The 115,343-nt window shown below is 55.8% G+C and carries 91 protein-coding genes, 1 rRNA gene and 1 pseudogene (1 of these 93 running past the window's edge); 48 read left to right on the plus strand and 45 right to left on the minus strand.

Annotated features, from left to right (window positions below):
- Positions 1–167 (minus strand): 16S ribosomal RNA (locus OMR58_RS14830); the annotation flags it as partial.
- A gap of 549 nt (positions 168–716) precedes the next feature.
- Between OMR58_RS14830 and mdtD the strand changes: the two genes are divergently transcribed.
- On the plus strand, positions 717–2,117 hold the full coding sequence (mdtD, locus tag OMR58_RS14835; protein WP_264546298.1) for a multidrug transporter subunit MdtD: 1,401 nt from the start codon (positions 717–719) through the stop codon (positions 2,115–2,117).
- On the opposite strand, the gene rbsR is transcribed toward mdtD, so the two are convergent.
- From rbsR to OMR58_RS14870, 7 genes are all read right to left on the minus strand, one after another.
- A complete protein-coding gene (gene rbsR, locus OMR58_RS14840) occupies positions 2,114–3,115 on the minus strand; it encodes a ribose operon transcriptional repressor RbsR (RefSeq protein ID WP_205067537.1) in 1,002 nt (333 codons plus the stop codon). The genes mdtD and rbsR overlap by 4 nt on opposite strands.
- Before the next feature lie 2 nt (positions 3,116–3,117).
- Complete coding sequence (rbsK, locus tag OMR58_RS14845; protein WP_264546299.1) at positions 3,118–4,047, minus strand: ribokinase; 930 nt, start codon at positions 4,045–4,047, stop codon at positions 3,118–3,120.
- A 62-nt stretch (positions 4,048–4,109) separates the two neighbouring features.
- Positions 4,110–4,985, minus strand: coding sequence for a ribose ABC transporter substrate-binding protein RbsB (gene rbsB, locus OMR58_RS14850; protein WP_105595269.1), 876 nt, complete (start codon positions 4,983–4,985; stop codon positions 4,110–4,112).
- A gap of 25 nt (positions 4,986–5,010) precedes the next feature.
- Positions 5,011–5,979: a ribose ABC transporter permease gene (gene rbsC, locus OMR58_RS14855; protein ID WP_105595270.1), complete on the minus strand. Its 969-nt coding sequence runs from the start codon at positions 5,977–5,979 to the stop codon at positions 5,011–5,013.
- 2 nt (positions 5,980–5,981) lie between these two features.
- Positions 5,982–7,487 (minus strand): ribose ABC transporter ATP-binding protein RbsA, encoded by a 1,506-nt coding sequence (gene rbsA / locus OMR58_RS14860; RefSeq protein ID WP_264546300.1) that lies wholly within the window; start codon positions 7,485–7,487, stop codon positions 5,982–5,984.
- Between the two features lie 7 nt (positions 7,488–7,494).
- Entirely contained in the window at positions 7,495–7,914 is a 420-nt protein-coding gene (rbsD, locus tag OMR58_RS14865) for a D-ribose pyranase (protein ID WP_264546301.1), read from the minus strand.
- A gap of 281 nt (positions 7,915–8,195) precedes the next feature.
- On the minus strand, positions 8,196–8,594 hold the full coding sequence (locus OMR58_RS14870; RefSeq protein ID WP_105595331.1) for a YgiW/YdeI family stress tolerance OB fold protein: 399 nt from the start codon (positions 8,592–8,594) through the stop codon (positions 8,196–8,198).
- Positions 8,595–8,814: 220 nt separating this feature from the next.
- On the opposite strand from OMR58_RS14870, the gene qseB reads away from it, so the two are divergent.
- Entirely contained in the window at positions 8,815–9,474 is a 660-nt protein-coding gene (gene qseB, locus OMR58_RS14875; RefSeq protein WP_264546302.1) for a quorum sensing response regulator transcription factor QseB, read from the plus strand.
- Positions 9,471–10,817, plus strand: a complete 1,347-nt coding sequence (gene qseC / locus OMR58_RS14880) for a quorum sensing histidine kinase QseC (RefSeq protein WP_264546303.1) — start codon at positions 9,471–9,473, stop codon at positions 10,815–10,817. The genes qseB and qseC overlap by 4 nt, the downstream gene beginning before the upstream one ends.
- A 31-nt stretch (positions 10,818–10,848) precedes the next feature.
- Here qseC and kup read toward each other — a convergent pair whose 3' ends face one another.
- Positions 10,849–12,717 carry a low affinity potassium transporter Kup gene (gene kup, locus OMR58_RS14885; RefSeq protein WP_205067531.1) on the minus strand — a complete coding sequence of 623 codons (1,869 nt, stop codon included), beginning with the start codon at positions 12,715–12,717 and terminating at the stop codon, positions 10,849–10,851.
- A gap of 270 nt (positions 12,718–12,987) precedes the next feature.
- Between kup and ravA the strand changes: the two genes are divergently transcribed.
- From ravA to OMR58_RS15010, 25 genes are all read left to right on the plus strand, one after another.
- Positions 12,988–14,481 (plus strand): ATPase RavA, encoded by a 1,494-nt coding sequence (gene ravA / locus OMR58_RS14890; RefSeq protein ID WP_200545831.1) that lies wholly within the window; start codon positions 12,988–12,990, stop codon positions 14,479–14,481.
- Entirely contained in the window at positions 14,478–15,938 is a 1,461-nt protein-coding gene (viaA, locus tag OMR58_RS14895) for an ATPase RavA stimulator ViaA (protein WP_264546304.1), read from the plus strand. The genes ravA and viaA overlap by 4 nt, the downstream gene beginning before the upstream one ends.
- Before the next feature lie 72 nt (positions 15,939–16,010).
- Positions 16,011–18,173, plus strand: coding sequence for a 5-histidylcysteine sulfoxide synthase (gene ovoA / locus OMR58_RS14900; RefSeq protein ID WP_264546400.1), 2,163 nt, complete (start codon positions 16,011–16,013; stop codon positions 18,171–18,173).
- 118 nt (positions 18,174–18,291) lie between these two features.
- Complete coding sequence (gene asnC / locus OMR58_RS14905; protein WP_105595279.1) at positions 18,292–18,753, plus strand: transcriptional regulator AsnC; 462 nt, start codon at positions 18,292–18,294, stop codon at positions 18,751–18,753.
- Positions 18,754–18,931: 178 nt separating this feature from the next.
- Positions 18,932–19,372 (plus strand): FMN-binding protein MioC, encoded by a 441-nt coding sequence (gene mioC, locus OMR58_RS14910; protein ID WP_105595280.1) that lies wholly within the window; start codon positions 18,932–18,934, stop codon positions 19,370–19,372.
- Between the two features lie 465 nt (positions 19,373–19,837).
- Positions 19,838–21,727, plus strand: a complete 1,890-nt coding sequence (mnmG, locus tag OMR58_RS14915; protein WP_200560619.1) for a tRNA uridine-5-carboxymethylaminomethyl(34) synthesis enzyme MnmG — start codon at positions 19,838–19,840, stop codon at positions 21,725–21,727.
- A gap of 81 nt (positions 21,728–21,808) precedes the next feature.
- Positions 21,809–22,429: a 16S rRNA (guanine(527)-N(7))-methyltransferase RsmG gene (rsmG, locus tag OMR58_RS14920; RefSeq protein ID WP_264546305.1), complete on the plus strand. Its 621-nt coding sequence runs from the start codon at positions 21,809–21,811 to the stop codon at positions 22,427–22,429.
- A gap of 815 nt (positions 22,430–23,244) precedes the next feature.
- Complete coding sequence (gene atpI / locus OMR58_RS14925; protein WP_264546306.1) at positions 23,245–23,625, plus strand: F0F1 ATP synthase subunit I; 381 nt, start codon at positions 23,245–23,247, stop codon at positions 23,623–23,625.
- Between the two features lie 7 nt (positions 23,626–23,632).
- Positions 23,633–24,451, plus strand: a complete 819-nt coding sequence (gene atpB, locus OMR58_RS14930) for a F0F1 ATP synthase subunit A (protein ID WP_264546307.1) — start codon at positions 23,633–23,635, stop codon at positions 24,449–24,451.
- 50 nt (positions 24,452–24,501) lie between these two features.
- Positions 24,502–24,741, plus strand: a complete 240-nt coding sequence (gene atpE / locus OMR58_RS14935) for a F0F1 ATP synthase subunit C (RefSeq protein ID WP_003849523.1) — start codon at positions 24,502–24,504, stop codon at positions 24,739–24,741.
- A gap of 97 nt (positions 24,742–24,838) precedes the next feature.
- Positions 24,839–25,309: a F0F1 ATP synthase subunit B gene (gene atpF, locus OMR58_RS14940; protein WP_105595285.1), complete on the plus strand. Its 471-nt coding sequence runs from the start codon at positions 24,839–24,841 to the stop codon at positions 25,307–25,309.
- An 11-nt stretch (positions 25,310–25,320) separates the two neighbouring features.
- The gene (gene atpH, locus OMR58_RS14945) at positions 25,321–25,854 is read left to right on the plus strand and encodes a F0F1 ATP synthase subunit delta (RefSeq protein WP_105595286.1); all 534 of its coding nucleotides are present in this window, start codon (positions 25,321–25,323) and stop codon (positions 25,852–25,854) included.
- 14 nt (positions 25,855–25,868) lie between these two features.
- The gene (gene atpA, locus OMR58_RS14950) at positions 25,869–27,410 is read left to right on the plus strand and encodes a F0F1 ATP synthase subunit alpha (RefSeq protein WP_264546308.1); all 1,542 of its coding nucleotides are present in this window, start codon (positions 25,869–25,871) and stop codon (positions 27,408–27,410) included.
- Between the two features lie 54 nt (positions 27,411–27,464).
- Positions 27,465–28,334 carry a F0F1 ATP synthase subunit gamma gene (gene atpG, locus OMR58_RS14955; RefSeq protein WP_105595288.1) on the plus strand — a complete coding sequence of 290 codons (870 nt, stop codon included), beginning with the start codon at positions 27,465–27,467 and terminating at the stop codon, positions 28,332–28,334.
- A gap of 63 nt (positions 28,335–28,397) precedes the next feature.
- Positions 28,398–29,780 (plus strand): F0F1 ATP synthase subunit beta, encoded by a 1,383-nt coding sequence (atpD, locus tag OMR58_RS14960; protein ID WP_105595289.1) that lies wholly within the window; start codon positions 28,398–28,400, stop codon positions 29,778–29,780.
- Positions 29,781–29,854: 74 nt separating this feature from the next.
- Positions 29,855–30,274 carry a F0F1 ATP synthase subunit epsilon gene (locus tag OMR58_RS14965; protein ID WP_105595290.1) on the plus strand — a complete coding sequence of 140 codons (420 nt, stop codon included), beginning with the start codon at positions 29,855–29,857 and terminating at the stop codon, positions 30,272–30,274.
- A gap of 167 nt (positions 30,275–30,441) precedes the next feature.
- The gene (gene glmU, locus OMR58_RS14970; RefSeq protein WP_264546309.1) at positions 30,442–31,812 is read left to right on the plus strand and encodes a bifunctional UDP-N-acetylglucosamine diphosphorylase/glucosamine-1-phosphate N-acetyltransferase GlmU; all 1,371 of its coding nucleotides are present in this window, start codon (positions 30,442–30,444) and stop codon (positions 31,810–31,812) included.
- A 164-nt stretch (positions 31,813–31,976) separates the two neighbouring features.
- Positions 31,977–33,806, plus strand: a complete 1,830-nt coding sequence (gene glmS, locus OMR58_RS14975) for a glutamine--fructose-6-phosphate transaminase (isomerizing) (protein ID WP_200560622.1) — start codon at positions 31,977–31,979, stop codon at positions 33,804–33,806.
- 127 nt (positions 33,807–33,933) lie between these two features.
- Positions 33,934–34,908, plus strand: coding sequence for a peptidase (locus tag OMR58_RS14980; protein ID WP_264546310.1), 975 nt, complete (start codon positions 33,934–33,936; stop codon positions 34,906–34,908).
- Between the two features lie 219 nt (positions 34,909–35,127).
- Entirely contained in the window at positions 35,128–36,168 is a 1,041-nt protein-coding gene (gene pstS, locus OMR58_RS14985) for a phosphate ABC transporter substrate-binding protein PstS (protein WP_200560624.1), read from the plus strand.
- Positions 36,169–36,242: 74 nt separating this feature from the next.
- Positions 36,243–37,205: a phosphate ABC transporter permease PstC gene (gene pstC / locus OMR58_RS14990; RefSeq protein WP_105595297.1), complete on the plus strand. Its 963-nt coding sequence runs from the start codon at positions 36,243–36,245 to the stop codon at positions 37,203–37,205.
- On the plus strand, positions 37,202–38,089 hold the full coding sequence (gene pstA / locus OMR58_RS14995) for a phosphate ABC transporter permease PstA (RefSeq protein WP_200545842.1): 888 nt from the start codon (positions 37,202–37,204) through the stop codon (positions 38,087–38,089). The genes pstC and pstA overlap by 4 nt, the downstream gene beginning before the upstream one ends.
- A 43-nt stretch (positions 38,090–38,132) precedes the next feature.
- Positions 38,133–38,900 (plus strand): phosphate ABC transporter ATP-binding protein PstB, encoded by a 768-nt coding sequence (gene pstB, locus OMR58_RS15000; protein WP_105595299.1) that lies wholly within the window; start codon positions 38,133–38,135, stop codon positions 38,898–38,900.
- Positions 38,901–38,998: 98 nt separating this feature from the next.
- Positions 38,999–39,733, plus strand: a complete 735-nt coding sequence (gene phoU / locus OMR58_RS15005; protein WP_105595300.1) for a phosphate signaling complex protein PhoU — start codon at positions 38,999–39,001, stop codon at positions 39,731–39,733.
- Positions 39,734–40,002: 269 nt separating this feature from the next.
- Positions 40,003–41,241 carry an MFS transporter gene (locus OMR58_RS15010; protein ID WP_200560625.1) on the plus strand — a complete coding sequence of 413 codons (1,239 nt, stop codon included), beginning with the start codon at positions 40,003–40,005 and terminating at the stop codon, positions 41,239–41,241.
- A 169-nt stretch (positions 41,242–41,410) separates the two neighbouring features.
- On the opposite strand, the gene OMR58_RS15015 is transcribed toward OMR58_RS15010, so the two are convergent.
- Genes OMR58_RS15015 through OMR58_RS15035 form a run of 5 tightly spaced genes read right to left on the minus strand, consistent with a single transcriptional unit; the run spans position 41,411 to position 47,106 of the window.
- Positions 41,411–42,526 carry an ABC transporter ATP-binding protein gene (locus tag OMR58_RS15015; RefSeq protein ID WP_264546311.1) on the minus strand — a complete coding sequence of 372 codons (1,116 nt, stop codon included), beginning with the start codon at positions 42,524–42,526 and terminating at the stop codon, positions 41,411–41,413.
- Between the two features lie 60 nt (positions 42,527–42,586).
- Positions 42,587–43,948 carry a family 4 glycosyl hydrolase gene (locus OMR58_RS15020; protein ID WP_105595303.1) on the minus strand — a complete coding sequence of 454 codons (1,362 nt, stop codon included), beginning with the start codon at positions 43,946–43,948 and terminating at the stop codon, positions 42,587–42,589.
- A gap of 28 nt (positions 43,949–43,976) precedes the next feature.
- Positions 43,977–44,822, minus strand: coding sequence for a carbohydrate ABC transporter permease (locus OMR58_RS15025; protein WP_264546312.1), 846 nt, complete (start codon positions 44,820–44,822; stop codon positions 43,977–43,979).
- Positions 44,819–45,808, minus strand: a complete 990-nt coding sequence (locus tag OMR58_RS15030; protein WP_264546313.1) for a carbohydrate ABC transporter permease — start codon at positions 45,806–45,808, stop codon at positions 44,819–44,821. The genes OMR58_RS15025 and OMR58_RS15030 overlap by 4 nt, the downstream gene beginning before the upstream one ends.
- Before the next feature lie 32 nt (positions 45,809–45,840).
- The gene (locus tag OMR58_RS15035) at positions 45,841–47,106 is read right to left on the minus strand and encodes an ABC transporter substrate-binding protein (RefSeq protein ID WP_200560630.1); all 1,266 of its coding nucleotides are present in this window, start codon (positions 47,104–47,106) and stop codon (positions 45,841–45,843) included.
- Between the two features lie 120 nt (positions 47,107–47,226).
- Here OMR58_RS15035 and OMR58_RS15040 point away from each other — a divergent pair, with 120 nt between their 5' ends.
- Complete coding sequence (locus tag OMR58_RS15040) at positions 47,227–48,162, plus strand: LysR family transcriptional regulator (RefSeq protein ID WP_105595332.1); 936 nt, start codon at positions 47,227–47,229, stop codon at positions 48,160–48,162.
- On the opposite strand, the gene OMR58_RS15045 is transcribed toward OMR58_RS15040, so the two are convergent.
- Positions 48,163–48,432 carry a PTS transporter subunit EIIB gene (locus tag OMR58_RS15045; RefSeq protein ID WP_105595307.1) on the minus strand — a complete coding sequence of 90 codons (270 nt, stop codon included), beginning with the start codon at positions 48,430–48,432 and terminating at the stop codon, positions 48,163–48,165.
- 117 nt (positions 48,433–48,549) lie between these two features.
- The gene (gene yieH / locus OMR58_RS15050; RefSeq protein ID WP_105595308.1) at positions 48,550–49,212 is read right to left on the minus strand and encodes a 6-phosphogluconate phosphatase; all 663 of its coding nucleotides are present in this window, start codon (positions 49,210–49,212) and stop codon (positions 48,550–48,552) included.
- 211 nt (positions 49,213–49,423) lie between these two features.
- On the opposite strand from yieH, the gene OMR58_RS15055 reads away from it, so the two are divergent.
- Positions 49,424–50,737: an NCS2 family permease gene (locus tag OMR58_RS15055; protein WP_105595309.1), complete on the plus strand. Its 1,314-nt coding sequence runs from the start codon at positions 49,424–49,426 to the stop codon at positions 50,735–50,737.
- 40 nt (positions 50,738–50,777) lie between these two features.
- Here OMR58_RS15055 and OMR58_RS15060 read toward each other — a convergent pair whose 3' ends face one another.
- Positions 50,778–51,521, minus strand: coding sequence for a 4'-phosphopantetheinyl transferase family protein (locus tag OMR58_RS15060; RefSeq protein ID WP_200545850.1), 744 nt, complete (start codon positions 51,519–51,521; stop codon positions 50,778–50,780).
- 79 nt (positions 51,522–51,600) lie between these two features.
- Entirely contained in the window at positions 51,601–51,825 is a 225-nt protein-coding gene (locus tag OMR58_RS15065) for a hypothetical protein (protein ID WP_200545851.1), read from the minus strand.
- A gap of 182 nt (positions 51,826–52,007) precedes the next feature.
- On the opposite strand from OMR58_RS15065, the gene OMR58_RS15070 reads away from it, so the two are divergent.
- The 8 genes from OMR58_RS15070 (at position 52,008) to OMR58_RS15105 (ending at position 60,013) form a co-directional block, all read left to right on the plus strand.
- Positions 52,008–52,895 (plus strand): ABC transporter ATP-binding protein, encoded by an 888-nt coding sequence (locus OMR58_RS15070; protein WP_200545852.1) that lies wholly within the window; start codon positions 52,008–52,010, stop codon positions 52,893–52,895.
- Positions 52,892–53,785, plus strand: a complete 894-nt coding sequence (locus OMR58_RS15075; protein ID WP_200545853.1) for a branched-chain amino acid ABC transporter permease — start codon at positions 52,892–52,894, stop codon at positions 53,783–53,785. The genes OMR58_RS15070 and OMR58_RS15075 overlap by 4 nt, the downstream gene beginning before the upstream one ends.
- Positions 53,786–53,787: 2 nt before the next feature.
- Positions 53,788–54,819: a branched-chain amino acid ABC transporter permease gene (locus OMR58_RS15080; protein ID WP_200545854.1), complete on the plus strand. Its 1,032-nt coding sequence runs from the start codon at positions 53,788–53,790 to the stop codon at positions 54,817–54,819.
- Entirely contained in the window at positions 54,816–55,568 is a 753-nt protein-coding gene (locus tag OMR58_RS15085; RefSeq protein ID WP_264546315.1) for an ABC transporter ATP-binding protein, read from the plus strand. The genes OMR58_RS15080 and OMR58_RS15085 overlap by 4 nt, the downstream gene beginning before the upstream one ends.
- Positions 55,569–55,589: 21 nt before the next feature.
- Positions 55,590–56,867, plus strand: coding sequence for an SfnB family sulfur acquisition oxidoreductase (locus tag OMR58_RS15090; protein ID WP_264546316.1), 1,278 nt, complete (start codon positions 55,590–55,592; stop codon positions 56,865–56,867).
- Between the two features lie 46 nt (positions 56,868–56,913).
- A complete protein-coding gene (locus OMR58_RS15095; protein ID WP_234471863.1) occupies positions 56,914–58,242 on the plus strand; it encodes an ABC transporter substrate-binding protein in 1,329 nt (442 codons plus the stop codon).
- A gap of 182 nt (positions 58,243–58,424) precedes the next feature.
- On the plus strand, positions 58,425–58,694 hold the full coding sequence (locus tag OMR58_RS15100) for a helix-turn-helix domain-containing protein (RefSeq protein WP_105595316.1): 270 nt from the start codon (positions 58,425–58,427) through the stop codon (positions 58,692–58,694).
- Entirely contained in the window at positions 58,694–60,013 is a 1,320-nt protein-coding gene (locus OMR58_RS15105) for a type II toxin-antitoxin system HipA family toxin (protein WP_200560635.1), read from the plus strand. The genes OMR58_RS15100 and OMR58_RS15105 overlap by 1 nt, the downstream gene beginning before the upstream one ends.
- 26 nt (positions 60,014–60,039) lie before the next feature.
- Here the strand turns inward: OMR58_RS15105 and mnmE are convergent, their stop codons facing one another.
- From mnmE to rpmH, 5 genes and pseudogenes are all read right to left on the minus strand, one after another.
- Positions 60,040–61,404 carry a tRNA uridine-5-carboxymethylaminomethyl(34) synthesis GTPase MnmE gene (gene mnmE, locus OMR58_RS15110; protein ID WP_200560636.1) on the minus strand — a complete coding sequence of 455 codons (1,365 nt, stop codon included), beginning with the start codon at positions 61,402–61,404 and terminating at the stop codon, positions 60,040–60,042.
- A gap of 117 nt (positions 61,405–61,521) precedes the next feature.
- A complete protein-coding gene (gene yidC, locus OMR58_RS15115) occupies positions 61,522–63,165 on the minus strand; it encodes a membrane protein insertase YidC (protein WP_264546317.1) in 1,644 nt (547 codons plus the stop codon).
- A gap of 2 nt (positions 63,166–63,167) precedes the next feature.
- Positions 63,168–63,426 (minus strand): annotated as a pseudogene (gene yidD / locus OMR58_RS15120) (membrane protein insertion efficiency factor YidD).
- Positions 63,390–63,749, minus strand: a complete 360-nt coding sequence (gene rnpA, locus OMR58_RS15125) for a ribonuclease P protein component (RefSeq protein ID WP_105595320.1) — start codon at positions 63,747–63,749, stop codon at positions 63,390–63,392. The pseudogene yidD and the gene rnpA overlap by 37 nt, the downstream one beginning before the upstream one ends.
- A gap of 17 nt (positions 63,750–63,766) precedes the next feature.
- The gene (gene rpmH / locus OMR58_RS15130; protein WP_003023858.1) at positions 63,767–63,907 is read right to left on the minus strand and encodes a 50S ribosomal protein L34; all 141 of its coding nucleotides are present in this window, start codon (positions 63,905–63,907) and stop codon (positions 63,767–63,769) included.
- A gap of 638 nt (positions 63,908–64,545) precedes the next feature.
- Between rpmH and dnaA the strand changes: the two genes are divergently transcribed.
- The 6 genes from dnaA (at position 64,546) to OMR58_RS15160 (ending at position 73,029) form a co-directional block, all read left to right on the plus strand.
- Entirely contained in the window at positions 64,546–65,937 is a 1,392-nt protein-coding gene (gene dnaA, locus OMR58_RS15135; RefSeq protein WP_200545859.1) for a chromosomal replication initiator protein DnaA, read from the plus strand.
- A gap of 2 nt (positions 65,938–65,939) precedes the next feature.
- Positions 65,940–67,040 carry a DNA polymerase III subunit beta gene (gene dnaN, locus OMR58_RS15140; protein ID WP_105595322.1) on the plus strand — a complete coding sequence of 367 codons (1,101 nt, stop codon included), beginning with the start codon at positions 65,940–65,942 and terminating at the stop codon, positions 67,038–67,040.
- Positions 67,041–67,137: 97 nt separating this feature from the next.
- Entirely contained in the window at positions 67,138–68,223 is a 1,086-nt protein-coding gene (gene recF, locus OMR58_RS15145; RefSeq protein WP_264546318.1) for a DNA replication/repair protein RecF, read from the plus strand.
- 17 nt (positions 68,224–68,240) lie between these two features.
- The gene (gene gyrB, locus OMR58_RS15150) at positions 68,241–70,649 is read left to right on the plus strand and encodes a DNA topoisomerase (ATP-hydrolyzing) subunit B (protein WP_264546319.1); all 2,409 of its coding nucleotides are present in this window, start codon (positions 68,241–68,243) and stop codon (positions 70,647–70,649) included.
- A gap of 292 nt (positions 70,650–70,941) precedes the next feature.
- Positions 70,942–71,751, plus strand: coding sequence for a sugar-phosphatase (yidA, locus tag OMR58_RS15155; RefSeq protein WP_264546320.1), 810 nt, complete (start codon positions 70,942–70,944; stop codon positions 71,749–71,751).
- 12 nt (positions 71,752–71,763) lie between these two features.
- On the plus strand, positions 71,764–73,029 hold the full coding sequence (locus tag OMR58_RS15160) for a DUF3748 domain-containing protein (RefSeq protein WP_264546321.1): 1,266 nt from the start codon (positions 71,764–71,766) through the stop codon (positions 73,027–73,029).
- Here the strand turns inward: OMR58_RS15160 and OMR58_RS15165 are convergent.
- A complete protein-coding gene (locus OMR58_RS15165) occupies positions 73,010–73,369 on the minus strand; it encodes a YceK/YidQ family lipoprotein (protein WP_264546401.1) in 360 nt (119 codons plus the stop codon). The two genes, OMR58_RS15160 and OMR58_RS15165, sit on opposite strands and share 20 nt — an antisense overlap.
- 301 nt (positions 73,370–73,670) lie before the next feature.
- On the opposite strand from OMR58_RS15165, the gene ibpA reads away from it, so the two are divergent.
- Positions 73,671–74,090, plus strand: coding sequence for a small heat shock chaperone IbpA (gene ibpA / locus OMR58_RS15170; protein WP_105595327.1), 420 nt, complete (start codon positions 73,671–73,673; stop codon positions 74,088–74,090).
- A gap of 38 nt (positions 74,091–74,128) precedes the next feature.
- Here the strand turns inward: ibpA and OMR58_RS15175 are convergent, their stop codons facing one another.
- Positions 74,129–75,379, minus strand: coding sequence for a valine--pyruvate transaminase (locus tag OMR58_RS15175; RefSeq protein WP_264546322.1), 1,251 nt, complete (start codon positions 75,377–75,379; stop codon positions 74,129–74,131).
- A gap of 362 nt (positions 75,380–75,741) precedes the next feature.
- Here OMR58_RS15175 and OMR58_RS15180 point away from each other — a divergent pair, with 362 nt between their 5' ends.
- A complete protein-coding gene (locus OMR58_RS15180; RefSeq protein ID WP_105595329.1) occupies positions 75,742–76,950 on the plus strand; it encodes an aldose 1-epimerase family protein in 1,209 nt (402 codons plus the stop codon).
- Positions 76,951–78,008: 1,058 nt separating this feature from the next.
- Here OMR58_RS15180 and mgtA read toward each other — a convergent pair.
- Positions 78,009–80,720 carry a magnesium-translocating P-type ATPase gene (gene mgtA, locus OMR58_RS15185; protein ID WP_264546402.1) on the minus strand — a complete coding sequence of 904 codons (2,712 nt, stop codon included), beginning with the start codon at positions 80,718–80,720 and terminating at the stop codon, positions 78,009–78,011.
- Between the two features lie 575 nt (positions 80,721–81,295).
- On the minus strand, positions 81,296–82,819 hold the full coding sequence (locus OMR58_RS15190; protein WP_264546323.1) for a T6SS phospholipase effector Tle1-like catalytic domain-containing protein: 1,524 nt from the start codon (positions 82,817–82,819) through the stop codon (positions 81,296–81,298).
- Between the two features lie 412 nt (positions 82,820–83,231).
- On the opposite strand from OMR58_RS15190, the gene OMR58_RS15195 reads away from it, so the two are divergent.
- Positions 83,232–84,557: an MFS transporter gene (locus OMR58_RS15195; protein ID WP_105593701.1), complete on the plus strand. Its 1,326-nt coding sequence runs from the start codon at positions 83,232–83,234 to the stop codon at positions 84,555–84,557.
- Positions 84,558–84,693: 136 nt separating this feature from the next.
- Here OMR58_RS15195 and OMR58_RS15200 read toward each other — a convergent pair whose 3' ends face one another.
- Positions 84,694–86,751 carry an AsmA family protein gene (locus OMR58_RS15200; RefSeq protein ID WP_264546324.1) on the minus strand — a complete coding sequence of 686 codons (2,058 nt, stop codon included), beginning with the start codon at positions 86,749–86,751 and terminating at the stop codon, positions 84,694–84,696.
- A 194-nt stretch (positions 86,752–86,945) separates the two neighbouring features.
- Between OMR58_RS15200 and OMR58_RS15205 the strand changes: the two genes are divergently transcribed.
- Positions 86,946–87,878 carry a sugar kinase gene (locus OMR58_RS15205; protein ID WP_264546325.1) on the plus strand — a complete coding sequence of 311 codons (933 nt, stop codon included), beginning with the start codon at positions 86,946–86,948 and terminating at the stop codon, positions 87,876–87,878.
- 102 nt (positions 87,879–87,980) lie between these two features.
- Here OMR58_RS15205 and OMR58_RS15210 read toward each other — a convergent pair whose 3' ends face one another.
- From OMR58_RS15210 to eptB, 17 genes are all read right to left on the minus strand, one after another.
- Complete coding sequence (locus OMR58_RS15210) at positions 87,981–89,282, minus strand: alginate lyase family protein (protein WP_264546326.1); 1,302 nt, start codon at positions 89,280–89,282, stop codon at positions 87,981–87,983.
- The gene (locus tag OMR58_RS15215; protein WP_200560647.1) at positions 89,266–90,756 is read right to left on the minus strand and encodes a M16 family metallopeptidase; all 1,491 of its coding nucleotides are present in this window, start codon (positions 90,754–90,756) and stop codon (positions 89,266–89,268) included. The genes OMR58_RS15210 and OMR58_RS15215 overlap by 17 nt, the downstream gene beginning before the upstream one ends.
- 257 nt (positions 90,757–91,013) lie before the next feature.
- Positions 91,014–92,300: a dicarboxylate/amino acid:cation symporter gene (locus OMR58_RS15220; RefSeq protein ID WP_200560648.1), complete on the minus strand. Its 1,287-nt coding sequence runs from the start codon at positions 92,298–92,300 to the stop codon at positions 91,014–91,016.
- Between the two features lie 149 nt (positions 92,301–92,449).
- Positions 92,450–94,474, minus strand: a complete 2,025-nt coding sequence (hmsP, locus tag OMR58_RS15225; protein WP_200560649.1) for a biofilm formation regulator HmsP — start codon at positions 94,472–94,474, stop codon at positions 92,450–92,452.
- 175 nt (positions 94,475–94,649) lie between these two features.
- On the minus strand, positions 94,650–95,657 hold the full coding sequence (locus tag OMR58_RS15230; protein ID WP_264546327.1) for a glycosyl hydrolase family 8: 1,008 nt from the start codon (positions 95,655–95,657) through the stop codon (positions 94,650–94,652).
- An 8-nt stretch (positions 95,658–95,665) separates the two neighbouring features.
- The gene (gene bcsD, locus OMR58_RS15235; protein WP_200560650.1) at positions 95,666–96,130 is read right to left on the minus strand and encodes a cellulose biosynthesis protein BcsD; all 465 of its coding nucleotides are present in this window, start codon (positions 96,128–96,130) and stop codon (positions 95,666–95,668) included.
- Positions 96,131–96,132: 2 nt separating this feature from the next.
- The gene (locus OMR58_RS15240) at positions 96,133–100,176 is read right to left on the minus strand and encodes a cellulose biosynthesis protein BcsC (protein WP_200560711.1); all 4,044 of its coding nucleotides are present in this window, start codon (positions 100,174–100,176) and stop codon (positions 96,133–96,135) included.
- On the minus strand, positions 100,176–102,668 hold the full coding sequence (gene bcsB, locus OMR58_RS15245; RefSeq protein WP_264546328.1) for a cellulose biosynthesis cyclic di-GMP-binding regulatory protein BcsB: 2,493 nt from the start codon (positions 102,666–102,668) through the stop codon (positions 100,176–100,178). The genes OMR58_RS15240 and bcsB overlap by 1 nt, the downstream gene beginning before the upstream one ends.
- Complete coding sequence (gene bcsA, locus OMR58_RS15250) at positions 102,665–104,764, minus strand: UDP-forming cellulose synthase catalytic subunit (RefSeq protein WP_105593691.1); 2,100 nt, start codon at positions 104,762–104,764, stop codon at positions 102,665–102,667. Before bcsA ends, bcsB begins: the two co-directional genes overlap by 4 nt.
- A 90-nt stretch (positions 104,765–104,854) precedes the next feature.
- Positions 104,855–105,652, minus strand: a complete 798-nt coding sequence (gene bcsQ, locus OMR58_RS15255) for a cellulose biosynthesis protein BcsQ (RefSeq protein WP_105593690.1) — start codon at positions 105,650–105,652, stop codon at positions 104,855–104,857.
- Positions 105,653–105,753: 101 nt separating this feature from the next.
- Positions 105,754–106,722 carry a cellulose biosynthesis protein BcsO gene (gene bcsO, locus OMR58_RS15260; RefSeq protein ID WP_264546329.1) on the minus strand — a complete coding sequence of 323 codons (969 nt, stop codon included), beginning with the start codon at positions 106,720–106,722 and terminating at the stop codon, positions 105,754–105,756.
- A 425-nt stretch (positions 106,723–107,147) separates the two neighbouring features.
- The gene (gene dppF, locus OMR58_RS15265) at positions 107,148–108,152 is read right to left on the minus strand and encodes a dipeptide ABC transporter ATP-binding subunit DppF (RefSeq protein WP_105593689.1); all 1,005 of its coding nucleotides are present in this window, start codon (positions 108,150–108,152) and stop codon (positions 107,148–107,150) included.
- Positions 108,142–109,128 carry a dipeptide ABC transporter ATP-binding protein gene (dppD, locus tag OMR58_RS15270; protein WP_200560653.1) on the minus strand — a complete coding sequence of 329 codons (987 nt, stop codon included), beginning with the start codon at positions 109,126–109,128 and terminating at the stop codon, positions 108,142–108,144. The genes dppF and dppD overlap by 11 nt, the downstream gene beginning before the upstream one ends.
- A gap of 8 nt (positions 109,129–109,136) precedes the next feature.
- On the minus strand, positions 109,137–110,039 hold the full coding sequence (gene dppC, locus OMR58_RS15275; RefSeq protein WP_264546330.1) for a dipeptide ABC transporter permease DppC: 903 nt from the start codon (positions 110,037–110,039) through the stop codon (positions 109,137–109,139).
- Between the two features lie 9 nt (positions 110,040–110,048).
- On the minus strand, positions 110,049–111,068 hold the full coding sequence (gene dppB / locus OMR58_RS15280) for a dipeptide ABC transporter permease DppB (protein ID WP_105593686.1): 1,020 nt from the start codon (positions 111,066–111,068) through the stop codon (positions 110,049–110,051).
- Positions 111,069–111,264: 196 nt separating this feature from the next.
- On the minus strand, positions 111,265–112,875 hold the full coding sequence (gene dppA, locus OMR58_RS15285) for a dipeptide ABC transporter periplasmic-binding protein DppA (protein ID WP_200560654.1): 1,611 nt from the start codon (positions 112,873–112,875) through the stop codon (positions 111,265–111,267).
- A 1,110-nt stretch (positions 112,876–113,985) separates the two neighbouring features.
- On the minus strand, positions 113,986–115,343 hold the 3' portion of the coding sequence (gene eptB / locus OMR58_RS15290) for a kdo(2)-lipid A phosphoethanolamine 7''-transferase (RefSeq protein ID WP_264546331.1). Its footprint extends 343 nt past the window's final position; 1,358 of the gene's 1,701 nt are visible here — the last part of the coding sequence; its start codon lies off the right edge, out of view; the stop codon is at positions 113,986–113,988.

The following is a 115,343-nucleotide window of genomic DNA, read 5'->3' on the forward strand; positions in this document are numbered from 1 at the left end:
GCTACCGTTTCCAGTAGTTATCCCCCTCCATCGGGCAGTTTCCCAGACATTACTCACCCGTCCGCCACTCGTCACCCGAGAGCAAGCTCTCTGTGCTACCGTTCGACTTGCATGTGTTAGGCCTGCCGCCAGCGTTCAATCTGAGCCATGATCAAACTCTTCAATTAAAAGCTTGATTTGCTGAAACCAGTTCAGCGATGCTCATCTGTAAAACGTCATAATGAATTTCATTATGTGTTCACTCGTGAGACTTGATATTTTTTACGTCCGGAGACGTTGATATCAATCCTGCGAGTGCCCACACAGATTGTCTGATAAATTGTTAAAGAGCAGTGCAGTCAGTGCCGAGGCTTCCTGCTGCGAGGTGGCGTATATTACGCTTTCCTCCTTCGGAGTCAACTTCTTTTTGAGAAGTTTCTTCCGGCGGTTCAGACAACTTCCTGAACCTCTAACACGCTGGCCTGTAAGCCGTTGTTCCGTGTCAGTGGAGGCGAAGTATAGGGATTTTCTGGTGGCTGGCAAGTTTTTATTGCAAATAAATTACCAAGCGTCTTATTTTTAACCAAATGAATAAAAAGAATACAACAGACGATTAATAATCACCCGGCTATGACCAGAAAACAGCAGACGCCCATCACAAAATTGAGATGTGGGATGCTATTCTTGCTGCACCGCAGGCAGATTTCTGCTGGCTTCCAAATAAAAAAGGACGACCAATGATAAAATCCGCGCGCAGTATGGCCGGACTTCCATGGATCGCCGCCATGGCGTTCTTTATGCAGGCGCTTGATGCCACCATTCTCAACACCGCTCTGCCCGCTATAGCCCACAGTCTTAACCGTTCACCGCTGGCCATGCAGTCGGCCGTCATCAGCTACACCTTAACCGTCGCCATGCTGATTCCCGTCAGCGGCTGGCTGGCCGATCGCTTTGGCACGCGAAAGGTGTTTATCGTTGCCGTCTTCCTGTTCTCTTTCGGTTCCCTCGCCTGTGCGCTATCAAACTCGCTGGGCATGTTGGTGATCTCTCGCGTTATCCAGGGGGTCGGCGGCGCGATGATGATGCCAGTGGCGCGGCTGGCCCTGCTGCGGGCCTATCCACGCAGCGAACTGCTGCCGGTGCTCAACTTTGTCACCATGCCCGGGTTGATTGGCCCGGTACTCGGCCCTCTGTTGGGGGGCGTATTGGTCACATGGGCAACCTGGCACTGGATATTTCTCATCAACATCCCGATTGGGGCCCTCGGCATTATCTATGCGCGCAAATACATGCCGGATTTCACTACGCCGAAACGGCGGTTCGATCTGACAGGCTTCCTGCTGTTCGGTCTTGGACTGGTTGGGATCTCAAGCGGCATCGAGCTGTTTGGCGAGCGGGTCGTCTCCAGCCTTATCGCACTAAGTGTCCTGGTCGGAGGGATTGTCCTTCTTCTTCTATATATAGTGCATGCCCGCCGCCACCCTTCGCCGCTGCTGCCGCTGCCAATGTTTAAAACCCGCACGTTCTCCGTCGGCATCATTGGTAATATCGCCTCTCGTCTGGGAACCGGCTGTATTCCTTTTCTTATGCCGCTGATGTTACAGGTTGGCTTTGGCTATACCGCACTGATCGCCGGATGCATGATGGCCCCGACGGCGCTGGGATCGATTCTGGCAAAATCACTGGTCACAAGAGTTCTGCGCTGGTTTGGTTATCGTAAAACGCTGGTCGGTATCAGTGTGATTATCGGCGTGTTGATTGCGTCATTTTCCCTGCAATCAGCGAGCTGGAGCGTGCTGGCAATGTTAATCCCGCTGTTTATTCTCGGGATGGCGATGTCTACCCAGTTTACGGCGATGAACACCATCACCCTTGCGGATTTAACCGATGCCAATGCCAGCAGCGGCAACAGCATGCTGGCGGTAACGCAGCAGCTGGCGATTGGTTTTGGTGTAGCGGTTAGCGCGGCGGTCCTGCGCTTTTATGAAAACTTCGATGGCACAACCTTCCAGCACTTCCACGCCACCTTCCTGACAATGGGGATCATTACCGTGATTTCCGCGCTGGTGTTCCTGCTGTTGAAACCGGGAGACGGCCGCAACCTGATCAGCGACCGCGATAAAAAGAAGAAGGCTTAGCGTTCACCCACCGAAGCACGCGCCATAAGTTCCGGTGTCAGCACCAACAGCTGCTGGCTGGCATCGGGGCTACTCAGCCGGTGCAGCAGAGTATCAATCGCCAGCTCACCCAGCTCGTCTTTCGGCTGATGGATAGTGCTCAGAGGCGGCGTCATATAGCGCGCCAGCTCAATATCATCGTATCCCATCACCGCCATATCCTGTGGAATGGTCATCCCGGCCTGGAAGAGCGCCTGATAAACGCCAACGGCCATAGCATCATTACTGGTAAATACCGCCTGAGGTCGCGGGTCCAGGGTTAACAGCTGCTGCATGGCGTTGAAGCCACCTTCAAACTCAAAATCACCGTCAACAATATATCCGGGCAGGATCGGCAACTCCGCCGTGGCCATCGCACGTTGATAGCCTTCAAGGCGCAGGCGCGCTGGCGTTTTGTCCTGAGGGCCGGCAATACAGGCAATGCGCGTATAACCGCGGGAAATCAGATGCTGAGTCGCCATTTCTCCGCCCAGCAACGAGTTGTCCTGAATGATGTCGCTGCCGCCTTCAAACGGTGCCCAGTCCATCATCACCGAAGGAATAGAAGGATAGCGGCCAAGGATCTCGGCGGAGGGCAGATGGCTTTCGGTGCACATGATTAGCAAACCATCAACGCGCTTTTGCAGCAACGTTTCCAGGCTCCGATCCATACGGTCCTTATCCCCTTCGGTATTACACAAGATCAGGCTGTAACCGCGCTCATAACAGCTGCGTTCAACGCCACGCACCACTTCCGCGTAAAACGGGTTGCTGCTGGCGGTCAACAGCATGCCGATAGTGCGGGTCTGATTCAGCTTCAGGCTGCGAGCCAACGCTGACGGCGCGTAGTTCAGCTCGCTGATTGCCGAAGTGACCTTCTCTCGGATCGTCTCGCTGACGAATCGATTGTTGTTAATCACGTGGGATACGGTAGAGGTTGAGACGCCCGCAAGTCGGGCGACATCTTTCATAGTGGCCACGTTTACCCCTGCGATTGCAAGAAGCTGTCGATCTCTTCACGCCAGGGTACAGAGGGCTGAGCACCGTGGCGCGTGACGGCAATAGCCGCAGCAGCATGAGCAAAGCGCACCGACTCGGCCATCGGCTTTTTCTCCAGCAGTGCGGTAATCAACGCACCGTTAAACGTATCGCCAGCAGCAATCGTATCCACCGCTTCTACGCGGAATCCTGGAATACGCTGGCCGTTGCCCTGCTCGCTCAACCACACACCGCGGCTACCGAGGGTGATCAATACCGATTCAATCCCTTTAGCATGCAGCACTGCCGCAGCCTTCGCCGCATCCTCATCGGTTTTTACTGACACGCCAGTCAGGATCTGCGCTTCTGTTTCATTTGGGGTAATCATATCCACCAGCGACAGCAGTTCATCGGAAAGCGCCGTTGCCGGGGCCGGATTCAAAATAACCCGGGTCTGATTCTGATGGGCAATGCGCGCAGCGGCCAGCACGCTTTCCAGCGGCGACTCAAGCTGCATCAATAATGCGTCAGCGTCGGCAATCACCTGCTGATGCTGAGCCACACGCTCCGGCGTCAACGCCGCATTCGCACCGGCATAAATGCCGATGGTGTTTTCACCTTCGCCATTGACAAAAATCAGCGCCACGCCGGTAGACTCACCCTCAACGGCAATCACCGGAGCCACATCAATACGATCGTCCGCCAGCTGCCTGCGGATACGTTCACCAATATCGTCATGACCCACGCAGGCAATAAAGGAAATATCCGCGCCGCTACGCCCGGCAGCAACGGCCTGGTTCGCCCCTTTTCCACCAAATGCGACCTGATACTGCTTCCCGATCACCGTTTCACCCGGGCGCGGGAACTGCGCCAGATTAAGAATGTGATCTGCGTTGATGCTGCCAAGAACAGCCAGTTTGCCGGTATTTTTCATATGGGGAATCGTCCAGATAAGTGCGCCACCCGAGGGTGGCGCGTGCCATGCTTTTCTTTGATTTATTTGGTAACCAGCTTCAGGTCTACCGGATTTACCGCGTCGACTTTCTGACCTTTCAGTACTTTATCAGCAGTTTCTACACCGATAGAGCCGATCTGCTCCGGCAGCTGAGCAACGGTCGCGGCCAGTTTGCCGCCTTCAACAGCCTTCACCCCATCAGGCGTGCCGTCGAAGCCCACAACCACCACACCAGATTTACCGGCAGTTTGCAATGCGCGTAATGCACCCAGCGCCATTTCATCATTCTGGGCAAACACCGCCTGTACATCTGGATGTGCGGTCAGCAGGTTCTGCATCACGTTCAGGCCCTTGGTGCGGTCGAAATCGGCCGGCTGGCTGGCGAGGATATTAAATTTATGCGCATCGGCGGCCTGTTTGAAACCTTCACCACGTTCACGCGCGGCTGACGTACCGGCAATCCCCTGCAGTTCGATAATTTTTGCGCCATCACCCAGCTTCTCAGCAATAAATTCACCGGCCTGCTTACCACCTGCGCGGTTGTCAGAAGCGATATGGCTGACAACCTTGCCCTGCGTCGCGACGCGGTCAAGCGTGATCACCGGGATGTTCGCCTGGTTAGCCATTTTCACCGCATTGCCCACCGCATCGGAATCGGTTGGGTTAATCAGCATAACCTTGGTGCCGCGAACGGTCAGGTCCTGCACGTTCGCCAGCTCTTTCGCCGGGTTATTCTGTGAATCCAGCACCACCAGGTTATAGCCCAGCTTATCGGCTTCTTTCTGCGCCCCATCTTTCAGCGAGACAAAGAAGGGATTGTTCAGCGTGGATACCACCAGCGCGATAGTGTCTTTTGCCAGCGCATTGGTGCTCAGGGTAGCGCCTAACAGTAAAGCCAGTGCAGTCAGTTTTTTCATGTTCTTAATCCTGTAGGGTAATCAGTTATTTACTGCTTTTGTTGTCTACCAGCACCGCCAGTAAAATCACTACAGCTTTGACGATCATTTGGTAGTAAGAAGAGACACCGAGCAGGTTCAGCCCGTTGTTGAGGAAACCAAGGATCAGCGCACCGATCAGCGTTCCCATAATACGTCCTTTGCCACCAGCGAGGCTGGTCCCGCCGAGTACAACGGCCGCAATCGCATCCAGCTCATAGCCGGTTCCCGCCGTTGGCTGTGCGGAAGAAAGACGCGCGACTTCAATGGTTCCGGCCAGCGCAGCCAGCATGCCGCACAATGCATAAACGGTGATTTTTACCCGATTCACGCTGATGCCTGAAAGGCGGGTCGCCGCTTCGTTACCGCCAAGCGCATAGATGTAACGACCCAGACGGGTGTGATGCAGCATGTACCATGCGGCAAAGAAGACAATTGCCATCAGCCAGACCGGCGTTGGGATACCCAGCGGGCGGCCAATACCGAACCAGCCGAACAGATCCGCATTGTCGCTAAAGCCGGTATTCACCGGGCTGCCGTTGGTGTACACCATGGTCACCCCGCGCAGCAGCAGCATCATCACCAGCGTGGCGATAAACGCCTGAACCTTGCCTTTCGCGACAATCGTACCGGTAATACCGCCGATCAGGGCGCCCAGCGCCAGCGAAGCGGCAACCGCCACCAGCGCATTCACTTCCAGGCCAACGATCGATGCCGCCACCGCGCCGGTCAGCGCCAGCAGCGAACCGACGGACAGATCGATGCCCGAGGTCAGGATAACCAACGTCATCCCCACGGCCATAATGGCGTTAACCGAGGTCTGTTGCAGAATATTGAACAGGTTCGCCACGGTGAAAAAGTTCGGGCTCATGCTGGAGACAATGGCGATCAGCACCAGCAGTGCAATCAGCGATTTCTGTTCAAGCAGCCATGCCTTACTGATCAGGCGGCGTGAAGGGATTGTTTGCGTACTCATAGTTATGCCAGCTCCGCGCTGTATTGTTTGCCTACTGCCGCCGCCATCAGAATTTCCTGCGAGGCGTGTTCAATCGGGAAGTCACCGCTCAGGCGACCTTCGTGCATCACCAGCACGCGGTCGCTCATACCCAGCACTTCCGGCATTTCAGAAGAGACGAGGATGATGCTCAGCCCCTCTTCTTTAAACTGGTTAATTAGCTGATAAATCTCTTTCTTCGCGCCAACGTCCACGCCGCGAGTCGGTTCATCCAGGATCAGCACCTTAGGCCGGGTCATCAGGCCACGGGCAATAGCCACCTTCTGCTGATTCCCGCCGGAAAGCAGGCCGATCGGCTGATTCATCGAAGGGGTTTTAACGTTAAACAGCTTGATAAAGTCCCCGACGGCCAGCTGCTCTTCACCGTGCTTCAGACGACCGCCGGTATGGCTGAAATACTTCAGGGCGGTCAGCGACATGTTCTCTTTTACCGACATCCCCAGCACCAGACCATCGCGCTTGCGGTCCTCAGAGATATAGACGATACCGTTGAGCAGCCCTTCTTCTGGCGAACGCGCTACTACCGCTTTGCCGTCCAGAGTTACGGTTCCGGCTGAACGCGGCAGTGCGCCGTACAGCACTTTCATTAATTCGGTACGGCCAGCGCCCATCAAGCCCGCCACGCCAAGGATCTCTCCTTTACGCAGAGTAAAGCTGACATCGTCAACGCCGGAACCGCTCAGGTTTTCCACCTTCAGGCGAATATCACCCGGTGCTTTGTCCAGGCGCGGATACTGCTCTTCGAGCTTGCGACCGACCATCATTTCGATCAGCGACTCTTCGCTTAACGAGTTAACCTCCCGCTCGGCAATAAACTGACCGTCGCGGAAAATAGTCACGTCATCGCAGATCTCAAAAATCTCTTTCATGCGGTGGGAGATATACACAATGCCGCAGCCCTGCGCTTTCAGCTCGTTGATCACGCGAAACAGCGAGGCGGTTTCCGTATCGGTCAGCGCATCCGTTGGCTCGTCCATAATGATGACTTTAGATTCAAAGCTCAGCACTTTGGCAATCTCAACCATCTGCTGATCGCCGATCGACAGATCGCCTACCAGCTTGTGGCTGCTGAACCGCAGATTCAGGCGTTTCAGCAACGCGTCCGCCTTCTCGTACATCGCTTTCCACTGAATACGGCCAAAGCGATTAACGAACTCGCGACCGAGGAAAATATTCTCCGCAATACTGAGCTGCGGGATCAGGTTAAGTTCCTGGTGGATAATGCCGATACCCGCTTCCTGCGACGCCTTCGGCCCGTTGAACGTTGTTTCTTTACCCAACCACTCAAAGCTACCGGCATCACGAGCGTAGATCCCGGTCAGGACTTTCATCATGGTGGATTTACCTGCACCGTTCTCCCCCACCAGCGCCATGACGCGGCCAGGATAAACGGCAAGTGCAGCCCCCGACAGCGCTTTCACGCCAGGGAAGGATTTCTCAATGCCTTTCAGTTGCAGTAAAGGTTGCATAACGGCCTCAGAAGGTCACGCCAGCGTTAAGGATGATATTCGCATACGGAGAACACTCCCCGCTGCGAATAACAGCCTTACTACGTTGTGTTTGTTGTTTGAACTGTTCGTGACTGATATAGCTGATACTAATGGTATTACCCTGGTGTTGTTGCAAGGATTTAAGCAGAGCGATCAGTTCACTGTGGAGCTGCGGATTGTGCTGCAAAATCTCCTCCGCAAGGATGGCGCTCTCAACCTGCATTTCTTCAGTGACCGTTTTGGTTACCTGCAAAAAACTGGGAATACCGTGAGTCAGCGCAAGATCGATGCGCTGCGGGCCATGCGGGACAGGCAGGCCAGCATCGCCGATGGTCAGGCTATCAGTATGTCCCAGGCGGGAAACCACGGACGAAATATCAGAATTCAGTAAGGTGCCTTTTTTCATCTTTCACTCCAGAGCGAAACGTTTCGCTGACTGCAGTTTAAGCAACGGCCAGGGGAAAACAATCGCCAGATCGTGAAAATGTGATCGCCATCGAAACGTTTCGCTGTCGTTGCACGAAGATGAATTTACGGGGTCAAAGGGGCTTCAGAAAGAAAGTTGGGGGGATTTTGATATGAATGATTGCCTTGCGGAACAGCGCGAGATAATCCTCCAGAAAACAGCGTTTTCCGCCGATGCTGGAAGAATAGTTTATCGCTCGCGCTACCGGGAATGAGTCAGCCTTACTGACTGAGTTTTCTGATCTGCTTCACATCCAGCTCAAGGGAGTTAAAGTCTTTATCCAACTTGCCCTGAAGTTCGACATTATCTTTAGGGCCGACGGTCTGGCCTTCCCAGCGCTTGTGGTCAATCTCTACCGTCATAGTGCCGGTGGCATCGCGAAACAGATAGTCTTCATCACCGATACGCTTCTCGATATTACCGCGCATCGTTACCCAGGCGTCGTCTTTCATATCCTGCGCCTGTTTTACGGTCACCATCGTACCATTTGGCCCGCTAAAGCCCCCTTTCTGAACGACGGAGGTCGGCGCATTCGGGTCGACAAAGCCGCCTCCCTGTACGGCCAGAACCGGGGTAGAAATCAGGGCGGTAATCGCCAGTAATGCAGCTGTTTTTTTCATGTTCATCTTTATCACCTTTCTTCCTGAACGGAGGCAGCGTTCCACTGCCGGAGGGTCTCTGAAAGTGATTAAAACAAACGCTTCTTAACAGGATCTTAAGGAACATCAGCTGATGAGTTTATTTCTGTTTATTGCGTAAATTCAGGCAATTTCGCCGATCGTCCCTGTACAAGCGGCATCCTCATTCCGTATAAAACCGCTAACAGCCAAGGATAAGCCGATGAGAATTTTACTGATTGAAGACGACCGCCTGATTGGCGACGGGATAAAAGCCGGACTGGGCAAGCTGGGGTTTAGCGTTGACTGGTTTACTGAGGGAAATGATGGCCTGCTCGCCCTCAGCGCAGCACCCTACGATGCCGTGGTGCTGGACCTCAGCCTGCCGGGGATCGATGGCCTGGAGATCCTGCGCCAGTGGCGCCAGGAGGGCCGCGATGAGCCGGTGCTGATCCTGACCGCCCGCGATGCCCTTGAGCAACGGGTCGATGGCCTGCAGCAGGGGGCCGACGACTATCTGTGCAAGCCTTTTGCCCTCACCGAAGTGGCGGCACGGCTGCAGGCGCTGATCCGTCGACGCCACGGCCAGCTACAGCCCATATTGCAGCACGGCAGGGTGATGATGGAACCGGCTTCCCACAGCGTCACCCTGGACGGTAAGCCGCTGGAACTGAAAGCGCGCGAGCTGGCACTGCTGGAGCTGTTTCTGCTCAACCCTGGCCGGGTATTAACCCGCGCCCGGCTGGAAGAAAAGCTCTACGGCTGGGATGAAGATGTCTCAAGCAATGCGGTTGAGGTGCATATCCACCACCTGCGCAAAAAACTCGGCAGTGAATTTATCCGTACCGTTCACGGCGTTGGCTACACGCTGGGGGCATTATGAAAAAAAGAAGCCTGCGGCTGCGGCTGACTGTCGGTTTTCTACTACTGAGTATTCTGTGCTGGGGAGCGGCCGCGGTGGGTGGCTGGTGGCAAACGCGGCACAACATTAACCAGCTGTTCGATACCCAGCAGATGCTGTTTGCTAAACGACTGGCGGCGATTAATCCTGAACGACTGAGTAACGATCCTCTCACCCTGCCAAAAACTAAAAAGCTGCTGCGCCATCATCGCGGCGATCAGGAAGATGATGCGCTGGCCTTCGCCGTGTTCAGCCGCGAAGGGAAAATGCTGCTCAATGACGGTGATAATGGCAAAGATTTCCCCTTTAGCTATCAGCGTGACGGCTTTACCGACGGCAGATTAAAAGATGATGACGATATGTGGCGGCTGGTGTGGCTCACCACGGCGGACGGCCGCTATATCGTGGCAGTGGGCCAGGAGTGGGAATACCGCGATGATATGACCCGCGATCTGGTACACGCCAGTCTCAGCCCCTGGCTGCTGGCGCTGCCGGTGATGCTGCTACTGATGCTTTGGCTGGTCAGCCACGAACTTAAACCCCTCAAGTACATCGCGCAACAGCTCCGCCAGCGAGCGGCGGATGATGCCGCACCGCTCGAAGCTGAGCGCGTCCCACAGGAAGTTCGTCCCCTGCTGGACGAGCTTAACCAGCTGTTTGCCCGCATCGGTGCAATGCTGCTGCGCGAGCGGCGCTTTACCTCCGATGCCGCCCACGAACTGCGCAGCCCGCTGGCGGCGCTGAAGGTCCAGACCGAAGTGGCACAGCTGGCCCACGACGATACCGCTGCGCTCAGCCACGCACTGAGTAATCTGGATATCGGTATCGAGCGCGCCACGCGGCTGGTGGATCAGTTGCTGATCCTCTCGCGGCTGGATAATGGCCAGGATCTGCAAAAACAGTCGCTGGAAATGCAGTCTCTATTGCAGCAGGCCGTGGTCGAGCACTATGAACAGGCGCGGGAAAAAGGAATCGATCTCAGTCTGGATGCACCGGAAGAACCGCTCAGGCGGCTGGCAAACCCGCTGCTGCTGGCTCTGCTGGTGCGCAATCTGCTGGATAACGCTATCCGCTATGCGCCAGAGGGTAGCCAGGTGGCACTGGCGCTAACGGAGAACAGCCTGACGATAAGCGATAACGGCCCGGGTATTCCGGCAGATCTGCTGCCGCGCATCGGGGAGCGTTTCTATCGCCCTCCCGGTCAGCAGCAGTCCGGCAGCGGCCTGGGATTATCGATCGTTCATCATATTGCCCGGCTGCACGGTATGGGGGTCACGCTGAAGAATCGGGATGAGGGTGGATTAGTCGTGACGGTGTGGCTGTAGGGCGCAGTCATGTTCAGACCGCGCCCGTTCATCATATTTCGACCTGCGTACCCAGCTCAATCACCCGGTTAGGCGGGATTTCAAACTGATCCGGCGCGCGCAGGGCGTTCTTTTGCAGCATCAGGAACAGCTTGCCGCGCAGGCGCAGATACCACGGTCGTTTACCGATAATCAGCGATTCGTGGGACATAAAGAACGAGGTTTCCATCATCCGGCAGCTCAGCCCTTCCAGACCGCAGCGGTGGAAGATCTCCTCGACGTTTGGCGTTTCGCGCCAGCCGTAGCTGGCCACCACGCGCCAGAAGGTCGGGGAAAGCTGCTCAATTGTCACGCGTTTCACATTATGCACGTACGGCGCATCTTCGGTACGCAGCGTCAGCAGCACCACGCGTTCATGCAGTACCTTGTTATGCTTAAGATTATGCAGCATGGCAAAGGGGATCACGTTCAGCGCACGCGACATATACACTGCGGTTCCCGGTACCCTGACCGGCGGCGATTTCTCCAGCGAGGCGATCATCGCCTCCAGCGAATTGCCGTGCTCATGCATACGGCGCAGCAGGCGGAAGCGTTCGCTTTTCCAGGTGGTCATAATCACAAACATCACCAGCGCCAGCGCCAGCGGCAGCCAGCCGCCGGAGAAAACCTTCACCAGGTTTGCCGAGAACAGTGACACATCAATACACAGCATGGCCACGAGGATTAGCAGTGCCAGATAGCGATTCCAGTGCCAGTTCTTGATCGCCACGGTTGTACACAAAATGGCAGTCAGCACCATGGTGCCCGTCACCGCAATACCGTAAGCCGCAGCGAGGTTGCTGGAGTGCTTAAAGCCGATAATCACGATGACCACGGCAACAAACAGCAGCCAGTTGATCACCGGAATATAGATCTGGCCGGATTCCTGCTCTGAGGTATAAACAATACGCATCGGCGGCAGATAGCCCAGACGAACCGCCTGACGCGTGAGTGAGAATACCCCGGAAATCACCGCCTGAGAGGCGATCACCGTGGCCAGCGTCGCCAGCAGCAGCAGCGGGATCAACGCCCAGTCAGGTGCCAGCAGGAAGAACGGGTTTTTGATGGCTTCAGGATGTGCCAACAGCAGCGCGCCCTGGCCGAAATAGTTCAGCACCAGCGACGGCAGCACCACAATAAACCACGCCAGTCGGATAGGGAATTTGCCAAAGTGGCCCATATCCGCATACAGCGCTTCCACCCCGGTAATCGCCAGCACCACGGCACCCAGCGCAAAGAAGGACACGGTTTTATATTCAATAAAGAAGTGAACCGCCCAGTAAGGATTCATCGCCTGCAGTACATCCGGATTATTGAGGATACTGCGCGCCCCCAGCACCGCCAGTACGATAAACCACACCAGCATCACTGGCGCAAACAGCTTACCCACAATGCCGGTGCCGTGTTTCTGAATCACAAACAGCAGAGTCAGCACCGCGATGGCCAGCGGGACGATATAGCTGTCGAGCGACGGCGCGGCAATCTCCAGCCCTTCTATCGCCGACAGTACCGATACCGCCGGGGTTATCACCACTTCGCCATAGAAGAAGCTGCCGCCAATCAGGCCCATAATCAGCAGGATTGCGGTTGCCCGCCCGCCGGTATTGCGCCCGGCCAGCGACATCAGCGTCAGAATACCGCCCTCACCGGCGTTATCCGCGCGCATGACGTAGGTGATGTACTTGAGGGATACCGTCAGGATCAACAGCCAGAAGATCAGGGAGAGGAAACCAAATACCGCATCGCGCTCTACGCCAAAGCCGAACTGTCCCGACAGACATTCGCGCAGGGTATACAGCGGGCTGGTACCGATATCACCGTAGACCACGCCGATTGCGGCAAGAGTAACGGCACCAAGGGACTGCTTTTTGTCAGAGCTCATAGGTTAATCTTTTGTTGCAGCCGGCCAGCGCGGGATTGCGCACAGTTTACCTGGCTATCAAAAAGCGCACAGTATGCATGATTCATCACGAATGCCTATTGTTTATTGACGGGATATCGCCCAAACGGAACTAACTTCAATGGCCAGTGTCACCCTTTGATAATAAAAAAGCTGACTGCTATCAACTCTTTCAAGCATCATAGTCAGTAGTGTTTGCGCTCGCCAGCCACGATGCTGGCCTGACCGTAGAAAAAGGATGGATGTTTGATTATGGCCCAGTCTCACTTACTGGCGGAGCGTATTTCCCGCCTGAGCAATGCATTAGAGAAAGGACTTTACGAACGCCATCACGCGATTCGGCTCTGCCTTCTTGCCGCGCTATGTGGCGAAAGCGTTTTTTTACTGGGGCCGCCGGGCATCGCCAAGAGCCTGATCGCCCGACGCCTGAAGTTTGCTTTTCAGCACTCCCGCGCCTTTGAGTATCTGATGACACGCTTCTCAACGCCGGAAGAGGTGTTTGGCCCGTTGTCCATTCAGGCATTGAAGGATGAAGGCCGCTATCAGCGCCTGACCAAAGGCTACTTGCCCGATGCGGAAATCGTCTTCCTGGATGAGATCTGGAAAGCGGGCCCGGCAATCCTCAATACTCTGCTGACCGCCATTAATGAACGCCGTTTCCGCAACGGCGACAACGAAGAAAAAATCCCGATGCGGCTGCTGGTGACCGCCTCTAACGAACTGCCGGAAGCGGACAGCGGGCTGGAAGCGCTGTATGACCGCATGCTGATCCGCCTGTGGCTGGATAACGTCCACGAGAAGCAGAATTTCCGCAGCCTGCTGACCCACCAGCAGGATGAAAATCAGAATCCGGTGGCGGAATCACTGTGCATCAGCGACGAGGAGTATCTGGCCTGGCAGCAGGGCATTACCAAAGTTAACCTGCCGGATGATGTCTTCGAGCTGATCTTCCAGCTGCGCCAGCAGTTAGAAAATCAGCCAGAAGCGCCGTATATCTCCGACCGCCGCTGGAAAAAAGCCATTCATCTGCTGCAGGCCAGCGCCTTTTACAGCGGGCGCAATTCTATCGCGCCGATCGATCTGATCCTGCTGAAAGACTGCCTGTGGCATGACGTGAATTCGATGAAACTGCTGGATCGCGAAATTGATAATCTGCTGACCCAGCAGGCGTGGCAGCAGCAACCGATCCTGATCAAACTCCAGCAGATTAACACCCGCCGCCTGGCGCTTCAGCAGCAGCAGAGCGTGGAGCAGGCCATTCGCCTGGAGAAACACGGCGGCATGTTCAGCCGCAAGCCGCATTTCGAGCTGCCCGCCGCGCTGTCGGCCGATGAGCTGACCCTGATGCTACAAAAGCCGCTGACGCTGCATGATATGCAGGTTACGCACGTTACTCTGGCCCGCGAGGCGCTGCATCACTGGCTGCAAAAAGGGGGAGAGGTACGCGGCAAGCTGAATGGCATCGGCTTTGCGCAGATGTTGGATCTGCACGTGGACGCTCAGGAGTGCCTGACGCTGCGTGATATCAGTCTGCAAAGCACGCGGCTGATGCTGCCCGGTAAACTCCAGCAGGCGCTGCCGGAAGAGATTATTCAGGCGCTGGATGAGCTGGATACTCAACTTCGTGCCCAGCGCACGCTATTCAGTCAGCACCATCGCTGTCTGTTTATCAGCGATGACTGGTTGGCTCGCGTTGAGGACAGCCTGCAGCAGGTGGCCGAACAGCTGAAGCAGGCGCGGCAGTGATCTCACTCGATACACTGAGTATGTTGCTGACCATCAGCGAAAACGAGCTGATCGAAGAAGTGGCCATCGCCATGCTGGCCTCGCCAAAGCTGGCCGCTTTTTTCAAAAAATTCCCGGGGCTGAAAAATGCCCTGACTCGCGATTTGCCCAACTGGAAAGCGAGCGTGCTGCAACAGCTCAAATCGACCCCGGTTCCCGACGATGTTGCCGAAGAGTTCAGCCGCTTCCAGCACTTCCAGACGCTTAACTCCCACGAATTCAGCGCGCAGCTGCCCGCTTTGTTGCAGTGGCTGGATACCAACCACTCGCCCTTTGCAGAGAAAGCCCGTCACCTGGTGGAGCATACGGAGATCGGTCATCTGAGCCCGGCTCAGCAGACGCTGTTTCTCCAGCGCTGGCGGCTGAGCCTGACCCTGCAAACCCTGTCGCTGAACCAGCAGCTGCTGGACCAGGAGCGCGACAAGCTGCTGGCCGAGCTACAGCATCGAATGGCGATGAGCGGCCAGCTGGCCCCGGTACTGGCCAGCGATGATGAAGCCGCCGCAGGCAGACTGTGGGATCTCACCCGCAGCTCGCTGCAGCGTGAGGATTATCAGCTGATTGTGCAGTACGGTGATTTTCTGGCGGGGCAGCCCGAGCTGATGAAACTGGCCGAACAGCTGGGCCGCAGCCGCGAAGCCAAAGCCGTGCAGGCGGAAGAGGCGCCGCTGGAAGCCTTCCACCAGCTGGTGCGCGAACCGGAAAGCGTACCGGAAGAGGTCAACGGGCTGCATCAAAGCGATGATATCCTGCGCCTGCTGCCGCCGGAGCTGGCTACCCTCGGCATCAGCGAACTGGAATTCGAGTTTTACCGGCGGCTGGTGGAAAAGCGCCTGCTGACCTATCGCCTGCAGGGCGAGAGCTGGCACGATAAGATCACCGAGCGGCCCGTCGTTCATCAGCATCATGATGAGCAACCGCGAGGCCCCTTTATTGTCTGCGTCGATACATCCGGATCGATGGGCGGATTTAACGAGCGCTGTGCAAAAGCCTTCTGTCTGGCGCTGCTGAAAGTGGCGCTGGCGGACAACCGCCGCTGCTATATTATGCTGTTCGCGCATGAAGTCATCGGTTATGAGCTGACCGCCGGAGACGGTATCAGCCAGGCGATCCGTTTTCTCAGCCAGCGCTTTCGCGGCGGCACCGATCTTGCCGCCTGTCTGGACGAAGTATTAAAAAAACTCAGCAGCAGCCCGTGGCAGGATGCCGATGCGGTGATCCTCTCCGATTTTATCGCCCAGCGCCTGCCGGAAGAGCTGGTTAAACGCGTTCGCGACCACCAGAATCGCCAGCAGCAGCGTTTTCATGCCGTTGCCATGTCCGATCATGGAAAACCGGCCATCATGCGTATCTTCAACCATATCTGGCGTTTTGACACCGGACTAAAAAGCCGCCTTCTGCGCCGCTGGCAGCGCTAGTCCTCTTCCCTCAGCCCTTTGCGCAAAATACGGCAAACCTTATTTGCTATAGTCATATATCGGCTTTAGCCAATCGGCAGATGGGAGCATTACGTGACAGCACAACAACAGCATCAGAGCGGGCTTCCCGCACCAACCCGCACGCTACTTCTTGACGGCAGCGACCCCGAACAAAAACGCCAGCAGCTGCTCGCTTACTTCCGCCAGACCTGGGAACTCTACGAGCGCCTGTTTGACTGCCTGGCCGATGAACGGGCGTATTACAACAAAGCGATCCCGCTGCGCCATCCGCTAATCTTCTATTTTGGCCATACCGCCACCTTCTACATTAATAAACTCATGGCAGGCAGGCTGATTGACGCCCGAGTTGATGATCGGATCGAAGCCATGATGGCGATCGGCGTTGATGAAATGAGTTGGGACGATCTGGATAACAGCCACTACAGCTGGCCGTCGGTCAGCGAACTGCGTGACTATCGCGGTAAGGTTCGTAGCCGGGTAGAGCAGTTTATTGCAGAGATGCCGCTGTCGCTGCCAATTGGCTGGGACAGCCCGGCGTGGGTGATCCTGATGGGGATTGAACATGAGCGCATCCATCTGGAAACCTCCAGCGTATTGATTCGCCAGCTGCCGATCGAATGGGTTAAGACTCAGCCCCACTGGCCCGCCTGTACCGAAGCCCGCCACGATCGTCTGGCGGTGCCGGAAAATTCGCTTATTGCCGTCGCCGGTGGCCGCGTCACCCAGGGCAAAACCGACCCGACCTACGGCTGGGACAACGAATACGGCACGCAGGTCAGTGAAGTGAAGCCCTTCCGCGCCAGTAAAATGCTGGTCAGCAACGCCGAATTCTTCACTTTTGTAGCGGCAGGAGGCTACCAGCAGTCGCGCTGGTGGGATGAAGAGGGCGAGGGCTGGCGGGCGTTTTCCAAAGCCACGATGCCGACGTTTTGGATCGGCAGCGCCGGGCAGCCGGATAGCCTGCGTCTGCGGTTGATGACGGAAGAAGTGCCGATGCCGTGGGACTGGCCCGCCGAAGTGAACCAGCTGGAGGCCGCGGCCTTCTGTCGCTGGAAAGCAGAGGAAACCGGTAAGTCCATCCAGCTTCCTGCAGAAAGTGAGTGGATGCTGCTGCGCGAACAGGTCGCCGGCGATCAGCCCGACTGGGACACCGCGCCGGGCAATATCAATCTGGCCTACTGGGCCTCCTCCTGCCCGGTCGATCGCTTTAGCCAGGGGGATTTCTTCGACCCAATCGGCAACGTCTGGCAGTGGACCACCACGCCGATTAACGGCTTTGAAGGGTTTCGCGTGCATCCGCTGTACGACGATTTCTCCACGCCAACCTTTGACGGCAAACATGCGCTGATCAAAGGCGGCAGCTGGATCTCCACCGGTAACGAGGCACTGAAATCTGCGCGTTATGCCTTCCGCCGCCACTTCTTCCAGCATGCGGGATTCCGCTACGTCGTCTCCAGCCATCAGGAAACCATGGCGCAAAACCCGTACGAAACCGACACGATGGTGTCGCAGTATCTGGATTTCCAGTACGGTCCGGAATATTTCGGCGTGGCCAACTATGCACGTGCGCTGGTGGAAATCGCCTGCGGGCTGACGGATAAACGTCAGCGCGCGCTGGATATCGGCTGTGCCACCGGACGCGCCAGCTTTGAACTGGCGCGCCATTTCGAGCAGGTGGTGGGCATGGACTACTCGGCGCGTTTTATTGACGTCGCGCTGCAGCTGACCGGTGGTGAAGACTTCCGCTATGTCACCCAGGAAGAGGGCGATCTGGTGGAGTATCGCCAGGTCAGGCTGAAAGATTTTGGTCTGGACACTCAGCAGGCCAGCCGCATTCAGTTCGTACAGGGCGATGCCTGCAATCTGAAGCCGCAGCCGGAACACTACGATCTGGTGCTGGCCTCAAACCTGATCGACCGGTTACGCCAGCCCAAACGCTTCCTGCAGGATATCAGCGGCATGATCCGCAGCGGCGGCATACTGATGCTCTCCTCGCCCTATACCTGGCTGGAGGAGTATACGCCGAAGGAAAACTGGCTTGGAGGGGTCCGTGAGAACGGGGAAGCCCTGACCACTTACCAGGCACTGCAACGACTGCTGGCGGCGGATTTTGAAGAGATAGCACCCGCACAGGACATTCCGTTTGTCATTCGCGAAACGGCGCGTAAATACCAGCATACGCTGGCGCAGCTGACGCTGTGGCGTAAACGCTGATCTCCCCTATCCCGCAGGCATCCCACTGCCTGCGGTTTTTTTCAATCGATTGCCATCGCCTTCACGATCCCGCACAGTAACGCTATTCCAGGCACCCGCTAATAATCATGGAGCCACTATGCCCGAAAACATGCAGCCCGATAACCTCGATCGCGGCATTCTGATCGCCCTGATGGACAACGCCCGTACCGCCTACGCCGAGCTGGCAAAGCAGTTCAACGTCAGCCCAGGAACCATCCACGTGCGCGTAGAAAAGATGAAGCAGGCGGGGATCATTAAAGGCACGCGGGTTGAAATCGATCCGAAGCAGCTGGGCTACGACGTCTGCTGTTTTATCGGCATTATTCTCAAAAGCGCGAAGGATTACCCTTCTGCACTGGCTCGTCTTGAAGCACTTGATGAAGTGGTGGAAGCTTATTACACCACCGGGCATTACAGTATTTTTATCAAGGTGATGTGCCGATCTATTGATGCGTTACAGCAGGTACTGATCAACAAGATCCAGACGATTGATGAAATTCAGTCCACGGAAACGCTGATCTCGCTGCAGAACCCAATTATGAGGGCAATTAAGCCCTGATCGGGCGCTTGTCCTCCCTCCCCGCGGCAATTTCCGGGCGATCCTGTGAATCATTTTATGCACAGATGTTTTCCTGAGTGCTTAATGTAGTATCTGCATAATATCCCTACTTACCCACAGGTAGATCCCAGCCTGATCACAGAGTACAATGCCCACCTTTGTGACTCAGGGATCCATCATGGCCGACATTACCTTAATCAGTGGCAGCACCTTAGGCAGCGCGGAATACGTTGCCGATCATCTGGCAGAGAAGCTGAACGAGGCCGGTTATACCACCGAGACGCTGTATGGTCCGGAACTGGATGAAGTGAAGCCTGAAGGGATCTGGCTGGTGGTGACCTCCACCCACGGTGCTGGTGAACTGCCTGAAAATATCCAGCCGTTCTTTGATGCATTAAAAGAACAACAGCTGGATCTGAGTAACCTGCGTTACGGTGCGGTAGGCATTGGTAACCGTGAATACGATCTGTTTTGTGGTGCCATCGATCAGTTTGAGACATTGCTAAGCTCTCTGGGCGCTAAGCGTATTGGCGATTGCCTGAAAATCGACGTCCTCGAGCACGAAATTCCGGAAGATCCTGCCGGTGTTTGGGTGGAAACCTGGAAAGAGTCGATCTAAATATCACATCGATCGGGCTGAGATCGACGGTTAGATCCGTCCGATCGCCGTTTTCAGCCCGTGAGTTTTGTAAATTATGTGCTTTTTCGCCTGGTTTATCAGCATTCATCTGTGGATAAACATACTTAAATCACGGTAATAACCGGTTGTTATCCCAAGAACAACTTTATACCTTGCCTGTGGTTGTGCATAACATAGTATTTTGATCCCAGCTTATACGGATCGGGATCACCGATCATTCACAGCTAATGATCCTTCCTAATCGATTGATCGTTATCAGCAAAAAGCGCTTATCCACAGACCAGGACGATCCTAATAGAAGATCTAATAAAGAGATCTTTAAATAAAAAAGATCTTCTTTTTAATACGTGAAGATCCCGCCGCTTTCCCCGTCGTCTAAAGTTGAGTAGAATTCACGCCCCAGGCAACGATCCCTTAATCGCACAAACCGCGAGGTGCAGTACCATGTTTTATCCAGATCCTTTTGACGTCATCGTAATCGGTGGTGGTCATGCGGGAACCGAAGCTGCAATGGCAGCTGCCCGTATGGGTCAACAAACCCTGTTATTAACCCACAACATCGATACGCTCGGGCAGATGTCCTGCAATCCGGCGATCGGGGGTATCGGGAAAGGACATCTGGTTAAAGAAGTGGATGCACTGGGTGGGCTGATGGCCCATGCCATTGACCAGGCCGGTATTCAGTTTAGGATACTAAACGCCAGCAAAGGGCCAGCCGTCAGGGCAACTCGCGCTCAGGCGGATCGCGTGCTGTATCGGCAGGCGGTTCGCACTGCGCTGGAGAACCAGCCAAACCTGATGATCTTCCAGCAGGCGGTTGAGGATCTGATTGTTGAAAACGATCGCGTCGTCGGTGCCGTTACCCAGATGGGCCTGAAGTTCCGTGCAAAAGCCGTGGTGCTGACTGTCGGGACATTCCTCGATGGCAAAATCCATATCGGACTGGATAACTACAGCGGTGGCCGTGCCGGCGATCCGCCATCCATTCCGCTGGCGCGCCGCCTGCGTGAGCTGCCGCTGCGCGTTAACCGTTTAAAAACCGGTACGCCTCCGCGTATTGATGCCCGCACGATAGATTTTTCAGTGCTGGCAACCCAGCACGGTGATACGCCGATGCCGGTCTTCTCGTTCATGGGCAATGTGGCTCAGCATCCACAGCAGGTGCCGTGTTACATCACCTACACCAATGAGAAAACCCACGATGTGATCCGTAACAACCTCGATCGCAGCCCGATGTATGCCGGGATCATCGAAGGGATCGGTCCTCGTTACTGTCCGTCGATCGAAGACAAAGTGATGCGCTTTGCCGATCGTAACGCGCATCAGATCTTCCTTGAACCGGAAGGCTTGACCAGTAATGAAATCTATCCAAACGGCATCTCCACCAGCCTGCCGTTTGACGTGCAGATGCAGATCGTCCGTTCCATGCAGGGGATGGAAAATGCCAAAATCGTGCGTCCTGGCTACGCCATTGAGTACGATTTCTTCGACCCGCGCGATCTGAAGCCGTCGCTGGAAAGTAAATATATTCAGGGCCTGTTCTTTGCCGGACAGATTAACGGCACCACCGGTTATGAAGAAGCCGCTGCTCAGGGACTGCTGGCCGGTCTGAATGCCGGTCGCTTCTCTGCGGATAAAGAGAGCTGGGCACCGCGCCGCGATCAGGCTTACCTTGGTGTGCTGGTTGACGATCTCTGCACGCTGGGTACCAAAGAACCGTACCGCATGTTTACCTCTCGTGCTGAATATCGCCTGATGCTGCGTGAAGACAACGCCGATCTGCGTTTGACCGCTGCCGGTCGTGAGCTGGGACTGGTTGATGACGCCCGCTGGGCGCGCTTCAATGAAAAACTGGAGCGCATTGAGCTGGAACGTCAGCGCCTGCGAGATATCTGGGTTCACCCGAAATCCGCGACCGTTGATGAGATCAATACGGTTATCAGTGCGCCTCTGACCAAAGAGGCCAGCGGAGAAGATCTGCTGCGTCGCCCGGAAATGACTTATCAACAGTTGATGACGCTGAGCACTTTCGCTCCGGCGCTCAGCGATGAGCAGGCCGCCGAGCAGGTTGAAATTCAGGTTAAATATGAAGGCTATATTGCACGTCAGCAGGAAGAGATCGACAGACAGCAACGTAACGAAAATACGCTGCTGCCGGTGGAGCTGGATTATCGCCAGGTCAGCGGTCTGTCCAACGAAGTGATCGCCAAGCTCAACGATCACAAACCGGGATCGATCGGCCAGGCTTCGCGTATTTCCGGCGTCACGCCTGCGGCGATTTCCATTCTGCTTATTTATCTTAAAAAGCAGGGACTACTGCGTAAAAGCGCGTAACGACATCGACAGGAGCGGATGCTATCCGCCCCTGCCCGGCATTTCTGCTGCCGTAAATCTTAATTTTCTGGACCATCGCCTGTGATCAACAAACTCTCCGCCCTGCTTAAGAGCGCCAACATTTCCCTGACCGATCTGCAAAAACAACAGTTGATTGGCTACGTGGATATGCTGCACAAATGGAATAAGGCCTATAACCTGACCTCCGTCCGCGATCCTGAACAGATGCTGGTGCGCCATATCCTCGACAGTATCGTGGTAGAACCACATCTGGAAGGTGAACGTTTTATCGATGTGGGTACCGGCCCCGGGCTTCCCGGCGTGCCGCTGGCTATTGTACGTCCTCAGGCTCATTTCACCCTGTTGGACAGCTTGGGTAAACGCGTGCGTTTTTTGCGTCAGGTGCAGCATGAACTGAAACTGGAGAATATTACTCCGGTACAAAGCCGTGTTGAAGATTTTCCTGCTGAACCCCCGTTTGATGGCGTGATTAGTCGCGCATTCGCATCGTTGAACGATATGGTCAGCTGGTGTCATCATCTGCCAGGCTCTGAGGGGCGTTTCTATGCGCTGAAAGGCCTGCTACCCGAGGATGAAATTGCTGCGCTACCGGTGGGATTCGTCGTCGAAAAAATTGCCTCCCTTGTCGTTCCTGAACTGGAAGGCGAGCGCCATCTGGTGGTCATTTCGCCAAAGGGCTGACTTTTTAAGTGAAAAAAACCGCCACTTTTGATGCTGGCGGTTTTTTTTTCGCCATTTTTACCCTGTTGGGAGACGCTAATTCAAGGTACTATCAGTTAATAACCCTTGAATTTGTATGATTTTTTTGTGCATTTGAGGAGATACGCTCGTTGCTGAGTTTTAGCCGGTCATCTTTTTTTATTTTTTTCGGACCAATCAGCCTGGACGGAGCTGTTGCTATAGCGTTAAATCAGAGCGCGGAAACGCACTGACAACTTCGTTTACATTTAACGCTCTGTTCACAATTTATTATCACAACGATCACCTTATCCATGGCATTTTAGATAGAGAATAGTCACATGGGAAAATATATCTTCTTAATAAATTCTCGTAAGTAATGGCTTTGAAGTTGTTAAATATTTGCTGGCGATGTCAATAAGCGGTTTTAATCAAGATAACAATCTGTTTTGCTAATAGAACGAATTTAAGTGATTGATATTAAATGTATTACTTCTGTCTCAGTAATAATTATTAGCATCAATCTTGTTTCTATACCGGAAAGGATATTACTAATTTGTGATCTTCCGCACGCTTTGTGAGCAAATTAGCCTGTGTATTTCAGAAAAATGGACGAATGGGATGGAAGTCATTTGTTTCGGAAAATAGGCCGCTGGAAAGAATTTTAAATAATTGTTCACCTTTTCTCTACTTATCCATTGAAATCACAGGTGCGCCCCGTATAATTTGCACGTTTTTTGCTGCTTGACTCAAATGAGTAAAGGCAGTTTTATACGACACGCGACATAGCCCGAGCGGGGCAGGAGAGTTTCAGCGTCATGTCAGTGTCCCTTTACAGAGTAAAATTTGCCCGAACCGTGCTGATGTTACAGCTGGTGACATTCGTCTTAATCGGTGCGCTGTTTGCCCTTAAAGATTTGACCTGGGGCGTGTCCGCTCTGTTAGGTGGACTGGCAGCCTGGCTGCCAAACATGCTGTTTATGATTTTTGCCTGGCGCCACCAGGCGGGACATGAAGTAACAGGTCGGCTTGCCTGGACGTTCGTCTTCGGCGAGGCGCTGAAAGTGGTCGTTACTATTCTCATGCTAATCGTGGCGCTGGGTGTGTTTAAGGCGGCGTTTACGCCGCTGGGACTGGCCTGGTTATCGGTGCTGATTGTGCAAATCGTCGCACCGGCTGTAATCAACAACAAAGGGTAAGGGCATCATGGCTGCAGGAGAAATCTCTACGCCGCAAGAATACATAGGTCACCACCTGACGCACCTTCAGTTGGACCTGCGTACCTTCGAGCTAGTGAATCCGCACGACGCTCCGGCGACGTTCTGGTTATTAAATATCGACTCCATGTTTTTCTCTGTGGTGCTGGGACTGGTATTCCTGGTGCTGTTTCGCCAAGTCGCGAAGTCAGCCACCAGCGGTGTACCGGGCAAGTTACAGGCCGCTATCGAGTTAGTTGTTGGCTTTGTTGACGACAACGTTCGCGATATGTACCACGGCAAAAGCAAACTTATCGCTCCGCTGGCCCTGACGATTTTCGTCTGGGTATTCCTGATGAACTTCATGGATCTGCTGCCAATCGATCTGTTGCCATACATTGGTGAACATGTCTTTGGGCTGCCAGCATTGCGTGTGGTGCCTTCCGCAGACGTGAACGTTACGCTGTCGATGGCGCTTGGCGTATTTGTTTTGATTCTGTTCTACAGCATCAAGATGAAAGGCATTGGCGGCTTTAGTAAAGAGCTGACTCTGCAACCCTTCAACCACCCCGTCTTTATTCCGGTCAACCTGATTCTGGAAGGTGTGAGCCTGCTGTCCAAGCCTGTTTCTCTGGGTCTGCGACTGTTCGGAAACATGTACGCGGGTGAATTGATTTTTATCCTGATTGCCGGCCTGCTGCCGTGGTGGTCACAGTGGGTTCTGAATGTGCCTTGGGCCATTTTCCACATCCTGATCATTTCGCTGCAAGCTTTCATTTTCATGGTCTTAACGATTGTCTATCTGTCGATGGCATCTGAAGAACACTGATTTTTTTCTCAACACTACTGCGTTTTAACTGAAACAAACTGGAGACTGTCATGGAAAACCTGAATATGGATCTGCTGTACATGGCTGCCGCTGTGATGATGGGCCTGGCGGCAATCGGTGCTGCGATCGGTATCGGCATCCTCGGAGGCAAATTCCTGGAAGGCGCCGCGCGCCAACCGGATCTGATTCCTCTGCTGCGTACGCAGTTCTTTGTTGTAATGGGTCTGGTGGATGCAATCCCAATGATCGCCGTTGGTCTGGGTCTGTACGTGATGTTTGCTGTCGCGTAAATAACCGATTGTTTATCGCCGGCGCAGGTCAGCGATAAACGGCTTCTGCCGCTGTAAAGGCGGCAGAAAAAGTTAACTTAATAAGAGGCATTGTGCTGTGAACATTAATGCAACAATCCTCGGCCAGGCCATCGCGTTCATCCTGTTTGTCCTGTTCTGCATGAAGTACGTATGGCCGCCGCTGATGGCCGCTATCGAAAAGCGCCAGAAAGAAGTATCTGAAGGCCTTGCTTCCGCTGAACGTGCCAAAAAAGATTTGGATCTCGCGCAGGCTAATGCGACCGACCAGCTGAAAAAAGCGAAAGAAGACGCCCAGGTAATCATTGAGCAGGCGAACAAACGCCGTGCGCAGATCCTGGACGAAGCGAAAGCCGAGGCTGAACAGGAACGTAACAAGATCGTCACCCAGGCGCAGGCTGAAATCGACGCCGAGCGTAAACGTGCACGTGAAGAGTTGCGTAAGCAGGTCGCGATGCTGGCTGTTGCCGGCGCCGAGAAAATCATTGAACGTTCCGTGGATGAAGCTGCTAACAGCGACATCGTAGATAAACTGGTCGCTGAACTGTAAGGGAGGGGCTGATGTCTGAATTTACTACCGTAGCTCGCCCCTACGCTAAAGCCGCTTTTGACTTTGCGGTTGAGCATCAAAGTGTCGATCGCTGGCAGCAGATGCTGGCGTTTGCCGCCGAAGTGGCTGGCAATGAACAGGTATCAGAACTTCTTTCCGGCGCTCTGGCGCCGGAAGCGTTGTCTGCTGCGTTCATCGCAATCTGTGGTGACCAACTCGACGAAGCCGGCCAGAACCTGATTAAGGTTATGGCTGAAAACAAACGTTTGCCAGCACTTGCCGATGTACTGGATCAGTTCATCCAACTGCGTGCCGCACATGATGCGACCGCCGAGGTTGAAGTTATCTCTTCTTCTACATTGAGTGACGCGCAGCTGACCAAAATCAGCGCAGCGATGGAAAAACGTCTGTCACGCAAAGTTAAGCTGAATTGCAAAATTGATAAGTCTGTAATGGCAGGCGTAATCATCCGTGCGGGTGATATGGTCATTGATGGCAGCGTACGCGGCCGTCTTGAGCGCCTTACCGACGTCTTGCAGTCTTAAGGGGACTGGAGCATATGCAACTGAATTCCACCGAAATCAGCGAACTGATCAAGCAGCGCATTGCTCAGTTCAATGTAGTGAGCGAAGCTCACAACGAAGGTACTATTGTTTCCGTCAGTGACGGTATCATCCGCGTTAACGGCCTGGCCGATGTGATGCAGGGTGAGATGATTGCCCTGCCGGGTAACCGTTACGCTATCGCACTGAACCTGGAGCGCGACTCCGTTGGTGCAGTAGTGATGGGCCCATACGCTGACCTCGCCGAAGGCATGAAGGTTAAGTGTACTGGCCGTATCCTGGAAGTTCCGGTAGGCCGTGGCCTGCTGGGCCGCGTGGTGAACACCCTGGGTGCACCAATCGACGGTAAAGGCGCTATCGACAACGACGGCTTCTCGCCGATCGAAGTGATTGCACCTGGCGTTATCGATCGTCAGTCCGTTGACCAGCCTGTACAGACCGGTTACAAATCTGTCGATGCGATGATTCCAATCGGCCGTGGCCAGCGTGAGCTGATCATCGGTGACCGTCAGACCGGTAAAACCGCAATGGCGATCGATGCGATCATCAACCAGCGCGATTCCGGCATCAAATGCGTTTACGTTGCTATCGGTCAGAAAGCTTCTACCATCGCTAACGTGGTGCGTAAGCTCGAAGAACACAACGCGCTGGCTAACACCATCGTTGTTGTTGCAACCGCATCTGAGTCTGCTGCTCTGCAATACCTGGCACCATACGCCGGTTGTGCGATGGGCGAATACTTCCGTGACCGCGGTGAAGACGCGCTGATCGTATACGATGACCTGTCTAAACAGGCCGTTGCTTACCGTCAGGTTTCCCTGCTGCTGCGCCGTCCACCGGGCCGTGAAGCATTCCCAGGCGACGTGTTCTACCTCCACTCCCGTCTGCTGGAGCGTGCTTCCCGCGTGAGCGCCGACTACGTTGAGCGTTTCACCAACGGTGAAGTGAAAGGTAAAACCGGTTCTCTGACCGCGCTGCCAATCATCGAAACCCAGGCGGGTGACGTTTCTGCGTTCGTTCCGACCAACGTAATCTCGATTACCGATGGTCAGATCTTCCTGGAAACCAACCTGTTTAACTCTGGTATTCGTCCAGCGGTTAACCCGGGTATCTCTGTATCCCGTGTTGGTGGTGCAGCGCAAACCAAGATCATCAAGAAACTGTCCGGTGGTATTCGTACCGCTCTGGCACAGTATCGTGAACTGGCTGCGTTCTCTCAGTTCGCATCCGATCTGGACGAAGCAACCCGCAAACAGCTGAGCCACGGTCAGAAAGTGACCGAGTTGCTGAAACAGAAACAGTATGCGCCGATGTCTGTAGCGCAGCAGGGTCTGGTGCTGTTTGCTGCCGAGCGCGGCTTCCTGAATGACGTCGAACTGGCGAAAATCGGTAGCTTCGAAGCGGCACTGCTGGCCTTCGCGGATCGCGATCACGCTGAGCTGATGGCTGATATCAACCAGACTGGTAACTATAACGGCGAAATCGAAGAGAAGCTGAAAGGCCTCCTCGAGACGTTTAAAGCAACCCAGTCCTGGTAATGTCTGGCGGCTTGTCCCTTAGGGGGCAGGCCGCAAGGCTTTGAGGAGAAGCTTATGGCCGGCGCAAAAGAGATACGTAGTAAGATCGGCAGCGTGCAAAACACGCAGAAGATCACCAAAGCGATGGAAATGGTCGCCGCCTCCAAAATGCGTAAATCGCAGGAACGCATGGCGGCCAGCCGTCCTTATGCAGAAACCATGCGCAAAGTGATTGGTCACATTGCGTTAGGTAATCTGGAATACAAGCACCCTTACCTGGAAGAGCGCGACGTTAAACGCGTTGGCTATCTGGTCGTATCTACCGACCGCGGGCTTTGTGGTGGTTTGAACATTAACCTGTTCAAAAGATTGCTGGCGGATATGAAAGGCTGGGCGGATAAAGGCGTTGAGAGCGATCTCGCCATTATCGGTTCCAAAGGTCTGTCATTCTTCAGTTCTGTCGGTGGCAACGTGGTTGCTCAGGTAACCGGAATGGGCGACAAACCTGCCCTCTCCGACCTGATTGGCCCGGTCAAAGTGATGCTGCAAGCATACGATGAAGGCCGCCTGGACAAGCTGTTTATTGTCAGCAACAAATTTATCAACACCATGTCTCAGTCTCCACAGATCGAACAGCTGCTGCCGTTACCTGCAGCCGATGATTCGGAAGGCGTTGTGAAGAAGAGCACCTGGGACTATCTGTATGAGCCGGATCCGAAAGCGCTGCTGGACACGTTACTGCGTCGCTATGTCGAATCTCAGGTTTACCAGGGTGTTGTAGAAAACCTGGCCAGCGAGCAGGCCGCGCGAATGGTGGCGATGAAAGCCGCAACCGACAACGGCGGAAACCTGATCAAAGAGCTGCAGTTGGTATACAACAAGGCTCGTCAGGCCAGCATCACCCAGGAACTTACCGAGATCGTCTCGGGGGCCTCCGCGGTTTAACCAGGTATACCCTGCTGCGTTTCGAACCGGCGGGGTATAAACGAATTAGGTAGAGGATTCAAGATGGCTACTGGAAAGATTGTCCAGGTAATCGGCGCCGTAGTTGACGTCGAATTCCCTCAGGACGCAGTACCACAAGTGTACAGCGCCCTTGAGGTTAAAAATGGTGATGCTCGTCTGGTGCTGGAAGTTCAGCAGCAGCTGGGTGGTGGCGTGGTTCGTACCATCGCTATGGGTTCTTCAGACGGCCTGAAGCGTGGTCTGGAAACCGTTGACCTTGAGCACCCGATCGAAGTACCAGTAGGTACTGCAACACTTGGCCGTATCATGAACGTGCTGGGTGAGCCAATCGATATGAAAGGCGATATCGGCGAAGAAGAGCGCTGGGCGATTCACCGCGCAGCACCTTCATACGAAGACCAGTCAAACTCTCAGGAGCTGCTGGAAACCGGTATCAAAGTTATCGACCTGATGTGTCCGTTCGCTAAGGGCGGTAAAGTGGGTCTGTTCGGTGGTGCGGGTGTAGGTAAAACCGTAAACATGATGGAGCTGATCCGTAACATTGCGGCTGAGCACTCAGGTTTCTCCGTATTTGCCGGTGTGGGTGAGCGTACTCGTGAGGGTAACGACTTCTACCACGAGATGACCGACTCTAACGTTATCGACAAAGTATCACTGGTTTATGGCCAGATGAACGAGCCACCAGGAAACCGTCTGCGCGTTGCGCTGACCGGCCTGACCATGGCTGAGAAGTTCCGTGACGAAGGTCGTGACGTACTGCTGTTCATCGATAACATCTACCGTTATACCCTGGCCGGTACTGAAGTATCAGCACTGCTGGGTCGTATGCCTTCTGCGGTAGGTTATCAGCCAACGCTGGCGGAAGAGATGGGCGTTCTGCAGGAACGTATCACCTCTACCAAGACCGGTTCAATCACCTCCGTACAGGCCGTTTACGTTCCTGCGGATGACTTGACTGACCCATCACCAGCCACCACCTTTGCGCACCTTGACGCAACCGTGGTACTGAGCCGTCAGATCGCTTCCCTGGGTATCTACCCGGCGGTTGACCCACTGGATTCTACCAGCCGTCAGCTGGATCCACTGGTTGTTGGTCAGGAACACTATGACACCGCGCGTGGCGTTCAGTCACTGCTGCAGCGTTATCAGGAACTGAAAGACATCATCGCCATCCTGGGTATGGACGAACTGTCAGAAGAAGACAAACTGGTGGTAGCACGCTCTCGTAAGATGCAGCGTTTCCTGTCCCAGCCATTCTTCGTGGCAGAAGTATTCACCGGTTCTCCGGGTAAATACGTGTCGCTGAAAGATACCATCCGTGGCTTTAAAGGCATTATGGAAGGCGAGTTCGACCATCTGCCAGAGCAGGCTTTCTACATGGTTGGTTCCATCGAAGAAGCCGTGGAAAAAGCGAAGAAACTGTAATTTTTACCCTGAGTCATTCAGGCTGCAGCAATGCGGCCTGAAGTATGACGGGTTAGTTTCTCAGGAGGTTAATTATGGCTATGACTTTTCACCTGGACGTTGTCAGCGCAGAACTGCAAATGTTCTCCGGTCTGGTACAAAGCATCCAGGTATCAGGTAGCGAAGGTGAGCTGGGTATTCGCCCAAACCACGCCCCGCTCCTGACTGCCATTAAGCCTGGTATGGTTCGCATCGTTAAGCAGCACGGTGACGAAGAGGTGATTTACCTCTCCGGCGGCGTGCTGGAAGTGCAGCCTGGCGCGGTTACCGTGCTGGCTGACACCGCGATCCGTGGTACCGACCTTGATGAAGCGCGCGCGCTGGAAGCGAAACGCAAAGCTGAAGAGCATATGAACAGCTCTCACGGCGATGTTGACTTCGCTATCGCGTCGGCAGAACTGGCGAAAGCCATTGCTAAGCTGCGCGTCATTGAGTTGACCAAGAAAGCGATGTAACTCAGGTTTAAGCTGCAGAATGCCAGTCAGGAAACTGACTGGCATTTTTTTTGCCTGCCGTTTGAGATTTCCACCGTTCTGAAAGCTAATTTCGGGCCAAGAAAAATGTAGTATTCTTAGCGCTAAACCGCTTTACTTTCCTCATCAAAACAAGAATCAGGATGTCTATGTCTACCAGCCCGATGAGCGTGGTGATCCTTGCCGCTGGCAAAGGAACCCGCATGTACTCCGACCTGCCAAAAGTGCTGCACCTGCTGGCCGGAAAACCGATGGTTCAGCACGTTATTGATGCCGCTAAGGTGTTAAACGCGCAGCAAATTAATCTGGTTTACGGTCACGGTGGCGATCTGCTGAAAAGCACGCTGGATGATGCCTCTCTGAACTGGGTGCTCCAGGCCGAGCAGCTGGGAACCGGGCACGCGATGCAGCAGGCTGCACCTCATTTTGCCGATGATGAAGATATTCTGATGCTGTACGGCGACGTGCCGCTGATCTCGGTGGATACCCTGCGCCGCCTGCAGTCGGCTAAACCCGAAGGCGGCATTGGCCTGCTGACGGTGATCCTGGATAACCCAACGGGATACGGTCGCATCATCCGGGAAGGTGGCAATGTGGTTGGCATTATCGAGCAAAAAGATGCCGCACCGGAACAGCTGCTGATTGACGAAATCAACACCGGTATCCTGATCGCCAATGGTGCCGACCTCAAGCGCTGGCTGAGCAAGCTCACCAATAACAATGCCCAGGGTGAATACTACATTACCGATATCATTGCGCTGGCGCATCAGGAAGGCCGCCATATTGAAGCGGTGCACCCTGCCCGCACCACGGAAACCGACGGCGTCAACAATCGCCTGCAGCTGGCTACGCTGGAACGTGTTTATCAGGCCGAGCAGGCGGAAAAGCTGCTGCTGGCCGGGGTAATGCTACTGGACCCTGCACGCTTCGATCTGCGCGGTACGCTGGAGCACGGTCGCGATGTGGTGATTGATACCAATGTGATTATTGAAGGCCACGTTACCCTGGGTGACCGGGTAAAAATCGGCAGCGGCTGCGTGATTAAAAACAGCGTTATCGCCGACGACAGTATTATCAGCCCGTATACCGTCATTGAAGATGCGCAGCTGGCTGAAGCCTGCACAGTCGGGCCATTCGCCCGCCTGCGTCCGGGAAGTGAGCTGGCAGAAGGTGCCCATGTCGGTAACTTTGTTGAGATGAAAAAAGCACGCCTCGGCAAAGGCTCCAAGGCGGGACATCTGAGCTATCTGGGTGATGCCGAGATTGGTACAAACGTAAATATTGGAGCAGGTACAATCACCTGCAATTACGACGGCGTGAATAAGTCGAAAACCATCATCGGTGATGATGTGTTTGTCGGCTCGGATACCCAGCTTATTGCCCCGGTTACCGTCGCTGACGGCGTCACTATTGCTGCCGGAACGACTATTATGAAAGACGTGCCCGCCGCCGGGCTGGTCTACAATCGGAAAGAGCAGCAGCTGAACGCCAGCTGGCAGCGTCCGGTAAAGAAAAAATAGGTTTTCAACGGGCTGGGGTTCTCCCCTGCCCGATATAAAAAGCAGTAAACATAAAAATAATCCCCACTCTCTACAAGGCTCGGGGAACCGGTATACACCGGAAAATCAGGTCAGAAGACAACGCTGATGGCATATGAAATGCCATTAAGTCAGGAAAATTTACTATGTGTGGAATTGTTGGTGCTGTAGCGCAGCGTGATATTGCAGAAATCCTGCTTGAAGGCCTGCGTCGTCTGGAGTATCGCGGTTATGACTCCGCCGGTCTGGCCGTTGTTGACCAGCAGGGGCATGTGACCCGTCTGCGTCGTTTGGGCAAGGTCGTTAACCTGGCCGAAGCGGCGGAAGAAACGCCGCTGGTGGGGGGAACCGGTATTGCTCATACCCGCTGGGCAACTCACGGAGAGCCGTCGGAGGCCAATGCGCATCCGCATATTTCCGACCATATCATCATTGTTCACAACGGCATTATCGAGAATCACGAACCGCTGCGCGAGCTGTTGATCGAGCGCGGTTACTCATTTGCTTCCGAAACCGACACCGAAGTGGTTGCCCATCTGGTTCACTGGGAGCAAAAACAGGGCGGATCGCTGCGTGAGGTGGTGCTGCGCACCATTCCTCAGCTGCGCGGTGCCTACGGCATGGTCATTATGGACAGCCGCGATCCGTCTACGCTGGTAGCGGCACGCTCCGGTAGTCCGCTGGTGATTGGTCGCGGTGTGGGTGAGAACTTCATCGCCTCCGATCAGCTGGCGCTGCTGCCGGTCACTCGCCGCTTTGTTTATCTGGAAGAAGGCGATATTGCTGAAATCACCCGCCGTGATGTGATCATCATCGATCGCAACGGCAACACGGTGAAACGTGCGGAAATTGAATCCAACGTGCAATATGACGCCGGTGATAAAGGGATTTATCGACACTATATGCAGAAAGAAATTTATGAACAGCCCGTCGCGATTAAAAACACCCTGAGCGGGCGTTTCAGTCACGGCGAGGTGGATCTCTCCGAGCTGGGGCCAAATGCCGATGCGCTGCTGTCCAACGTTGAGCATATCCAGATTGTGGCCTGCGGCACCTCCTATAACTCCGGTATGGTGTCCCGCTACTGGTTTGAATCGCTGGCTAACGTGCCGTGCGATGTGGAGATCGCCTCTGAGTTCCGCTACCGCAAATCCGCAGTGCGTAAAAACAGCCTGTTGATCACTCTTTCGCAGTCCGGTGAAACCGCCGATACGCTGGCGGCGCTGCGTCTGTCAAAAGAGCTGGGCTACCTGGGATCGCTGGCCATCTGCAACGTGGCAGGTTCTTCACTGGTTCGCGAGTCGGATCTGGCGCTGATGACCAAAGCCGGTACTGAAATTGGCGTGGCCTCCACCAAAGCCTTCACCACCCAGCTGACCGTGCTGCTGATGCTGGTGGCGCGCGTGGGCCGCCTGAAAGGTATCGACCCGCAGGTTGAGCACGATATCGTGCATGCCCTGCAGGCGCTGCCGAGCCGCATTGAACAGATGCTGTCTCAGGATGAGCTGATTGCCGAGCTGGCGGAAGATTTCTCTGATAAACAGCATGCGCTGTTCCTTGGCCGTGGCGATCAGTATCCGATCGCTATGGAAGGGGCGCTGAAGCTGAAAGAGATCTCCTACATTCATGCGGAAGCCTATGCGGCGGGCGAGCTGAAGCACGGTCCGCTGGCGCTGATTGATGCCGATATGCCGGTGATCGTGGTGGCGCCAAACAACGAACTGCTGGAGAAGCTGAAGTCGAACATTGAAGAAGTTCGCGCGCGCGGCGGCCTGCTGTATGTGTTTGCCGATGTCGATGCCGGGTTTGCCAGCAGCGAAGGGATGCGGATTATTCCGCTGCCGCACGTTGAAGAGGTGATTGCGCCGATCTTCTACACCGTACCGCTACAGCTGCTCTCGTATCACGTGGCCTTGATTAAGGGCACCGACGTCGATCAGCCGCGTAACCTGGCGAAATCCGTCACCGTAGAATAATTTCTGCTTCGCCGTTTCTGTTCGCAGATCCCGGCTAAAATATAATCCAGCCCGCTGACCTTCAGCCGGCTGGATTTTTTTTATCTTTCGGCAGCGGGATTATTCGGACGGGTTGCAGGAGCAGGACATGTTACTGAAAAAGTTGATGGCGATACTGATGGGGCTGGGCGGGCTGTTAGGCCTCTCCGGCGGCGTACAGGCAGCGCGTCCACCGCAGCCTGCAATGGATGCACCGGGGGAGTGCCGAGACAGCGCCTTTTTACAGCAGCATCCGCTGACGGAAACCCTGCGTGCCGAGCCTTTTGTTATTTTCTACACCCGCAGCGGTGACAATGCCCCACCGCTGGAGGACACCACCGGCAGCGGCACGCCGGACTACGTCAAAAACGTGGCGATCCAGCTGCAGGCCGCCAATCAGTACTATCAAAAGATGCTGCGATTAACTCCACCGCTGGAACAGCCGCGTTACCGGCTGGCAAAAGCCATCCATGTTTATCTGTTTGACCTGCCGCGCGGCAACGGTATGGCCTTCGATGAAGTGACGCGGGTGAAGGGAGAGGACGGTAACTGGCTGCCCTGTGCCTTAACCATCCGCATCAGTTCTAAGCTCAATCAACCGCTTAATCCCACCCCGGCTCACGAGCTGTTTCATCTTTATCAGTACGGCTACACCCAGTTTAAAGTCGGCTGGTTGCTGGAGGGGATGACACGCTGGATCGAATCCGCGTATAACGGCGAAATTGTCATGTCGAAAAAACTACAGGCGCGGCCGCCGCTGAAAGGCGCTGAGCTTTATGCCCTGCGCTATTCCGCCTGGCCTTTCTGGCAGCGCCTGGCCAGGGAGAAATACGGCACGGTCACGCTGTCGCCGGAACTTGAGGCCGTACGCTATCTTGACGGTAATCCGGTCTTTCGCACTACCACGCTGCCCGGCGGAGAGGCGCTGGAACCTTTGCTAACCCGACTTCAGGAGTTAAGTAAGGAACAGTCGCGACAGGCGAACTTGCCCTACTATCAGTGGCCGGAAAAACTTCAGCAGTCACATCAGTTTGACGATGTTATCTGCCAGGCCATGGAAGGAATTGAGTGTTCTCAGCCGTAATAAACGTGAATGTCCCTTCGCGCAATATCCCATCAGGTATTGCGCGTTAATTCAGCGTCACTGATTTAAACCCCGTCTGTAATGCCTCAGGGTGCATGTCATAAAAGTGTAATATTTCGTACATTTTACTGTCACCAAACTGTCCTATTTTGCCTCCAGCAGCAAACATTAATCAGATAAACACAGCACTGGCCTGACTTTTAATCCCGTGGAGGGAACATGACACTGATGCACAAAACCCTGGCTCAATTCGTCGCCGTAACCCTGTCTCTGAGCGCGGTTTCTGCCATGGCAGCCACCAACCTGACCGGCGCTGGCGGTACTTTCCCTGCTCCGGTTTATAACAAGTGGGCTGCTGAGTACAACACAGCAACAGGTACTCAGGTTAACTATCAGGGGATCGGTTCCTCCGGCGGCGTTAAGCAGATCATCGCTAAAACCGTAGATTTCGGTGCATCTGATGCGCCAATGAAAGATGAAGATTTACAGACTAACGGCCTGTTCCAGTTTCCGACAGTTATTGGCGGCGTGGTACTGGCGGTTAATATTCCTGGTATCAAATCTGGCCAGCTGATCCTCGACGGTAAAACCGTCGGCGACATCTACCTGGGCAACATCAAAAAGTGGAACGACGCGGCGATCACCAAGCTGAACCCGGGCGTGAAACTGCCGGACTCTGACATCAACGTGGTACGCCGCGCTGACGGTTCCGGTACCTCTTTCGTGTTCACCAGCTACCTGTCTAAAGTGAACAGCGACTGGAACAGCAAAATCGGTAAAGGCAGCACCGTTAACTGGCCGGTTGGTCTGGGCGGTAAAGGCAACGACGGCGTAGCTGCATTCGTACAGCGTCTGCCGGGTTCAATCGGTTATGTAGAATACGCTTACGCTAAGCAAAACAGCCTGGCGTACACCAAGCTGGTGGATGCGGATGGTAAAGCAATCGAGCCAGGCGAGAAGAGCTTTAGCGATGCCGCTAAAGGCGCAGACTGGAGCAAATCGTTTGCTCAGGATCTGACCTTCCAGAAAGGCGACAACGCGTGGCCAATCACCTCTACCACCTTTATCCTGGTGCACAAAGAGCAGGCTAACGCTGAGAAAGGCGCAGCCGTACTGAAGTTCTTCGACTGGGCTTACAAAAACGGCAGCAAAACCACCGCTGGCCTGGACTACGCTTCACTGCCTGAGTCAGTGGTAACGCAGATCCGCGCAGCATGGAAAGCGAACGTGAAAGACAGCTCCGGTAAAGCTCTGTACTAAGCTTCGGCTGACTATCCCAGGGGTCAGGTTCGCCTGACCCGATACTTATCCGCAGTATCAAAATCGAGAAGACTATGGCTGCAACCAAGCCGACATTCAAAGCCCCCGGCAAACAGGGTGACATTATTTTCGGTGCGCTGGTAAAACTGTCCGCGCTGATTGTTCTGCTCCTCCTCGGTGGCATTATTGTTTCCCTGATATTTTCCTCCTGGCCCAGCATCCATAAATTTGGTTTCTCCTTCCTGTGGACCAAAGAGTGGGATGCGCCTAACGAACAATTCGGTGCGCTGGTTCCGATTTACGGCACCATCGTCACCTCTGTTATTGCCCTGATCATTGCCGTTCCGGTGAGCTTTGGTATTGCACTGTTCCTGACCGAGCTGGCTCCAAACTGGCTGCGCCGTCCTCTTGGCGTGGCAATTGAACTCCTGGCAGCAATTCCAAGTATCGTTTACGGCATGTGGGGCCTGTTTATCTTTGCGCCGCTGTTTGCGAAGTACTTCCAGCAGCCGGTCGGTGATGTTCTGTCCAACATCCCGATTGTGGGTGCGCTGTTCTCCGGCCCGGCATTCGGTATCGGTATCCTGGCGGCGGGTATCATCCTGGCGATCATGATCATTCCGTATATCGCCTCGGTGATGCGCGACGTCTTCGAGCAGACGCCGGTGATGATGAAAGAGTCCGCCTACGGCATCGGTTGTACCACCTGGGAAGTCATCTGGCGCGTCGTCCTGCCGTTCACCAAAAACGGTGTAATCGGCGGCGTGATGCTGGGCCTGGGGCGTGCGCTGGGCGAAACGATGGCGGTGACCTTTATTATCGGTAACACCTACCAGCTCGACAGCGCCTCGCTGTTTATGCCTGGCAACAGTATTACCTCCGCACTGGCTAACGAATTTGCTGAAGCCGAGTCCGGCGTGCATACCGCTGCGCTGATGGAGCTGGGGCTGATTCTGTTTGTGATTACGTTCATCGTACTGGCCTGTTCCAAGATGATGATTATGCGTCTGGCGAAAAGTGAAGGAGCGCGCTCATGACCACGATGGAAATGCAGGCTCGCGCTGAGCTGGAAGCATCGCGTCGTAAAATGCAGTCCTGGCGTCGGACCAAGAACCGTATCGCCCTTACCCTGTCGCTGCTGACCATGGCATTTGGCCTGTTCTGGCTGGTGTGGATCCTGTTCGCCACCGTGACACGCGGCATCGACGGCATGTCTCTGTCGCTGTTTACCGAAAACACCCCTCCGCCAAACACGGCGGGTGGCGGCCTGGCTAACGCCCTGGCGGGCAGCGGCCTGTTGATTTTCTGGTCAACCGCGTTCGGCACACCGTTGGGCATTATGGCGGGGATTTATCTGGCCGAGTACGGCCGTAAGTCCTGGCTGGCTGAAATTATCCGCTTTATTAACGATATCCTGCTCTCAGCACCGTCGATTGTGGTGGGCCTGTTCGTCTACACCATCGTGGTGGCGCAGATGCAGCACTTCTCCGGCTGGGCTGGTGTGGTTGCGCTGGCGCTGTTGCAGATCCCTATCGTTATTCGTACGACGGAAAACATGCTCAAGCTGGTTCCTGACAGCCTGCGTGAAGCGTCCTACGCGCTGGGTACGCCAAAGTGGAAGATGATTTCGGCGATTACGCTTAAAGCGTCAATCTCCGGCATCCTGACCGGTGTGCTGCTGGCGATTGCCCGTATTGCCGGGGAAACCGCTCCGCTGCTGTTTACATCACTGTCGAACCAGTTCTGGAGTACCGACATGATGCAGCCGCTGGCGAACCTGCCGGTGACCATCTTTAAGTTCGCTATGAGTCCGTTTGCCGAATGGCAAAGCCTGGCCTGGGCGGGTGTGTTGATTATTACGCTGTGCGTACTGTTACTTAACATCCTGGCACGCGTAGTTTTCGCCAAGAGTAAACATTAATTAAGCAGCGCGGCTGCGGCGGCGCGGACTAAGTGAGAGCAAAATGATTAATACTTCCGCTAAGATGATTCAGGTTCGCGATTTGAACTTCTATTACGGAAAATTCCACGCGCTGAAGAACATCAACCTGGATATTGCGAAAAACCAGGTTACCGCGTTTATCGGTCCGTCCGGCTGTGGTAAATCCACCCTGCTGCGTACCTTTAACAAGATGTTTTCTCTTTACCCGGAGCAGCGCGCGGAAGGCGAAATCCTGCTGGATGGCGACAACATTCTGAATGCCAGCCAGGATATCGCCCTGCTGCGTGCCCGTGTTGGGATGGTGTTCCAGAAGCCAACGCCGTTCCCGATGTCCATCTATGACAACATCGCCTTCGGCGTGCGCCTGTTCGAAAAACTGTCGCGTGCCGATATGGATGAGCGCGTGCAGTGGGCACTGACCAAAGCCGCGCTGTGGACGGAAACCAAAGACAAGCTGCATCAGAGCGGTTACAGTCTGTCCGGCGGCCAGCAGCAGCGCCTGTGTATCGCGCGCGGCATCGCGATTCGCCCGGAAGTACTGCTGCTTGATGAGCCTTGCTCAGCGCTGGACCCGATCTCAACCGGCCGCGTTGAAGAGCTGATTACCGAGCTGAAACAGGACTACACCGTGGTGATCGTGACCCACAACATGCAGCAGGCCGCACGCTGCTCCGATCACACTGCGTTTATGTACCTGGGTGAACTGATTGAATTCAGCGATACCGATACGCTGTTTACCAAGCCGGCCCAGAAGCAAACAGAAGATTACATTACCGGCCGCTACGGCTGAAAACAGGCAGTTACCCTTGCCAATTTGCGGTGGCGGACGGTCCGCCCCCAAACTGACTGCGTTCTTAACGCCTGTTTTAAACAGGTCTGGAGTTTGAGATGGAAAGCTTAAATCTGAACAAACACATCTCCGGCCAGTTCAACGCCGAGCTGGAGCATATTCGTACCCAGGTGATGACCATGGGGGGAATGGTGGAGCAGCAGCTGACTGACGCCATTACCGCTATGCATAACCAGGATGGCGAGCTGGCCAACAAAGTGATTGAAGGCGATCACAAGGTCAACATGATGGAAGTGGCGATCGATGAAGCCTGCGTGCGCATCATCGCCAAACGTCAGCCGACCGCCAGCGACCTGCGCCTGGTCATGGCGATCATCAAAACCATCTCAGAGCTGGAACGCATCGGTGACGTGGCGGAGAAGATCAGCCGTACTGCACTGGAGAAATTTACCCAGCAGCAGCAGCCGCTGCTGGTGAGCCTGGAATCGCTGGGCCACCACACCATTGAGATGCTGCACGACGTGCTGGATGCGTTTGCGCGCATGGATCTGAATGCGGCAATTGAAATCTATCGCGAAGATAAGAAGGTTGACCAGGAATATGAGGGCATCGTGCGCCAGCTGATGACCTATATGATGGAAGACCCTCGCACCATCCCAAGCGTGCTGACCGCACTGTTCTGCGCCCGCGCCATCGAGCGTATCGGTGACCGCTGCCAGAATATCTGCGAAATCATCTTCTACTTCGTGAAGGGCCAGGATTTCCGCCACGTTGGCGGCGACCAGCTGGATAAACTGCTGGCCGGTGACGACAGCGGCAGCAATCCTGCCTGATAATCAGCGGGGCCGCCAATCGCGGCCTCGCTTTTCCTCTGCTCGCATCTTCATACTGCCGATCTGGTTTTTTTCCGCTGCCGACATTCTCCCCGACTGTTCTTTTTTTGTTCTACACCTTGTCTGCGACGGCCTCACTGAAGTTTCATTTCTCCGCCAAAGCGTAACCGACGACAACGCTTTTGTCCCACCCGCTGCCCGGCAGATGCAACCGGATTTATTTCAGGTATATACTTGGCGCACAATTTGAACGATATGGCTTTGAAATAATGTCTTCTTCTCCTTCTGCTAAACGTGGCGTGACGCCGGGTAAAGCGATGGTTGCCGCGGTCAGCGGCTATGCAATGGATGGTTTTGACCTGCTGATTCTCGGCTTTATGTTGCCGGCGATCAGCGCCTCGCTGGTGCTTAACGCGTCTCAGGCGGGATCTCTGGTGACCTGGACGCTGATCGGTGCGGTGATCGGTGGAATTGTCTTCGGTCACCTCAGTGACCGGCTGGGTCGTATACGCGTATTGACCTTCACCATTCTGATGTTCTCGGTGTTTACCGGACTTTGCGCCGTGGCGCAGGGTTACTGGGATCTGCTGGCATATCGCACCCTGGCCGGTATGGGGCTGGGCGGTGAGTTTGGCATCGGCATGGCGCTGATCGCGGAGGCCTGGCCCGCCAACAAACGTAACCGCGCCTCGGCGTGGGTGGGCATGGGCTGGCAGCTCGGCGTACTGCTGGCGGCGTTTATCACCCCGTTCCTGCTGGACATTATCGGCTGGCGCGGCATGTTCCTTGTCGGCCTTCTCCCGGCGCTGGCCTCATTTGCCATCCGTCGCGGCATGGGCGAACCGGAAGCCTTTACGAAGCATGTCGACGTGAACCAGGGGCTGTCGTTCCCGGCACGCATCCGGCTGCTGTTTGCCGACAGGGCCACTTCGAAAGCCAGTATCGGTATTTTTATCCTCTGTTCGGTGCAGAACTTCGGCTACTACGGGCTGATGATCTGGATGCCGAGCTACCTCTCCTCCAGCTTCGGCTTCTCGCTGACCAAATCCGGCCTGTGGACGGCGGTGACCGTGGTGGGCATGACCTTCGGCATCTGGCTGTTTGGTGTGCTGGCGGATCGCTTCGCGCGCTGGAAAATTTTCCTGATTTATCAGGTTGGCGCAGTGGTGATGGTGGTGGTTTATGCCCAGCTGCGTGACCCGACGGTGATGCTGTTTACCGGCGCGCTGATGGGAATGTTTGTTAACGGCATGATTGGCGGCTACGGCGCGCTGATCTCTGACACCTATCCGGTGAAGGTGCGCGCAACCGCGCAGAACGTCCTGTTCAATCTGGGCCGTGGCGTTGGCGGCTTTGGTCCGCTGGTGATCGGCCTGCTGGTGGGCCAGTGGTCGTTTACCGCCGCGATTACTCTGCTGGCGCTGATCTACCTGCTGGATATCTTCGCCACCCTGTTCCTGCTGCCGAAAAAGCAGGGCAGCGAGGATGTGCTGGGAGCGATTGGCTGATACTGGCCAGGCCCGGATGCGATGATCGTCCGGGCCGAGCGGGTCTGTCGCGTAGAGATCCGCGCTTCACACGACTGCAGTAGTTCCCCGCTCAGATTGCAGACTCTCACTCCCTTGCTGTTCCGTCAGCGTACCGTATTGACATGATGCATAACGTTTCCCTTCAGATTTAATGGGCTGCCGACGATGCGACCAGCCGCTGAAAGGCGCGGCCCTGGCTGTCGAACAGGTAGCAGCACTCTACCGGCAGGCCAACGCCAACGGTATCTCCCACCCTGATCGTTGAGCGTTCGGGATTGCGCACGACCCAGGGTTCACTGACGTTGCCGTTATCCAGATAAAGGTAGGTTTCTTTGGCCATATGCTCAACAAACATCACTTCGCCCTGATATTCACACTGCGCCAGGTTGCCACCGCGGATATGTTCCGGGCGAATACCGATATTGACGCTTTGCCCCTCGGCTTCGGGCGGCGTCGCGATGGGCAGCACCAGTGATTTACCGTTATCCAGCTCCACCACGCTCTGCTGTTCTCCGGCGCGGCGCAGAACCGCCGGGATCAGATTCATTTTCGGTGAGCCAATAAACTGGGCGACAAATTCGTTGGCCGGATGGTCGTACAGCTCCAGCGGCGTGCCAACCTGTTCAATATTTCCCTTATTCAGTACGACGATGCGGTCGGCCAGAGTCATGGCCTCCACCTGATCGTGGGTGACATAAATAATCGTCGAGCCAAGCCGCTTGTGCAGCGAGGCGACCTCCATCCGCATCTGTACGCGCAGTGAGGCATCGAGGTTAGAGAGCGGTTCATCGAACAAAAACAGCCGGGGTTCGCGCACAATCGCCCGGCCAATCGCCACGCGCTGGCGCTGACCGCCGGAGAGATCCTTCGGTCGCCGCTCCAGCAGCGGTTCCAGCTGCAGGATTCCGGCGGTTTCATGTACTCTACGCGCGATGTCATCCGCCGGATGGCCCGCCAGCTCCAGCGCGAAGGCCATATTCTTGTACACGCTCATATGCGGATAGAGCGCATAGGATTGGAAGACCATGCCGATGCCGCGTTCTGAAGGGCTGTCGTCGTTCACGTAGCTACCGTCGATGTACATGCCGCCGCCGCTGATCTCCTCCAGGCCAGCGATCATGCGCAGCAGCGTGGACTTGCCGCAGCCGGAAGGCCCGACCACCACCACGAACTCGCCGCTGTTAATCTGAAGATCCAGTGACTTAATGACTTCCGCTTTGTTGCCGTAGCGTTTTTGCAGGTTTTTCAGCGTTAATTGCGCCATATTCTCTCCACTCAGCATTTGCGATGGGTAGACGGAGCGCCGCGGCGCCCCATCCAGGGCTTATTTCAGGTAATCAAGCCACGGGCTTTGACGCGATATCATCACGTCCACCAGTTCAGGAATGGCGCGGCACTTGTCGTTAACCGAATCCACCAGCAGCGCCTGAATCACCAGATCGCGCGAGCCGTTAAGAATTGCCTCTGCGGTCAGATCGTGGATACCAATCTGGTTGCACAGCAGCCCGGCGATGCCGGACGGAACCTCAACCGGAATGCCATGGATGCCTTTACGATCGATAATCGCCGGGACTTCCACCGCGATAAATTCCGGCAGCTGTTTGATAAAGCCACGGTTGGGAATATTGACCGCGGCCTCTTCGTAACCGGAATCGTTGATGATCCCCTCCATGATTGCCACCACCCGCTCTTTCATCTTCAGTTCGATCGACGGCTGAACGTGGCCGAGGTAGTTGCGGTAGAAGGTATAGAAGTCGAGGATACCCCGATGATCGCTGACCTCGCTGGCCCAGCGAATGTACTCGCCGAAGTGGCTGTCGCTGGTGATCGGCAGATAATTAAACTTCTGCAAAATTTCCTTAAACAGCGTGCGGTCCGACCACTCCCAGGCGCTGTCCCGGCCGCCCAGCGCGGCGCGTTCGGTAGCGCCTTCCGTTTCCAGCACTTTCCCGTGGATGCGGGTGTAGGCCAGGATATCGCTGTAGCCCGGCAGGCGGGAGAAATAATCCGGCGCTTTCGCACGAACATCGGCATAGGCATCCTCGCCGCTGTCCTTGTAGCGCGCTTCCAGCAGCACGCTGAAGTGGTTAAGCCCCCCCGCTCGCAGGCTGAGATTATCAAAGGATGTTCCTAACATTTCCGGCAGATAGCGCTCCAGCGAGGCGATTTCGTGACACATGCCGACAAAGTTCAGCTCCGGGAAACGGCGATGTACGGTGGTACAAATGCGGCTCATCGGGTTGGAGTAGTTGAACACCCAGGCCTGCGGGCAGATATCGGCAATATCGGCGCAGATATCCAGAATCGGCGGGATGATGCGCAGCGAGTGGAACAGGCCGCCGGGGCCGCCGTTTTCGCCGTACACCTGCTGAATACCGTACTGCTGCGGGATCTGCCAGTCGAGATCCCACAGCGCGAAGCGATCGCCCACCTCGATGGAGATAATTACAAACTCCGCGCCGCGCAGGGCTTCACGGCGGTCGGTGGTGGCGCTGATGATAAAGGGCAGATCTTCATGGGCAATAAAATCACGTGCGGTTTTTTCCGTCACCGCCAGCGCGGCAGGATTGATATCGAGCAGCACGATCTCGCTGCCGTACAGCGTGGTACTCTGGAAAATATCCCCGAGCGTGCCGTAGCCGAACTGTGCACTGCCCGCACCCACTAAAACGATTTTTGTAGCCATTTGCTTATCTCCTTGAGGTAAATCGACATTAGCCTTTAACTGCGCCGTTAGTTAATCCGCTGACGATGCGGCGCTGGAACAGCAGCACCAGCCCGACGATCGGCAGCGTGACGATGACCGAGGCCGCCATGATGGTGCCCCACGGAAGTTCATATTGAGAGGCACCCTGTAGCATGCCGATAGCGACGGGAACGGTGCGTTTGCCGCTGGAAATCACGAAGGTCAGCGCGAACATGAACTCATTCCACGCGCCGATAAACGCCAGCAGCCCGGTGGTAACCAGCGACGGCCCCATAATGGGGGCGAAAACGCGGGTGATGATGGTCCAGGTACTGGCACCGTCGACGATTGCCGCCTCTTCCAGCTCCACCGGGATAGCGCGCATAAAGGTGGTCAGCACCCAGACGGTAAACGGCAGCGAGAAGGTGGTGTACGAGAGCACCAGCGCGCCAAGCGAGTCGTACAGGCCCATAAAACGCACCAGCTCGAACATGCCGGAAAGCACTGCCACCTGCGGAAACATCGAAACGCAGAGGATGGTAAACAGCAGGTATTTGCGGCCGCGAAAGCGGATGCGCGCCAGCGCAAACGCGGCGGTGATGGAAACCAGCAGGCACAGGCCTACCGTCAGGGTCGCCACCGTTATCGAGTTCAGCAGGCTGCGGGCAATGCCGCTTTCCATCAGTGCATTCAGGTAGTTGCCCCAGTTTAGCCCGTCCGGCAGATAGCTGATGCGAAACAGATCTTTCCCCTCGCGCAGCGAGGTGACGATGGCGTAATAAAACGGGAACAGGCAGAGAATACTGGCCAGCGCCGCGCCGGAAAAAATCAGCGCCTTATGGCCCATTCGCTGCTGGTGACGGCTCAGTTTCATTTGTTTTCTCCGTTATTAAAGCGGCCCGCCGCCAGGAAGCAGGCTGCGATACCCGCGACCATCATGAACACCAGTACCGAGGCGGCAGAGCCGGAACCCATCTGCTGATAGCTGACCATCAGGTCGCGGGCATAGCCGGAGACCGACACCGTGGCTTCGCTGTTGGAGGTCAGGACGTAAATCAGGTCAAATACCCGCAGCGCATCCATCACGCGAAAAATCAGCGCAACGATCATCGCGGGCATAATCAGCGGCAGCGTGATGCGGCGGAAACGTTGCCAGGCGTTGGCCCCGTCAACCCGGGCGGCTTCATACAGATCGCCGGGGATAAGCTGCAGCGCGGCCAGCAGCATCAGCGCCATAAACGGCGTGGTTTTCCATACGTCGGCGATAATCACCGCCCACATCGACAGATTCGGTTCTGCCACCCAGGCCAGCGGCGTGCTGATAACGCCCAGCTTCAGCAGAAGATCATTCACCACGCCGTACTGATCGTGAAACATCCAGCCCCACATCTTGGCGGAGACGATCGTCGGGATAGCCCAGGGAACCAGAATGGCGGTGCGCACCAGGCCCTGACCGCGAAACTTCTGGTTCATCAGCAGCGCCAGCAGCATGCCAAACACCAGCTCCAGAGATACCGAAATCAGGCTGAAGCGCAGCGTATTGCCCACCGCCAGCCACCACTGCGGATCGGCCAGGATGCCGAAGCGATGGCCGCCGTCGGCGAAGTCGAGGTAGTTAGCGAAGCCGACGAAACGATAATCGTCCGGCGTATCCAGCATGGCATCGGTGAAGCTGTAGAACAGGGTGCGCAACAGCGGCCATCCCGCCACTGTCGCCAGCAGCAGCATAGCGGGTGCCACCAGCAGCCAGGCCACGCGGCTGCGCCGCTGCTGATGATTCAGTTTGCTGCGTTTCGCCGAGGTTACCGCGTGCGGCTCCGGCGTTGCCGTCAGGGATAAGGAACGCGTTTCATCTTTCATCGTGCAGGCTCCGGTAGGTTTACAGGGCGATATCAGCGCCACTCTCTGGCTTTGATTCTTTCCAGGCGCTGCTGCAGACCAGCGACTGCCGTTGCGCCATCGCTGCTGCCGCGAAGCACATTAAAGGTGGCGTTGTAGATAGCCCGGGAAACCTGGGCGTACTGGCGTTTAGTCTGGGTGGCCGGGCGCGGAATGGCCCTGGCGAAAATCTCCTTGAAGCTGGCCAGATAGGGCACCTGAGCCAGCACCTGCGGATCGTCATACAGTGCGATACGCGACGGCGGCCAGCCCATCAGCGTCAGCCCTTCGCGCTGCGATTTGGCATCGCTGACGATTTTCAGCAGTTCGAAGGCGGCATCGGGGTTTTTGGTGTAGGCGCTGATCGCCCACTGCCAGCCGCCAAGCGTACTGAGTGAACGGCCTTCATCGCCTGCGGGCAGCGGCATCAGGCCCACTTTGCCCTTGATTGCGCTGCTGCTGTCCTGGGTCAGAACCCAGGCGTACAGCCAGTTGCGCATAAACAGCGCATCGCCGTTCTGGAATACCGCGCGTGACTCCTCTTCCATGTAGCCCAGCGCGCCGCGCGGCACGATGTTGCCGATCCAGCCCGCGGCTTTATCCAGCGCCAGCGCCGCCTGCGGGTTATTGATGGTGATCGCGCCGTCCTGAGTAATAAAGTCGCCACCGCTCTGCGAAGCCACCCACTCCAGCACGTTGCAGGTCAGTCCCTCGTAGGATTTGCCCTGAAACACCAGGCCCCAAAAGTTTTTATGCCCGGCCTCGCGTTCCTGCTGCTGAATGCGCGTACTGATGCGGGCCATCTCATCCCAGGTTTTTGGCGGCTGTTCGCCGTAGCGCTCAAGCAGGTCTTTGCGGTAATAGAGCGCGCCGGTATCCAGAAAAGCGGGTACGGCTTTGACCCGACCGTTAACCACGTTATTTTGCCAGGCGGAGGGGAAGAAATCGTCGCGCATCGAGCCGACGCGATCGGTGAGATCCAGCAGATGCTTATTCAGTACGCCGATCCACACGGTATCGGCCTGAAACAGATCGATGGCGCTGCTGTCTTTCGCCGCAAACAGCTGTTGAAACAGCGACAGCTTTTCATCCGAGGCGCGGGGGAGATCGATAAATTCCAGCGTATGGCCGGTCTGCGCTTCAAAGCGCTGCTTGATGTCATTACAGAACTGGCGGCCTTCCCTGCTGGGTGGGCACTCCATACGCAGGGTATCGGCCAGGGTGGGAGCAGATAGCAGCGCCGCCGCGCAGACAAGCAGGCTCGGAATCACTTTTCTCATGACGTCCTCTCAGTTAGCGGCCGGGTGCCGTTACCGGACAAGCTAGCGAAAGCGGATCATTGAAGGAAATCGATTTAATTGGCTATGCTATAGAAAATATCTATGTCACTTGCGGAAAATATGATCGTGGACAAAATTTTACGTCAGTTTATCGAAGTCGCGATGTTGGGAAATGTGAGCCATGCGGCAAACAAACTTTGCCTGAGTCAGCCCACGTTGACCCATAACATGAAGAAACTGGAAGAGAATTTAGGCGTGCAGCTGCTGGAGCGCACCTCAACCGGGGTGAATACCACGGAATTTGGTGAGCTGCTGCTGGAGCAGGCCCAGATGATGCAGCGCATCTACGATAACACCCTGATTAAGCTGGCTTCGATAAAAGCCCGACAGGGGCAGAGCCTGCGGATGGGGGCGGGACATGCCTGGTGGTATATGTTCGTTCGCGACAGCTTTAACGCCTATCGCACCCTGCATCCCACGGTCAATATTCATATCGATCTCGGCAATCACCTGCGCCTGATGGATCTGCTGTTAGGTGGCGATATCGATCTGTTTATTGGACATGAAATCAAAGGATTGAATCCGAAGGCGGGCATCAGTTTTCTGCCGCTGTTCAGCACGCGCGATAGCATGTTTGTCCGCGGCGGGCATCCGCTGCTGGGCAGGCCGGTGGAGGAGTACGAGCTGCTGGGATACCCCTATGTGGAGCTGACGCCGGACGAGAGCCGCTACCAGCATATGATGGATGATATGCAGCACAAAAGGCAGGCGCGTAATCGTCTGCACCTGGCCGAACGGGTGATCTGGTCTACCAGCTCAATGATGTCGGCGGTGGATATGATTAACGACTCTGACGCAATGATGCTGAACTACCCTTCCTGCATGGCGGGGTATTTTGCCCGGTATGGCCTTGAGCCTTTGCAGCTGGCAGAAGAAAGCCAGCCGTGTACGGTCGGCATCTATTTGATGCGGGAAAAGGCCGATGCGCCCCATGTGGTGCAAATGCAGGAGCTGTTACATCAGTTCCTTGAACCGGTTCGCCATCTGGTGTCGTAGCTACTTTTCACCGACCCGTTCGACCAGCGCCTGATACAGCGGCCGCGACTGGCCCGGCCCCATCACCAGCTGGAATTCCGTGAGCTGCGGGGAAAGGGTGACTTCCAGCAGCGCTCTGACCGGGGGCTGCTGCTCAATCAGCTGCCGGTCAATTTGGGTGTTATCGTGCAGTTTTAGCCGAACGCGGCTGGCGCAGTAGCGCAGTGCGGCGACGTTATCCGCGCCGCCCAGTGCCGCCAGTACGGCGGTAGCAAGTCGTTGGTTTTCCATATTCTCTCCTGGCCGATGCCTGTGCTGCAGCAGCATAGGGTCAGGGAGGGGACGAAGTGAAATTGATTTATTCCGGCCGGATATAGACGGTTTCTATACCCGGCGCTGGCCCGGCCGCTAGCGCGTCAGCTGCCAGCCTTTTTCACGCCACAGGGCGGGAAGCTGCGCCATATCGGTAAATACGGTGACCAGCGGATGATCGAGAGTGGGATTGTGCGCGTCCGCGCAGTAGTAAAAAACCGGAATACCGGCGGCGATCCCTGCTTTTGCCCCGGCTTCGGAGTCATCCACCAGGATGCAATGCTCAATCGGGATGCCCATCTGCTGCGCGGCGTGGTGCATCAGCTCCGGCTCGGGTTTCCAGTGCTGGATATCGTAGCCGCTGTAGAGGCGATCGCTGAAAAACGGCAGCAGCCCGGTCAGGCCCAGCGAGTGCTGCATTTTCGGTACTGTACCGTTGGATACGACACACATTGGCACCTGAATGCTTTCGACCAGCGCTTTAGCGCCGGGGATCGCCTTCAGTTCCAGATCGAACAGTCTTGCTACTTCGGCGCGGTAGGCCGGTTCAAGCACCTCAACCGGGGTGGTCAGGCCATGCTGTTCGCAGACATCGGCCACGATGTCATACAGTTTTACGCCTTTATATTTCTCGAACATCTCCTGCAGCGAAAGCGTAACGCCAAACTGCGCAAAGGTATTCACATAGCCCTGGGTACAGAGCACTTCGCTGTCTACCAGCGTTCCATCACAATCAAAAAATACACACTCCACTGACATCTGCGCGTCCTTCAGGTCGGTTAGGCTTTCTTTTCTACTTTACGCGACTGTAGCAGGATTGCGACTGCAAATGTCAATTACGGTTAATGGTAGTGATTCGACGGCGAAAACAGCGTAATCGGTTGCGAAAAAACCGGTTACCCCCCATCCAAAACGCATCATTATGGGGTAGGATAGCCGTCGACATTTTTCTCCGTTCTGGAAACACATAATGACTAATCCCGGTTTGTTACAACGGATTTTTAAATTGCAGGAGCATGGCACCACAGCACGCACTGAGGTGATTGCCGGCTTCACCACGTTTCTGACGATGGTGTACATCGTTTTTGTTAACCCGCAGATCCTCGGCGTGGCCGGTATGGACACGCAGGCGGTGTTTGTTACCACCTGCCTGATCGCCGCTGCCGGTAGCATCCTGATGGGGCTGGTGGCTAATCTGCCGGTTGCGCTGGCACCGGCAATGGGCCTGAACGCCTTCTTTGCCTTCGTGGTGGTGGGTGCGATGGGAATCTCCTGGCAGGTGGGTATGGGGGCGATCTTCTGGGGCGCGACCGGCCTGCTGCTGCTGACCATTTTCCGCGTGCGCTACTGGATGATTGCCAATATCCCGGTCAGCCTGCGCGTGGGTATCACCGCCGGTATCGGGCTGTTTATCGCGATGATGGGCCTGAAAAATGCCGGGATCATCGTGCCTAACGAAGCCACGCTGGTCAGCGTCGGCAATCTGACCTCGCACAGTGTGCTGCTGGGGGCGCTGGGCTTCTTTATCATCGCGATTCTGGCATCCCGCAATATTCACGCGGCGGTACTGGTGTCCATCGTGGTGACCACCGGCATTGGCCTGGCGATTGGTGATGTGAAATACACCGGCATTTTCTCTGCGCCGCCGCCGGTTACGTCGGTGCTGGGCCAGGTGGATCTCGCAGGCTCACTGAATATCGGAATGGCCGGGATTATCTTCTCCTTTATGCTGGTCAACCTGTTTGACTCCTCCGGCACGCTGATCGGCGTTACCGATAAGGCCGGTCTGACCGATGAAAAAGGCACATTCCCGCGCATGAAGCAGGCGCTGTACGTTGACAGCATCAGCTCGGTAGCCGGTTCATTTATCGGTACTTCCTCTGTGACTGCCTACATCGAAAGCTCTTCCGGCGTGTCCGTCGGCGGGCGCACGGGGCTGATGGCGGTCGTCACCGGAATTCTGTTCCTGCTGGTGATGTTCCTGTCTCCGCTGGCCGGTATGGTGCCCGCCTATGCGGCAGCCGGTGCGCTGATTTACGTTGGCGTACTGATGACGTCCAGCCTTGCACGCGTGAAGTGGGACGACCTGACCGAAGCCGTTCCGGCCTTTGTCACCGCCGCGATGATGCCGTTCAGCTTCTCGATTACCGAAGGGATCGCGCTGGGCTTTATCTCTTACTGTGTGATGAAGCTGGGAACCGGCCGCTGGCGTGAAATCAGCCCGTGCGTGGTAGTGGTGGCGCTGCTGTTCGTGCTGAAGATTGTGTTTGTTGACGCACATTAAACGCCCTGAAACCGCAGGGTGGCCTTGTGCCACCCTGCTATCAGGAATAGTAGTGCTGCTTCTCGGCGGGCAGGCTGGTTAAACGCAGCGCCCGTGGCCCCATATTTAACGAATAGACGTTAATACTCTGCAGTGAATTCCACCCTTCAGTATCGTCATACTCCCACAGCTGTAGCCGATCGGTTCCCGGCGAGAGTGCGCAGGACCAGACCATCAGCGCTTCCACATCACAGATAGCCTGAATATCGGCCAGCGTTGAAGAACGCAGCCTTCCCGAAGCGGGATGCAGGCGCAGGGCATCAAAACCACCGTTACCTTCCCCGGTCATCTTCAGAATACTTTGGCGAAGAGTCCAAATCTGGGTACAGGCTTCAGACGGATCGTTCTGGGCGTTAATCCAGGCTTTTTCACCGGATGAAAAAGAGTGCAGGTACTGCTCTAAAGTCTGGCGGCTGTGCGCGCGAACAATTTCCATATCCAGACCGGCGCGGCAGCCCTCTTCCGCCAGCAGAACACCCACCACATTACCGGCGTAGGAGATGCTGAAATCAGGAAGGTCGGGATCGGAAAAACAAGGGCGTCCGCCCTCAGCAAGGCGGATATCAGGGAGCTGGGGGATGCCGTAGACCCGCAGCATCAGTTCCGCCAGCAGCGTTCTGGCCGCGAGGTAGCGGCGTCGACGTCTCTCCGCCAGACTGGCTGAATGCTCTACCAGCTGCAGCGGAAGTCGGTGAACCTGTGCTTTCGTCTGGACAAGTGTCCATCGTGCAAAATGACTTGCCATCTGTCACTCCATGAAAATGGTCGGGTAATCATCAACTCTATTGTAAGAATAATCCTACGAATTTTCACCCGTGATTCCCTTAACGGGGCGAAATTCGGATTAATATTATTTCTCCTGGGGTTAAACCGAGAAGATCAATACGTAATAGGAAAACAGCCAGATAATCATCGCTTTTAATGCCATTTTCACAGCATAAACACCACAAACCCGCTAAATCTTGATCATTCCCCGCTATATCCTTCCGTTGAACACCTGCTGCTGCATTTGCAGCATCTAAACAACATTTATGCTGCAAATGCAGCATTTTCTCTCAGGGTTTTTAAGTCTAATTAACTGAATTAAAAGGAAAATAACCATTTCCAACTTTGGCACGCATTCTGCTTACGTTCTTATAACTTAAAGGTTGGTTTGTATATTTATAAATTGCAAATAGTTATATGAGAAAGCGGCAAAGCGATCGAAAGCGCTGCTGACCAGGAGAGAAATATGTCGTTATCAGAACTATCCCCGACCTCGCTGGCGGCACTGCGACAATCGCCGTTAGCGGGTTACTCAGCCGAAACGGCCAGAGCCAGAAAGCCGGGCGCATCGCTACAGCTTTCTGGTATTTCGCTCTCATTTGGCGGGGTTAAGGCCTTAAGTGACGTCTCGCTGCGGGCGGAACCTTCATCGTTAATGGCGATTATCGGCCCGAATGGCGCGGGGAAAAGCACCCTGCTGAATGTGATTTCCGGTATTTACCGGCCCGATCGCGGCGAGATCGGTCTTGATGAGCATCGTTTTCGTTCAATTCGCCCGGAAAAGCTCGCCAGTGCGGGCGTGTCTCGGACCTTCCAGAATCTTGCGCTGTTTAGCGGCCTTTCAGTGGTCGATAACATTTTGCAGGGGCTGGCACACCGTCGGGAAACATCTCTGCTGAGCGAGGTTTTCGGACTGCGGCGCGCACGGCATGAGAGTGCCAGTCAGCTTCAGCAGGCGCAGGCGGTGATGAATTTTTTCGGTCTGGATGCGGTGGCATCGCGCCTGACGACCAGTTTGTCCTACGGCATGCAAAAACGCGTTGAGCTGGCGAGAGCGCTGGTTGCCCACCCTCGCCTGTTGCTGCTCGACGAACCGATGGCGGGAATGACGCTGGCGGATAAACAGCAGCTTAGCGAGCTTATTCGCGAGATACGCCGCCATTTCGGCACCACCATTTTGCTGATCGAGCACGATATTGCGGTGGTGATGAGCCTGTCCGATCGCGTTGTGGTACTGGAGTACGGGCGCAATATCGCGACGGGAACGCCGGATGAGATCCGGCAAAATCCGGCGGTGATTGCCGCCTATCTGGGTTCAGCGGCGGAAACTACCGCACCGGGAGCCCGAGGATGAATATTGACTGGCTGTTCCTGATTGAAGTTAGCGTCGGTGGCCTGCTGTCGGGGGTGATGTATTCACTGGTCGCGCTGGGGTTTGTGCTGGTCTACAAAAGCTCCGGCGTCTTCAACTTTGCCCAGGGTTCGATGCTGCTGTTCTCGGCACTCACCTTCGTTTGCCTGATCGAACGCGGCTGGACGGTATGGGCGGTGCTTCCCATTACCCTGGTGGCGATTTCGCTGCTCGGCATGCTGATTGAATTCTCCGTGCTGCGGCCGTTAGTGAATCAGCCGCCGATCGTGCTGTTCGTTGCCACGCTTGGCGTGTCGTACATCATCGAGGGTGCTGCACAGCTGTTGTGGGGAACGCAGGTTCACGCACTGGACCTGGGCATCGACGACACGCCGTTTGAAGTTGGCGGCGTGCTGATCAGCCAGTTCGATCTGTTTGCCGCCGGCGTTGCCGGGTTGATGGTACTGCTGCTGAGCCTGTTCTTTCGCTATACGCACACCGGACTGGCTTTCCGTGCGGTGGCGGATGACACCTTTGCCGGGCTGGCGGTAGGCCTGAATATTGGCCGCCTGTGGGCGGTGGTCTGGGCGGCGGCAGGGATTGTCGCGCTGGTTGCCGGGCTGCTGTGGGGGGCAAGGCTGGGCGTACAGTTCTCACTGTCTCTGGTGGTTCTGAAAGCGCTGCCGGTTCTCGTACTGGGCGGATTTGATTCGGTGGCCGGGGTGATCGTTGCCGGGCTGCTGGTTGGCCTGATCGAAAAGCTGGGATCGGTGTATCTCGGTCCGCTGCTGGGCGGCGGAATCGACAGCTGGATCGCCTACGCCGTAGCGCTGCTATTCCTGCTGATCCGTCCTGCGGGCCTGTTTGGCTCCCACCGCTTATCGAGGCTGTAACGATGTTGACTCTCTCACCGGACGTTCGTCGTACCCTGCCTCGCCTCAGTGCTGGCGGGATTATTCTACCCGCCGTGGCGTTTATTCTGCTGCCGCTGATCGGTAACGAATACCTGTTTGATGCGGTACTCACGCCGTTCCTCGCGCTGTCGCTGGCTGCGCTGGGGCTGAACGTGCTGGCAGGCTATACCGGGCAGATCTCCCTCGGCAGCGCCGCCTTTATGGCGGTGGGTGCCTACGCCGCGCTGAATCTGATTGGTCGCCTGGACCTGCCGCTGCCGTTGGTGTTACTGCTGGCAGGCGGTATCAGTGCACTGCTGGGACTGATCTTCGGCCTGCCGAGCCTGCGGCTCAGCAGTTTTTATCTGGCGATTTCTACCCTGGCGACGCAGTTCTTTGTCCAGTGGGCGCTGAACAACTTTAGCTGGTTTTCGATGAACAGCGCGTCCGGCGTGGTATCGGTGGCTCCGCTGCACCTGGGTGCGTGGATCATCGACAGCTCCGAGCGTCGCTATCTGTTTACCCTGACGGTGGTCAGTTTGTTGACCTGGCTGGTCTGGCGGCTGGTTAACAGCTCGGCCGGGCGCAACTTTATCGCCGTACGTGACAACCCGCTGGCGGCGAGAGCGATCGGTGTACCGGTGCTGCGAACCCGGATGATCGCCTTCGGCTTCTCCTCTTTCATTATCGGCATTGCCGGCGTGCTGTGGTCATTCACCTATCTGCGCAACGTCGAACCGGCGGGTTTCAATCTGGATCGCTCATTCCAGCTGCTGTTTATCATCATTATCGGGGGATTAGGCACGGTTCGCGGCGCGTTTCTTGGCGCGGCGCTGCTGACGCTGTTTCCGCTGCTGCTTTCCCGGCTTGGCGCATGGCTGTTTGGCCAGCAGGTGGATTCCGGCGTGCTGGAGCTGGTGCAGAACATCATTGTCGGCGTTTTGCTGATCGGGTTCCTGATTGCCGAACCAAAAGGGCTGGCGGCGCTGACGCAGCGGCTGGCGTCGTACTTCACCTCGCGGAGAACATCATGACTGACCGTAACGCGCTGCTTGAGGTAGCGCACCTCAGCGCCCGCTATCAGCGCCATATCGTGGCGCTGGAGGATATTTCGCTCACCGTTGGCGAAGGGGAAATTGTGGCGCTGCTCGGGCGCAACGGCGCAGGGAAATCGACCACCCTGCAGGCGATCTCACACCTGCTGCCCGCGCGTCGCGGTGAGGTCAGCGCGGGCCGCGTGCTGTGGCGCGGCGCGGATATTACCGCCGAAGCCCCGCACCGGCTGGTGAAGCGCGGCATCGTCCCGGTACTTGAAGGGCGGCACTGCTTCGTTTCACTGACTCTGGAAGAAAACCTGATTGCCGGTGCGCTGGCACGTTCGGCCTCCCGGGTGGAGATTCGCCAGGGACTGGAGGAGATCTATCAGATTTTCCCACGGCTGAAGGACAAACGACAGCTGGCCGCCGGGCTGGCTTCCGGCGGCGAACAGCAGATGGCGGCCATCGGCCGCGCGCTGATGGCGAAACCCCAGCTGCTGCTGCTGGACGAACCCTCAATGGGCCTTGCACCGCTGATTGTTGAAGAGATTTTTGCGGTGCTGACCCGCCTTAACCAGCAGCAAAAGCTATCGATTCTGGTAGCGGAACAGAACTCCACGGTGGCATTACGCCATGCCCATCGCGCTTATGTGCTGGATACCGGCAGCGTGGCGCTTTCCGGTGATGCGCAGGCATTAAGCCAGCAGGAAGACGTACAGAGAATTTATCTGGGATTTGCAGCATAACTTTTATACAGGAGAATACCGATGAGTACGCTTCAGACCGAAGACGCAGTAACCGCCTCTCAGCCACATCCTACCAATACTACACCGCGTGGCGTGCCGGGCTATCCGCGCCCGGCGCAGCCCGCGCATATTATTCAGAGTGATGAAGAGGCGATCCGCGTGGCTACCGAACTGGCCGCGCAGTTTGTTCTCACCGCCGCCGAGCGCGATCGCGATCGCATCCTGCCGATTACCGAGCTGGACGCGTTTTCTCAGAGCGGGCTGTGGTCGATCAATGTGCCGAAGCGCTTCGGCGGCCCGGAGGTCTCCTACGCCACGCTGGCGAAGGTGGTGCAGATCATTGCCGCCGCCGATCCCTCAATTTCGCAGATTTCCCAGAACCATCTTGGCGTGGTGGCGGCGATCCGCACGGTCAGCGATGAAGCGCAGCAGCGTGAACTGTTTGTTCAAGTGCTGAGCGGCGTGCGCTTTGGCAACGCCTTCTCTGAGTTTGGCAGCAAGCGCGCGGCGGATTTCGAAACGCGCTTTGTTGATGACGGCGATCATGTGCTGGTGAGCGGCAAGAAATTTTACTCCAGCGGTGCGCTGCTGGCGCATCTGGTGCCGATCGTGGCGCTGGATGATCAGGGCCGGGCGTGGTACGCCATTGCCGACCGCGATGCGCCGGGGCTGACGGTAATCGACGACTGGTCTGCCTTCGGCCAGCGCACCACCGCCAGCGGCACCGTGCTGTTGGATAACGTGCGGGTGCCGAAAACCCATCTGGTTCCCGGCTATAAAGGCTATGAAGCGCCCAGCGCCGACGGCGCGATTTTCCAGATTGTGCAGGTGGCGATTGATTCCGGCATCGCCGAGGCGGCCATTAACGAAACCATCCGCTTCGTACGCGAGAAATCACGCCCCTGGGTGGACAGCGGGTTGGATCGCGCCTCCGACGATCCTTACACCATTCAGCGCGTCGGCGATCTGACGCTGCGGCTGCACGCCGCCGAGGCGCTACAGGAAAAAGCGGGCCTGTGGATCGATCGCGCGGTGGCAGAACCGACGGCGGATAACGTGGCAAAAGCGCAGATTGCCGTGGCGGAAGCCAAGGTGCTGAGCACGGAAATCGCCATTGAAGCAACCAACCGCCTGTTCGAACTGGCTGGCACCCGTTCCACGCTTGCCGAGCACAATCTCGATCGTCACTGGCGCAACGCACGTACCCATACGCTGCACGATCCGGTGCGCTGGAAGTACGCCATCCTCGGCAACTACGCGCTGAACGGGGTCAATCCACCGCTGCACGCCTGGAGCTGACGGTTTCGCCGGGCAAAAATAATTCTACTAATAACAGGGCATGAAAATGGTGAAAATGAAGGTGATATCGCTTACCCGGCTTATCGTCGGGGTTACGCTGCTGCTGGCGCAGCTCTCGCTCGGCGCCAGGGCGGATGAACAGTATTTCCCGTTACAGAGCTATCGCGTCGGGCCTTATGCCGCCGCGGGCAGTGGCTTCTTTGGCGGGTTTATTGACTACTTACAGCTGATCAATCAGCGTGACGGCGGAGTTAACGGCGTCAAGCTTACCTGGGACGAGTGTGAAACCCAGTATGAAGTGGAGCGTGGCGTTGAGTGTTATAAACGCCAAAAAAGTAAGCCCGGCGTTGCCGCCTGGAACCCGCTTTCCGTGGGTATTGCCTATGCGATGATCGATGACGTCACCCGCGATAAAACGCCGCTGATCACCATCGATCATGGTCGTACCGACTCGACCGATGGCCGCGTCTTCCCGTATGTTTTCCCGCTGCTGCTTAACCCGTACAGCGAAACGTCGGGGATCATCAAATTTATCGGCACCCGTCTCGGCGGCCTGGACAAACTGCAGGGTAAAAAAATTGTCGTGTTGTACCACGGTTCGCCATACGGCAAGGAAACCATCCCGATTTTTGAGCTGCTGGCGAAAAAATACGGCTTTGAAGTACAGCAGATCGAAGTGCCGCATCCGGGCAACGAACAGCAGTCGCAGTGGCTGACCATTCGTCGTGCGAAACCGGATTACGTGGTGCTGCGTGGCTTTGGCGTGATGAACCCGGTGGCGCTGAAAACCGCGCAGAAGGTTGGTTACCCGGCGGATCACATTATCGGCAACGTCTGGTCGAATTCCGAAGAGGACGTGATCCCTGCGGGGAATGCGGCGAAGGGCTATATCGCACTGACCACCCAGGCATCCGGCTCGGTGTATCCGGTAGTGAAAGAGATTATTGATAAGGTCTACGGTGCCGGTAAAGGGAATCTGCAGGATCGTAAACGCATCGGCAGCGTTTATCATAACCTCGGCATCGTTAACGGCATTCTGAACGTTGAGGCGATTCGTATCGCGCAGCAGAAGTTTGGCCACCGCACGCTGACCGGCGATGAAATCCGTTGGGGCTTCGAGCATCTGCAGCTTGATCCTGCCCGTGTGGAAGCGCTGGGCGCCAAAGGCCTGTTCCACTCGATTAACGTAACCTGTGAGGATCACGAAGGCCAGGGCCGCGTGACCTTCCAGCAGTGGGACGGCAGCCAGTGGAAAGTGATTAGCGACTGGATTTCACCGGACTGGGCGCTGCTGCGTCCGATCATCGAGAAATCCGCCAGCGCCTACGCGAAGGAAAACAATATTACCCCGCGTAACTGCCAGGCTGAGAATTAATTATTGATAAAAACCTGCATTAACAGTCCGTTAGTGCAGGTCAGTAAATGCTCACTTTGAGATGCAACTTACACGCTATAGACGGTAGAGTTAGTATTACCGCCTGTAGCGTGTAATTATTGTTTTACCTGCTAAAGCGTGTAATATTTATCCTACCGCCCACAACCGGTAAGGTGTAAATAATGAAGGTTACTAACAGCAAACAGCTGAGTAGTTATCTGAAAGATGTCCGCATCACGCAGAAGCTTTCACAGGGGAAAGTGGCTACTAAGGTGGGGATTCGCCAGGATACAGTATCCAACTTCGAACAGTATCCAGATTCCACCAAGCTGGAAACCTTCTTTAAGATCCTTTCGGCATTGAATTTAGAATTGACCGTCACGCCCAGGAATAGCGGTGCCGACAGTAATGAGGCTTCCGGGGCAGCATCTTCATGGAAAGAGGAATGGTAATGGCTGCGCTCGATGTTTACATGAATGGCTATCATGTAGGGGTATTAACAAAAACGGGGAGTGGAGCACATCATTTTACCTATGATGCGAACTGGATTGGGCTACCGGGTAGTCGCCCTGTCTCACTCTCTATGCCGCTGCGCCATCAGCCCTATCAAGGTGATGAAGTTTATAATTTCTTCGACAATCTGTTGCCTGATAATCTGGATATCAGAAGACGAATTGTTACCCGACATCAGGCTGATTCCACCCAGCCCTTTGATCTGTTGGCTAAAGTGGGCCAGGACAGCGTTGGTGCGTTGCAATTAGTACCACAGGGAAAATCTGTCAGCGATATAAAGCAGATCGAATATAAATCCCTTTCCGAGCAAAAATTTGAAAGCATATTGATGGGATATCTGTCCGATGCCCCCCTCGGAATGATTGACTCGGAGGATGATTTTCGTATCTCTCTTGCCGGTGCCCAGGAAAAGACAGCACTGCTTTTTAAAGATGACCGCTGGTGCCTTCCCATCAATGCCACGCCAACTACGCATATCATCAAGTTACCGATTGGTAAAATCGAGAGCCACTCCTATACGATAGATATGTCTGACAGCGTTGAGAATGAATATCTATGTATGATGATTGCCCGCGAGTTCGGGCTGCCGGTACCGCAATGCTTTATGCTCAGAGCCGGAAAGATAAAAGCGCTGGCGGTAGAACGGTTCGATCGTAAATATGCCTCGGACGGTCGCTGGATTATGCGACTGCCGCAGGAGGATTTTTGCCAGGTGTTGAGTGTCCCCCCCGCGCTGAAATATGAAAATCACGGTGGACCAGGAATTTCCGCCATTATGTCGTTTCTGTTAGGGGCGGTAGAGCCAGAAAAAGACCGCTATAGCTTTATGAAGGCTCAGGTGTTGTTTTGGCTATTGGCAGCCACGGATGGGCATGCAAAGAATTTTTCCGTGTTCATTGAGTCTGAGGGACGATATCGTCTCACGCCTTACTATGACATCCTCTCCATGTACCCGGGGATTGGTGGCCGGGGTATTGATCGCAGGGATGCCAAACTTGCCATGGGGCTGACTGGCTCAAAGGGCAAGAAATATGCCATTGAGCAGATTTTCCCTCGTCACTTTTTTCAGACGGCTCAAGCTGTTGGGTTCGCCAAAGAATCGATGGAAAGTATTCTGACTGAATTTGCACAGTCGATGGATGCCGTTGTAACGAAAGTCAGAAACCAGCTACCTGCTGAGTTCCCCGCTCCGATAGGTGATTCAATTCTTGAAGGCATGCAGGCCAGAGCAGGGCGATTAGTGACTGGCTGGACGTAGGCACCTTATCGGTGCCTCACTGTTAATTACTTACCAATACAGAAACTAGAGAATATCCGCCCCAGCAGGTCATCGGAGCTGAATTCCCCGGTGATTTCACTCAGACTTTGCTGCGCCAGACGCAGCTCTTCCGCCAGCAGTTCCCCTGCCCAGGCCCCAAGCAGCTGATGTTTACCCTGTTGCAGATGTTCTGCCGCCAGTTCCAGCGCCTGAAGATGACGGCGACGAGCGAGGAATCCACCCTCCATATTGCCCGAGAAGCCCATACTGGCCTTCAGATGCTCGCGCAGCACGTCCACTCCTTCGCCGGTGCGGGCGGAAAGGCGAATAAGTGAGTGACCGTTTACTTCTATAATTCCCAGCGTTTCACCGGTCTTATCGGCTTTATTACGTACCACGGTGATCGGCAGCGCCTCCGGCAGGCGGGCAATAAAGTCCGGCCAGATCTCGCCCGGTTCTGTCGCACCGGTAGTGGTGCCGTCGACCATAAACAGCACACGATCGGCCTGTTCGATCTCTTTCCACGCACGTTCGATGCCGATGCGCTCAACTTCGTCGCTGGCTTCACGCAGGCCCGCAGTATCAATGATATGCAACGGCATGCCGTCGATATGAATATGCTCGCGCAGCACGTCGCGCGTGGTGCCGGCAATATCGGTGACGATAGCGGCATCGCGGCCAGCCAGCGCATTTAGCAGGCTGGATTTACCGGCGTTGGGCCGCCCGGCGATCACGACCTTCATCCCTTCGCGCAGCAGGCTGCCCTGGCGCGCTTCGGCACGTACGCCGTCCAGATCGGCAATCACCTTGTGCAGCAGCGCTTCAATTTTACCGTCTGATAGGAAGTCGATCTCTTCATCCGGGAAGTCGATGGCCGCTTCCACGTAGATCCGCAGGTGAGTAAGTGCTTCCACAAGGTTGTTAACGCGGGTGGAGAAAACGCCCTGCAGCGAGTTAACGGCCGAGCGCGCCGCCTGCTCGGAACTGGCGTCGATCAGGTCGGCAATCGCTTCCGCCTGGGCCAGGTCCAGCTTGTCGTTGAGGAAGGCGCGCTCGGAGAACTCACCCGGGTTGGCAATGCGCAGCCCGGGCAGCGCCACGATGCGTTTCAGCAGCAGGTCGAGGATCACCGGGCCGCCGTGGCCCTGCAGCTCCAGCACATCCTCGCCGGTAAAGGAGTTAGGGCCGGGGAACCACAGCGCGATACCCTGGTCCAGGGTGCTACCGTCGGCGTCGCGAAACGGCAGATAGTCGGCATAGCGCGGCTTGGGCAGCTTGCCCAGCAGCAGCTGTGCTACTTCCGCCGCTTTGCTACCGGAAACGCGCAGAATACCTACGCCGCCGCGTCCTGGCGGGGTTGCCTGGGCAACAATCGTATCGCTATGGCTCATGGTTAACTCTCTTTTGATGCAAAAAAATAAGGCGGTCTGAGTGACCGCCTTAGTGTAAACAGTGTGTTCGGTATTGGCACGCGGCAACCGTAAAAAGGCTGCCCCGTGTTATTACTCTTACGCTTTCTTCTTGTCGCGGCTGTGCAGGCCACGTTTTTCCAGGCCGCGATAAATCAGCTGCTGCTGGATAATGGTCACCAGGTTACTGACGATGTAGTACAGCACCAGACCTGAAGGGAACCACAGGAAGAACACGGTGAAGATGACCGGCATAAAGGTCATGATCTTCTGCTGCATCGGATCGGTCACGGTGGTCGGCGACATCTTCTGGATGAAGAACATCGTGACACCCATCAGGATCGGCAGGATGTAGTACGGGTCCTGCGCGGACAGATCGTGGATCCACAGTGCAAACGGCGCATGACGCAGTTCTACCGAGCCCATCAGCATGTAGTACAGGGCCAGGAAGATTGGCATCTGGATAACCAGAGGCAGACAGCCGCCCAGCGGGTTAACCTTCTCAGACTTATACAGCGCCATCATTTCCTGACTCATGCGCTGTTTGTCATCGCCTAAACGCTCACGCATCGCCTGAATCTTCGGCTGCAGCATGCGCATTTTCGCCATGGAGGTGTACTGCGCTTTAGTCAGCGGGTACATGATGCCACGAACGATAAAGGTGATAACGATAATCGAGAAGCCCCAGTTACCGATGAAGCTGTGCAGGAATTTCAGCAGCTTAAACAGTGGCTGAGAGATAAACCACAGCCAGCCGTAGTCTACGGTCAGATCCAGGTGTGGGGCAATCGCCGCCATTTTGTCCTGAATTTCCGGGCCAACCCACAGCGTGGCTTTCAGCTCTTGCTGAGAACCTGCCGCGATAGTCACCGGTGCAGATTTGAAGCCAACTGCCGCTACGCCGTTACCCAGGTTGCTGGTGTACAGCGTGTTGCTGCCAGCGGTCTGCGGTACCCAGGCCGTCGCGAAGTACTGCTGCAGCATCGCCACCCAACCGTTGGTGGTGGTGGTGCTCAGGTTTTCGTTTTCGCTGATCTTATCGAATTTATACTTCTCGTAGTTGGTCTCACTGCTGGAGTAAGCCGCGCCACGGAAAGTATGCAGAGCAAAGTTGTTGCTGCCGGTATCACGATGCTTAGGCAGATCGATAGTCTGTTTCAGCTGACCGAACATCGACACTTCCAGCGGCTGCTGGCTGGCGTTGTTGATATGATAATCGACGCCAATAGCGTATTCACCGCGTTTCAGCACGAAGGTCTTGGTGTAGACCGCGCCGTTTTCAGCGGTAAAGGTCAGTGGGATACGCAGTTCGTTCTGACCATCGGCCAGTTCGAAGCTATCCTGAGAAGCCGTGTAAAGAGGACGACCGCCGTTTGCCGGATTATCCGGGCCGTTACGACCGGTCAGGCCGCTCTGCGCCTGGTACAGGAAATCAGGGGTGTTTTCCAGCAGCAGGAAAGGCTTATCGGAACCCAGTGAGTCCGGATAGGTCAGCAGCTGTGCCTGGTCAATATCACCACCGCGAGTATTAATGCTTAAAGACAGGACATCGGTCTTAACGGTGATCGTTTTGCCCTGGCCGCTGGCAGGAACACCCTGATTAGCGACATCACCCGCTGCTGTCGTGGTCTGCGTGGTCTGGGTTTGCAATGGCTGAGGATTATTATCCGTCTGCCAGGCTTGCCAGATCATAAAAGACACGAACAGAAAAGCGATGAGAAAGAGATTGCGTTGCGAATCCATCGTTAATGTTCTCTGGTATCAATGGTTGTTTGGCGGTACCGGATCGTCGCCACCTGGGTTCAAAGGGTGGCATTTTAATATGCGTTTCATCGTCAACCAACTCCCTTTTATCACCCCAAACCTGCGCAATGCCTCAATTCCGTATTGCGAACAGGTAGGATGAAATCGGCAGTGAGGTCCCAGTAACGGGCTGATTACGCGCTGATAGACGCGAATCAGCGCGATTAGGAACCGCGAGCCAGGCGACAATGGCGGCGCCATAATTTCTCCAACGCTTCCGTCAATGCCTTATTATCCAGGTCAGCGACCCCTTTCTTCGCCACAATCACAAAATCCATTGCGGGAAGTTCATGCTGGCGCAGGCGAAAGCTTTCACGGGTCAATCGCTTGATCCGATTACGCTCGTGCGCACGCTTAACATGTTTTTTTGCGACGGTCAGACCGATGCGGGGATGCCCCAGCGTGTTCAGGCGGCCGAGAATGGTGATTTGCGGCGTGCCAGCCCGTTGTGGCTGCTGGAAGACGAAAGTGAAATGAGTGGGAGTTAACAAACGTAACTCCCTGGGAAATGCGAGCTTAACCACTCAGCGGTTAGCTTTTATTACTTAGAAACGGTCAGACGAGAACGGCCTTTAGCACGACGACGTGCCAGAACCTGACGACCATTTTTATTTGCCATACGAGCACGGAAACCGTGTGAACGGTTACGCTTCAGTACGGACGGTTGAAAAGTGCGTTTCATGGCGATTTCTACCTAAACTTGAATAATTTCACTTAGTGACGCGTTAACTGGCCCGAAAAACCGACCGACGCCTCAGTGTATCTTTAATAAAGAGGCGGGATTGTAATAATTGTACAGTCCAGAGTCAATTTACTTCGCGTGAAAACCGCGCCCTGATTGCCCGTTTTGACCCGCAAAAACAGCCATAAGGGCCACGGCGCAGCACGCCGGGGCAAGAATTATACGGCCTCCGTTAAAAAGCGCAAGGATCGTGCAGGATCATCTCGCGATCCCGTTACATTGTTTTTGCGGCAATAACGTGATGGCACCATTAAATTTCACTGAATGCAGACGATCCTGAATGTCTTTTGCGCAAGGTGGCGTAAACTAATCTGCGTTGTATGCGCCTGTGGATAAATTGGATCAAAACTGTGTAGAAAGTGAAGATCTCTGCGACGGTTTACGCTATGATCCGCCGTTCCGCTAACGATCCTTCGGGTCGTCTTGCTAACCGCATGCTTCCAGGATGCCGGGCTAGAGTGGAGTAACCGTAGATAACGGTTCGCATGCGTCTCATCGGCATGCGTCAACAATGATGAAATTATCGCTTCAGCGCCCTTATTTTTTCTTATCGAATTTTTTTTCGAGTGGAGTCCGCCGTGTCACTTACGCTTTGGCAACAGTGTCTTGCCCGTTTGCAGGATGAGCTACCTGCCACAGAATTCAGCATGTGGATACGCCCCTTGCAGGCCGAACTGAATGACAACACGCTGGCATTATATGCACCAAATCGGTTTGTACTCGACTGGGTTCGGGATAAATACCTGAATAATATCAATGCACTGCTAAATGACTTCTGTGGGCCGAACGTTCCGCTGTTGCGTTTTGAAGTGGGCAGCAAACCGGCGGTACAACCTGTCAGTCAGCCGGTCATGGCCAGCGCGCACGCCAGTGCGCCGGGTACAAGCAGCCGCGCGGCTCCGGTTCGCCCAAGCTGGGACAGCGTACCTGCACCGGCGGAACTGTCATACCGCTCTAACGTCAATACCAAGCACAACTTCGACAATTTCGTTGAGGGTAAATCAAACCAGCTGGCGCGCGCGGCGGCGCGTCAGGTGGCCGATAACCCCGGCGGCGCATACAACCCGTTATTTCTGTACGGCGGTACGGGCTTAGGTAAAACGCACCTGCTGCATGCGGTCGGCAACGGCATTATGGCGCGCAAGCCCAATGCCAAAGTGGTGTATATGCACTCCGAGCGTTTCGTACAGGACATGGTAAAAGCATTACAAAACAATGCGATAGAAGAATTTAAGCGTTACTACCGTTCGGTCGATGCGCTGCTGATCGATGATATCCAGTTCTTTGCCAACAAAGAGCGCTCTCAGGAAGAGTTCTTCCATACCTTTAATGCGCTGCTGGAAGGTAATCAGCAGATCATTTTGACCTCGGATCGCTATCCGAAAGAGATCAATGGGGTAGAAGATCGTCTTAAATCCCGCTTTGGCTGGGGCCTGACGGTGGCGATCGAGCCGCCTGAGCTGGAAACCCGCGTGGCGATTCTGATGAAAAAAGCAGATGAGAATGACATCCGCCTGCCGGGTGAAGTGGCATTCTTTATTGCCAAGCGTCTGCGCTCTAACGTCCGCGAGCTGGAAGGGGCGCTGAACCGCGTTATCGCCAATGCCAACTTTACCGGGCGTGCCATCACCATCGACTTCGTCCGTGAAGCGCTGCGTGACCTGCTGGCGTTACAGGAAAAGCTGGTCACTATCGACAACATTCAAAAGACGGTTGCCGAATATTACAAAATTAAAGTGGCCGATCTGCTGTCTAAACGGCGATCCCGCTCGGTAGCCCGCCCGCGCCAGATGGCGATGGCGATGGCGAAAGAGCTGACCAACCACAGTCTGCCGGAGATCGGCGACGCTTTCGGGGGTCGTGACCATACCACCGTGCTACATGCCTGCCGTAAAATTGAGCAGCTGCGTGAAGAGAGTCACGACATTAAAGAAGATTTCTCAAATCTAATCAGAACATTATCTTCCTGACTATGAAATTTATTGTAGAACGTGAGCGTTTGCTTAAACCATTACAGCAGGTCAGCAGCCCGTTAGGCGGCCGCCCTACTCTGCCGATCCTTGGTAACCTGCTGCTGCAGGTCGATGAAGGCACCCTGCGGCTGACCGGTACCGATCTTGAGATGGAAATGGTCGCGCGCGTGGCGCTGACTCAGGATCATCAGCCTGGCGCCACGACGGTTCCGGCACGTAAATTCTTTGATATCTGCCGTGGCCTGCCCGAAGGCGCGGAGATCACCGTGATTCTGGAAGGTGACAGAATGCTGGTGCGCTCCGGCCGCAGCCGCTTCTCACTTTCCACTCTGCCCGCCAGCGACTTCCCGAACCTGGACGACTGGCAGATTGATGTCGAATTCACCCTGCCGCAGGCGACCATGAAGCGCCTGATCGAAGCCACGCAGTTTTCGATGGCGCATCAGGACGTTCGCTACTACCTGAACGGTATGCTGTTTGAAACCGAAGGCGAAGAGCTGCGCACCGTAGCCACCGACGGACACCGTCTGGCGGTCTGTTCAATGCCGGTGGGTCAGTCTTTGCCAAACCATTCGGTGATCGTGCCGCGTAAAGGGGTGATTGAACTGGTTCGTCTGCTCGACGGTGGCGATACGCCATTACAGGTGCAGATCGGTAGCAACAATATCCGCGCGCACGTTGGTGACTTCATCTTCACCTCGAAGCTGGTTGACGGCCGTTTCCCTGACTATCGCCGCGTACTGCCGAAAAATCCGGACAAAACCCTGGATGCCAGCTGCGATCTGCTGAAGCAGGCATTTTCCCGTGCGGCGATTCTTTCCAACGAAAAGTTCCGTGGCGTGCGTCTGTATATCAGTGAAAACCAGCTGAAAATCACTGCCAACAACCCTGAACAGGAAGAAGCAGAAGAGATTCTGGACGTGAGCTACGGCGGCACCGATCTCGAAATCGGCTTCAACGTCAGCTACGTGCTGGACGTTCTGAATGCGCTGAAGTGCGAGAACGTGCGTCTGCTGCTGACGGATTCGGTTTCCAGCGTGCAGATTGAAGATGCAGCAAGCCAGAGTGCGGCCTACGTTGTTATGCCAATGCGGTTATAATTCCGGGCTAACCTGCACGTTGCCCGTTAATGCACTGGCCTGACGTACAGAAAGGACAGGGTGCTGTTATATCGCCGGTATTGAGATTTTGTCTGCTATGGCTTTAACCCGCCTTCTTATTAAAGATTTTCGCAATATCGAAAATGCGGATTTGACGCTGGCCCCGGGGTTCAACTTTCTTGTTGGCCCCAACGGCAGCGGTAAAACCAGCGTGCTGGAAGCGATCTATACCCTTGGTCATGGGCGTGCGTTTCGCAGCCTGCAGGCCGGTCGGGTAATCCGTCATGGCCAGGATGCCTTTGTGCTGCACGGCCGTATTGCTGGCGCCGAACGCGAGATCTCGGTCGGCCTGACCAAAAATCGTGCCGGTGACAGTAAAGTCCGCATTGACGGCAGCGACGGCCATAAAGTGGCCGAGCTGGCGCAGATGTTACCGATGCAGCTGATCACGCCGGAGGGATTTACCCTGCTGAACGGCGGGCCGAAATTTCGCCGTGCCTACATAGACTGGGGCTGCTTTCACAACGAGCCGGGCTTTTTTAACGCCTGGAACAATCTGCGCAGGCTGTTAAAGCAGCGCAACGCCGCGCTGCGCCAGTTGACGCGCTACCAGCAGATTCAGGCATGGGATCGTGAACTGGCTCCGCTTGCCGAGCAGATAAGCGCATGGCGTGCGGCCTACAGCGAAGCGATTGCCGCCGATATCAATACAACCTGTGCGCAGTTTTTACCCGAGTTCGAACTGAGTTTCTCTTTCCAGCGCGGCTGGGATAAAGAGAGCGACTATGCGGAACTGCTTGAACGTCAGTTTGAGCGCGATCGCGCACTGACCTATACCGCCAGCGGCCCGCACAAAGCGGATTTCCGCATTCGTGCCGAAGGGACGCCGGTGGAAGATTTACTCTCACGCGGCCAACTTAAGCTGCTGATGTGCGCCCTGAGGCTGGCGCAGGGTGAGTTTCTCACCCGACAGAGCGGGCGTCGTTGCCTGTATCTGATAGATGATTTTGCCTCTGAGCTGGATGAGACGCGTCGACAGCTGCTGGCGTCGCGTTTAAAAGCCACTCAGGCCCAGGTTTTCGTTAGTGCCATTGGTACTGAACATGTGTTCGATATGGCTGGCGAAAAGGGCAAGATGTTCCACGTAGAACAAGGTAAAATAGCGGTTCAACCTGAAGATTAAATGAGCGAGAAACGTTGATGTCGAATTCTTATGACTCCTCAAGTATTAAAGTTCTTAAAGGACTTGATGCTGTACGCAAGCGCCCTGGTATGTATATCGGCGATACGGATGACGGTACCGGTCTGCATCACATGGTCTTCGAGGTCGTGGATAACGCCATTGACGAAGCACTCGCCGGCTACTGCTCCGATATTGTTGTTACCATTCATGCCGATAACTCTGTTTCCGTGCAGGATGATGGCCGTGGAATCCCGACCGGTATTCACCCGGAAGAAGGGGTTTCCGCTGCCGAAGTGATCATGACCGTGCTGCACGCAGGCGGTAAATTTGATGACAACTCTTATAAGGTTTCCGGCGGTCTTCACGGCGTGGGTGTCTCAGTGGTTAACGCCCTGTCGGAAAAATTAGAGCTGACCATTCGTCGCGACGGTCAGGTCCATCAGCAGGTTTATGTTCACGGCGTGCCGCAGGCTCCGCTGAGCGTGACCGGCGAGACTGAACTCACCGGAACCCGCGTGCGCTTCTGGCCAAGTCACCAGACCTTTACCAATGTTACCGATTTCGAATATGAGATCCTGGCAAAACGCCTGCGTGAGCTTTCCTTCCTGAACTCCGGCGTTTCTATCAAGCTGGAAGACAAGCGCGACGATAAGAAAGATCACTACCACTACGAAGGCGGTATTAAGGCGTTTGTGGAGTATCTGAACAAGAATAAAACCCCGATTCACCCAAACGTGTTCTATTTCTCTACTGAGAAAGACGGCATTGGCGTGGAAGTGGCGCTGCAGTGGAACGACGGTTTCCAGGAAAATATTTACTGCTTCACTAACAACATTCCTCAGCGCGACGGCGGTACGCACCTGGCCGGCTTCCGTGCGGCGATGACCCGTACGCTGAATGCCTACATGGATAAAGAAGGCTACAGCAAGAAAGCCAAAGTCAGCGCCACCGGTGACGATGCGCGTGAAGGCCTGATTGCGGTCGTGTCGGTGAAAGTGCCGGACCCTAAATTCTCCTCGCAGACCAAAGACAAGCTGGTTTCCTCTGAGGTGAAATCGGCAGTTGAGCAGCAGATGAACGAACTGCTGAGTGATTATCTGCAGGAAAATCCGGGCGATGCGAAAATCGTCGTCGGTAAGATTATTGATGCTGCGCGTGCGCGTGAAGCCGCACGCCGTGCCCGTGAGATGACCCGTCGTAAGGGCGCGCTGGATCTGGCAGGCCTGCCGGGCAAACTGGCCGACTGTCAGGAGCGCGACCCGGCACTGTCTGAAATTTACCTGGTGGAGGGTGATTCTGCGGGCGGTTCAGCCAAGCAGGGTCGTAACCGTAAAAACCAGGCGATTCTGCCGCTGAAAGGTAAAATCCTTAACGTGGAGAAGGCGCGCTTCGACAAGATGCTCTCTTCGCAGGAAGTCGCGACGCTGATCACCGCGCTGGGCTGCGGCATTGGTCGCGATGAATATAACCCGGACAAACTGCGCTATCACAGCATCATCATCATGACCGATGCCGACGTCGATGGTTCGCATATCCGTACGCTGTTGCTGACTTTCTTCTACCGTCAGATGCCGGAAATCATCGAGCGTGGCCACGTGTATATCGCACAGCCGCCGCTGTATAAGGTGAAAAAAGGCAAGCAGGAACAGTACATCAAAGACGACGAAGCCATGGACCAGTACCAGATCGCTATCGCTCTTGATGGTGCCACGCTGCACACCAACGCCAATGCGCCTGCGCTGGGCGGTGAGCCGCTGGAGTCGCTGGTGGCTGAATTCAACAGCACGCGCAAAATGATCAAGCGTATGGAGCGCCGCTATCCGGTGTCGCTGCTGAATGCGCTGATCTACAACCCAACGCTGAGCGATCTCTCTGCGGAAGCGGCGGTGCAAAGCTGGCTGGATACCCTGGTGACCTGGCTGAACGAGAAAGAGCAGCACGGCAGCAGCTACGTTGGTGTGGTGCGTGAAAACCGTGAGCTGCATATCTTTGAGCCGGTGGTTCGCATCCGTACTCACGGTGTGGATACCGATTATCCGCTGGATACGGAGTTTATGCTGGGCGCGGAATACCGCAAAATCTGTACGCTGGGTGAAAAACTTCGCGGCCTGATTGAAGAAGATGCCTACATTGAGCGCGGCGAGCGCCGCCAGCCGGTTGCCAGCTTCGAGCAGGCAATGGACTGGCTGGTGAAAGAGTCACGTCGTGGCCTGTCCGTACAGCGTTATAAAGGTCTGGGTGAAATGAACCCGGAACAGCTGTGGGAAACCACCATGGACCCGGACAGCCGTCGTATGCTGCGCGTGACGGTGAAAGATGCGATTGCGGCCGATCAGCTGTTCACTACCCTGATGGGTGATGCGGTTGAGCCACGTCGTGCCTTTATCGAAGAAAACGCCCTGCGGGCGGCAAACATCGATATCTAAGACCCGATGCAGGGGCGGCTTGTTTTCGGGCCGCCCCTGAATAACCTCTCTGCCTCTGCCTCTGCCTCTGCCTCTGCCTCTGCCTCTGCCTCTGCCTCTGCCTCTGCCTCTGCTGTCTCTGTCTTGATTCTTTTTCTGCTGCTCCAGTTGCATTACCCGTATCCCAGACGCGTCCGCCAGCGATCGTGACTTTCCCGTAATCCATCGGGCTAACAACTAACTGTGTAACCTGCTGGAGATCGCCAGCTGAATCGCGCTAGCATGGAGCAAAACAGAAGCTAAGGAGTGTGGCATGGCGATTAAATTAATAGCGATTGATATCGATGGGACGCTGCTTAACCCGCAGCACGAAGTGACGCCCCGGGTGAAGGCGGCGATTGAAGCGGCGCGCGATAAAGGCGTGGCGGTGGTGCTGGCAACCGGACGGCCGTTCCTCGGCGTACAGCGCTACCTGCGCGAGCTAGGCCTGGAGCAAGAAGGCCAGTACTGCATCACCAACAACGGCGCACTGGTGCAAAAAGCGAACGATGCCAGCTGCGTGGCTGAAGTGCCGGTGACCTTCGATGACTACCTCTACTATGAGCAGATGTCCCGCGAACTGGGGGTAAACTTCCAGGCGCTGACCCAGAGCCACCTCTATACCGCCAACAAAGATATTAGCCGTTACACCGTCCACGAAGCGGGCCTCACCGGCATGCCGCTGCGCTACCGTACCGTGGAAGAGATGGACCCAACGTTAATCTTCCCGAAAATCATGATGATCGATGAGCCTGAACTGCTGGACGCGGCGATTGCCCGCATTCCTGCTGAAGCTTACGAACGTAATACCATCATGAAAAGCGCACCGTTCTTCCTGGAAATCCTCAATAAAGAGGTGAACAAAGGGGCCGGTGTTAAGCTGCTGGCGGAGCTTCTTGGCCTGCAGCGCGACGAACTGATGGCGCTGGGCGATCAGGAAAACGACCTGGCGATGCTGGAATTTGTCGGTACGGGCGTGGCGATGGGCAATGCGATTACGGTGGTGAAAGAAATCGCCCAGTTCGTAACGACATCCAATCGTGAAGACGGTGTCGCCGTGGCAATTGAGAAATTTGTTCTGTAAAAGGGCTGCCCGATGAGTGAACAACAGATCACCTTCGCCCCCCGGCATCATCAGCTGACCAACATAAACGTCTGGACCGCCGACAGCCAGTGGCTGGTCTATGACGTGCGCCCTTCCGGGGCGTCTTTTACCGGTCTGACTATTGAGCGGGTCAACGTCAGCAGCGGCGCGGTGGAGGTGCTGTATCAGGCGCGGGACGGTGCGCGCGTTGGCGTGGTCACCGCCAGTCCTGATCTTCCGCCGCGCTACGTCTGTATTCACGGGCCGGAGCATCCCGACAGCCTGTGGAAATATGATTTTCACCACCGGCGTGGAGTGATTATTCAGCACGGCGTGGCGGAGAATCTGGACGCCTGCGATATTACGCCACCCTTCACGCCCGGCGCGCTGCGCGGTGGTTCCCACGTTCATGTCTTTAGCCCGGACGGCAGCCGCTTAAGTTTTACCTACAACGATCATGTCATGCACGAGTGGGACAAAACCCAGGATTTGCGCAACGTTGGCGTTGCCGTACCGCTGCATGCGGTGTGCCCGCCGAAACGTCACCCGCGTGAATACGACGGCAGCCACTACTGCGTGCTGGTCAGTCAGACCACGCCAACGCCGCAGCCGGGCAGCGATGAGATCAATCGCGCTTACGAAGAGGGATGGATTGGCTCCCGTGGCTATCAGCGGGGTGCGCAGCGGCAGCGATGGGCGCTGGCCTTTATTGGCGATACGCTGGCGGCAAACGGTGAAAAGGTGGCGGAAGTGTTCGTCGTCGATCTGCCGGAGGATAACGCTGATTTTGCCGTTCCGGGGGCCTTTCCGCTGGAAGGTACGGCAACGCGCCTGCCTGCTCCGCCTGAGAGCGTACAGCAGCGGCGCGTTACCTTTACCCATCAACGCCGCTATCCCGGTCTGGTCAGTACACCGAGGCACTGGCTGCGTAGCTCACCGGATGGCAGCGCAATTGCCTTTCTGATGAAGGACGATCTCGGTGTGGTTCAGCTGTGGACGGTATCCCCGCTGGGGGGCGAACCGCGCCAGATTACCCGGTCGGAAAGCGGCATTCAGTCCGCCTTCAGCTGGCATCCCGACGGTGGCAGCCTGGCGTTTATCTGCGACAACAGCGTGACGCTCTGTACGCTGGCAACGGGAAAACTGCGCCGCATTACTCCACGCAGTGAAACCGCACCCTCAGCGGATGCGGTGGTATTTTCTCCCGACGGTCGGCACGTTGCTTACCTGCGCAGCCACGACGGGTATCAGCAGATCTTTATGGCGTCGGTGAATTAGAAACCATCGGGGCCGCCTGCGACAGTCCGTCGGCGGTCCTGTTTTGCTGTTCGCTTCGGCGCACGCGCTCGCGCGGCGAGTCCGTATCATCGGTACGATAGTAATCCCACGGCAGCAGCAGCGTATCCATCACCGCAGAAAACGGCAAATCAATTGCCGCCAGCGGTTTCATCGCCCAGCTGCTGTCGTCATCGGTCAACACGCTGGCGCTGGCGCGCGTTCCTGGATAATAGCCCTGACTGGGGCCGGTATGGGTCATAACGCTTGAGCAGCCGCTGGTCGCGCCAAGCGAGGCGCAGGTAAGCAACCCTGCAGCGGTATACTTCTTTAATGCCTTCATCATTTACTATCCCTTCAGTCGTTGCAGCCTGCTGAGATCTGTCGTCAAACGCGGGGAAATCCCGGTCCACTCTGCGGTGGCTGGCACTAAGGCCGACGAACTCATCCCTGAGTGTATGACATTCAGTGCGATCGGGTTAAAAAAATCACAACTTCCCCTTGAAAGCGTCACTGGTGTCACCATTTTACTACTACGGTCAGTGAAGTACCTGCGCCGACAGGGCGGTACTTACTGAGCCAGCGACTCGTCCATAGTGGAGAGTCGATATCTTAATAACTCGCTGTATATCAGGAGCTTAAACATGCGTAATTTCGACCTTGCCCCACTGTATCGTTCATCTATCGGCTTTGACCGTCTGATCAACCTGCTGGAAACCAGCCAGGGCCAGGGGAACAACGGCGGCTACCCTCCCTACAACGTGGAGCTGGTGGCGGAAAACCACTATCGTATTACGATTGCCGTGGCCGGTTTTGCGGAAAGCGAGCTGGAAATCACCTCCCACGACAATTTGCTGACCGTTCGCGGTTCACATCCTGAAGAGCAGGAGCAGCGCACCTATCTGTATCAGGGCATCGCGGAACGTAACTTTGAGCGTAAATTCCAGCTGGCGGAGCACGTCCACGTGCGGGATGCTCGCCTGGAGAATGGTCTGCTATACATCGACCTGGAACGCGTGGTGCCTGAAGCCAATAAACCGCGCCGCATTGAAATTCTGAAATAATGCTGATGCAGGGGCCGCCGTTAAGCGGCCCCTGTTGTTTATCCTTCGCTTCTCGCTCGCTCTATCTCTTCCGCCAGAATCGCCACGCCCCGCTCAATCACTTCGCTATCCGGAACGTAGTTCATGCGCATGCACTGATGCGTGTGAGGCCACTCAGCCTCCAGCCCCGGGAAGAAGAAATGCCCCGGCACCATTAGCACGCCGCGCTGCTTCAGCCGCTGATAGAGAACCTCAGTCGAAATCGGCAGGTCCTTAAACCACAGCCAGAGGAAAATCGCGCCTTCAGGTTTATGGATCAGGCAGCGATCTTCCGGCAGATAGCGGCGAATAACCGCGATTGTCTGCTTAACACGTTCCTGATAGAAGGGCTTAATCACCTCTTCCGACAGCCGCAGCAGATCGCCACGTTGAATCATCTCATGCGCCATGGCCGGGCCAATGCTGCCGGGGGCGAGGCTGATAATCCCGTTCATATTGCTGATGGCCGAGATCACCTTCTCATCGGCGATGATGATGCCGCAGCGTGAGCCCGGCAGCCCCAGCTTGGACAGGCTCATGCACAGAATGATGTTCGGATTCCACAGTGGGCGCGCTTCGCTGAAAATAATGCCCGGGAAAGGAACGCCGTAAGCATTATCAATCAGCAGTGGAATATCGTGCTGCTGCGCCAGTGCGTCCAGTTTCAGCAACTCGTCATCGGTAATCACGTTACCGGTGGGGTTGGTTGGTCGGGAGACGCAGATCAGGCCGGTATCTTCGCCAATGTGCAGATGTTCAAAGTCCACGTGATACTTGAACTGGCCCTCCGGCAGCATTTCGATATTCGGTCGCGTGGAGACAAACAGGTCCTCATCCAGCCCGGCATCGGCATAGCCAAGATATTCTGGAGCCAGCGGGAAAAGTACGCGCTTTTTCTGGCCGTCAGTGCGATGCCCGGCATACAAGTTAAACAGATAGAAAAAGGCGCTCTGGCTGCCGTTGGTCAGGGCAATATTTTTCGGCGAAATCTGCCAGCCCTGCTCTTTACTGAGCAGCTCCGCCAGGGAGTTCAGCAGAGTGCTTTTACCCTGCGGGCCGTCGTAGTTGCACAGCGCATCCGTCAGCTTGCCTTCATCGTGCATCTGCTGCAAAAGCTGATGGAAATAGTCATTCATTGCGGGGATCTGCGCGGGGTTACCGCCGCCTAACATCACCGTACCCGGCGTGCGTAAACCCTCACCCATATCTTCCATCAGGCGCGTAATGCCTGAGTGGCGCGTAAATTTGTCACCGAAAGCCGAGAAGCTCATACCCTGTTAATCACTTGTTATTCACTAAGGGTGACCACCTTAACGCTGGCACTGGTGTGATGCAATATTCGTGCATCAGGGACAGCACGCGGGCAGGAGGGGTTGCCTGGAAATGATGATTTTTCACTGGCCCTGAAAAACTAGCTGAATCGTTAAGTCTTGTTGGATGAGTAAATGACTTTATGTCGCATTAATAATGAAACAAACAACGCCGTATGCATTTTTTAGTGAGAAGTAGCACGATTATTCGACTAAAAATGGCTAAAAGTCCATGCGGTGATGATTGTCACATTTTTCTCCCGCGCTGATTTGTAGTCTTGACGCGGTCAAAGCTAAATCAATTCAGCAAAAGGGATAATACGATGAAGAAAAGACTTCTGGCAGGGGTAATTACGGCGTTAATCTGCGGTCAGGCATCGGCACAAAGCTGGCTGCTGACGGATGCTGAAACCAGTGTGGAAAAGGGAAACTGGCAGGTAAACAGCCAGCAGCTGAAGCTTTCCGGTGAGAACTTCAGCATTCAGCAAAAAGTTCTGCACGGCGGCAAGCAGGAAGGCTCGAAAGTGCTGACCATCACCAGTAAAAATGGCCTGACCATCGCCCTCAGCCCGACGCGAGGCATGGATCTGCTGCATGTTAACGGCCATGGTGTGCGCCTTGGCTGGGATTCCCCGGTCGATGAGGTCGTGAATCCGGCTTACATCAATCTGGAAAGCCGCAACGGCCTGGGCTGGCTGGAAGGGTTCAACGAAATGATGGTGCGCTGTGGCTTTGAGTGGACCGGCCACCCGGTCACCAAAGATGGCGTGATTTACACGCTGCACGGCAAAGCGGGTAATACCCCGGCTTCAAAAGTTGAAGTGATCGTCGATGAAAAAGCACCGCATGAAATCCGTATTCGCGGTCTGCTGAAAGAAACCACCTTCAAAAAAGCGAAGCTCGAAACCTGGACCGAGCTGCGTTACGTGCCCGGCTCTGACTCCTTTACCGTGCACGATGTGCTGACCAACCACGCGGACTATCCGCACGATTACCAGATTATCTATCACAGCAACTTCGGTACGCCGATCCTTGAGAAAGACGCACGGTTTATCGCGCCGCTGAAGTCGGTTTCACCGTTTAACGACTACGCGAAGAAAGGTCTGAACGACTGGAATGTTTACGGCGCGCCGACGAAAGACTTCGACGAGATGGTGTTTAACCTCACGCCGAAAGCTGACGAAAACGGTAAAACCGTGGCCGCAGTGATTAACAGTAAGGGCGATAAGGGCGCATCAATTGAGTTCGATATCAAACAGCTGCCGCTGCTGACCATGTGGAAAAACACTGATACGCAGAAGCAGGGTTACGTGACCGGGATTGAGCCGGGTACCAACTATGCCTATCCGGTGACGATTGAGAAAGAGCAGGGTCGCGTGAAGCAGCTACAGCCAGGGCAGAGTACCGAGTTTACGCTGACCTATTCACTGCTGAAGGATGCCAGCGCGGTGCAGCAGGTTGAGCAGCGGGTGCAGAAAATCCAGGGTGATGAAACCGTAGCGATTAGCGAAACGCCGATCGCGACAGAGTGATGAATTGTAGTGTTACGGGGGATCTTGTCGCTTCACGTTTAGTGCATCAGTTAACGCGACGAGAGTCCTCTCTCGCTTCAGGATTTGTGCATCGGTTAACGTGACGAGATGCTTTCACCGCTTCTGGATCGGAGCATCGGCGACCGTTACGGGCATAACGGCGGGACGTCGTGAACCCAGTCCCTGAGGACTTGGATGCCGCGTCCCTGCGGCATACACCCGGCTTATCTGCACCGTAACGTTCTCCTTTCAAGCTGATTGATTGCTGCTTTCTCGTCACCTTTACCGTTCAGGTTTTGGTGTTGCAGCATTTTCGCCACGTTCACCGTTCAGGTTTTGGTGTAGCGGCATTCTCGTTACGTTCACCGTTCAGATTTTGGTGTTGCTGAATTCTTGTCACGTTCACCGTTCAGGCTTTGGTATTACGCCGTTCTCGTCACCTTTACCGTTAAGACTTTACAGTGGTGCCGCAGCTTCTCATTGCATTCGCTTCGTCGCTTTAGAGTTCAGCACTCACTTTCTCTAATCTATGCACTTCCTTCTATCAGCCTGTTTTATGGCGAGTGCTCCCTGAGCAATTTCAATCCGGTAAACAAGAGTGTGAAGCCGGAAGAAACAGACTTTAAAACAGCAACACCTTAGTTTACGGGCAATCGGGGATGGACGGGTTAGCGGACCGTCCGAGCACAGGGAAGTGCGAGGCCGAGCGGACATGGACGTGACAGCGGGTCCGCGTTCCGGATAACCCCGATAGGCCATGGGCAGAATATGCAGCAACCTGGACTCACCAGCACTACCTTAGTTAACAGGTAATCGGGGGTACCGGATAAACTGGCCCACGAGCACAGGGAAGTGCGAAGCCGAGCGTACATGGACGTGGCAGCGGGTCCGCGTTCCGGATAACCCCGATAAGCCATGCGCAGAACGTGCAGCAACCCGAACTCACCCGCAACCCCTATTCGCTAAATATCATCAGTATCGCCCCGGAAAAAATCACCACCCCGACAAAAAACAACACAATCGCCACCGCTGAATTATCTTTTTTCATCTTATCCCCCTCAGAACCACTGGCCGAAACGGCGGATGTAAAGACGCTTCATGCCCTGCGCGACCACGCAGTAGCCCAGCAGAGTGGCCAGCAGCCATGGGAAGTAGCTCCACGGCAGTGGCACCAGCCCGACGGCATGGCCCAGCGGCGAGAACGGGATCAAAATCCCGGCAATCATCACCAGCCCGGTGGCCAGCATCACCGGCAGCGCGGCACGGCTCTGAATAAACGGAATTTTTCGGGTGCGCAGCATATGCACTACCAGCGTCTGCGACAGCAGCCCCTCCACAAACCAGCCGGACTGGAACAGCGCCTGGCTTTCAACGCTATTGGCGGCGAACACCGTCCACATCAGCCAGAAGGTGGTGATATCGAAAATGGATGACGTTGGCCCAATCCACAGCATAAACCGGCCGATATTCTTCGCATCCCAGCGGCGCGGCTTGCGCAGAAACTCTTTGTCCATTTTGTCCCACGGCAGCGCCAGCTGCGACAGGTCATACATCAGGTTTTGCAGCAGCAGATGGATCGCCATCATCGGTAAAAACGGAATAAACGCGCTGGCCACCAGCACCGAAAAGACGTTGCCGAAGTTAGAACTGGCGGTCATGTTCAGGTATTTGATGATGTTGCCGAAGGTTTCGCGCCCGGTCATCACGCCCTGTTCCAGCACCAGCAGGCTTTTTTCCAGCAGTATGATATCCGCGGATTCTTTGGCAATATCCGTGGCGGTATCCACGGAGATGCCGATATCCGCCGCCCGCAGTGCCGGCGCATCATTAATACCGTCGCCGAGGAAGCCGACCGTATGTCCGTTGTGTTGCAATGCCTGCAGTACGCGGGTTTTTTGCTGCGGCGTCAGGCGGCAGAACAGCGTACGCTGCTCAACCAGCAGGTAGAGTTCATCATCGCTGAGCTGGGCGATTTCACTGCCGCATAGCGGTTCTCCCGGCTCCAGACCCACATCGCGGCACACTTTGCTGGTAATAATCGCGTTATCGCCGGTCAGTACTTTCACCGTCACGCCGTTTTCGTGCAGGGCAGCAATGGCTTCTGCCGCGCTCTCCTTCGGTGGATCGAGGAAAGTCAAAACGCCGCTGACAATCAGTTCGCGCTCGTCATGGATACTCAGCGGCAGTGAGATCGGGCTGCCTTCAATAGCCCGCCAGCCGACCACCAGTACGCGGAAGCCCTGCTGGTTATAGTTCTCTGCCTGATCGCGAAGGCGCTGACGCGCGGCCTCATCCAGCGGGCGGATTTCATCGCCGTCGCGCCAGAAGCTGGAAACCGCCAGCATTTCGTCCACCGCGCCTTTGCAGACCAGCATCTGCTGCTGGTTCTGGTCCGCCAGCAGAATCGACAGGCGGCGGCGTTCAAAATCGAACGGCAGCTCGTCGATTTTGCGATAGCGCCACAGGTCGTTGACCGCCATATTGCCCTGGCTGAAGGCCAGAACGGCCTTATCCATCAGATTTTTTACGCCGGTCTGATGGCGGCTGTTCAGCCACGCCAGCTGTAGTACGCGTTCGTCGCTGCGGTCGTGCAAATCCAGGTGGTGAGACAGAATGATGCGATCCTGAGTCAGCGTGCCGGTTTTATCGCTGCACAGCACGTCCATTGCGCCGAAGTTCTGGATGGCATTGAGCCTTTTCACCACCACTTTCCGCCGCGAAAGGGCAATCGCGCCTTTCGCGAGGTTAGAACTGACGATCATCGGCAGCATTTCCGGGGTCAGCCCCACCGCAACCGCCAGCGCAAACAGCAGCGCATCGCTCCAGTCACCTTTGCTGTAGCCGTTCAGCAGCAGAACGATCGGCACCATGACCAGCATAAAGCGGATCAGCAGCCAGCTGACGCTGTTGACCCCGCGATCGAACGCCGTTTGCGGGCGCTTACCCAGCAGTGAAGTTGCCAGCGAACCAAACCAGGTATGGCCGCCGGTAGCCACGACTACTGCCGTCGCACTGCCGCTGGCCACGCTGGTGCCCATCAGGCAGATGCCGGGCAGGCTGAGCAGCTCCTGTTCACTGAGCGGTCCGGCAACGTTCGGGCTGCTTTGGGTGTCATATTTCTCAATCGGTAACGCTTCACCGCTCAGCGCCGCCTGGCTGACAAACAGGTCGCGCGAGGCCAGCAGGCGCACGTCGGCCGGGATCATATCGCCCGCCGAAAGCCGTACGATATCGCCCGGTACGACCTGCTGTAGTGGGATTTCCATCTCCATCGCTTCACTGTGCGCATGGCTGCGTCGAATCACCGTGGCAGTCGTGCGCACCAGGGATTTCAGCGCTTCCGCCGCTTTGTTCGTGCGGTATTCCTGCCAGAAACGCAGTAAGCCGCTGAGGCTGACCATCACCAGCACAATGATCACGCCGGTCAGGTCGGTATCTTCACCGCGATTCAGCGGCAGCAGATAATCGGTAACAAAACTGATGGCTGCCAGCGCGGTCAGCACCCAGATAAACGGATTATTGAACGCCTGCACCAGCTGTATTGCTGCTGCCGGGGCTTTTTCGCTGGCAACCTGGTTGGTGCCAAAGTGTTCCAGGCGTTCTGCGGCATCCTCAAAGGTCAGCCCGTGGCGTTGAGTATTAAGTTGAGCGAGGGTGTGTTCCTGGCTCCGGCTGGCTGCGCTGGCGATCGCCAGATCGCGCGCCTTTTTCAGGTCAGCGTGATGCATTTTCATCTGCCTGCTCCTTGAATGAAGTTTTTTTACGTGCAGGAGAAGGTCCCTGCAAACGAGGTTTTTTCAGTAAATTCAGGGAAGGAGGCGTGGCAGGCAGACGGAAAGGAGAAGAAACGTTAGTGCGTTATCCTCCCGTGTTCATCCTGCCATCGCCTCTCTCGTGACGGAGGTTCTTTCATCGTGTGCTCCTGGGTTAATCTGCCGCGCAGCGAAAATCGCGCGTACAGCAGAGGATGCTCTGATAGTCAGCCACGCAGCTATGCCGCTGGCGAAGACCAGATCGAATGAAATTGATTTACGGGATGAAACAGCTCGGAAGAGAGTTGCAGCATGGCCCGCCGTTTTTACGGCAGGCACACATTAAACGGAGTGGACCTGCCTTCAGTAATGTTCAGGTAAAGGGTGACTGTCCAATGAAATGCAGGCTCCGTTAGTAATTTGCCGAGATTCTAATCGCCGGGCTACGCAATGTAAACCCGGAGATTAATTACGGGAAGTAATAAAGATTATAAAAATAACATGATGATTTTAAAGTAATAAAATTAGTATGGCGTTAAAAAATGGCCGGTTTTTTCCTAAACTGTTTATCAACGAATGTGCAAAACGTCATTTTATGGCGTGGATGAAGGGTAAATCGTCCGCATCCAGTTTTCGTCCGGGCGATCGGGATAACTGATTAATGCCTCCCGCCTGACCGACCTGGAAACGGTGGTCAGCCATCCGCCATCACGCCAGACAAACGCTTCCTGGACGGCACACCAGCTGGCTGAAAAATGCAGGTAGCGGCCTGCGATGCGCAGGTCATCATGGCTGAAGGGCTGGGGCGATTTGCCGCTTCGCTGCCGTTTCCCCTGCTCACGGGCGAATTCGCAGAGTGGAGTCAGCTCCGGCGGCAGGCTGAATTCGGGATCGTCCTCATCGATATTTGCCAGCATCACACCGGCCTCCTGCGCGGCATCCACCATTACCCGCAGTGCGAGCTTCGCCCAGTCGTTACTCAGACGACGGCGAAAAACTACAGCGGCCCCAACCCGTTTGCGTGCAAGCCCTTCCTGACTGGGAGGCAGCCATTCGTCATGCCAGCTCTCAACCTTCATCTCTCCACTGTTCAGCAGCGGCTTCAACGCTGGATTGCCCTGCAAAATTCGCATATTTTCATTGGCCTGCTGCACAACGTCGGCCATCTCGTCCGGAGTTTCGGCAGGTAAGTAAGTGAACTCCGGCTGGCTGAGGAACTGGTGCTCTTCTTCCTGCGGATTGTAACCCCCGCCGATATCCGAGTGCGCGCCGGGGAGAACCAGCTCGGGATACTCAGGCGCAATGCTTTGCAGGCAGAAGTTGTAGCGATACTCATGTGCTGCCGCAATTTGAAAGACCCGGTGCGCAATGCCCGGCGGTAATGACAGTTTCAGACCCCCGTCGTGCGGGCTGTGGGGATTGAATGCGTTGGTCATATTCGCAATACCGGCCACACCGTCGAACAGTCCGATAAAGCGAGTCTCGATCGCCGGGAGAGCGCGATCTCCCCGCTCTTTTAAGCCTTCAACAATAGCCGCAGTCAGTAGCGGATCTTGCCCTGCAACACGATTAGCAAAGTGGCGCGCCGACGCCGCACCGCGGCTGAAGCCGAAAAGGTCGAATGCCAGCCGGGTAATCTGCCCTTTTTCTTTATCCTGGCGTATTATTTTCTTTAGCTCAGCAGAGAGTGCGGCAATTGCCTCATCCGTTTTGGCAATAATGCCACTTTTCCCTTCACCAATCGCAAAACCGCTAATACTGTCCGCATCACCGGAATGTGTACCGGTCCCACTGATATATAAACCTGTTTGAGATTCAGCCTGGTCGTCCCTGGGAGATTTATAGAGAGTAAACAGCCGATAAATATTGGTGTAATACTTATCATAACTACTGCGTGAGATATCACCGGGTCTTGCCCCGTTAATTGTCTCCGAAAGGCAAGATTCATCATGGGTATGTTTGTTGTATATATCCATGCGTTTCATGGTGTTATAGGCGTTATTCCCGCTGCCGTCGAAAAAGATCCCTATCGAAAGCACTCTGCTGCGATGTTTATCGGATAGGGCGGAATGCGCGCTGTTCAGGACAGAAGTATCACTGCGAGTAATTTTATCCATAATAACCTTTCCCTGGTGATTGTTGATATTTACTACAGATTTTTTATGCCGTCGGAGAATGTATTTTAATTAAAATTGGGTCGGCATTAATTGACTTAAATTACAAATAAGTCATCTGCATAGAAAAGAGACAGTGAATGTGAAGTGAGAAGTAGTCAAAAACCCTGGCTAAAGGTCACTATTTAGCCAAAGAGGGGCATTTATTACTGGCTCCTAACTTTTATTTGCCATTTTTTAGTGATTAACTCTAAAAAACATTTCATTTTCCCTGCCATGTTCTCGCAAATATCGCATATTAAACATTATCCTCTTTTCCCGTAGGATCTATAAACTCACTGGGCACTTTCACCATTGAATGCGATTAAACCTCTGCGTAAGATTCTTTTTCGTTTATTAGAATAAAGAAACAATTATGCAAGCCTCCATCGCTCCATCTATCGCCGCTGAAGACGCTGCACCCGTAAACTCCCGTAGTAAAGTGGTGGTTGCTTCTCTGGTCGGTACGGCTATCGAATTCTTCGATTTCTATATTTATGCTACTGCGGCGGTGATCGTCTTCCCGCATATTTTCTTCCCGCAGGGTGATGCCACCGTGGCCACGCTACAGTCGCTGGCGACCTTTGCTATCGCTTTTGTGGCCCGCCCGATCGGCTCTGCGCTCTTCGGCCACTTCGGTGACCGCGTTGGCCGTAAAGCCACGCTGGTGGCCTCGCTGCTGACTATGGGGATCTCTACCGTCATCATCGGCCTGCTGCCGAGCTACAATAGCATTGGCGTGTTTGCTCCCATGCTGCTGGCGCTGGCGCGTTTTGGTCAGGGTCTCGGCCTGGGCGGCGAGTGGGGCGGTGCTGCTCTGCTGGCTACTGAAAATGCGCCTGCGAAAAAACGCGCGCTTTACGGCTCATTCCCACAGCTCGGCGCACCGATCGGCTTCTTCTTTGCCAACGGCACCTTCCTGCTGCTTTCCTGGCTGCTGACCGATGAGCAGTTTATGAACTGGGGCTGGCGCGTACCGTTCGTACTCTCTGCCGTGCTGGTACTGATTGGTCTGTACGTTCGCGTCTCGCTGCATGAGTCGCCGGTGTTTGCCAAAGTCCAGAAAGAGAAAAAACAGGTTAAAGTGCCAATCGGTACCCTGCTGAGCAAGCACCTGGGTGCGACCGTGCTTGGCACCTTTATCATGCTGGCGACCTACACCCTGTTCTACATTATGACCGTGTACTCCATGACCTATGGCACAACACCGGCTCCAAACGGCCTGGGTATTCCGCGTAATACCTTCCTGTGGATGCTGATGGTTGCGGTGATTGGTTTTGGCGTGATGGTGCCGATTGCCGGTATGCTGGCCGACCGCTTTGGTCGTCGTAAGACGATGATTGTGATTACCCTGATGATTATCGCTTTCGCGCTGATCTTCCCTTCCATGCTGGGTTCAGGTAATCAGGCGCTGGTGATGGCGTTCCTGCTGTGCGGTCTGAGCATTATGGGCCTGACTTTTGGCCCGATGGGTGCGCTGCTGCCGGAGCTGTTCCCGACCGAAGTACGCTATACCGGAGCCTCGTTCTCCTACAATTTGTCGTCAATTTTAGGGGCATCCGTAGCGCCGTATATCGCCACCTGGTTAGCACACACCTATGGCCTGTTCTACGTTGGCGTTTACCTGGCTTCCATGGCGTTCCTGACGCTGCTCGCGCTGATTAAATGCCGCGAAACCCGTCACGAATCACTGTTTGATTAAATCTTCCTGGCGGTTATGCCGCCTGAAGCACGCATCAACCCTCTTCGCCGCCACTTGACCGTGGCGGTGATTTTTTTAGCTTTTCGTCCGCAGCCTTCCTCGCTTCCTCTGACTAAAATGCGTCACGCTGCATTGGTTATTTCCCCTTCATCTGCCCAAGGACCTTCGTACACTGATTCTGATCGTTCTCGCTGGGGGAAATGAGCGCCAGCAGGGCCGCAGCCGGAGCGACCACCGCACCTAGCGCTACCGCAGCAGCACCGCGAGCAATCAACGGGCCTGCTTTCACCCCCGCATCAGGATTTTTAAAGGTGCCGCGCACGTACAGCGGCGAGCGCAGGGTGATAATGCGGATGCCTTTACTTTCCGGATCGATTGACAGATCCAGGCGTTCGTTAGCGAAGTTGGTGGTGCCGGTAATATTGATTACCGCATTTTCCGTATCAAAAACAAATAGCTGAGACGAAGCCAACCCGTTTTTGACCTGCAAATTCGCTGCCGCGCAGTTGATTTTCACTTCATCATCGCCAAACAGTTTGCTCACCACGTAGTTGCCGACGTTAAGCCCGACAATTTCCATCAGGCTGCGGCTGATCAGGCCGTCGTTCATCAGCAGCTTCAGGTTGCCGTTACTGGTTGCCAGCAGGTCGGCCACCGAATTTCCCCGCCCGCTCAGTGTGGCATCACCGTTCAGCTGCCCCAGCGCGCTTTGCATCGCCTGCACATCAGGGAACAATTGACGTAGCTTGAGGCTGCGGGCATGCACATCGGCCCGCCCCTGCAGCGGTGTTTTATCCCCTTCCAGATGGATGCTTGAGTTTATCGTGCCGCCCGCCATGCCGAAGCGCAGTGGGTCGAGGCGCAGATCGCCGTTTTTCAGTATCACATGGGTTGAAAGATCGCTCAGCGGCAGCGAACTGCCGTGTTCGATGCGTTTACCGCTGAAGCGCACGTCCGCGTCCATCACGTTCCAGCTTTTACTGTCGAACTTATCATGCGGCAGCACGCGGTCGGCAGGCTGCGTGGAGGCTTCACCGCGTTTCTTTTTCGCCTGCTCGGTTTTCTCACTGCCTTTACCCGAGTTCACGCCGATTAACGGACCCAGGTCGGCCATCCGCAGCTGGCGCGATTCCAGCTCGCCCTCCAGTTTTGGCCGCGGCTTCGTCTGGCTGTAGGTTAAGGAACCACGAATATCACTGTCGCCGATATGACCATTAAAGTTCTGATAGCGGAACACTGCGCCCCCGGTTTCGCGGAAGCGGGCGCTAAGGTGCCCGTCGGTTTCATACGGCGGGGTATCCGGCAGCAGCACGCCGGTCAGGCCGTAGAGGTTCGCCAGCGTATCGCCGGAGAAGCGCAGCCGAAGGTCAACGCCGCCGGGATCCATCGGATTCTGGATGGTCCCCGCCAGGCGAACCCGGGTTGTTCCGCTGCGTACGTCGGCCTGCACCGGGAACGGCGTTGTCTGGCTGCGCAGTGAGAGCATGCCGCCAATCTTGCCTTCGCCGGTCAGTTTTTCCTTGTTATAGGTGCCGCTGGCCTGCCAGCCAAAGACAAAGTCGGCCGCGCCCTTCTGTTTGTCATCGCCTCCCGCCAGCTGGGCGTAGGGCACGGGTTTACCCAGCGGATCGACCGTTACCTTAACGTCGGCTTTGTTAATCGCGTCGCGGTAGCCGATGGTGCCCTGGTCAAAAACGATATTGTCCAGCCGGAATGACCAGGCGGAAGGTGGCTGATTCGGGTCTTTGTTTTCGCTGCCGGCCAGGTTAAAGGTCCAGTTGTTCTTGCCGTCAGCGGTTTGTACCAGCTTCGCCTGCGGCTGCTGTAGCTTGATCCACGGTAGCCACACTTCTTTTCCCAGCAGCGCCAGTGGCGAAATCGACGCATCAACGCGCTCAAGATGCGCCATGGTCAGATCGGGGATTTCCGGCGGGTTGCCCAGCATAATGTCCTGAGCATGAATATGTGGCCACGGCAACCAGCTGCGCCAGCCCGGCTCGCTGCGGTTACGTTCCCAGGCGACGCCCAGATCGCCACGGATGGCGAACGGGCGGTTAATTTCCTGCGAAACCTTGCGGTTGATCGTCGGCTTTAAACGGTTCCAGTCGAACGTGGCAATCAGCACCACCAGAGCCACGAGCAGCAGAACCAGGACCCCCGCAGTCCAGCTGATTATTTTCCCGGTACGCGACATGCGCTTCTCCTTCCCTTTTTATGCTTATGTAAAGATAGCCCAGGGGGGAGGATCTGGCATCCGTGGGAGCGGCAGCACGCGTGAACGCAATAATTAAACTGACATCACGATAAAAATAAAACATCGTTTTAAATATTGACTGGGCAGCTGCGGGCGGCGAGACTGGATAAAAAATTTCCTACGGGCCGAGAAAAATGACGCAACAGAAAATTGCCGTAATAGGCGAATGCATGATTGAGCTTTCCCAGCGCGGCAGCGATATGAGCCGGGGTTTCGGCGGCGATACGCTGAATACGGCAGTCTATGTCGCCCGCCAGGTACAATCCCAGGCGCTGCGCGTGGACTATGTTACCGCGTTAGGGAAAGACAGCTTCAGCAATGAAATGATTGACGCGTGGCAGAGCGAAGGATTGCACACCGACTTGATCCAGCGGCTGGAGAACAAGCTGCCGGGGCTGTACGTGATTGAAACCGATGCCCAGGGCGAGCGCACCTTCTGGTACTGGCGCAACGATGCCGCCGCCCGCTTCTGGCTGGATAGCGAGCAGGCCGACGCGATCTGCCAGCAGCTGGCGCACTATGACTATCTCTATCTGAGCGGCATCAGCCTGGCGATCCTCAGCCCGCAGAGCCGCGAAAAACTGTATGCCCTGCTGGCCGCCTGCCGCGCTAACGGTGGCAAAATTATCTTCGATAACAACTATCGCCCGCGCCTGTGGCAAAGCCGGGAGGAGGCGCAGTCTGCCTATCAGGCAATGCTGGGCTACACCGATATCGCGTTCCTGACGCTGGATGACGAAACGCTGCTGTGGGGCGAGGCTGATAGCGCCGAGGTGATTCGCCGTACCCGCGCTGCGGGCGTACATGAAATCGTGATTAAACGCGGGGCCGATACCTGCCTGGTGGATACGAGCGCGGAGCCGCTGCTGGAGATACCTGCAGTGCGGCTGCCGGCCGATAGCGTAGTAGATACCACCGCCGCAGGGGACTCGTTCAGCGCGGGCTATCTGGCGGTGCGCCTGACCGGCGGCAGCGCAGAAGAGGCCGCTAAGCGCGGACATCTGACGGCCAGCACGGTGATCCAGCATCGCGGTGCGATTATTCCCCGTGAAGCGATGCCGGTATAGAAACGCAGGGTAATTCACTAAACCGGCTGCAAACAGTTAAGCGGGCAATATCGACGCTGAGCAGTCGGGTATGGAAGGCGATCTCGATTGCAGTGAAGCCCGTCAGCGGCTGTAGGCGGGCACTGCCAGCAGCCAGCTGGCTCGCAGGGCATCGAGCGTTGCACCGCGAGCGGCACCGGCTGCGGGCAGCGTCCAGTCAGCCCGTTCGATTTGTTGCCGGTACCGCTGGCTTTGCAGCTGGTTATCCGCCTGTACCAGCAGCGGAATCAGTCTGACGCCAATATGATCGAGGCTGGGGTAAGGCCAGTGCTTCGCGCCGTCGCTCCAGGGTGCCATAAAGTCCAGCGCGTTTAACAGCCCGGAACCCTGCGGCGTCCGGTAACGCCATAAATCCCCCGATCCGTTCTTAGCGACAACGGTCGCCAGCGCGGTCAGCGCCTGCAGGTTAAACCAGCTGTAGTGAAACGAGCGGGTGCGCGCCAGTTCCAGAGGCTGACGGCCGTCGGCGGTCAGCTGACCGGCCATCCGCCGTTGTGCCTGTTTGAACATCTGGCGGATAACGTCAGGTCGCTGAACGTACCAGGCAATGCCCGCCACCTGCGCGCTGTACCAGCTGCCGTGGTTATTCTTCGCCGCCGCCTCGCCCCGGCCCTCGCGGCTGGTCAGCAGCCACTGGAGATAATCTTTCATCCAGCGCTGTATCTGCTGTTCGTCCTCTTCCTGCCACCCCGGAGCCTGCCGCAGCATGATCAGCGAGTCGACAATGCGGGTGGCGAAGTAGCGGCCGTCCAGCACGCCGGTGTGCCGTCCGTCTGCGATGCCCGGCACGCCCTGGGCATACTCCAGGTTGGGATTCATGCGTGTTGCCGGGTTAATAAACCAGTGGCGGATCAGCGCGATGGCTTTATCCGCATAGCGCTGGTCGCCGGAGAAATACCAGGCGAGGGTTAATGTCTGCACGCTGGCAGTAAATGTTGCCAGCCGCACGCCGTCGCTTTGCTCATTTTTACTTGCCGGATTAACGTGACCGTCGCGCTTGACCCAGGGCAACCCGTCCGGTTTATTGCCGTCCGGCCACCAGTAGGCGCTGAGGCTCAGGTAGTCATGCTTTGAACCGCTGGGCGGAGTCATTCCTTTATCGGTGACGCTGAGCAGCGGTTGCTTCAGCGCTTTATCGGCCGCACGATGCAGCGCCTGCCAGGCGGTAAGCGTCGGTTCGGGTGCCTGCTGCTGTAATAAACGCTGGCGGTTCAGTACCAAGTCGCTGTCGTTAAGGAAGGCATATTCCTGTGCGCAGAGCGCAGAGGAGAACGCTGAGAGGATGAGCAGCAGGAACGGAATCGCCCCGCGCAAAGAAAAAGGGCGGCCCTGAAAGGCCGCCCTGCGGTTACTGCGCTGGCGCATCCGTTGCTACCGCCGGGTCGGCTGGCGTTGCGGGGGCCTGAGGCGCGGCGTCAACCGGCTTCATAATTTTCTGCCAGCTTTCCTGCAGCTGCCCGGCATTGATTTCCGGTTCGCCCTGCGGCTGCATCAGCATCATGGTGATATCCTGGGTCAGCTGCTGGCGCAGCTCCTGGTTCAGCATGTCCAGCGTCAGGCCGGAGAGAAATGCCTGGCGCAGCTTCTGGTACTGTTCCGGTGCGATATCCACCACCGCGTTCTGCTGTGAACGCAGGCGCTGGCTCATCAGCACATCGGTATCGGTGCGGGCATAGGTAGCGAACAGCTTGTTCAGCTCGGTATTTTTCTGCGCCATCAGCGTATCAAATTCCTGCTGCGTCAGGCCGTTGTCACGCACGTTAGCCATCTCTTTGGCGATCAGGTCCAGGTTGCTACTGAGCGCCGCGTTGTCCGAATCAATATTGATGGCGCACTGGGCGCGCTGATACAGCACGCGGCAGTCAAAGCCGACCTGTACACCCTGAGCTTTATTCTCGCTCAGCACGCGCTGAACGTGCCAGAACAGCGCTTCGCGCGCCAGATCGCCCTGCCAGTAGCGTTGCAGATTCTGCGATTCCCGGATTGGCATCCAGGGATTATCCCAGACCAGCGACAGGCGGTCCTGGCCGAGTGCCGGATTGACCAGATTTACCGGCTGCGGCGGCAGTGGAGAAAGCGTTGGCAGAGGCGCGGGCTGCTCACGTTTACCTTCCAGCGGCGAGAACACTTTGTTGATCTGCTCGGCCAGGCTGCGGCTGTCAACGTTGCCGACAACAAACAAGGTCATCGCATCCGGGGTATACCACTGTTTATAGAATGCATTGAGCTGGGCCAGATCGACCGGCACTTTCACCGCTGACGCCGGGTCGTGGCCGAGCAGCGTGGAGCCTTTCAGCCGGTAGCGCCACCAGACATCCTGAGTATTACCGGGCCAGGTACCGATGGGATCGTCGGCATTCAGCGCCGTATTCACCACCTCAGTATTGATGGTCATTTTATCCACGGTCGCGGCCAGCCAGTTCAGGGCCTCTTTCACCATTTCCGGGCGGTTATTAGGCAGGCTGAGATTATAAACCGTGTAGTTATACGAGGTGATGGCTGGAGGGAGTGGATGCTGTGGATCGATGCTTTGCTGCCAGAGAGAACGCTGCTGAGCGGGTTCAAGAGCGGCGTTGTGTACCAGCGCCAGGCGTGGCAAAAGGTGGCTGTAGCCGATTTGCTGGGCGCTTTCAACCAGCGATCCGGTATTAACCAGCAGGCGAATTTCAATACGATCGCTTGGTCGCTGAGGTGTTGTTAATAACTGCCAGCTGAAACCGTTATCCAGTTTTCCCTGCTGCCAGGCGGGATCGGGTTGGAGAGTTTCAGCCTGTACCGTGCAGCTGGCTGCTGCCAGTACTACCCCACCAATCAAAAGACGAATTCTGGTGCCCTGCATGTGAACCCCTACTCAATCACAAACCAAAAAGAATCACTGGTGATCTGTTACCTGCTGCCCGCGACGTTTCAGCCGGTCAAAAACCCCAGGGAAGCCGCTGTATTTTAAAGGAACAGCTTGTTAGACCACGCATCGGCGAGGATGTCACACAGCGTAGAAAAAAATCGTAAAAAAAGCATTGGAGGTTATTATGCAAATGCCCGCCGCGAGGGCAAGTCGCGGTGGGCATTTCAGTGAAATTTTAATAAATTAAGTGCTTAATTAGCGCTATCAGTGAGATTTTTTTGACTCTTACCGGCATTAAGCGTCGATTTTAGCTGTTTCTCATCCAGCTGGCCGACCCATTTTGCCACCACTACGGTGGCCACACCGTTACCCACCAGGTTGGTTAAGGCGCGGGCTTCCGACATAAAGCGGTCGATGCCGAGGATCAGCGCCAGCCCGGCGACCGGCAAATGCCCCACTGCGGATAGCGTGGCTGCCAGCACGATAAAGCCGCTGCCGGTGACACCTGCGGCGCCTTTGGAGGAGAGCAGCAGCACCACCAGCAGGGTAATCTGATGGAAAATATCCATATGGCTGTTGGTGGCCTGGGCAATAAATACCGCCGCCATCGTCAGATAGATCGACGTCCCATCCAGATTGAACGAGTAGCCGGTAGGGATCACCAGCCCGACGACGGATTTTTTACAGCCGAGCTTCTCCATTTTATCCAGCATGCGTGGAAGCGCCGATTCGGAGGAAGACGTACCCAGCACGATCAGCAGTTCTTCTTTAATATAACTGATAAACTTGAAAATATTGAAGCCGGCCACGCGGGCAATGAATCCCAGTACGAGCACCACAAACAAAATACAGGTGATATAGAAGCAAACGATCAGCTGGCCCAGCTGTACCAGTGAACCGACGCCATATTTACCGATGGTGAAGGCCATAGCACCAAATGCGCCAATCGGGGCGAGGCGCATAATCATATTGATAATGCCGAAAATAACCCGCGAGAAGCTGTCAATAAAGTTGAATACCAGCGTGCCTTTATCGCCCAGGCGATGGAGTGCAAAGCCAAACAGCACGGCGAACAGCAGAACCTGTAGAATATTACCGCTGGCAAATGCGCCAATAACGCTACCGGGTATCACATCCAGCAGGAAGGCAACAATGCCCTGCTGTTCTGCCTGCTGGGCATAGACCGCCACGGCTTTCGCATCCAGTGTGGCAGGATCAACGTTCATCCCGGCACCTGGCTGCATCACGTTGACGACGATCAGACCGATGATAAGAGCGATAGTGCTGACCACTTCAAAGTAGAGCAGCGCGACCGCGCCGGTGCGGCCCACGGCTTTCATGCTTTCCATACCGGCAATACCGGTTACCACGGTACAGAAGATTACCGGAGCAATAATCATCTTAATAAGCTTAACGAAGCCGTCACCCAGAGGCTTCATTTGCGCACCCAGTTCGGGATAGTAATGGCCCAGCAATACGCCAATAGCAATGGCGGTCAGTACCTGAAAATACAGGCTTTTAAACAGGGAAAGTTTCATAAAATATCCGTTATCGGCGGGAATACGATAGGGCGAAAATAACACCCGGGTAACGGGATTGATATAACCGGAGGGAATACGGGGTCAGCCATAACGCAAATTTATGAACTGAATCACTTCAGCAGAAGATTCCTATAACCTCAGGTAAATTAACATTCTTCACGGTGATTTATCACTTTTCCAAGGGAAAAATAATAACGGTCGAACTGGCCTCGCGGTAAAGGTTCCGAATAGAGATAACCCTGACCGATATAGATATCACGCGCCAGTAGCCAGTCGCGCTGTGCTTCGGTTTCTATCCCTTCCGCCACCACATCCAGCTTGCTGATGGCGGCTATTGACGCCACAATTCGCACCATCGTGTCATCATCCGGCAGCGCAGACACAAAGCTGCGGTCGATTTTAATTTTGCTGATCGGCAGGGATTTAAACTGATTCAGCCAGTTCAGATTGGCATAGCCCATACCAAAATCATCCAGCGCAACGGAAATCCCCGCCTCATGCAGCGCCTGTAACAGATGCAGCGCGTGGTCAGACTCACCTACCTGTGCGGTTTCGGTGATTTCCAGCACCAGGCTGCCGGGAGTAATGTTATGCCGATCGATATGTTCACGCAGATGGGTAACCATATCGGCATCGCGCAGCTGAATCGGCGACAGATTAACGCTCAGTGTCAGCTCTATGCCCCGCTGCTGCCAGTCTGCCAGCAGGCGACAGGACTCCTCAAAGACCCAGCGCCCAAGGGCATTAATCACGCCGATCTCTTCTGCATTAACAATCAGGTCGCTCGGCAGGCACCAGCTGCCATCCGGCTGCTGCATGCGCAGCAGGGCTTCTGCACCAATCACTTCGCCGCTGCGCATATCGATCTGCGGCTGGAGCCAGAGGGCAAACTTACCCTCTTCGATCCCCTGCAGAATGTCGAATTCCTGGGTCAGGCGCTTCTCGGCTTTTTCCGCCAGTTCAGAATCAAAGAACAGGATCTGATTTTTGCCCTGATGGCGGGCGGACATCATCGCAGAGACGGCACGCCCCAGCAGCTCAGTGGCGTTCTGCCGGGTTTCCGCTCGCTGCGCCATACCGATGCTGACGTTGGGCCTCAGCTGCATATGCTGAAGACTAACCGGTTGATTAAGTGTTTGTAACAGGCTGTTCGCCAGCCGCAGCGCGCGGAACGGGTTATCCGCCTGTTTGACCAGCAAAGCGAAGTCACAGTTGGACAGCTGCGCCAGCACCGTTTGTTCATCAATGCAGCCGCGGATTTTATCCACCAGCGTCAGCGTTAGCACATCCCGTTCGCTATCGCTGACGATGCCGTTGGCGTCCAGCAGCGTCTCAATGCGCAGCACCAGCACGGTGAAGACGCCACCGCCTTTCACCGATCGCAAATGCTGTTCCAGCAGCGCCAGGAACAGGGTTTTATTCGGCAGATCGGTGAGCGAATAATGCGTGCTCAGTCGGCTGATGTCCTCGTTCATCGCCCCCAGCGTTAGCTGGTTGCGGTTGTAATTGCGGATCAACAGGCCGATTTCATCGTTACGGTGGTAGCGTGGCAGCGCCAGCTGGTGGCTCAGTAGCTCCTGCGGCGAAAGGTCCTGCAGATCCTGGGCGATTTTACGCACGGGGCGAACAATCAGGCGGTTGATACACCAGCTGATAGCGACAGAGAGGATCAGGGCCAGCAGCAGGAAGGTGGTCACCATGGTTGAAACGGCGCTGAGGATAAACTGATACACCCGCCAGGAGTCGGCCTGCAGGATCAGCAGCGCCAGCGGTTTGGGGTTTGCGGGCTCAATAGAGTAGAGCGGCACGGTGATCTGCACCGGCAACTCAAACAGGGTGGCGATAAACTGCGGTACCGGTTTTTCCGGTTCGAAATCGGTGTGCAGCGCCTGCAGGCCGTTGGGCAGCACCACTTCGGCACGCGCCAGGATTCCCGCCGGGCGCAGGGAGTTTAGGATGAATTCAGCCTGGGGAATATCCGCCTTCAGCACCGCCTGAGACAGCGGCTGGCGCACCGTATGGGCAACATTTTCCATTTGCTGGGCGTAGTCAATTCTGCGCTGCTGCACAAAGTGGAAAAGCTGTATAACGATAAAGATGCAGATGGTGACGACCGCAACGCCCGACACCGTTGCCATTTGCTTAATCGTTAGTGAACGACTGACGCGCAAGCCTGTTCTCCAAAGCCTGAATCCCCGGATTCGTGGCGCATAAGGCAAAAAACTGCCCTGAGTATATCCTATGGCAACCGCTTGTTAAGCTATCACGCTCTGCGACTATCGGTTTAAGCGTTTTCCGATCGTTTCCCTCTCCGTCGCGGAAAGGCGACTGGCTCCTGAGAGCCAGTTATTGCTGCTGTTGCAGAAATGCCAGCCAGGTCAGCAGATGCAGGCTGGAGGAGTAGTAATCTTCGTTACTGCTCAGCGCATCGTTGAGATAACCGGTTTCATTCAGCGTTAAATCGCGCACCGACAGCAGGCCACCGGCCATATTGTACGGGGCTTTCTCGCCGCTTAACACATCGATCCATGCCGGTGTTTGCAGACGCTGGAAATCACCCCAGAAGCGCTGGAACGGGACCAGTTGAGGATTCTGCGCGTCGTACCAGTGCAGATAGAGCGGGATGCGGATGGCGTCATAGCTAAAGCGCGGCGGCCAGGCTGCGGCCGGAGCAAAGGTGCCGTCGGCGTTCAGCGCTACCCAGTCCAGCGGCAGATTCGTATCGCCAAACCGCATTTGCGCTAGCAGTTCCATTCCGTCACTAATCAGCTGATTCCACACCTGAAGATGGCTGCGTCGGGCGAAGTCACGCCATGCCGGAAACACAAAGTAGGAAGGATTCAGGATCACGTAGCTGTTTTTATTGAAGCCCTGAGCGCCCGGCAGCATCACCGTGTAGCCGCCAAACGGGATAACGTTCTGTGCCAGAATGGCCCGCTGAATGGCGTCTGACGCTTTCAGGTAGGCCTGAACGTGCCATTTTTCCCCAGCCTGCTGTAGCGCCCACGCAATAAGCACATCACCATCGGAGGCATTGTTTTTATCCGCCACCGGGTCAGCCTGGGTCGGAATATAGCGCCAGTAGAACAGGCCATTGTTCGGGTTTTTTAGCGTGTTTTGCGTCCAGTTCCACAGCTTGTCAAAACTGGTGCGGTCGTTGTATTGCACGGCCATCAGCATGGCGTAGCCCTGCCCTTCCGTGTGGCTGACGTTTTTGTTACCGGTGTCCTGAATGCGACCATCACTGGTCATAAAGCGTGTCTTAAAACTGCCCCAGCCGTCCGCAGCAAAGGCCTGGGTACATCCCAGTGCCATTACCAGCATAATTACCGTCGCCCTCAACATCGCAATCATCGTATCACTCAGGCCTTATAGCGGAAGCGGAGTGAAACATCGCTGGTCGCTTCCACGCTTAGTGAAACGCGATCGTATCCTCCCTGCTCACGCAGCCAGCGGGCGTACAATCCGGTCAATACTGCGCTCAGAGCGAGGTGCCACTGATGCAGCGGCAGTGCGCCATCTGCTACCGGCAGCGCCAGATGTTCAATAATCATTGCGCTGTCGGAAGGCTGAATGTCGATAAAGCCCCAGTTAAAGCGCGCCAGCACCTGGTTAATCTGCTTTTCCAAATCGCCAACGGTCGCCGCTTTACCCAGCGGGTAACGGCCCGCGAGGCTGTCCCCCATCTGCTGCAGGAAAGCCTGGCTCTCACGCTCGCCGGCATTGCCCATCATGCCGCCGATCATCACGCTCAGCAGGTCAAACCAGCCTGGCTGACACTGCTGCTGACGATAATATTGCAGGGTACGATCCTGTAACTGGCTCATGCTTATTGACTACCTCCCAGCATGTAACGGAAATAAAGTTGCGCCGTGCTTTCGTTATATTCACCAAAGGTGTCATAACCCAGCTGACCACCGACGGTGATATTTTTATTAATCTTGTAATCCGCACCCGCATGAAGATTATAGCCAACTCCGCTCTTACTGCCGCCGGAATAGTAGGCTTCTTTCGCAAAACCAGCAGTAACTGCTGATTCCAGCGCGGATTGCCACTCAGGATTGTTCGGATAATAGGCGCTGCGATCCTGGGTATAGGCCTGATAACCCGCCGAGCCGCCGATACGCACGCTCAGGTCGTCATAGCTTTGCGAGTAGTCGATCGGGAAGGCCACGCTGACGAAGTTTTGCGGGCTGAAGTAGCCGCCCTGGCCGTAGCTGTAGTAGCTCAGGTTCTTTTTGAAGTCCATCCAGCTCAGGCTGATACCGGTTTTCAGTTCGCGATCGTCGTAATGGTACGGACGAACGTAGGCACCGGCGTTGGCGACCAGGCTCTGGTTGCTGGCCACGTTCTCACCCAGATAGCTGTATGCCCCTGCGCCGACGTAGAATCCGGCATCGCCGTCGTCATAGCTTAACAGGGCGTTACCGCCGTTCTTGGTCACCCGCCCCCAGTTGCTGCCGGAGAGCTTATCCTGCACGCCCACATAGGAGAGCAGACTGTCGGTGACGGCACGACGCTCACCGGTGAGGATCAGCGTCAGGTAGTCGGTCAGCTTCGGTGCCCACTTCACGCCACCGACCATGGTGCTCAAGTCCTGGCCCAGCGGCGTGCTGCCGAGGTCGATCTTGTAGCTGGTGCCGGTCAGCGCCAGGTTCAGCTCAACGCCGCTGGCGTTCTGCGAGTCGCTGGTGCCGGTACTGGCACTGTCGACGCTCGGTTTACGCGTGGAGGCGATGAGATAGTTTTTCAGCGCCGTGTTGTTGTTCAGGCTGGTCAGGTTTTTCAACCCGGTGGCGGTCAACGGGTTTAAATCTTCAAATTTCACACCGTCGAGCGCGGTCAGCGCGGTCGCTACCCCCGGATTGGTGGTGTTGAAGGTCGTCAATTCGGTATCGGTTAAGCCGCTGACGTAGGTCTGCTCGCTTTCGATGGTGCTGACCAGGTTGCCGATAGCCTGTTCGGTTGCGCCGGAACCGAGGCGGCGATAGGCATCGCCGGTGGCGCTGCCCGAGCTGAGATTAATCGGCGTAACGGTAAAGTCAAAGTGTGCATCGCCCAGCGGTGAACTGGTCCAGGTCAGCGGCGCTTTGGCTTCGGTCAGTTTACTGAGGCCACTTTCACCGTCACGGCTGCGGATCTGCACTCCGGCCTGCATCCAGGTTCCGGTGTCTTTTTCCAGATCGGCCATCATGGTATCAATCTGGGCCAGCGTCTGGTTTTCTCTTAACAGCGGTGCATTACCCATGGTGAAGGTGGCGCCCGGAATATCGCGGTAATCACGATAGGTCGGCGACAGCTGCCACGGCATGGTTTTACCGTAGGTTGACGGTGAAGGACGCGGCGAAAGCGTGGTGCGGTTGATAAACGGGTTATCTGACATCGCCAGACCGCCGATCCCCGCACTGCTGCCGGTATCCGCGCCCGAAAGCCCGATCACCTTGCCACGTGCGGTGCGCAGGTAGCTCAGCGCTTCGTTATGGTCGCCGTCGGCATTCGCCACGCGAGCCAGCAGCAGCAGGCGCTCAGGTGACTGCTGACCGCGCAGGCCGGTACTCAGTGAGCGCGCGCGTGGGACATCGTTCAGTGCCAGCGCCACGTTGATAGCGCCTTCACGCGCATCCTGATTCGGCGTATCGCGGGTCATCAGGTAGTCGTAGACCACGCCGGCTTCTTTATTCATTTTGCCGGACTGATAAAGCCGCGCCATGGCAAACATCAGGTCGGTGTTCTGCGGATCTTTCTGCAGGGCCGTAATCAGTTTGTCGTAGGCCGCAGCGTACTGTTTTTGCTCGCGCAGACGGTCGACTTCATTGATCACGCCACCGTTGCGAATACCGGCCAGCTGAGTTGGCGTACTGCGCGACTGGATTTCCGGGCTGCTGAGGAAGCTCTGCGCCTCGGCACCTAATCCTGCCTGCTCAAGGACGGCGGCCTGTGCGGCATAGTCCCCGGCGTTGCCCTGCACGCCACGGCGCATGTTGCCGCGTACTACCGACACGGCGGTGCTCATATCGCCCGCCTGGGCCAGGGCTTTCGCCAGATTACCAGCATCGGACGGGCTGGACGGCGGGTTGGCTGCCAGCACTTTCAGCGTATTGGCGGCGGCGGCACTGTTGCCCTGCGCCAGGTACTGTTTTGCCACATCCATCTGCTGATTAAAGCTGGCCCGCTGTGCCAGCGTGCGCATATCGGCGTTCTGGCTGCGGGCCGGAATACGCGACAGCAGGCTGTTGGCCTGCGCCCACGATCCTGTTTCGCTGGCAAACAGCGCGGCGGCGTAAACTTCGTTGCTGGAGGCACCGTTGCGGTAAGCGGGCTGCATGACACCTGCGGCCTGAGCCGAATTGCCCTGCTGCTCATAGATACGAGCCAGATCGAGGCGCAGCCACGGATCCGACGGGAAGCGCTGCATCCCCTGCTGTAGGATCGACACCGCACGCTGCGGGTTACCCGCGGCCAGCGCCTGCTTAGCCTCGTTACGCACCGGATCGCTGGTGGCGACCGGGCGCGGCGTGACCGCAGCTCGAACGCTGGCTGGCAGTGAGGCCAGCAGCGTATTGGCTTCCGCCGTACGATTCTGCTGACGCAGCACGTAGAACAGCCCTTCTTTGGCCGGGCGGTTGTCAGGCTCGGTTGCCAGCACGCTGCGGAAGGTCTGTTCCGCCTGATCGAGCTGGTTGCTGCGGCGCAGCGCATCGCCACGGAACAGTTTGGCGGAAACGCCTTTTTCACCGGCGGCCTGAGTCAGTGGCTCGCTGAGCGACAGCGCCTGTGCGGTATTGCCGGATTTCAGCGCCTGCTGAGCGGTGGCCAGCTGACCATAGAAACGGGCATCATCCGCCTGCTGCTGACGCTGCTGGCTGTTATTGCCGCCCAGTTTGGCCGCACGCTCAAGGTAGTCGGCGGCCTGAGTATAATTGCCGTTGCGCTGGGCAACGTAGCCCAGACCGGCCAGCGCATCCGCATCTTCCGGGTTAACCTGAAGTACCTGGTCGAATGCGTTTTGCGCGCCGGAAACGTCGCCGCTGTTCAGTGCGTTAAAGCCCTGACCTTTGGTTTCTCCACCGACGTTTTTACGGTAGTAGGCCATCACCGCCGTATCCTGCGGATGACGCTGCTGGTAGTTCTGATACAGCGCATCATCGGTCGGTTTCGGACCCAGCCACAGCAGCGCCTGGCGCAGCGAGCGGTCGGCATCCGGATTGGCCGGAGCCATCGTTTCCAGCGACTGCAAGCCTTCACGACGAGTGGATTCCTGATAGGTCAGCGCTTTGGCCAGCGCCAGCTTGGCGGCGTTATCCTGCGGGTTCTGGGCACTGAACTGGCGCAGGTTATCGATCGCCTGCGGCAGCATGTTACGGTCACCGGCCATCGTCAGATAGTATTCCGCCGCCACGCTGGCAGGCGGCTGGTTGCCGCTGAACGTGTTGCGCCAGGTTTGCAGCGCGGCGGCGGTGTTGCCGGTGCGCGCCTGCTGACGGGCCAGCGACAGCTGTGCTGCCGGAATCGACTGCATCTGGCGGGCGTTATCCAGCTCAACCAGACGCGGGTCCTGCGGCGACACCTCACTCAGCTTGGTACGCCATTTGGTCATGCCTGCGGTGTCGCCGTTCTGCTGCGACCACAGGGCCATCAGATACATCGCCTGGGTGTTGTTACCGTCCACCATCAGCACTTTCTGTAACGCTTCACGCGCCAGATTGTCATGCGATTTCTGATGCCAGTAGTTTGCCTGGTCAAAAAGCGCCTGAACGGCCGGGTTGTTATCAGCCGCCATCAGCGGGAAGGAGATGACCGACAGCGCAAGGCTGCCGCCGATCATCCAGCGATGGCGAATTCTGGCGCTTAACTGTGTGAGTTGTGTTTTCATCATTCTTTTTTCTCGCCAGAGGAACGGGATGATTTCGGTGGATGCAGGCGACGCCATGAGTGGCGTTTCAGCAGCACGTAGGTACTTAATCCCACTAATGTCGAACACAGCAGTGCCACAAGGGCCATCAGAACGGAGTGCTGGTTGGCATACCAGACCACCATCATGTACCACGGCATTTGTCCGCTGGGGAACTGGGCGCCAACGCGGAAGCTGCGCACACCGGTTTCATCCGTAATGATAGCCGTATCGCCGCGAATACCGGCGTTGATGCGCTGCAAGGTTAAATCGTTGCTCAGGCGGTTCAGCTGATCGTCGTCGGTCGCGATGGTCATCACCACCAGACGGCTGCCGTTCCACGGCGAGCGATAGCTGACAAACCCGCGCCAGTCTTCGTTAGAAGAGAGATCGCGGTCTGCATCCAGCGATTGCCGTGACCAGTCGCCGGTCAGCCAGCTGCGAAGTTTTTCCAGCGTTCCCTGCACTTTCACGCCCAGCGTATGGCCGTGAACTTCATACGGTGAAGCGGCCAGTATCGACTCGTTGAAAGCAGTTTGACCGAGCGTGGACACCGCCAGCACATCGCTGTTTTCCAGACGTTCGCGCATCGCGCCGCCGCCAGGTACGCCGAACACAACATTGTTGTAGGCCAGTGCTACGCCGGTGGCATTACCGGAACGTCCGGCCATGTTTAACAGCGCGCTGATTTCGGCATTAGCTGGCTTCTCAGGCAGCATCAGTACGGTCTGGGAATAGTCAGCCAGACGCGAGAACGGGAACGAGGCACCGACGAAGTAAGACAGGTTCGGCAGCATCGCGAAGTGGCGCGTGTGGCTCAGATCGATCGACGAGTCTTCTTCGATTCGGCTCTTAATATTGTTGTTAGTCAGAACGCTACAAGGTGCGTTGGCCTTCGGTTTGATATTGAAATAGAGCTGCAGCTGGTTATCACCGTAAATCAGATACGGGTCCAGTTTCAGCGTGTATTTCTCCTGGCGTGCGTCGCCGCCCAGGCGGTGCCAGATATTTTCCAACAGCCCGAGTTTATTGACCGTCAGATTACGCAGGAAAGTGCCGTTCAGGGTGACGTTAAGAACGGAGTTATCTTCATCAATCCAGTTTTCAGACGGGAAACGATAGTTCAGCTGCAGCGGCAGCGTATCGCCGTCCCACAGGAACAGATCCGGTGCCGCGCGGAAGTTAACCCGCAGCGCGTCATGCCAGATGCCGTTGGCAGTCAGGTTCTGATCCTGGCGCAGCAGCTCGCTCAGGCGAACCGGGCGCTCGGTATTAATCCAGCGCGGAGCGTCATAAGGTTTACGCAGCGGCAGCGTTTGCTGGCCCACTTCCAGCTGGGCGCTGTCTACCTTCATTGGCTGTAGCAGACGGGTTGCCGCCTGGCGCAGTTGTAGATCGTCCTTCCCCACCACCAGTAGCAGTTTGTAGACCGGGTTGTCCGGGTTATCGACGATTTTCACCAGCGGCACGCTGGTTTGCGGCAGCGTCAGGCTGGAGATCACTTCACCCGGGTGGCCGAACACCACGCCGTTTTTGTCCGGCAGCTGGCCGCGCAGCACCGGGAAGGTAATCCCACGGTAGTCCGCCTGAATGCCCAGCCACGACGCCAGGATTGCCGCCGCGCTGACTTCGCCCGGCTGAATATTTTCGCCAAACGCCATGGAGACGCTGGAGGAGTTCATCCGCAGCGGATCGAGGAACGGCCGTGGGAAATTGCTCAGGCTGGTGCCGATGTTCAGCTGCTGGCCTTCCAGCGACAGCGTGGTCGTTGGCAGGATCGTCACCTGGTACTGATCTTCGCTATCGCGCTCGCACAGGAGCTGGTCGGCATCGTTAATTTTGAAGCTCAGGTTGTTGCTAGAGACCACCATCGCCGCCGGGATATCCAGCTGATAGTCTTCACTTTCTTTATCCGACGCGCTCAGCGGCAGCGTACCCAGAGGCTGACCGTTCATCATCAGCTGCAGTGAGGTATTACGCGCCGCCAGCGCGGAAGAGACCTTCAGCGACAGATTCAGACGCGCATTGGTGATCACTTCATCGCCCGGCAGCGTAAAGGTGATACCGGACTGCAGCTGGCCACCGGTCAGCAGCACGCCCTGTGGCTGGCCCATCTGTGCAACCGTCACCGTACTGGAGAGCGGCTGATTCAGGGAGACCATCGGTGAGGTATCCGCAGGCGGAGCAGGAAGCGGAGGCAGCCCCGGCAGCTCGGCCACCGATCCCGGCGGTAGTGCCGGTTCGTTGCCCGCAGGCAAGCCGTTTTCCGCGCCCGTTGCCGGTGCCGGATTTTCTGATGCCGCAGCGGGCTGATCGTTCTCTTCAGCTTCCTCGCCGTTACTCTGGTTGGCAGGAACAAAGTTATTCAGTAAGTTGCCAAACTGCGAATTGTTGTTGGCCGTATCTGCGGCGTTGAGATTGCTCAGCGTCAGCGCAGTACTCAGGCACAGTGCGCGAAGTATCAATTGCTTCATGCCACTCCATCCTTCTCAGCACGCATACGGCGCTTTTTATTCGCGCGGCGATCTTTCCAGGTCAGCCAGAACAGTTCGAATACTGTACGAATGATATTCACCAGCGAGCGCAGCGGATTATCTTTTGGCCCTTCAGGTTTCAACCAGGCGTCAGCACGGGACAGCACCACGCGCACCAGCTCGCGGCGGCGCGACAGCGGAATATCCTTAAACTGGAAGCGCAGTACGCCGGAATCAGCGCTGATCAGATGAACCGGAATCGAGATAGCGCCGGAGTGCAGCATCAGTTCGATCTCTTCAATTTCATCATTCTCGAAGCGCTGATCCGGTGCGGTTAGCTGTGCGCCGCCCATCGACAGGTTGATGGTGTGGCAGCGTGAGGAGATACCGCTGGCATAGTGCACAATTGCCGGGATGTTCACGTCGATACGAATGGTTTTACGTACCTGCTTGGTTTCGCGCGCTACGGCAATCGCTGCCATCAGTATCACCAGGCTGAAGGTGGCCCAGCCGACGTTCAGCGCAATAACGTAAGGGTCTACGCCGAAGTAGTCGTGAGCGGTGGCGCGTACGATGCCGCTGATCACCCCGGCTGCCAGCAGCAGGGCACAGATCACGTGTGGACGTACGATGTTGAAGTCGAAGAAGCCCACATCCAGCAGGCCGCCTTTATCCGTTACGTTAAACTTACCGTGCTTCGGCGAAATCATCGTCAGCAACGTCGGGATCACCAGGTGGAATGCCATCACCGTTTCGTAAATTTCACCCCAGAAGGTGGCGCGGAAACGGCCATTCATACGGGAGTTCACGTACAGCGACAGCACCAGGTGCGGCAGCACGTAGGCGAAGATCAGGCTGGCCGATGAGTGAATAATGTTCAGGTTAAACAGCAGGTAGGCCAGCGGCGCCGTCAGGAACACCACGCGCGGCAGACCGAACTGGAAGTGCAGCATGGCGTTGAGGTAGCACAGGCGCTGCTGCCACTTCAGGCCACGGCCCAGCAGCGGGTTGTCCACGCGGAAAATCTGCGTCATGCCACGCGCCCAGCGGGTACGCTGAACGATATGCAGACCCAGGCGCTCGGTAGCCAGACCGGCAGCCAGCGGGATGGCCAGAAACGCGGAACCCCAGCCCAGTCGCTGCATTTTTAATGCGGTGTGCGCATCTTCGGTCACGGTTTCCACCGCAAAACCATTGATCTCTTCCAGCGCGGAACGGCGAATAACGGCACAGGAACCACAGAAGAACGTTGCGTTCCAGTTATCGTTACCCTGCTGTACCGGGCCGTAGAACAGCGCGCCTTCGTTAGGGATTTCGCGAGCGGCTTTCAGGTTACGTTCAAACGGGTCCGGCGAGTAGAAATAGTGTGGCGTTTGCAGCAGCGCCAGCTTGTCATCTTTCAGGAAGGCACCCACGGTGGCCTGCAGAAAGGTGCGGGTGGCTACGTGGTCACAGTCAAAGACGGTAATCAGTTCACCCTTAGTGATTTTCATCGCGTGGTTCAGGTTACCGGCCTTGGCGTGGCGGTTGTCGTCGCGGGTGATATAACCCACGCCGACGTCGGCGGCGAAGCGGGCAAATTCGCTGCGCTTGCCGTCATCCAGCAGGTAGATCTTCAGCTTGTCGCGCGGGTAGTCGATACACTGCGCGGCCAGCACGGTGTCGCGAACCACATCAAGGCTTTCGTTATAGCTGGGAACGTAAACGTCCACCGTCGGCCAGAGTGAAATATCATCCGGCAGCGGTTCGATGGTGCGTTTTAGCGGCCAGGAGGTCTGCAGGTAGCCGAGAATTAAAATCAGCCAGACGTAGAGTTCGGCGATAAACAGGCCGATACCCAGAATCGCTTCCACTTCGGAATTGAAGTGCAGGGTTTCGGTAGCGCGCCAGTATATATAGCGGGTCGACATGATCGCGGAAAGAAATACCATGATCAGCGAGACCGGCTTGCTCTTAATAAAGCCCAGCAGGAACACAATACCAATGGAAATCAGACCAAAGGTATATTGTTTCTGGCTATCCATCGGAGTGATAACGATTACCGCCGCAACGGGCAGTAAGATGAGTAAGAGCAGATAAAACAGGACTTTATTCATAAGTCATCCTGAACACGTGTGGGTATAATTCTTCGTGGCGCATTTCACCACGCGTCTTCAGGCATCCGTGCCAGGTTCCTGTGACCCGTTCTAGCGAGACTGAAGCGGCGCATGCATCTCGCCGTCGCCGACTTTAATATCAAGCAGCGCGGAAAGACGTTTACCGATCAGCTCGATATCGAATGCGGCAGCGGATACGGAACTGAAATCAAAAATAGACTGCTGTGAGGCATTCGCCTCGGCCACGCTTTCATCACGGTTTACTACACCGATAAGCCTGTCGCCCAGGCGCTGCTGCATAAACAGCGTCACATCGCGGCTGATATTGCGGCGGCTGTCGCTCTGGTTCAGCACAAAATAGTGGCCTTTACGATGATTCAGGGCGCTGCCAATCAGTTTTTCATTTTCCACCTGCGGCAGCAGTGACAGCGAGGCCGTGTCGGCCAGCATCACCACCAGGTGCATATCGGCCAGTGCCGCCATGGCTTTCAGCGCCGGGCCAGGGCCCGGAGGGAAATCAGCGATAATCACCAGACCGGGATAGTTCAGTACGGTGTTCAGACCCCGGATAATAAAGTTCGGATCGTGGGTCAGATTATCTTCGAACTGCATACGCTGCTGTTCGGTAACATCACCGTAAGGCAGAACAAAGATGTTCCCGCCGGTGGTGAGAATGGACTGGCTCCAGTCGGAAGATTCGGCAGATTTGGCGACAAAGCCGCGTCCGTCCGACAGCGGTACACCAAAATGCAGACGCAGCGCATTCTGCACGTCAAAATCGATCGCCAGCACTTTGCTACCGTTGCGGGCAAGCGCGTGTGCAAGGTTGGCTGCCATGGTGGTTTTACCCACACCGCCTTTAGGGGAACAGACGCAAACTAACGGCATGAGGCAATTTTCTCCAGCAGGGATTGTAATGGCATCTCTTTAGAAACGATCTGTTCAGCCGAGCCGTGTGCCGGGCTGAATAACTGTTTATAGCTGATATTTTAAGATGTTGCCGCAGGCTGCGCGTGCGGCTGTATCGCCTGGCTACTGGCAAAAAGCGGCGAGGTTGCTGGCGGCTGCGACTGATAAAGCGGTGCGGCCTGCTGCTGTGGATAAATGGGCTGCGGCGCGACCTGCTGTGGTTGCGACTGGTACAGCGGCTGCGGTGAAACCTGCTGGGACGCATAGTACGGCTGCTGCACAACCTGCTGTGGCTGATACTGTGGCGGCACCTGCTGCGGATGCGGCTGATACTGCGGTGCGGCAACCTGCTGAGGCTGTGGCGCTACCGGCGGCGACTGCAGCAGTGCATTCAGCTGTGGTTGTACAGGCGGAGGCGGTAGCGGGAAGCCTGATTGCAGCAGGGGCTGAGCGCCCGGCGCCGTTGATTCCGGCTGCTGTTGTAACAGCGCGTTGAGCTGCGGCGCAGTGGGCTGCTCAAGCGGAGCATCAGGCTTTTTCTGCGCAGTGTTTGGCTGTGATTTCGCCAGCTGATCGAACAGCGAGCCTGACGCCTGAGCAACAGACTCCGGACGCAGATCGGCGACTTTGGTCAGCACCGGTTTCGCTGGTGCAACAGGTGCAACAGGCGGAACTTCCGGCTGCGGCGTAGCGGGTACGGATGCTTCAGGCGGTGTGCCTGGCTTCAGCGATGATGAAATGCTGTCGAATAACGATGCGCCCACCGATGGAGTGCGGTCCTCCAACGCGGAGAATGACGGCAACGGCTGTGCGGGCGCAGCGGCTACCGGCGGAGCCAGCAGCACCGACGGATCGATAGGCTGAGGCGCAACAACATCAATCCTCTGACTCTTATCCAGCACCGGGTCGGAGCCATCACTGAGCAACTGCTTGATAATGGCCCAGTTTGAGCTGTCAGAATGGAGTGACTGCTCGGACATATCTTTGAATTCGATGTGGTTTGTTTGCGTCTTTTCTTTAAAACGCTGCAAGTCATCATAACTTTTCATAGAAGCGATCGCGCAGAAGGAGGATTTTACGGCAATATAACACACTCTTTTTGAAATCGTCAGATTAATCTCAGTGCGCAGTTTGCTGATTTTCAATCAGTAAATTAACGGCTTACTAGCAAAATTATTTATTGCCAACGTCACTTATCATAATAGTGACTATGTTAATAAATTGGATAATTTTACCGGGTTAAAGGCTTTCATTTCACAAACTTGAAATAGCTTAAAAATAGTTATTAACTTCTTTTCCTTAATTTTCCTTTAAATTATTAAGGTTATCCGTTAACTCGTTCTCACTACTGGAAAAAATTACCTTTATCGGTAAAACGACTCTTTTACTTATCTTAAGTGTTTAAGGTGTGTACAGTTTCAGCGTTGTTAAAAAGAAAGCGGAGCTAATCTCCGCTTTTGCATTCTGACCGTTTTCAGGCGGCCGGTTCGCTCTCATCCTGCTCAACGGCAAAGCAGGCGACCTGCTGCCCACCCCAGGATTTTAGCTGCGGCTGCAGCTGGGTGCAGGTGCCAAGCCGCCGACGGCAGCGGGCGTTAAACGCACATCCCGGCGGCGGATTCAGCGGGCTGGGTAGCTCGCCGGTTAGTTTGATACGCTCGCGTCGTTCGTCCGGGTTAAGGCGCGGAGTCGCTGAAAGCAGAGCCTGAGTATAAGGATGCCGCGGATTAGCGAAAATCTCCTCTTTGGTTCCCTTCTCTACGCAGCGCCCCAGATACATCACCATCACTTCATCGGCAATGTGCTCCACCACCGACAGATCGTGAGAGATAAAGATGTAGGAAAGCCCCAGCTCCTGCTGCAGGTCCATCATCAGATTCAGGACCTGCGCCCGTACCGATACATCCAGCGCGGAGACCGGTTCATCGGCAATCAGTACGTCAGGGTCAAGCATCAGGCCACGGGCAATAGCAATACGCTGGCGCTGACCGCCGGAGAACATATGCGGATAGCGATCGTAGTGCTCCGTTTTCAAGCCCACTTTCGCCATCATCGCCAGGGTTTTCTCCCGGCGCTCGGCTTTAGTCAGGTTGGTATTGATTACCAGCGGCTCTTCCAGGATCTGACTGACTTTTTTACGCGGGTTGAGCGAGCCATACGGGTTCTGGAAGACAATTTGAATCTTCTGTCGCCGCATCTGCTGCGCCTGCGGGTCGTGCTTCAGCAGGTCCTGTCCCTGATAGAACAGCTGGCCTTCGGTTGGCGTTTCAATCATCGTGAGCAGGCGGCCCAGGGTGGATTTACCACAGCCGGACTCCCCCACCACCGCCAGCGTTTTACCGCGTTCGAGGTTAAACGATACGCCGTCCAGCGCTTTCACCAGTCGTTCCTGGCCAAACAGGCCTTTTTTAACCGGGTAATGTTTCTTCAGATCGATCGCCTGCATCAGCAGGGTCGGATTCGTTCCTTCAGGCTTCATAAGTTGGTCTCCCGGCATCATCCAGTGGGAAGTGGCATTTGGACTGACGCCCTGCAAGATCGCGCAGCGGCGGCTCTTCCGTCCGGCAACGGTTGGTGGCGTACGGGCAGCGCGGATTCAGCAGACAGCCGTTGGGCCGGTCATATTTACCCGGCACGACGCCCGGCAGCGAGGCCAGTCTTGCCTTGTCGGTGGAAAATTCCGGCAGTGCGCGCAGCAAAGCCTGGGTGTAGGGATGGCGCGGTGCTTTAAAGATATCCACCGCTTTACCGGTTTCCACCACCTGTCCGGCATACATCACAATGATGTGCTGCGCGGCTTCGGCGACCAGCGCCAGATCGTGTGTGATGAGGATCAGCGCCATATTTTCCTGGCGCTGCAGATCCAGCAGCAGCTCGATGATCTGCGCCTGAATGGTTACATCCAGCGCGGTAGTTGGTTCATCGGCAATCAGCAGCTTGGGTCGACAGGCAATCGCCATCGCGATCATCACGCGCTGACTCATGCCGCCCGACAGCTGATGCGGATAGACATCCAGCCTGGAGGCCGGATCGGGGATACCCACCTGGTTCAGCAGATCGATCGCGCGCTGGCGACGGGTACGGCGATTACCGCCCTGATGCACCTTTATGGCTTCCATAATCTGGTAGCCCACGGTGTAGCAGGGGTTCAGGCTGGTCATCGGGTCCTGGAAGATCATCGCGACCTCCGAACCCACCAGCTGGCGGCGCTCTTTCTCGGAAATCTGCTGCAGGTTGCGCTGATCGAAGACCAGCTGATCTGCCATGACCTTACCGGGGTAGTCGATCAGCCCCATGATTGCCAGTGAACTGACGGATTTACCGGAGCCGGACTCGCCGACGATACCGACCACCTGCCCCTGTTCAACCTGGTAGCTGATGCGGTCTACGGCGCGGAACGGTGCTTTTTCGTCACCGAAATGCACCGAGAGTTTATCTACAGTTAATAGTGCCATCTCGCTGCCTACTGTTTGAGTTTCGGGTCAAGAGCGTCGCGTAAGCCGTCGCCCATCAGGTTGAATGCCAGTACCGTCAGCAGAATGGCAACACCGGGGAAGGTGACCACCCACCAGGCACTTTGCGCATACTGCAGTACGTCGGAGAGCATGGTGCCCCACTCCGGCGTAGGCGGTTGCGCCCCCATACCCAGGAAACCCAGCGCGGCCATATCGAGGATCGCGTTGGAAAAGCCAAGAGACGCCTGCACGATCAGCGGTGCCAGGCAGTTCGGTAAGATATTGATAAACATCTGGCGCATCGTCCCAGCTCCCGCCACGCGCGAAGCGGTAACGTAGTCGCGGGTCACTTCTACCAGCACCGCAGCGCGGGTCAGGCGGATGTAGTGCGGCAGGGCGACAAAGGTCAGCGCCAGCGAGGCGTTGACAATTGACGGGCCAAAGATCGCCACCAGCACTAGCGCCAGCAGCAGGCTTGGCAGTGCCAGCATGATATCGACCAGGCGCATAATCGCCGCATCAATCGCACCGCCTACGTAGCCGGCAATCAGGCCGAACACCACGCCCATAATCAATGACAGAACCACCACCAGGCAGCCGACCAGCAGCGACAGGCGCGCGCCGTACATCAGGCGGGAAAGAACATCGCGGCCAACATCATCCGTACCAAGAAGGTACTGCCAGCTACCGCCTTCCTGCCAGGCCGGCGGGCGCAGCAGCGCGTCGCGGAACTGCTCTGCCGGTGCATGCGGTGCCAGAACGTTGGCAAAAATAGCGATTAAAATCATTACGACGACGTAAACCAGGCCGATCACCGCGCCTTTGTTACGCTTAAAGTAGTGCCAGAATTCCTGTAACGGGGTCATCGGCTTGGGTGCAGCAGGGACGCTGCCCGGATCTACAACAGACATAGTGGCCCCTTATTTCTTGTGGCGTATGCGTGGATTGACCACGCCGTAAAGCACGTCGACCAGCAGGTTAACGAGGATAATCAGCGTGGCAACCATCAGCACGCCGCCCTGTACGACCGGGTAATCGCGGCGCTGGAGTGCGTCGATCAACCAGCGACCCAGGCCTGGCCAGGAGAAGATGGTTTCGGTCAGGATTGCGCCGGCCAGCAGCGTACCGACCTGCAGGCCGATAACCGTCACCACCGGCAGCATCGCATTGCGCAGGGCGTGGACGACAATCACCCGCATCGGGGTCAGCCCTTTGGCGCGTGCGGTACGGATATAATCCTCGCCCAGCACTTCCAGCATCGCCGAACGGGTCATACGCACAATCACCGCCAGCGGAATGGTGCCCAGCACCACGGCAGGCAGGATCATATGCATCACGGCATCAATAAAGTCGCCCGGCTCGCCCCAGATCAGGGTGTCGATCAGCATAAAGCCGGTCAGCGGCAGCGTGTCGTCGAGGAAGACCGTATCGCTGATGCGCCCGGACACCGGGGTCAGGTTGAGCTGCACCGAAACCAGCATGATCAGCATCATGCCCCACCAGAAAATCGGCATGGAATAACCGGTCAGGGAGATACCTACTGCGGTGTGATCGAAAATTGAACCGCGTTTAACCGCGGCCAGCACGCCAACGGGGATACCGACGATCACCGCAAACAGCATGGCGCAGATGCCCAGTTCCATTGTCGCTTTGAAGCGCGGAACAAATTCGTCCCATACCGGAATACGGCTCTTCAGCGACATACCTAAATCGCCGTGCAGCACGTTCCATACATAGGTGAAGTATTGCTGCCAGAGTGGCTTATCCAGACCAAGCTGGGCCAGCAGCTGAGCGTGACGTTCAGCGGAGATCCCGCGTTCGCCTGCCATAATCAGCACCGGGTCGCCGGGGATCATGTGGACAAACGCGAAAGTTAACAGGGTGATACCAATAAACGTTGGGATAACGAGTCCCAGCCGTCGGAGTATGAACTGCAGCATATTCCGTACTCTCTTCTGTTTCCCGCCGGTCTTAGCCTGCGGGATTATTATTGCTCACATCTTGTAGCCGGGTAGACCCGGCCACGACGCAGCGAACTGCGCCTTGACCTGAATAAACAAGGATTAAGCGGGCTTCGAAACATCGAAAGGGGTTGAACAGCCACCGATGTAGCTCTTCAACCCCTTATCGGGTTCGTTACTCGGCGATATCAACCTGGGCAAAGTAGTGTCCGCCCAGTGGATCAACCACGTAGTTCGACACTTTTTTGCTCACTGGCTCATACACGGTTGAGTGGGCAATGATCAGCGCCGGAGCCTGGTCATGCATCACTACCTGAGCCTGCTTGTACAGTTCGATACGCTTGTTGTGATCGTCAGTCGCACGTGCAGGCTGAATCAAATCTTCAAACGATTTGTCACACCAGCGTGAATAGTTCGAACCGTCTTTGGCTGCCGCACAGCTGAACAGAGTGGCGAAGAAGTTATCCGGATCTCCGTTATCACCGGTCCAGCCCATCATCACGGTCTGGTGTTCACCGGCTTTCGCGCGCTTCAGATACTCGCCCCACTCATAGGTGACGATCTTGGCCTTCACGCCAATCTTCGCCCAGTCGCTCTGGATCATTTCCGCCATGCGGCGAGCGTTCGGGTTGTACGGACGCTGTACCGGCATTGCCCACAGATCGATGGCAAAGCCATCGGCCATGCCCGCTTCTTTCAGCAGCGCTTTGGCTTTTTCCGGGTCGTAGGCGTAGTCCTTCACGGCGTCGTTGTAGCCCCACATGGTTGGTGGGATCAGGTTTTTCGCCGCCTGTCCTGCACCCTGGTAAACCGCGTCGATGATTGCCTGCTTGTTCACCGCCATGGTCAGCGCCTGGCGAACTTTCAGGTTATCCAGCGGCTTTTTCTCAACGTTAAACGACAGATAGCCGACGTTCAGACCCGGCTGCTCCATCAGGTTGATTTTGGTGTCTTTTTTCATGCTGGCGATGTCAGCAGGATTTGGATACGGCATCACCTGGCATTCGCCTTTCTGCAGCTTGGCGTAACGCACCGAGGCATCAGGGGTGATGGAGAACACCAGGCGGTCAATCTTCGGCTTCTCGCCCCAGTATTCCGCGTTGGCTTTATAGAGGATGCGTGAATCTTTCTGGTACTGCTGCAGCTGGAATGGACCGGTACCGACCGGGTTAAGATCGACTTTTTCCGGCGTGCCCGCTTTCAGCATGTTGTCGGCATATTCCGCAGACAGAATCGAGGCAAAGTCCATTCCCAGATCGGCGAGGAACGGCGACTCAGGACGGGTCAGGACGAAACGTACGGTGTTGTCATCAACCTTCTCAATTTTGCTGATCAGGTTAGGCATGTCCATGCCTTCAAAGTATTCGTAGCTGCCGCCGGAAACGCCGTGATACTTGTTGTTTTTATCCAGCTGGCGTTCGAAAGTGAAGACCACATCGTCGGCGTTAAAGTCACGCGTCGGCTTAAAGTCTTTGGTCGTTTGCCACTTCACGCCCTTACGCAGATGGAAGGTATAAGTTTTGCCATCTTCGCTGACGTCCCATTTTTCCGCCAGAGCCGGATGCAGTTCCGTGGTACCGATGGTGAACTCTACCAGGCGGTTATAAATCTGGCGCGAGCTGGCATCGTAGGTGGTACCGGAAGTAAACAGCTGAGGGTTAAACCCTTCCGGCGATCCTTCAGAACAATAAACCAGGGTTTTCGCCTGTACGCTGGCGGCCATCATTAGTGCGATCGCGCTGAAACCGACCTTCAGCATCCCAGATTTAGTCAGGGAAATACTCATGCTTAGCTCCAATAGTGATGTGATGTTGTGTGTTGCGTGCCGACCGATAATTTTTTTGTGTGGTCTGGCGTAATGCCTTGCGGCGTCAGTCCTGGGAGTGGAGTTTGCGGTTTCCATACGATTGAGAAACCTTCAGACAAATCTCCTTACCTTTTGTGCTGGGGTTTCAATTTGTCAACAGTTTCAAGGAACGTCAATACAATCGTAGTGTATTTACGCAGAGTGTGAGAAACCGCATGCAAATATTAAAAAAACAATTAGCTCTATTTTGCGGATTAAAAACTTATGACTTCGTCACAAAACCAGATTAATCGCTAAATACACCGCTGATATCCAGCGGATCGCGTTGAGAAAAAACCTTTAAAATAAACCGAATTACCCCGTCTGTGGCGCGATAAAATTATCCATATGGCTATCTTATAGATAAATATGCTGCAACGGTCCGGTGAGAAATCGTCGTTTCACGTGAATCGGACATCAACATAATTCGTCGCGAATTAAGATTTTATTTACATATATAACATGATGTTAGGTTGTTTTTATGTCGGGTTTAATGCGGTTTGAAACGGTGGATAATTTTGCAACAGTAGAGTTTTATGTTGGGGGTGGGGAGATTGTCGGACGGGTATAAAGCCACTGGTACGCGTGAAGTGATTGGCTGGAATATTGGTGTTGCCTTTAACGCTGGTGGCGTTCGCTGGCGGGTTCCGGCTCTGACCGGCAGGTCCTCGCGCCACGCGCTGCGTGGTTCCCTCACGCCGTTCGTCAGCCTGTCGGACCGCCTCAGACGGGCCGTCCTGGCCCGGCTGCGGCTTTTGGCCGCGTCCATGCGGCCAAATCCTGGCTTCCTCTCTTCGTTCAGCGCTGTGGATTGCCGGTTCAGAGCCGGAACCCGCCCGCTCTTTGGGTTTAGCGCCGTTTGTTTTAATGGCTGGAGAGGTATTTAAGCGGGCTTGAATACGGGTGGAAAGGTTGGGCTGGCGGGGGGATTCAGCCGTGAGGGAATCGGGCGGGAGGTTTCTCCTGCCCGATTAGGCTGTAAATCTACAAAAGCCAGCACCACGCCGGTCCATCGACGTGATTGAGTGTGGGATAGCTCAGCGAGAGGGCTTATTTCGCCGCGCTGCTCTCTGTTACCGCTTTCGGGTCGGCACACCAGTTATTCGCCTGCTTAATACCGCCGTTGGGTGAGGTATAGCCCAGGCAACCCATAATGGTATCGAACAGCTCTACGTGGCGATGCGTTTTGCCCGCGCGTTGCTGCTCCTGCAGGCGTTCAAATGCACTTTTGTTGTTGGCATCAGCCAGATACTTGTCCGACGCCCAGACAATCATCGGCACGCGGAACTGCTCCGGTGGTGCCATATTGCGCGGCGTGCCGTGCAGGTGCATGTTGTCGCTGATGGATTCACCGTGATCCGCCGCGTAGAAGACAATGGCTTTCTTATCGCGCAGCTGGTCGAACACGCTGTCCAGTACCGTATCGGTATACAGCACCGAGTTGTCGAAAGCGTTAATCAGCATGGCTTTACTGCATGTGTCATCCACCCCCATGCATTCCGGCTGATAGCGCGCGTACTCACGTGGGTAACGCTGCGAGTAAAGATAATGGGAGCCTTTGGTATGCAGTACAACCAGATGTTTCCCCTGCGGATGGCGATCGATTGATGCCTTCAGCTCCGGGATCAGCAGCATATCGTCCACCGATTTCCCCTGATTGCGCTGCTCTGAGCCAATCTGCTCGCGGAAGACATAGTTGTCGGCGTCGGTATTGTTGTAGAACCAGACTTCGCTCTGCATAGCGAACAGCTCGGAGCTGAAACCTAACTCTTTCAGCACGGCGAAGACGTTTTGCTCTTTCAGCGTGCGCCCCGGGTTGTCCATGGTGCCGCCCTCGCGAACGAACATGCAGCGCAGGGAGAGTTTGGTGGCGGTATCACAGGATTCGCCACGGAAGGCGACCAGATTTTTTTCCTGCGAAAGCTTCGGCGTGGTATCGCGCTCATAGCCCAACAGGCCCATGTGGTCCCAGCGGGTGGTTTCACCGATTACAAATACCACGTAGGTATCGTCAAGACCCGCAGCGGGCGCAACGTAGCTAAACTTCTTCGCCGGATCGAGCAGGTCATCATGCTCCATCTTTTCATCGTAGCTGGTGTAGGCAAACAGCCCCAGCGCCGAGAGCCAGTTTGACGGCAAATAAGAGTGAGCCACGACGCCACCGTAGCTTGGCAGGTCAATATTGGTCAGTTTCTCGTTGGCGCTTTGCAGCTTGTCGAAATAGCGAATCGGCAGCCAGACCAGAGCGACGGCCAGCAGCAGCGTCAGCAGCGGTTTAATGCGCTGGCCCGGCGTTTTAAGTTGTTCCAGCAGCGTCATGCTTTGTTTATTGGTCCAAATCAGTGCCAGTGGCACGACGCTGACCAGCACCATCCAAAGAATAAAGTGGTAACCCACGACTTCTTTCG

Origin of the sequence: Erwinia sp. INIA01, from assembly GCF_025947915.1 — a bacterium.
Lineage (GTDB): Bacteria > Pseudomonadota > Gammaproteobacteria > Enterobacterales > Enterobacteriaceae > Erwinia > Erwinia coffeiphila.

Coding starts and splice junctions, on each gene's coding strand:
- OMR58_RS15190 (WP_264546323.1), bottom strand. CDS start 82,819: ATGGATAAAATTACTCGCAGTGATACTTCTGTCCTGAACAGCGCGCAT.
- OMR58_RS15200 (WP_264546324.1), bottom strand. CDS start 86,751: ATGTCGCGTACCGGGAAAATAATCAGCTGGACTGCGGGGGTCCTGGTT.
- OMR58_RS15065 (WP_200545851.1), bottom strand. CDS start 51,825: ATGCTGCATTTGCAGCATAAATGTTGTTTAGATGCTGCAAATGCAGCA.
- OMR58_RS14980 (WP_264546310.1), top strand. CDS start 33,934: ATGTTACTGAAAAAGTTGATGGCGATACTGATGGGGCTGGGCGGGCTG.
- asnC (WP_105595279.1), top strand. CDS start 18,292: ATGCCCGAAAACATGCAGCCCGATAACCTCGATCGCGGCATTCTGATC.
- rbsC (WP_105595270.1), bottom strand. CDS start 5,979: ATGAGTACGCAAACAATCCCTTCACGCCGCCTGATCAGTAAGGCATGG.
- mnmE (WP_200560636.1), bottom strand. CDS start 61,404: ATGAGCCATAGCGATACGATTGTTGCCCAGGCAACCCCGCCAGGACGC.
- bcsA (WP_105593691.1), bottom strand. CDS start 104,764: ATGAATAAAGTCCTGTTTTATCTGCTCTTACTCATCTTACTGCCCGTT.
- OMR58_RS15210 (WP_264546326.1), bottom strand. CDS start 89,282: ATGCGCCAGCGCAGTAACCGCAGGGCGGCCTTTCAGGGCCGCCCTTTT.
- dppF (WP_105593689.1), bottom strand. CDS start 108,152: ATGAAGCCTGAAGGAACGAATCCGACCCTGCTGATGCAGGCGATCGAT.
- bcsO (WP_264546329.1), bottom strand. CDS start 106,722: ATGAAAAGTTATGATGACTTGCAGCGTTTTAAAGAAAAGACGCAAACA.
- OMR58_RS15060 (WP_200545850.1), bottom strand. CDS start 51,521: ATGGCAAGTCATTTTGCACGATGGACACTTGTCCAGACGAAAGCACAG.
- OMR58_RS15215 (WP_200560647.1), bottom strand. CDS start 90,756: ATGCAGGGCACCAGAATTCGTCTTTTGATTGGTGGGGTAGTACTGGCA.
- bcsB (WP_264546328.1), bottom strand. CDS start 102,668: ATGAAGCAATTGATACTTCGCGCACTGTGCCTGAGTACTGCGCTGACG.
- pstC (WP_105595297.1), top strand. CDS start 36,243: ATGGCTGCAACCAAGCCGACATTCAAAGCCCCCGGCAAACAGGGTGAC.
- pstA (WP_200545842.1), top strand. CDS start 37,202: ATGACCACGATGGAAATGCAGGCTCGCGCTGAGCTGGAAGCATCGCGT.
- yieH (WP_105595308.1), bottom strand. CDS start 49,212: ATGTCAGTGGAGTGTGTATTTTTTGATTGTGATGGAACGCTGGTAGAC.
- phoU (WP_105595300.1), top strand. CDS start 38,999: ATGGAAAGCTTAAATCTGAACAAACACATCTCCGGCCAGTTCAACGCC.
- OMR58_RS15180 (WP_105595329.1), top strand. CDS start 75,742: ATGAAGAAAAGACTTCTGGCAGGGGTAATTACGGCGTTAATCTGCGGT.
- OMR58_RS15030 (WP_264546313.1), bottom strand. CDS start 45,808: ATGAAAGATGAAACGCGTTCCTTATCCCTGACGGCAACGCCGGAGCCG.
- rbsB (WP_105595269.1), bottom strand. CDS start 4,985: ATGAAAAAACTGACTGCACTGGCTTTACTGTTAGGCGCTACCCTGAGC.
- OMR58_RS14870 (WP_105595331.1), bottom strand. CDS start 8,594: ATGAAAAAAACAGCTGCATTACTGGCGATTACCGCCCTGATTTCTACC.
- OMR58_RS15085 (WP_264546315.1), top strand. CDS start 54,816: ATGACTGACCGTAACGCGCTGCTTGAGGTAGCGCACCTCAGCGCCCGC.
- mioC (WP_105595280.1), top strand. CDS start 18,932: ATGGCCGACATTACCTTAATCAGTGGCAGCACCTTAGGCAGCGCGGAA.
- OMR58_RS15195 (WP_105593701.1), top strand. CDS start 83,232: ATGCAAGCCTCCATCGCTCCATCTATCGCCGCTGAAGACGCTGCACCC.
- qseB (WP_264546302.1), top strand. CDS start 8,815: ATGAGAATTTTACTGATTGAAGACGACCGCCTGATTGGCGACGGGATA.
- OMR58_RS14965 (WP_105595290.1), top strand. CDS start 29,855: ATGGCTATGACTTTTCACCTGGACGTTGTCAGCGCAGAACTGCAAATG.
- OMR58_RS15220 (WP_200560648.1), bottom strand. CDS start 92,300: ATGAAACTTTCCCTGTTTAAAAGCCTGTATTTTCAGGTACTGACCGCC.
- recF (WP_264546318.1), top strand. CDS start 67,138: ATGGCTTTAACCCGCCTTCTTATTAAAGATTTTCGCAATATCGAAAAT.
- ibpA (WP_105595327.1), top strand. CDS start 73,671: ATGCGTAATTTCGACCTTGCCCCACTGTATCGTTCATCTATCGGCTTT.
- OMR58_RS15045 (WP_105595307.1), bottom strand. CDS start 48,432: ATGGAAAACCAACGACTTGCTACCGCCGTACTGGCGGCACTGGGCGGC.
- OMR58_RS15035 (WP_200560630.1), bottom strand. CDS start 47,106: ATGAGAAAAGTGATTCCGAGCCTGCTTGTCTGCGCGGCGGCGCTGCTA.
- OMR58_RS15055 (WP_105595309.1), top strand. CDS start 49,424: ATGACTAATCCCGGTTTGTTACAACGGATTTTTAAATTGCAGGAGCAT.
- OMR58_RS15205 (WP_264546325.1), top strand. CDS start 86,946: ATGACGCAACAGAAAATTGCCGTAATAGGCGAATGCATGATTGAGCTT.
- rbsA (WP_264546300.1), bottom strand. CDS start 7,487: ATGCAACCTTTACTGCAACTGAAAGGCATTGAGAAATCCTTCCCTGGC.
- rpmH (WP_003023858.1), bottom strand. CDS start 63,907: ATGAAACGCACTTTTCAACCGTCCGTACTGAAGCGTAACCGTTCACAC.
- rbsK (WP_264546299.1), bottom strand. CDS start 4,047: ATGAAAAATACCGGCAAACTGGCTGTTCTTGGCAGCATCAACGCAGAT.
- gyrB (WP_264546319.1), top strand. CDS start 68,241: ATGTCGAATTCTTATGACTCCTCAAGTATTAAAGTTCTTAAAGGACTT.
- OMR58_RS15075 (WP_200545853.1), top strand. CDS start 52,892: ATGAATATTGACTGGCTGTTCCTGATTGAAGTTAGCGTCGGTGGCCTG.
- dppC (WP_264546330.1), bottom strand. CDS start 110,039: ATGTCTGTTGTAGATCCGGGCAGCGTCCCTGCTGCACCCAAGCCGATG.
- OMR58_RS15070 (WP_200545852.1), top strand. CDS start 52,008: ATGTCGTTATCAGAACTATCCCCGACCTCGCTGGCGGCACTGCGACAA.
- kup (WP_205067531.1), bottom strand. CDS start 12,717: ATGAGCTCTGACAAAAAGCAGTCCCTTGGTGCCGTTACTCTTGCCGCA.
- atpD (WP_105595289.1), top strand. CDS start 28,398: ATGGCTACTGGAAAGATTGTCCAGGTAATCGGCGCCGTAGTTGACGTC.
- glmS (WP_200560622.1), top strand. CDS start 31,977: ATGTGTGGAATTGTTGGTGCTGTAGCGCAGCGTGATATTGCAGAAATC.
- ravA (WP_200545831.1), top strand. CDS start 12,988: ATGGCCCAGTCTCACTTACTGGCGGAGCGTATTTCCCGCCTGAGCAAT.
- mdtD (WP_264546298.1), top strand. CDS start 717: ATGATAAAATCCGCGCGCAGTATGGCCGGACTTCCATGGATCGCCGCC.
- pstB (WP_105595299.1), top strand. CDS start 38,133: ATGATTAATACTTCCGCTAAGATGATTCAGGTTCGCGATTTGAACTTC.
- OMR58_RS15025 (WP_264546312.1), bottom strand. CDS start 44,822: ATGAAACTGAGCCGTCACCAGCAGCGAATGGGCCATAAGGCGCTGATT.
- glmU (WP_264546309.1), top strand. CDS start 30,442: ATGTCTACCAGCCCGATGAGCGTGGTGATCCTTGCCGCTGGCAAAGGA.
- OMR58_RS15230 (WP_264546327.1), bottom strand. CDS start 95,657: ATGATTGCGATGTTGAGGGCGACGGTAATTATGCTGGTAATGGCACTG.
- atpE (WP_003849523.1), top strand. CDS start 24,502: ATGGAAAACCTGAATATGGATCTGCTGTACATGGCTGCCGCTGTGATG.
- OMR58_RS15175 (WP_264546322.1), bottom strand. CDS start 75,379: ATGAGCTTCTCGGCTTTCGGTGACAAATTTACGCGCCACTCAGGCATT.
- pstS (WP_200560624.1), top strand. CDS start 35,128: ATGACACTGATGCACAAAACCCTGGCTCAATTCGTCGCCGTAACCCTG.
- yidC (WP_264546317.1), bottom strand. CDS start 63,165: ATGGATTCGCAACGCAATCTCTTTCTCATCGCTTTTCTGTTCGTGTCT.
- atpG (WP_105595288.1), top strand. CDS start 27,465: ATGGCCGGCGCAAAAGAGATACGTAGTAAGATCGGCAGCGTGCAAAAC.
- OMR58_RS15015 (WP_264546311.1), bottom strand. CDS start 42,526: ATGGCGCAATTAACGCTGAAAAACCTGCAAAAACGCTACGGCAACAAA.
- OMR58_RS15090 (WP_264546316.1), top strand. CDS start 55,590: ATGAGTACGCTTCAGACCGAAGACGCAGTAACCGCCTCTCAGCCACAT.
- atpA (WP_264546308.1), top strand. CDS start 25,869: ATGCAACTGAATTCCACCGAAATCAGCGAACTGATCAAGCAGCGCATT.
- dppB (WP_105593686.1), bottom strand. CDS start 111,068: ATGCTGCAGTTCATACTCCGACGGCTGGGACTCGTTATCCCAACGTTT.
- OMR58_RS15080 (WP_200545854.1), top strand. CDS start 53,788: ATGTTGACTCTCTCACCGGACGTTCGTCGTACCCTGCCTCGCCTCAGT.
- qseC (WP_264546303.1), top strand. CDS start 9,471: ATGAAAAAAAGAAGCCTGCGGCTGCGGCTGACTGTCGGTTTTCTACTA.
- dnaN (WP_105595322.1), top strand. CDS start 65,940: ATGAAATTTATTGTAGAACGTGAGCGTTTGCTTAAACCATTACAGCAG.
- mnmG (WP_200560619.1), top strand. CDS start 19,838: ATGTTTTATCCAGATCCTTTTGACGTCATCGTAATCGGTGGTGGTCAT.
- dppA (WP_200560654.1), bottom strand. CDS start 112,875: ATGAGTATTTCCCTGACTAAATCTGGGATGCTGAAGGTCGGTTTCAGC.
- atpI (WP_264546306.1), top strand. CDS start 23,245: ATGTCAGTGTCCCTTTACAGAGTAAAATTTGCCCGAACCGTGCTGATG.
- yidA (WP_264546320.1), top strand. CDS start 70,942: ATGGCGATTAAATTAATAGCGATTGATATCGATGGGACGCTGCTTAAC.
- OMR58_RS15095 (WP_234471863.1), top strand. CDS start 56,914: ATGGTGAAAATGAAGGTGATATCGCTTACCCGGCTTATCGTCGGGGTT.
- bcsD (WP_200560650.1), bottom strand. CDS start 96,130: ATGAGCCAGTTACAGGATCGTACCCTGCAATATTATCGTCAGCAGCAG.
- OMR58_RS15010 (WP_200560625.1), top strand. CDS start 40,003: ATGTCTTCTTCTCCTTCTGCTAAACGTGGCGTGACGCCGGGTAAAGCG.
- dppD (WP_200560653.1), bottom strand. CDS start 109,128: ATGGCACTATTAACTGTAGATAAACTCTCGGTGCATTTCGGTGACGAA.
- OMR58_RS15240 (WP_200560711.1), bottom strand. CDS start 100,176: ATGAAAACACAACTCACACAGTTAAGCGCCAGAATTCGCCATCGCTGG.
- bcsQ (WP_105593690.1), bottom strand. CDS start 105,652: ATGCCGTTAGTTTGCGTCTGTTCCCCTAAAGGCGGTGTGGGTAAAACC.
- atpH (WP_105595286.1), top strand. CDS start 25,321: ATGTCTGAATTTACTACCGTAGCTCGCCCCTACGCTAAAGCCGCTTTT.
- OMR58_RS15100 (WP_105595316.1), top strand. CDS start 58,425: ATGAAGGTTACTAACAGCAAACAGCTGAGTAGTTATCTGAAAGATGTC.
- OMR58_RS15160 (WP_264546321.1), top strand. CDS start 71,764: ATGAGTGAACAACAGATCACCTTCGCCCCCCGGCATCATCAGCTGACC.
- rbsD (WP_264546301.1), bottom strand. CDS start 7,914: ATGAAAAAAGGCACCTTACTGAATTCTGATATTTCGTCCGTGGTTTCC.
- OMR58_RS15165 (WP_264546401.1), bottom strand. CDS start 73,369: ATGAAGGCATTAAAGAAGTATACCGCTGCAGGGTTGCTTACCTGCGCC.
- OMR58_RS15105 (WP_200560635.1), top strand. CDS start 58,694: ATGGCTGCGCTCGATGTTTACATGAATGGCTATCATGTAGGGGTATTA.
- OMR58_RS15020 (WP_105595303.1), bottom strand. CDS start 43,948: ATGGCTACAAAAATCGTTTTAGTGGGTGCGGGCAGTGCACAGTTCGGC.
- OMR58_RS15040 (WP_105595332.1), top strand. CDS start 47,227: ATGATCGTGGACAAAATTTTACGTCAGTTTATCGAAGTCGCGATGTTG.
- atpB (WP_264546307.1), top strand. CDS start 23,633: ATGGCTGCAGGAGAAATCTCTACGCCGCAAGAATACATAGGTCACCAC.